This is a genomic window from Pseudorhizobium sp. NPDC055634 (assembly GCF_053618655.1).
This window is the reverse complement of record NZ_JBSHHW010000008.1, coordinates 55,452-169,235: the sequence shown is the minus strand read 5'-3', so window position 1 is coordinate 169,235 and position 113,784 is coordinate 55,452. Positions and strand designations below refer to the sequence as shown.

Here is a 113,784-nt window from a genome sequence, read left to right as displayed (position 1 = left end):
TTCGCAGAACTCCATTTCCATTATTGCCCTCCGCATCCGCAACCGTGGCTGCCTGCGTCTGTGACTGGATTTACAGTCCTCAACGCGGCACAGCCAGAAAATACGCAAAATCAGCACTGTCAAAAGGGTTAGGATGTCGCGCGTTTGACAATCGCGGCTGTGAAGATGTAAAAATAGTCAAAGGCATCGAGCGGTCTCGGTGTGTAAAAATGGTGACAAATGGCTGAGCGGAAGATCTTTGCAGGACCCCGGGTCAGGCGCGTGCGTCTCGGGCTCGGCCTGACGCAGACGGCGATGGCGGAGGCGCTGGGGATATCGCCTTCCTATCTGAACCTCATCGAACGCAACCAGCGGCCGCTCACTGTTCAGCTGCTCATCAAGCTCGCCTCCGTCTACAAGGTCGATCTCGACCTCCTGCAGGGCGAAGGGCATGGCGCGGCGACGCAGCTCCGGGAGGTTTTTGCTGATCCCCTTCTGTCGGGTGAAATTCCCGGCGACCAGGAAATCCTCGAAGTCGCGGAGGCGGCCCCCAATGCCGCGCTCGGGATGGTGAAGCTCTACCGGGCCTATCGCGAACAGGCGGCCCGCCTGACCGACCTCACGGACATACTGGCCCGCGAGGGGCACGAGACGTCCGTCTCCGGCACCCATCTGCCTATCGACGAGGTCCGCGATCGTCTCGAGCGGCGCCCGAATTTTTTCGGACGGATCGAGGACGCGGCCGAACAATTCGCCCAGCGCCTCGGTCCGGGTGAGGATCTTCAGGGCGCGCTGAAGGCCTGGCTGAAGGCCGAGCACGGAATTGCCGTGCGGACGCTGCCGGTCCACGCGATGCCCAACCTTCGCCGCCGCTACGACCGCCATTCAATGCGGCTCTTCGTCTCCGAGAGGCTGTCACCCTTTGACAGGACCCGCGAACTGGCGGTCGAAGCGGCGCAGCTGGCGCTGTCGGCGGAAATCCTCGCGGAACTGGAGGACCTGTCCTTCACCAGCGGCGAGGCTCGCCGCATCGGCCGGTTCGAACTGGCGCGCTATGCGGCACATGCGCTGATGATGCCCTATGGCGCCTTCCTCGCGGCGGCGCAGAGGACCCGCTACGACATCGACGTCCTGAGGTCCCGCTTCGACGTGTCGTTCGAGCAGGCCGCCAACCGGATGACGACGCTTGGCCGCCAAGGCGCGGCCGGGCTTCCGTTCTTCCTGCTCGAACTGGACCATGCCGGCAACGTGATCCGCCGGGCCGGCGCGCAGGGCTATCCCAAGGCGGCCTTCGGCGGGCACTGTCCGAAACTCGGCATCCACTCCGCCTTCGCCCAGCCGGGACAGATCCTGGCGGAATCGGCGGAGATGCCGGACGGCACCCGCTATCTCACTGTGTCGCGCACGATCGACGGACCCCAGGCGGCCTTCGGCGAACGGATAAGACGGACGGCCCTGCTCCTCGGATGCGAACTGTCGCTGGCCGGCGAGACGGCCTACGGTGCGGCCGTCGGAAACGCCGCGGCGCACGTGCTCGCCGGAACCGCCTGCCGCCTCTGCGAGCGCCAGGGCTGCCTTGCCCGCGCCGAACCGCCGCTGACGCGCCCGCTCGGGCTGGACGAGATGGTCACCGGGCTTAGCGCATTCGATTTCCAGTGACCGATCCTGCACTGCACATTTTCCTTGTGGCAGCAAAATTTCCTTCTTACTCTCGCGTCGAAATGGGGTGCGGCTACGCCGGCGGCCCGCAATCGAAGTGGAGAGATCTCATGAAGACCAAGCTGCTGCATCTTGCTGCAACCGTTGCGGGCCTTGCCGTTGCCGCAACGGGTGCCATGGCCCAGGAACGGGTGGTGCACGTCTACAACTGGTCCGACTATATCGACGAGTCGGTGCTGGAGGATTTCACCAGGGAAACGGGCATCAAGGTCGTCTATGACGTGTTCGATTCCAACGAGATCGTCGAGACGAAGCTGCTTGCCGGCGGCTCGGGCTACGACGTCGTCGTCCCGACGGCCCCCTTCCTCGCGCGCCAGATCCAGGCGGGCGTCTTCCAGAAGCTCGACAAGTCGAAGCTTCCGAACCTGTCGAACATGTGGCCCGAGATTTCGGAGCGCCTGGCCAAGTACGATCCCGGCAACGAATATGCGGTCAATTACATGTGGGGCACGACCGGGCTCGGCTATAACGTCGACAAGGTGAAGGCAGCTCTCGGGGACGTCCCGGTCGATAGCTGGGATATCCTCTTCAAGCCTGAAAACGCCGAGAAGCTGAAGGCCTGCGGCATCAACATCCTCGACGCCTCCGACGAGACCTTCGCAATCGCGATAGACTATCTCGGCAAGGACCCGGACAGCAAGGAAACCGCCGACCTGGAAGCGGGTGGCGAAGTCTACACGAAGATCCGCCCGTACGTGAAAACCTTCAACTCGTCGGCCTATATCGACGAGCTCGCCAATGGCGACACCTGCATTTCCATGGGCTGGTCCGGCGACGTCCTGCAGGCGAAGGCACGGGCCGAGGAGGCAGGAAACGGGGTCAACATCGAATATGTGATCCCGAAGGAAGGCACCTACATGTGGTTCGACAACCTCGCCATTCCGGCCGACGCCAAGAATGTCGACGAAGCCCATGAGTTCATCAACTACCTGATGAAGCCGGAAGTGATCGCCAAGGCCTCGAACTACGTCCAGTATGCCAACGGCAATCTTGCTTCGCAGGAGTTCCTGGACAAGGAAGTGCTGGAGAACGCGTCCGTCTATCCACCGGCCGAGACGCTCTCCGAACTGTTCACCATCTCTCCCTACGGGCCGCGCGAGCAGCGCGTGCTCAACAGGATCTGGACCCAGGTCAAGACGGGCAGCTAAACGCAAGGGGCGGGCACTGACCCGCCCTTCGCTTTCTTGTATCTGATATTTTCAACGCTCGACGGAGCAGGCATGGCCAGATCGCTGGGACCAGTAAAACGCACCTTCGCTCCTTGGGTGGAACCCGACGCCGTACCATTCATCCGCTTTGAGAACATCACCAAGCGCTACGGGGATTTCACGGCCGTCACCAATCTGAGCCTCGATATCTACGAGCGGGAGTTCTTCTCGCTCCTCGGCCCCTCGGGCTGCGGCAAGACGACCCTGATGCGGATGCTGGCCGGTTTCGAGGAGCCGACCGAGGGACGCATCTTCCTGCAGGGAAAGGACATCTCCGGCGTCCCGCCCTATCGGCGGCCGACGAACATGATGTTCCAGAGCTACGCGCTCTTCCCGCACATGACCGTGGAGAAGAACATCGCCTTCGGGCTGGAGCAGGACAAGCTGCCGAAGGGTGAAATCGAAGCGCGCGTCCAGGAAATGCTGCGGCTCGTCAGGCTCGAGGAATTCGCAAGGCGCAAGCCGGGGCAACTGTCGGGCGGCCAGCGGCAGCGCGTGGCACTGGCCCGTTCGCTCGCCAAGCGGCCGAAGGTGCTCCTGCTCGACGAGCCTCTCGGCGCGCTGGACCGGAAGCTGCGCGAGGAAACCCAGTTCGAACTGATGGACATCCAGCACACGCTGGGCCTGACCTTCCTGATCGTCACCCACGACCAGGAAGAGGCGATGACGGTGTCCGACCGGATCGCCGTGATGGACAAGGGCAGGATCGTGCAGGTTGCCACGCCCGCCGAGATCTACGAGGCGCCCAACTGCCGTTACGTTGCGGACTTCATCGGCGACATCAACATCATGGAGGGGACCGTCACTGGCCTCGGGGAAGGCGGCTCGCCCCCGATCCTCACCATGAACTGCGACGGGCTTGTGGTCGCCGTGGAGCAGGAAGCCGCGGCGGTTCCCGGCAGCAGCGCCGCGTTCGCCATCCGCCCCGAGAAGGTTCGCATCACGATCGATCCGCCGGCGGAGACGACCGTCAATGCCGCCTACGGAGAGGTCTGGGACATCGGCTATCTCGGAGATTTCTCCATCTTCCTCGTCAGGCTGGAAGACGGTCGGATCATCCGCGCTGCCCAGGCGAATGTCTCGCGGCTGGTCGACCGCCCGATCACGTTCGGCGACATGGTCTGGCTGAGCTGGTCCAGGGACGCCGGGCTGATCCTGACGAACTGAGGGGAGCGTAGAATGGCTGACACGGCGGCACCTCCCCAGGCGGGACCGGCAAGATGGCTGGTCGTCATCATCCCCTATGTGTGGCTGCTGCTCTTCTTTGCCGCGCCCTTTCTGATCATCCTGAAGATATCGCTGTCGGACACGGCGATCGCCATGCCTCCCTATCTGCCGGTGTTCGAAGGGCCGGGCATGATCGGCGACTTCGTCGGGCAGCTGGATTTTGAAAACTACGCCTTCCTTCTGGAAGATCCCCTCTACCTGCAGTCCTACCTTTCCTCTCTCCGGATCGCGGCGATCTCGACTATCCTCCTGCTCCTGATCGGCTACCCGATGGCGCTTGCCATGGCTCGCGCCCCGGCTTCGTTGCGCCCCACGCTGGTCATGCTGGTGATCCTGCCGTTCTGGACATCGTTTCTTATCCGCGTCTATGCGTGGATCGGCATCCTGAAACCGGAAGGGCTGCTCACGGTCCTCCTCCAGGCGGTCGGGCTTTTCGGGCCGGACGAGCAGGTCCAGATCTACCGGACCGATATCGCGGTCTTCATCGGCATCGTCTATTCCTACCTGCCCTTCATGGTGCTGCCGCTCTATGCCGCCCTGGAAAAGATGGACGGCACGCTGCTGGAGGCGGCCAGTGACCTCGGATGCCCGCCCTGGAAGGCCTTTTGGAAGATCACCTTCCCGCTCTCGCTGCCGGGCGTCGTCGCCGGTTCGATGATCTGCTTCATACCGATCACCGGCGAGTTCGTCATTCCCGACCTGCTGGGCGGTGCGCAGACCCTGATGATCGGCAAGACGTTGTGGACGGAGTTCTTCGGCAATCGCGACTGGCCGCTCGCCTCCGCGGTGGCGGTTCTCCTCCTTCTGGTACTGGTGGTGCCGATCATGATCTTCCAGAACCAGCAGCAGAAGGTGAGGTGAGATGAAGTCCTCACGCTTCGACCCCGTCGTCCTCACGTTGGGCTTCGCCTTCCTCTACATTCCGATCATCATCCTGATCGTCTACTCCTTCAATGCCTCGCGCCTCGTGACGGTGTGGGGCGGGTTTTCAACGCAGTGGTACGCCGCCATGTGGGCCAACCAGGGCCTCATGGACGCTGCCTGGGTCACGGCGCGGGTGGGGCTGCTGAGCGCCACGCTCGGGACAGTGCTCGGAACGCTGGCGGCGCTTGCCCTTGTCCGGTACGCGCGCTTTCCCGGACGGATGGCCTTTTCCGGGATGATCTACGCGCCCCTGGTCATGCCCGAAGTCATCACAGGGCTGTCGCTGCTCCTCCTGTTCGTGGCACTCAACATCGACCGTGGCTTCTGGACGGTGACCATCGCGCATACGACCTTCACCATGTGCTATGTGGCGATCGTCGTTCAGTCGCGCCTGCTCACCTTCGACCGGAGCCTGGAAGAGGCGGCGCTCGATCTCGGATGCCCGCCGGTGAAGACCTTCTTCAAGGTCACGCTCCCGCTGATCATGCCGGCCGTCGCTGCCGGATGGATGCTGGCCTTCACCCTGTCGCTCGACGATCTGGTGATCGCAAGCTTCACGACCGGCCCTGGCGCGACGACCCTGCCGATCAAGATCTATTCGCAGGTCAGGCTTGGAGTGACACCGGAAATCAACGCGATCTGCACGATCCTGATCGGGCTCGTGACGCTCGGCGTCATCTTCGCCTCCTTCGCCTCCAAGCGCTCGGAACTCAGGCGGATCCGCGACGAGCATGTCGCGCTGCGGGGAGCCGTCTGAGAGGAGCGGGGATGCCGAGCATCGGTCTAAGCGTGAGAGACAGACGTTTCCGGCATTGGCATGGGCGCTCCGCTCAGTCCCCGGTAGCCGGCGATGTCGGCGGCATCACCGCAATGACCACGGGCTCCGAAAGCGATCCGCCGATGAACAGGGCATCGGCGTCCTCCAGACCGTCCGCCCTGCGGATCGTCGCCGACAGTGCCACGCCGGCGTCCGCCAGCGGCAGCGCGCCGGAAAATGCGACGATCAGGCCGTTGCCTTCGATGATACCTGTCTGGATTTCCGCCACACCACGCGCGAAGGTCGCGGCAAGTTCCAGCTTCTCGTAATCGAAATCCTGTCCGCCGGGATTGATCAGCGGCTGATGGCGTCCCTGCCGCGCGCGGGCAAGGACCGTATTCGGGTCCATGTCGAGCAGGGTTCCCGGGCCGGTCGTCATCTGGAAGGAGCCCTGTCCCCGGCGCAAGCCGGCCCAGCCGTCGTCCCTCGTCGCCAGGACTAGGCGAAGCGAGCCCCGGGCCCGGGGAATGGGGCCGCGAAGTCTCAGCGTTTCGAGGATCTCGCCAAGATCGGCATCCCGGACCGAAATCGTGGCATTGGTGCTGAATTCCGCCTCGGGCGCGGAGGTGACGACCTGGGCGTTGATCTCGCCACCTGCAAGCGAACCGTCGACGAGGTCGAAACGGGATTGGCCGTTCTCGCGGACGATGCTCACCGCGACGTCCGTCAGGGTCAGGGTCGCGAGCGAGACCTCCTTCCCCGATATGCGCAGGTCGAGTTCCAGCCCCTCGAGGAAATCCCCGCCCGCATGTCCCGGAGGCTTGGGGCGAGTGGTGGCCTGCAGGACGGCAAGGTCGAAGCGGTTCGAGGCAAGCGTCCCGGTCAGGCGCGGCGGACGGTCCTCCCGGAGGAGAAGGTCGAGTATGCCGTTCACCTCCATCAGGCCCGTGGAGAGCCGAAGTTCGTCAAATCGCAGCGCGCCCTCGATCGTCACGAGCCGGGCTTCCATGGACAAGGGTCCCATGTGCGCAAGGTCGCCGACGGGGACATCCGCCCAGGCAAGAGCGGCTTCCGGATCCGGTATCGAGAGCTTCAGGACGCCGGATACCGGACTTCCCGTTCCAAGACCGGCTGTTCCGGTAAACTCCGCGTCGAGGATGTCGGCATCGAGGGAGAACTCGAGCGGGGCAGCGCGACCCGCAAGCAGAAGGAGAGGCTGGCTCGATGAGCCGGAAAGATGCAATTGCTGGCCGTTGACGATGGCCGCGACGTCCAGCGAAGCGGGTCCGGACAGCCGGGGCCAATCGAGTTCGCCGGAAATGCCCCGGCTCGACCAGACGCGACCCGTCGCCATGTCCTTTATCTCGACGCGCCCGTTGCTGATCGTGACGTCGTCGAGTGCGAGGTCCAGTGACGGGTCCAGGACGACGTGTCCGTTCTCCTCGACCGCGCCGCCGACGGCCTCGCTGAGGCGACCCTCCTGCGCCCAGTCCAGATGGCCGTCCCGGTCGCGTTCCAGGAATATCTCCGGGTCGAAGAGCGCGAAGTTGTGGAATTCCAGCCGTCCGCGGATCGCCTTGAGAAGGCGGAACTCGGCGGTCATTCGCGAGACGCGCGCGAGCACGCGGATGCCGTCCGGGGTAGGCTTGGTGATGACGACGCGGCTGACCTCGATTTCCGGCTGCGGCCAGAAGCTGAGCCTCGGAGGGCCCTCGATGCGCACGTCATGCCCGGTCCATTCCGACAGCACGCGCTCGATCCCGTCACGGACGATCGTGCTCGAGACGAGCACGGGCGCCAGCAGCTGAACCGCCAGCGAAAGCAGGGCGACAAACAGGATCGCCAGCAGGGCCGGACGCCACAGGCGGCGAAGCAGTCCCCTTGAGGGCGCGCGAACTCCCTTTGCCATTCGCCTCCTGAGCCTCGCCGGCTTCTCGCTCTTGTCCTGACCGGTTGCTGATCAGGCCTGCCGATTACAGGAAACGCGCCTGCGGCGCAAACTGTACACCCGCACCTCCAATCGGCCGTTCATCCTGCGGCGCAGCATGCTATAGGAGGTTCTCTGAGGGGATGGAGGAGTTCCATGAATTCTGAACAGCCGTTGTGGACACCTTCCGGCGTTCGGCAGGACCTGCCGCTGCGATCGTTCATGGCCTGGTGCGCCGAACGATACGACAGTCCCCCGACGTCGGTGGATGACTTCCATGAATGGTCGGTGCAGCAACCGGAAGAATTCTGGATGGCCGTCTGGCAGTTCTGCGGCGTCAAGGGAGAGCCTGGTTCTCGCGTCCTGGTGAATGGCGCCGACATGCTCGGTGCGCGGTTCTTCCCGGACGCCCGGTTGAACTTCGCGGAAAATCTTCTCTCCCAACGGGGCGCCGGCGAAGCCATCATCTTCCGGGGCGAAGACAAGGCGCGCGACACCTGGTCCTGGGATCGCCTGCATGCGGAGGTCTCCCGCCTCCAGCAGGCGATGCGGGCCGCCGGCATCGAGAAGGGCGATCGCGTCGCCGCGATGATGCCGAACATGCCCGAGACCGTCGCGCTGATGCTGGCCGCGACCTCGATCGGCGCCGTCTGGTCGTCCTGTTCGCCCGATTTCGGCACGCAGGGCGTGCTCGACCGTTTCGGCCAGATCACGCCCAGGCTCTTCATCACATGCGACGGCTACTGGTACAACGGCAAGCTCCAGGACGTTTCCCACAAGGTGCGGGAGGTCGCCGACGTGCTCGCCGTTCCGGTGCTGGTGGTCCCCTATGCCGGCGACGCTCCGGCGCTTGCCGCGTCGCTTCCCGACGGTCGGACCCTTGCGGATTTCATTGCGCCATTCGATGCGCGCGAGGTCGAATATGTCCGTCTTCCCTTCGCGCACCCTCTCTACATTCTGTTCTCTTCGGGAACCACGGGCGTTCCGAAATGCATCGTCCATTCCGCCGGAGGGGTGCTACTTCAGCATCTGAAGGAGCATCGGCTGCATTGCAGCCTCGAGGTTGGCGAGCGGCTGTTCTATTTCACCACCTGCGGCTGGATGATGTGGAACTGGCTGGTCTCCGGACTGGCGGTCGGGGCGACGCTCTGCCTGTTCGACGGCTCCCCCTTCGCTCCCGACGAGAAGGTGCTGTTCGACTATGCGCAGGAGGAGCGCTTTGCCGTGTTCGGCACCTCGGCCAAGTATATCGACGCGGTGCGCAAGAGCGGTTTCGTCCCGCGTGAAACGCATGACCTCCCCCACCTGCGCCTGATGACGTCCACCGGATCTCCGCTCTCGCCGGAGGGCTTCTCCTTCGTCTATGAAGGCATCAAGCCGGACATCCATCTTGCCTCCATCTCCGGAGGGACGGACATCGTCTCCTGCTTCGTGCTGGGAAATCCGCTGAAGCCGGTCTGGCGCGGCGAGATCCAGGGGCCGGGCCTTGGCCTCGCCGTCGATGTCTGGAACGACGAAGGGCAGCCGGTGCGGGGAGAGAAGGGCGAGCTTGTCTGCACGAAGCCGTTCCCCTCCATGCCGATCATGTTCTGGAACGATCCCGAAGGGGAGAAGTATCGGGCGGCCTATTTCGACCGTTTCGACAATGTCTGGTGCCACGGCGATTTCGCCGAGTGGACCGAGCATGACGGCATCATCATCCACGGCCGCTCCGACGCGACGCTGAACCCGGGCGGCGTGCGGATCGGTACCGCCGAGATCTACAACCAGGTGGAGCAACTGCCCGAGGTCGCCGAGGCGATCTGCATCGGGCAGGACTGGGAGGGGGACGTGCGCGTCGTGCTCTTCGTCCGTCTCGCAGCGGGGATCGTTCTCGATGATGGACTGGTGAAGACCATCGGCAACCGCATCCGCACCGGCGCATCTCCCCGGCACGTTCCGGCCAAGGTCATTGCCGTCGCCGACATACCGAGGACCAAGTCAGGCAAGATCGTCGAGCTTGCGGTGCGTGACGTCGTCCATGGCCGGCCGGTCAGGAACAAGGAGGCCCTGGCCAATCCCGAGGCGCTCGACCTGTTTGCGGAATTGCCGGAATTGCGAAGCTGAGGGGCAGGTCGCCCACTGGCTGAACGCCTTCTCTGTTGCGGGGTCAGCGCTGTCTGTCGAGCGTCCGCGAGACGATCAGGACCGGGATCAGGCCGGCGAGGATGATGATCATTGCCGCAACCGAGGCATCTTCGATCCTTGCGCGTGAGGCATCCTCGTAGACGAGGGTCGCGAGGGTGTTGAAGTTGAAGGGCCGCAACAGCATCGTGGCCGAAAGCTCCTTCATCGTCTCGATGAACACCATCAGCGCCGCCGTCATCAGGGCCGGGCCGAGATTGGGGAGCAGGATCGTCGCCAGCGTCTGCTGTCGGTTGCGTCCAAGGGTCCGCGCGGCCATGTCCAGGTGCGGGGAGAGCTTCTGGAACCCGGCCTCCAGTGTTCCCTCCGCCATGGTCATGAACCGGGCCGTGCACGCATAGACGATGGCGGCGGCGCTTCCTGACAGGAGAAGGCCGGTGGATATCCCGAGATGGGAGCGGAGGAACGCGTCGACCGCGTTGTCGAAGTTCGCCATCGGGATGAGGACGCCGATGGCGAGAACGGTGCCCGGAACGCCATAGCCGAGCGAGGCGATGCGTCCCGCGATGGTGGCCCCGGGGGACCGTTCGCTCCTGAGGGAATAGGCAAGGACAAGCCCCAGCAGGACCGCGATCCCGGCCGTCAGCGACGACACCAGCAGGCTGTGCCAGAGTGCGTCGAGCAGCCGTGCGTCCAGATACTGGTCGAGCCGTCGGGCGGCGAACCCGCCGAGGACGATTACCGGAATTGCGAAGCCGGTCAGGACCGGAAGCAGGCAGAACAGGGTCGCTCCGCCGGCTGTCGGGCCCGAGAGCCGCGTCCGGACGACGTCATGCACCGCGCCGGTCGTCCTGGTCGTCGAGAAACGCTGGCTTCGGCGCACCGCCTGTTCAAGCCAGATCAGCAGGGCGACGATTGCCAGCATCACGGTCGCGATCTGCGCGGCGCCGCTCAGGCTGCCCCGGTTCAGCCAGGTGTCGTAGACGGAGAAGGTCAGCGTATTGATGCCCAGGAACTGCACGGCCCCGATGTCGTTCAGGGTCTCCATCGTGACCAGCGTCAGGCCGATCATGATGGCGGGCCGCGCCATCGGAACCTGGATGCGCCAGAACACCCTGGCGGGCCCTGCGCCCAGCGTGCGGGCGACGTCGGCGGCGGCACGCCCCTGCATGAGGAACATCGACCTGCAGGCGAGGTAGACATAGGGGTAGAGGACCGAACTCAGGACAAGGACGGCGCCGCCCATCGAACGGATGTCCGGGAACCAGTAGTCCTGCGAGGTTCGAAACCCGAAGGCGGCGCGATAGGCCGACTGCAGCGGGCCGGTGAAATCCATGAACTCGCCGAAGGCGTAGGCGGCGAGATAGGATGGGATGGCAAGCGGCAGCACCAGCATGACCGACAGCGCGCGGCGCATGGGGAAATCGTAGCTCGTCGCCAGCCACGCCGTCAGCGTGCCGAAGAGCGCGCACGCCAGTCCCGTCAGCGCCAGCAGTTGCAGGGTCCGCAGGCTTGCGCGCGGGATGACAGTCGAGACGACGTGACGCCACGTGTCGTCGCCTCCCTGGAAGGCGATCCACACCACCGCAATGATCGGCAGGGCGACGACCGCTGCCGTCACGACCGCCAGGCCGGAGAGGACGCGGCGGGGACGTCGGGGCGGGCAACCGGCCATATGCGTGTCTATCTGCAAGCTTGATCCTCTCGAAGCGAGACACTGCCGCCCGGCCGGGCCTTATTTCGCAAGCACCCGCTGCGGGGAAAAGGTGATCTCGACGAGAGTGCCTTCGCGCGGCGTGGAGCTGATGGCGAAGGTCGCGCGATTGGCATCGACCATGGCCTTGGTCAAGGGGAGCCCCAGCCCAGTCCCGTCGCCCCGCTTCCGCGTGCCGCCCGCGACCTGCCGGAAAGGCTTCATGGCAAGCTCTAGTTCTTCTCGGGTCATGCCGATGCCGGTGTCGCGGATACGCAACGCCACGCTCCCGTTCGACTCATAGGCCGTCGAGACCACGATCTGCCCCCCGGACGGCGTGAAGCGGATCGCGTTCGACAGGATGTTGATGACGATCTGCTTGACCGAGCGAAGGTCGGCGACGACCTGGGGAACGGAGTGGGAGAGGGCGGTCCGAATTATGACCCGCTGCCCGTTCGCCTGCGGCTGCAGCAGCGAGACGGACTCCGAGACGGTCTCGTTGAGCTCTACGGCGACGAAATCGAGTTCCATCTCTCCCGCCTCGATCTTCGAGATGTCGAGGAGGTCGTTGACGATGTCCAGAACGTGCCGTCCCGAGCGGACGATGTCGCCGGCATATTCCACGTAGCGCGGGTGCCCGACCGGGCCGAAGTGCTCCGTTGCCATCATGTCGGCAAAACCGATGATGGCGTTCAGGGGCGTGCGGATTTCGTGGCTGACATGCGCGAGGAACTCGCTCTTGTGGGCATTGGCGGCCTCGGCGGCGCGCTTCGCCGTTCGCAGCTCCTCTTCCGTTCTCTTCCACTGGGTCACGTCCCGGATGACGGCGCAGAAGCCGTTGGACGAGGTCAGCCGGCCGATCGTCATGAAGAGCGGAATGAAGCCGCCGGACGCCTCGCGACCGATGACTTCGCGACCATCGTTGAGGACGCTGCCGACACCATGCCCGGACAGCATCCCGAGATAATCGAGGATCGCCTTCTGGCTTTCATGGGCGAAGAGCATGACGAAGGGTTTTCCCTCCGTCTCGTCGTTGTCGTAGTTGAAGAGCGCGCTCGCCGCCTGGTTCATGGAGCGGATCGTCCCGTCGACATCGATGACGACAACGCCATCCGTCGCTGTCTCCAGGATCGCCCTCAGTTCCTCGACCTCGACCTGCAAGCGGGCTGCCTGCTCGGGAACCGGCCTTGCGAGCGGGATGACGTCGGCGAGCGGCCGATCCCTTTCGGTCGCCGGCTCGGCTGCCGTCGGGATCATGGCGAGCATGAGCGCGGTTGCGTCTTCGAAGCGGACCGACTGAAGGCGGGCGGTGACCGGAACGATGCGGTCGTCTGCCCGGACGAGCACGAGGCCGCTTGCCTGCTCGTCGGCGCTTTCCAGGTCCTGCCGCTGCAGCAACGCGTCCAGGCCACCCACGTCCGCAAGGGCCTCGATCGACGGGTAGCCCGTCAGGCGCAGGAATTCGGGATTGGCGTGGATCAGCCTGTCCCCGACATGGACCAGCAGCGCGACGGGCATCTGGTCGAGGATTTCACCGGTAAGTCCCATGCGTTCCCGCGCCGCTGGAAGGTAACGCGTGTCGTCGCCGTCCTCGGCATCCCCCTGGTCCGCCTCCGGATCGCGATGCCCCGGTTCCGATGGTTCCTCGGCAGCGACTGGGGTCTCCTGAACGGCCTCAGGCGTGGCGGCGTCCGCTGCGGTGCCGTCGTCGGGTAGGCCCTGTTCATCGATCGGCGGCGCCCGCTCTTCCGGCGGATGTGCCTCGGTTCTGGTGGGCTCCTGGAATTCCTCGGAACTGCTTTCCGCCCCATCCTGTCCGCCGGCCTCGGCCTCCACCGGTCCCTGGCGGCCAATGAAGCCGTCGAGCTGACGGGCGATCTCGCGGAATGCGGCCTGCTCGACGGGCGAAAGGCCTTCCCTCCGGATACGCCGGTCCGGCAGTTGCACAACCTTGTCGGTGTTCGCTGGCGCCAGGTTCTCCACGACGCGAAGGACGGGCTTCTCGTCCTCCGGCAATTCGGGGAGGGGGGCAGCATCCATCTCTTCCGCCGGGACGGACGCATCTTCGAACAGCTCATTGTCGGAACCGTCCTCGTCGGCCGTCGCGACCTCGACCGCGGTGTCATCCTCTTCCGCAGGAGCCTCGATCGTCGGGTGCTCGGCAACCCCGGAAACGGGTGGAGCGGCGTCCTCCAATTCCTCTGGCGTCTCAGCGTCGGTCTCGCGACCGCCGGGCACGAGCGCCATTCCAAGCGCATCGGGATCCTCGACCGCATCGCTGACCCGGATGATGCCAAAGCCGCGGAAGCCGTCGAAGACGCGGTCGCGGGTGTAGGTCGGCAGCGCGGCAAGATCGATCGGAACCCGAAGCGAGGTTCCCTCGACGGGCCACCAGATGGTCTTGCCGGACCATGTATCGCGGCGGCGCAGGAGGTCCTGCAGCTTGTTTTCCGGATCGAGGCCGAACCTTGCGGAGACGGAGGCGAAGGTCTCGCCGCCAATGCTCGCCGAGCGCGGGCCGACGGCGCGGGCGAATTCCTCCGAGATTTCCTGGAAACGGCCCTCCGCATCGATCTTCCAGACGAACCGGGTCGCACGCCCGTCGCCGCGGAAGACGAAGTCGTCATGCGACGGTGGGGGCGCAGGCTCGGGGACAACTCGGGCAGGCGCCTCGGGCATGGCCGTGGCCTGCGCATCGTCGGGAGCCTCGCTTACCTTCGTTTCATGCCCTGCACCGGCCGAAGCCGGAATGGCAGCGGCCTCGTCCGCGACGACCTCTTCCTCCTCGACCGCAACCGGTACGAGGTCGAAGGCCACCACTTCCTCCGGGTCGGCGGGCTCCCGGATATGGGCGACCGCGTCGATGGCGGCGTCGAAACTGTCTGAATCCTGTGACTTGAGTTCCACGGCCGCAAGCGGATCGCTTCGTCCCGCCTCGGGTGCCAGGTCCATGCCGGCGGCCGCGGTCTCCACGACCAGCAGCAGGTAAAGCGCGGGGTCGTCGCAGAGCCGGCCCATGGCCGCGGGAAGGTAGCCCCTCGACGTCGGAACGGGCCGCTTCACGCGACGGCTCGGCTCGTTGTTCGCAATGGTCACCAGCATCTGCGCGGTATGCGGCGTCAGCCCGAGCGTCGGGAACTGCTTCGATGCCGCGGTCACGATCCCGTCGGGGCCGAGCACGGCCACGTGAATGTCGGGATCGTCCAGGCCCTCGATCAGGCCGGCGCCTGCACCGCCGCCATAGCCCGATATGCCGCCGACCGGCGCGGTGAACAGCACCGCTGCCTCGCCCGCAAGCTCGATCGGCATGCAGCGCGCCGAAACCGCCACGGCGCGAAATCCGGCCGAAACCCGGATTGTCAGCGGTTCCGGAGCACCGGAACGACCGGCCCGGACGCCGGCGCTTTCGACCTGGCGAAAGAGGAGGTCGTGCCGATGAGGGCCCTGGTCGAGGAAGTCATAGACGGAATCGTAGCCGAACAGACGGGCCCCGCGGCCGTTGGACCAGAGGACTGCGGACATGTCTGCGGAGAACAGCACGATGGCGTCGCCGTCCGCATAGTGGTCGCGCACACGTTCATGAACCGCGATGTCGATGAAGGGGTACTGTGTGGCAGGCATGGAGAGGCCCCGACGTCACGAGCGCAGATAGGGTTCTTAAGATAGTGTTAATAGCCCCAACGCCGATTTGGGTCCACAAGGGCCCATGCCTAATGCCTCGAAAGGTTAACGTCGAATGTTGCGCTGCACAATTTTGTTGCAATGCACAATGAAACTCACTATATATGACATATGAAGCTTCGGTTACCTTCCGAAGATACAAGTAAAGGAATACGAGGATGGCATACCGTACAGATGATATCTTCTCCTTCAGCGCCTTCGACCCGGCCAAGCTGACGGACAGCTTCCGTGAATTCGCCGAGAAGGGCGCAGCCCAGTCGCGCGAAGCCTTCGCCAAGGTGAAGGCCGCGACCGAAGAGGCCACCAAGACCGTGGAAACCACCATGCAGTCCGCCCAGGCGGGTTCGGTCGAGGTCGGTCTCAAGGCGATCGACGCATTGCGCACCAATGCGGATCTCTCGCTCTCCCACATGGAGGCCCTTCTCGGCGTGAAGTCCGTGGCCGAGTTCGTGGAACTGCAGACGACCTTTATCCGCAAGCAGGCCGAACTCACCGTCGACCAGGCCCGCGGCATCCAGGACGCGACGCGCAAGCTTGCCGAAGCCGTGAGCCAGCCGGGCAAGGAAGCCGCCGAAAAGGCCATGTCCACCTTCAAGGCCGCCTGAATTTCATAATCTCGAAAGCGGGAAGGGCCGGGTTCGAAATGCCCGGCCCTTCTTTTCGGATTGGGGCTTGCAAAAAATATCCGATGCTCGTATTTGACCGGAAAAGCCGCTGCGGCGGCTTGGATATGCGGTTGTAGCTCAGTTGGTTAGAGCGCAGGTTTGTGGCACCTGAGGTCGCTGGTTCAACTCCAGCCAACCGTACCATCTCCCGATCATATTTCAGAAAACATGTTCTTTCTGGCGTCGGGTGACGAGAAGCAAGGCGTTCGGCTTGCATCTTTCGGTCCGAGAACCTAGTTTTGGTTGCAGCGCACACTATGTTTGCAGCCATTCCCTCCGTCATATTCCGCCTGCGGCGCGAAACAATCGTAGAAGGACTGCTCCCATGTCTATTTCCGTGAGCAATTTCGACTCTGCAGAGAAGACCGGTGTTTCTGCAGATCGTGTTTCCAACATCCTCGCGGAAGCCCGCAAGGAACGAAACTATACCCTCGAACAGCTGGCCGTCGCGACCGGGCTGACCGTCAACGAACTGGCGGCCGTCGAAAGCGGCGAGGCAACCGACCCCGCCCTGGTGCAGCGCATCGCCTCCGCACTGGGCCTTCCGCCCGCGACTCTCCTCTGAGCCGGGTGAATTCCGGCTGGCTTGAGCCGAGAGACGAATATCGCGGTCCGTAAACGCAATCTTGATGGGAAGCTGTCATCCCTGCGGCATCTCGAAGATGCAGGACCTGACGGGACGCGAGCGTGGAGAATACCTTTCTGATCGAGGTGCGGGGCAGCCCGGGCGAGCTTTCGCCCGACTGGCCCTCCGGCGTGCCCGGACAACGGGGAGATGCGTTTCTGCACGCCTTCCAGACGCGTACCTTCCTTGGGGTGTGGCTGGAGAGCTTCGGACGCACCGGCCGGCAGAGCTTCCATTTCGTCGAGGTGAGGGATCGCGCCGGCCGTCCTCTGCTTCTCGTCCCGCTTCGCATCATCGTTGCCGGCGGCGCGCGGCTGCTCCAGTTCATCGACCACGAGGCGGCGGACTATAACGCCCCGGTGCTTTTCTCGTCCGGCCACGCCTGGACCCGCGAGAGTGCTAACCAACTCTGGCAACAGATTGTCGCGAAGCTGCCGCCCGTCGATGTCGTCGAACTCACCAAGATGCCGGGTGACGTGGAGGGCGTGGACAATCCGCTCTTCCTCCTGGGAAGCGGCGCCGGAGAACTCTCCTGTCATGCGACGGACCTGAGGCGCCCGTGGGCGGAAGTCGACCGCGAGGTCCCCAGGCGCACCACGCTCCTGCGCAAGATCAGAGGTCTCGAGCGGATCTCCCCCCTCGGCTTCCATGTCGCCGAAACGGCAGAAGAGGTCAGGCGGGTGACGGAGGTGATGCTGCGGCAGAAGCAGCGACGCTTCGAGGAGACCATGGTGCCGGGCTTCGACGTCGATCGCGACAAGTTCGACTTCTTCGACAAGGGAACCGCCCGCTTCCACCAGCAGGGCATGCTCAAGCTCTTCTATCTCACCTCCGGCGACAACACGATCGTGGCAACCATCTGGGGCCTAACCAGCGAGAAGCGCTACTACGCGATCATGCTGTCCTTCGAAGGCGACGAATGGACCAGGCACTCGCCCGGCAGCATTCTCTTCTACAAGGCCCTCGAATGGCTGCACCGCAACGGATACGAGTGGATGGATCTCGGGATCGGCGACGAGCCATGGAAGCTGGAAAGCTGCCGGACGACCATCCCCCTCGTCGAGCGCCGGGAGGCGCTGACGCCGCGGGGCCGCCTTCATATGGCACGCATGAAGTTGACGGAGGCTGTTCGGCGCACGCAGGCCTATCAGAGGCTCCGCCCCTTGAAATGGGTCGTCCTGAGAAAAATCCGGGGGCGTTGAGTTCTCGTCACAGGAAGATGTGGCGCTCCTCCTGAACGATGTCGTTGAGGTAGCGGACCAGCGTCCTTATCCGCGCCAGGTCACGGCTGCTTTCGTGATAGGTCGTCCAGTAGGCGCGCCGGATTGCCTTGTCGGGAAGAATGCGCACGAGTTCCGGATACTGGCGGGCGATGTAGTCGTGGAGGATGCCGATCCCCGCGCCGGAGCGCACGGCCTCCGTCTGGCCGATGGCGCTCGAGACCTCCAGGGTCGCATCCCAGTCGCGCATGATTTCGCCCGTGAAGTTGAGCGAGGGCGAGAAGATGAGATCCTCGACATATCCTATGCGCGGATGACGGCGAAGGTCGTCGACCGAACCCGGCATGCCATGGGTCTTGATGTGGCCCTGCGAGGCATAGAGGCCCAGCGTGTAGTCGGTCAGCCTGGACGAGACGAGCCGGCCCTCCTGCGGCCGCTCTATGGTGATGGCAACGTCCGCCTCCCGCTGCGATAGGGAAAAGGAACGTGGAACGGGTACGAGCTGCACCTTCAACTGCGGGTGCTGCCGCATGAGCCTTCCCAGCCTGGGCGCGAGGAAGGAGACGCCAAACCCGTCGGGCGCGCCGAGTCTGACCGTACCGCTGACACTGGTATCGATCCGCCCGGTCTCAGCCTGCGCCGCGAGCATCTGGGCCTCCATCCGCTCGGCCGCGGCAAGGTAGACCGTTCCCTCCGCCGTCAGCTCGCAACCGTTCGTCCGTCGCACCAGGAGGCGCGTGCCGAGCGCACGCTCGAGCGCCGTCATTCGCCGGCCGAGCGTGGCGTGGTTGATCCCGAGACGTCGCGAGGCGGCGAGGAGCTGACCGCTTCGCGCGACCGCCAGGAAAAGTCGGACATCATCCCAGTTCATACATCGCCTATGTACTAATTTGCACAATGGATGCGTAAACTATCGCGTTGTGCTGTGCAAATTTGTTTGCGACTCTGGGCTATCGCATCATCGGAGGGTTATTCAGTGTACGAGATCGGGCATTTCATCGGCGGCGAGCGCGTCGCCGGCAAGAGCGGGCGAACCGCCAACATCTTCAATCCGGCCACGGGAGAGGTCCAGGGTACGGTCTCCCTGGCGGGCGATGCCGAGCTGAACGCCGCGGTGGAAGCGGCAAAGGCCGCACAGCCTGCCTGGGCGGCGACCAATCCCCAGCGTCGCGCCCGCGTTTTCATGAAGTTCGTGCAGCTTCTCAACGAGAACATGGACGACCTGGCCGAGATGCTCTCCCGCGAACACGGCAAGACCATCGAGGATTCCAAGGGCGACATCGTCCGGGGCCTTGAAGTCTGCGAGTTCGTCATCGGTATTCCGCATCTGTCGAAGAGCGAGTTTACCGAGGGCGCGGGCCCCAACATCGACATGTATTCGATGCGCCAGCCGGTCGGCATCGGTGCCGGCATCACTCCGTTCAACTTCCCGGCGATGATCCCGATGTGGATGTTCGCGCCGGCCATCGCCTGCGGAAACGCCTTTATCCTCAAGCCGTCGGAACGCGATCCCTCCGTGCCGATGCGCCTTGCCGAACTGATGATCGAGGCCGGCCTGCCGAAAGGCCTGCTCAACGTCGTCAACGGCGACAAGGGCGCCGTTGATGCCATTCTCGCGCATCCGGAGATCAGCGCCGTTTCCTTCGTCGGCTCCACTCCCATCGCCCGCTACGTCTACGGCACGGCCGCCATGAACGGCAAGCGCGCCCAGTGCTTCGGCGGCGCGAAAAACCACATGATCATCATGCCCGATGCCGATCTCGATCAGGCCGCAAATGCCCTGATGGGCGCCGGATACGGCTCGGCCGGGGAGCGCTGCATGGCGATTTCCGTGGCTGTCCCGGTCGGAGAAGAAACCGCGAACCGGTTGATCGACAAGCTGACGCCGATGGTCGAGAGCCTCCGCATCGGCCCCTATACTGACGAGAAGGCCGACATGGGGCCCGTTGTGACCAAGGAGGCCCAGGCCCGCATCCGGGGGCTGATCGATCGCGGCGTCGAAGAGGGTGCCAAGCTCGTCGTCGACGGGCGCGACTTCAGGCTGCAGGGCTACGAGGACGGCTATTTCGTCGGCGGCTGCCTCTTCGATCACGTCACGCCCGACATGGATATCTACAAGACGGAGATCTTTGGTCCCGTTCTCTCGGTCGTGCGCGCCAGGAATTACGAGGAAGCGCTCGATCTGCCGATGCGGCACGAATACGGAAACGGCGTCGCTATCTATACGCGCGACGGAGATGCCGCCCGGGACTTCGCCAGCCGCATCAACATCGGCATGGTCGGCATCAACGTGCCGATCCCGGTGCCGCTCGCCTACCATTCCTTCGGAGGCTGGAAATCGTCCTCCTTCGGCGACCTCAACCAGCACGGCACGGACTCGATCAGGTTCTGGACCCGCACCAAGACCGTCACCAGCCGCTGGCCTTCCGGTATCAAGGACGGGGCCGAATTCGTCATGCCGACGATGAAGTGAAGCCGTAAAGGAAGGCGCCGCCGAAATGCAGCGTCTTCTTTTTTAGCATCTGTTGACGTTGCATCCCTTCGCCCTAATTCGCCTCGTCTAGGAGCGGGACGATGGTTTACGAATGGGATGAGAGGCGCGCCAGACGCGCCTACTGGAGCAGGGTGGCCGTGGGTGCCGTTATCGTTCTGGCTCTTGCCGGAGCATGCGCCTGGACAGCGGCGGCCTTCATCTGAACTCACAGTTGCGGGAGGTTAGGGGAGGCCGTTTCTGCGGCCTCCCCGTCAGGTCTGTCAGTCGTTCGGGCCTTCGTTGACGCCGACCTTGTCGACCAGCTCGGACGCCTTCTTGCGGTTTGCGGCAATGTCGGCAAGCGGCAGCGTGTCGGGCTTGATCTCGCCGAAGGCCTTCACGACGTCCGACGGCTCGGCGCCCGGCATGACCGGATATTCGAAGACCTGCTCCGCATAGATCTTCTGCGCATCGCCGGACGCGAGGAATTCCATCAGCTTGATCGCATTGTCCCGGTTCGGGGCGTTCTTGGCGAGCGCCATGGCCGAAATGTTGACGTGCGTGCCGCGGTCGCCGGTGTTCGGGAACAGAATCTTGATGGCGCCGGCCCAGTCCTTCTGCTCCGGCTCCTTCTCGTTCGTCTGCATCAGGCCGACATAGTAGGTATTGCCGAGCGCGATGTCGCATTCGCCGGCGAAGATCGCCTTTGCCTGGTCACGATCGCCGCCGTTCGGCTTGCGGGCGAGATTGTTCTTCAGGCCGGTCAGCCACTGCTCGGTATATTCCTCGCCATGGGCGGCGATCATCGAGGCGATCAGTCCGATATTGTAGGAGTGCTGGGCGTCGCGAATGCAGATCTTGCCCTTCCACTTCGGATCGGCGAGTTCCTCGTAGGTGATCTCGTTCTGGGGGACGCGATCCTTGGAGGCGTAGACGACGCGGCCGCGGGTCGTAAGCCCGAACCAGTCACCGGCGGGATCCCGGAAATGAGCGGGAATGTCCTTGTTGATCGTCTCGTTGTCCGTCACCGGCTGGGTGACACCGCCGTCCTTGGCTTCCATCACACGGGAGATGTCGACGGTGAGGATGACGTCGGCCGGCGAATTTGCGCCTTCCGCCTGGATGCGCTCCACCAGCCCCTTGTCGAGGAAGAGGACGTTCGTCTCCACGCCTGTCCTCTTGGTGAATTCCTCGAGCAGCGGCTTGATGAGGTCGGGCTGCCGGTAGGAGTAGATGTTGACTTCGCCGTCCGCCAGCGCGCTGACGGGGAGAAGCGAGACGCCCGCCAGCACGGCTGGGGCGATCATGGATAATAGTCTGGTCATGCTTTTCCTCCACCTGGTTATGAATCTTGATTTGAGAAGTCATGAATTACGTCGGGGGTCAATAGCCCACGCGGGGGAGGGGCGCTAAACTTGATCAAAAATTTCTTATTTTGGAATTGTTCAAAACTAGCCAAGTCATTATATGTAGGTCTGACAAGACTCGGGAGAATGCAATGCGGTTGACGAAGCAGACGAACTATGCGGTACGCATGCTCATGTACTGCGCGGCCAATGATGGGCAACTGAGCAGGATCCCCGAGATCGCGAAGGCATACGGCGTTTCCGAACTCTTCCTTTTCAAGATCCTTCAGCCGCTGACCAGGGCGGGTCTGGTGGAGACTGTTCGCGGCCGCAACGGCGGCGTCCGACTGGGGCGCCCGGCCGACAAGATCACCCTGTTCGACGTGGTGAAGGTAACCGAAGACAATTTCGCGATGGCGGAATGCTTCGAGGATTCCGTTGCCGAGTGTCCGCTGGTGAACAGTTGCGGCCTGAACTCGGCCCTGCGCAAGGCGCTGAACGCATTCTTCGATGTGCTGTCGGACTACACGATCGACGATCTGGTCAAGGCCCGGCCGCAGATCAACTTCCTTCTCGGCATCGACGAGCCCCGCACGCCCCGCTTGGCGGCCGTGCCCGCCGCCTGACGGCCCTTACTGTCTTCCCCCGGCAGGTGCTGCCGGGTTGACCTGCGGCTTTCGTGCAATACGAGGGATAGGCTGGCCGGCGGAGCTTCCGTCTCGACAAGGCGGTTGAATGTCCCTCGCCGATCTTCGCATCTTCATCCTCACCGCAGTCCTCGCATCGGCGGGTGCGGGTATCGCATATCTGCTCGGCCTGCCCGCTCCATTCCTGTTCGGCCCCGCGTCCGCGGTCAGCATTGCCGGTCTTTCGGGCATGCGGCTTTCCATCCCGACGCTTGTGAAAAATGCCTGCTTCGTCGCGGTCGGCCTTTCGATGGGAACCGGGCTGACGCCCGAGGTACTGGTCGCCGCTAGGACATGGCCGCTGAGCTTTCTCCTTGTCCCCGTTGCCGTCGTCATCCTCCTCTATTCGGGCACCTGGGTGCTGCAGAGGTTCTTCGGCTATGACCGCACGACGGCGCTGCTTGCGGCCTCTCCCGGACATCTGAGCTTCGTGCTCAGCCTCGCGGCCGACACCCGCAGCGACCTCCTGGCGGTGGGCGTGATCCAGAGTGTCCGCGTCCTTGCCCTGACCTTGACCGTCCCGCTGATCGTCGACGTTCTCGACCTCGTCGGGACAGCCCCGCCGCCCGCCGCGACCATGGATGCCTGGGCGCTCGCGAGCCTGTTCGCCGCGGCCCTGGCGCTCGGATGGCTTTTCACGCGGTGGCGGGTGCCGGCGGCCCTTCTCATGGGCGGCATGATCGCGTCGAGCGCCACCCATCTCGGTGGCCTGCTGGAAGGGAACCTGCCTGACTGGCTCATGATCCCGACCTATGTTCTCCTCGGCGCGCTGATCGGCTCCCGTTTTTCCGGCGTCTCCATCAGGGCCTTGCAGACTGCCTTCCTCGCCGGCGCCGTGGTGACCGTCGTCGTGGTGGTGCTGGCCGCCGCCATCGCGGCCTTCGTCTCGCATGTTGCGGATGTCCCGGTCGATGCCGCGCTGATTGCCTTCGCGCCGGGCGGACTTGAAACCATGGCCGCGATGGCGGTCATGCTCAATGCCCAGCCGACCTATGTGGGGGCGCATCATATCCTGCGTCTCTTCCTCCTTTCCGGACTGATGCCCTATGCCTTGCGTCGTGATCTGGCCAAGACCTGAGGCCAACCTGTGCAGGATGCGTCTTGCGACTTGAGCTTTGGGCAGAAGGTCGGGTACCTGATCATCCAATCCCGCTTTACGAACGAGTAGTCAAATGACCCGCAACACAGCTTCCGCAATTATCGTCATGGGCGTCAGTGGCGCCGGCAAGTCCTCCGTGGGCGAGCGGCTGGCCCAGGCACTCGGATGCGACTTCGCGGAGGGAGACAGGCTTCATCCGGCCTCCAACGTCGAGAAGATGGCCAAGGGCGTTCCGCTCACCGACGAGGACCGGTGGCCGTGGCTCGATCTCGTCGGGCAGGAACTGGCCGGTGCCGTCTCGCAGGGCAGGAGTCTCGTCCTTTCCTGTTCCGCGCTGAAGAGGGTCTATCGCGACCGGCTTCGCCAGGCCGCCGGCGGAAAGCTGAAGTTCGTCTTCCTCAAGGGAACGCCGGAACTGCTGGAGGTCCGGATGGGCGAGCGCACGGGCCACTTCATGCCGCTGTCCCTGCTTCACACCCAACTGGCCACGCTGGAGACGCCGGAAGGCGAGGAGGGTGTCGTCACCGTAGACATAGACGCGACGCTAGACGACATCGTCGCCGCGGCGGAAACCGGCCTGAGGAAGCTCGGCGTCTGACCGGTTCGCGCGGATAACGTCCCCGCATTGTCAGATCGTGATCGATTCAGCGGCTGCTGGATGATCTGGATCACTTTGTCTTCCGTAAAAACAGATATCGTGGATCTCGTCAGGCTGGCGGAAGAGGTGCCGGCGGCCCGGTTCACGGCAGGCATGGGAGACGCGATAATGTCGGATACGTTGGATTGCGTCACGCAAGGCCTGCTGAGGCGCATACCGAAGCAGGAACGCAGCCGCGAAAGGATCGACGATATCCTCAAGGTCTCCATGGACCTGATCGGCAGCAAGGGGATTGATGCGGTCACGATGAAAGAGATCGCATCCCTGGCGGGCGGTCCGATCGCGTCGATCTACCAGTACTTCCCCAACAAGAGCGCCATCGTCACGACGCTGTACAAGGGTTACGTGGACGGGGTCGAGACCGTCATCCGCGATGGCGTGGCCAAGGTCGAAACCGTCGACGACCTCTTCGTGGCGATCGAATACATCTTCGACCACTACTACCAGAGCATCAGGCGGACGCCGGCCCTGCAGGACATTCTGAATGCGGTGCAGGCCGACAAGGAGCTTGCGGTCCTGGATTTGAAGGAATCCCGGCACCACGCCCGGATCTTCTCCGATGCGACGTCGCGGTTCGTTTCCCCGGAGCGGCGGGAAGAGTTCGCCCGTATGGTCTTCCTGATGTTCCATCTGGCCGAAGCCGCCGTCCGTCTGGCCCTGCTGGCCGACGAGGACGAGGCGGTCTTCGTCATCCGCGACTTCAAGTCCGCGTCCGCCGTCCAGATGCGGCGGTTCCTCGCCGGGGCGGAGCCGACCGCCTAGCGACGGCGGAGGGGCGTCAAAGCCCGAGCCTGTCCCGCAGTCCGTACCACCAGGCACCGAGGACCGTAAGCGGCACCCTGAAGGTCTTGCCGCCCGGGAAGGGAAGGTTGGGAAGCGAAGCCCAGACATCGAAGCGCTCCGCGTGGCCGGCCACCGCCTCGCCGAGAATCTTGCCCAGGAGGTGGGTTGTGGTTACCCCGTGGCCGCTGTCGCCATGCGAGAAATAGACTTTGTCGGACAGCCGTCCCACATGCGGGATGCGCGTGAGCGTCAACGCGAAATTCCCGCTCCAGGCATAGTCGATTCGGGCATCCTTCAACTGCGGGAATGTCTTCAGCATGTTGGGCCTGATCACGCCCGTCAGGTCCTTCGGGTCATGCCCCCCGTATCCGATGCCGCCACCGTAGAGCAGTCGGTTGTCCGAGGTCCGGCGGTAGTAATCGAGGATGTAGTTGGCATCCTCGACGCAGTAGTTTGCCGGTAGGAGGGCTTCCGCCAGGTCCTTGCCCAGCGGCTCGGTCGCCATGACCTGGCTCGACACGGGCATCATGCGCCCGTGGATTTGCGGCAGGAGAGGGTGCAGGTAGGCATTGCCGCAGACCAGCACATAGGCCGACGTGACGGACCCTTCTGCGGTCCGCACGACCGGGCGTTCCCCGTCCTCCAGCGCGATTGCACGGGAGCCTTCGAAGATCTGCGTGCCGAGCCGTTCGGCGGCCGCGGCTTCGCCCAGCACAAGGTTGAGGGGATGGATATGTCCGCCCAGGCGATCGATCATGCCGCCCGCATAGCGGTCGGTCCTGACATAGTGGCCAACCTCCTGCCGGGAGACCATTTCAAGGCCGCCGTGGCCATGCTTCTCCCAGTGCCGCTTGTGCGCCTCCATTTCCCGGATCTGCTTGTCCGTGAACGCCGCAAAGAAGCCTCCGGAAACGAGGTCGCAGTCGATATTGTAGGTCGCCACCCGCTGGCGGATGATCTCGCCTCCCTCCAGCGACATGGCGCCGAGCGCGACCGCCTTCTCCTCGCCGTAACGTGACGCGATCGTCTGGAGGTCGCGGCTGTAACCGTTGACGATCTGCCCGCCGTTGCGGCCCGAGGCCCCGTAGCCGATCCGTTCAGCCTCCAGCACGACCACCTGGTAGCCCCGCTCGGAAAGTTCGATTGCGGCTGAAATTCCCGTGAAGCCCGCGCCGATGATGCAGACATCCGTCTCGATGTCACCGTGAAGCGCAGGGCGCACGCGCTTGTCGTTGGCCGAGGCCGCGTACCAGGAATTCGTATGTCGGGGATTGTCGCTGGTCTTGAAGCTCATCTCATACCGTCCGGATATACGCGTCGTATTCCACATCGGTCACCCGAAGGGAAAATTCCTGGATTTCCTGCTGCTTGCAGGCGGCGTAGAGCGCCCGGTACCGGGGGCCGAGCGTGGCGTAGGCGAATGTCGACTTGGCGAACTGCTGCACGGCATAGTCCCAGTTCGTCGGCAGCGGCTCATGGCTGACGGCATGATCGTCGCCGGTAATCGCTCCGCCAGGATTGCGTTTTTCGCGGATGCCGGCAAGCGCGGCGCTGAGGATCATCGCCAGCACGAGATAGGGGTTGGTGTCCGAGCCCGCCACCCTGTGCTCGATGCGCGTGGCAGGCTTGCTCGCGGTGATCACGCGCACCGCCGCCGAACGGTTGTCGAAACCCCAGGAGGCATAGGTGGGCGCGTGTTCGCTCGGCCGCAGACGCCGATAGGAATTTGCATGCGGCGCGAAGACCGCCATGCTGTCGTTCATGTTTTCCAAAAGCCCGCCGACGGAATGGAACAGGCGCTCCGAGGGACCGTCTTCCCCCGCGTAGACGTTTGCCCCGGTTTCGTCGATCAGCGAGAAATGCACATGCATTCCGCTGCCGGCCTGGCGTCCGTAGGGCTTTGCCATGAAGGTGGCGTCGAGATCGTTCGCCCGCGCCACGCCCTTGACGATCCGCTTCAGCAGCACCGCGTAATCGGCGGCCTTCAGCGCATCGGGCACGTGGTTGAGGTTGATCTCGTACTGGCCAGGACCGTTCTCGCGAAGCGTCGTGTCCGCCGGAATTCCCTGGGCCCGCGCCGCGCTGGCGATCTCGTGGAAGACGGCCTCGAAGTCCTGCAGCTCGGAGATCGACAGCACCTGCGTCTGGCCCGTATGCCAGCGCCCGTCGCGGGAGTTGGGAGGACGGACGGGGTCGAGGGCCGACCGCACCGGATCGATCAGGTAGAATTCGAGTTCCGTTGCCACGACCGGGGTGAGCCCCAGTTTGGTGAACCCCTGGAGCACGTTGGCGAGAATCTGCCGCGGGTCGCCGTAGAACCCCTGGCCGTTCGGCTCCTGCATGCCGAGAAGAACCTGGGCCGTCGGCCTGTTCAGCCATGTCACGCGCGAAAGTGTGCCGGGAACGGGAAGGCACAGCCCGTCCGGATCGCCGGTTCCCTCCGCAAGGCCGGCCGCGTTCACGTCCCGTCCCCACACGTCGAGCGCGTAGACGGAGCGGGGCATGGTCATCCCCTTCGACAGGATGTCGAGCGCACGCTCGCGCGGGATCCACTTGCCGCGCGGCACGCCATTCACGTCGATGACGAACGCCTCGAGAACTTCGATGTCGGTATTGTTGTCCAGGAAGGCCTGCGCTGAACTTATATCATCCATGTAACACCAAAAAGTCGTTTCCATAGGCGCCGCGACGCCGGGCGCTGTGGCCCGCTAGGGATCGACCGTTCCGGCATTGTAGATGAGATATCGAGCCATTGTAGATGTCGCGGCGGAAGGCCGCATCCCCTGTTGAGACAAGTGTAGCCTTACCTTGACAGCATGGCCAGCGGTCAGGCTCCGAAGCGCTCGGGCCGGTAGGCGGAGATGTCGATGAGCGTCTTTTCGCCCGCGATGGCTTCCGCGATGACCTGGCCGGTGACCGGGCCGAGGGTAAGGCCGTGATGGGCGTGACCAAAGGCGAACCAGAGACCCTTGTGACGCGGCGCCTGTCCGATGACCGGCATCATGTCCGGCGTGCAGGGACGCGCACCCATCCAGGGTTCCGCGTCCAGCCGCTCGCCGAGCGGGAAGATCGTGCGCGCGACGGCTTCCGCCCGCGCCAGCTGGACTGGGGTCTTGCGCGCATCGCGCAACGCAAACTCCGCTCCGGTCGTGAGGCGGATACCCTGGTTCATCGGAGCGAGGAAGTATCCCCGCTCGGCATCCATGGTCCAGCCGTTCAGCTTGACGCCGTCCTTCGTGCCGTAGTGCATGTGGTAGCCGCGCTTGACGCCGACGAGGAAGCGGTAGCCGAGCGGCTTGGTGACCGTGTCCGACCAGGGGCCGAGTGCGACGACGACATCCTTGGCTTCCATGGTGCCGTCACCGGCCACAACCCGCCAGCCGGTCGCCGTCTGCGACAGGCTGCGCGCGTCACCCTTCAGCACGCGCCCGCCGAGCTTCTCGAAAAGGCGGACATAGGCCATCGTCAATGCATAGGGATCGCGGACGGACCACGGATCTTCCCATTTCAGGCCGCCGACGAAGTCGTCGCTGATGCCGGGTTCCTCGGCGCTGATGTCGTCGCGCGTCAGTTCCCGGAACGTCACGCCGTATTCTTCCCGCAGCCGGGCCGCTTCCTTCAGTTCGCCATCGCGCTTCGCAGGCGTGCGGAAGAGTTCCGTCCAGCCATTCTTGGCGATGAGGTCCTGTGCGCCGGCCTCCTCGATGAGTTCGTCATGGGTGGAGATCGAATGCTCGATCAGCGGCGCGTAGGCCCGCGCGATAATCTGGTGCCGGCTGAGGTTGGAATGCCACCAGTACCGGGCAAGGAAGGAACTGACCCGGGGAATGGCCCGCCAGTGGTAATGGGCATCGATGCGGTTGTTCAGGGCATAGCGCAGGAGAAGGCCGAACTGCTGCGGGAAACCGTAGGGGACGACGCCTTCTCGCTGGATGAGGCCGGCATTGCCGTAGGACGTCTCTTCGCCGGGGCCTCGCCGATCGACAAGGATGACCGATTTACCGCGACGTGCCAGTTGAAGCGCTGTCGAAACCCCGATGATGCCTGCGCCCAAAACGATTGCATCCGCTGCCATGTCTGCACTTTCACTCCAGATACCAGTAGGCCGAACATGCCGGGGACGCTGCTGCGGCGCAAATGAAAAATGCCGCGCGGGTGCGAATGTTTGACGCGCCCCTTTCCTGCTCGCCCGGCTGCTTGTCGGGTCAATGCAGGACGGGTAGAGAGTCGGGTACGAAGGCAGGAGCAGCGGGAGCCGAAGCATGAAGTTTGGAACAAGTGGCCTGCGGGGTCTCTCGGTCGATCTCGAAGGACCGGTGTCGGCAACCTATGCGGCGGCCTTCGGCCGGTATCTCCTGGAGAGTGGGCGAGCCGCGCCGGGCGCCGAGATCCTGATCGGCCGGGACTTCCGTCCGTCCAGTCCGGCGATTTCCTCGAACTGCACGCAAGCCCTGTCGCAGCTCGGCTTTCGCGTCGTCGACTGCGGGGAGCTTCCGACGCCGGCCCTGGCGCTCTACGGCCTCGAACGCGGGGCCGCCTCGCTGATGGTGACCGGGTCGCATATTCCCGCAGACCGCAACGGCATCAAGTTCTATCGCCCGGACGGCGAAATCGACAAGCGGGACGAGGAGGCGATCAGCGCGCTCGCAGCTGCCGGTTCGGACCTCGGGGACGCATCCGGCGCCGCTGCCGATCGTTCCGCGGAATGCCTTGCATTCTTCCGGGACCGGAACGTCGCCCTCCTGCCGCAGGGCGCGCTGACCGGGCTGCGGGTCGGGGTCTACCAGCACAGTACGGTGGCGAGGGACCTGCTCGTCGACGTGCTGCGCTTCTACGGCGCCGAAGTCCTGCCCCTCGGGCGCTCCGACACCTTCATTCCCGTGGATACCGAAGCGGTTTCGGCCGCGACCGTCGAAGCCCTGCAGGCGTGGAGCAGCGAGTTCCGGCTCGATGCAATCGTCTCCGCCGATGGCGATGGCGATCGCCCGCTCGTTGCGGACGAGTCAGGCAATCCGCTCCGGGGCGATCTGCTCGGTCTCATCGTGGCCAATTTCCTGGGCGCGCGCGTGGTGGTCACCCCGGTGACCTCGAATTCGGGCATCGAGAATGCGGGTTCCTTCGAAGTCACGCGGACCCGGGTCGGATCGCCCTATGTCATCGCCGGCATGCAGGAGGCCCTGGCAGCCGGCAAGGACGGCGTCATGGGTTTCGAGGCGAATGGCGGCGTGCTGACCGGCTCTGACTTTCATGTAAACGGGAAAGTTCTTCGTCCCTTGCCGACGCGCGACTGCTTCCTGCCGATCCTGGCGGTGCTGGCGCTTCGCGGCGAGCGGCAGAAACCCATGTCGGCGATCGCCGCGACATTCGCGCTTCCGGTTGCTGCCGCCGACCGGCTGGAGAACTTCCCGACCGAGACGAGCGCCGCGCTCATGGCCTATCTGCGTTCGGGCCGAGAGAACCTCGACGCCTTCCTTGCACCGGTCGGCAAGGTCGAGGGCTTCTCCGACATAGACGGCCTCAGGGTCGCGCTTGCCGGCGGAAGGACCATCCACTTCCGGCCCTCTGGAAATGCTCCGGAGATGCGATGCTATGTCGAGGCAGAAACCGCATCGGCGGCCGATGACCTCCTTCGCGCCGGGCTGGACCGCATCCGGCAGTGGGCGGGCGAGCACGCCCCCGTCGCGTCCTAGCGAGGCGAAGCCCGGGAACCTTTGCTGGGGCGGTTTGTTGGCCGGCTGTTCCAGGAGAGGTGCCATGAACCTTCGCTATCTTGTCATCGGGATCGTCGTCATCCTGCTGGTGATCGTGGTCTTCGGCTTCCGGCCGTTCCAGTCCACGGTTTCGGATGAGCCGGGCGCCGCCCCTCCCCATGCCATCAACCAGTGATCGAAGGTGATTGTCGAGCGCTGGAACAATCCGGCAGCTATCCGGTTCATCGCAAGCATCAGGCTGAGGTTGCGATGAACAGGAAGACAGGCACGGACGACCGGCGGGGGGAGTTCGACGATCTTGCCAGCCGACACGGCATTCCCGCGACATACGAGGATCTGCAAGGAGAGGTGAGGCATGTGCCCCCGGCTACGCGGGAGCTGATGCTCCGGGCGGTGGACGTAATGTCGACCGATGAGGCGAATCCCGCGCCGCCCCGCATGGAGCTGGACGACAAAACGAAATGCTACCTCCCGTCATTCATCGAAAAGGAGCGTGTATGGGGCATATCCCTGCAGCTCTATGAACTCCGCTCGGCCCGTAGCTGGGGGATCGGGGATTTCGAAGATCTGAGGACGGCATGCTCGATCGCGGGAGCGGCCGGCGCGGATTTCGTCGGCTTGAGCCCGCTCCACGCGCTCTTCCTCGCGAAGCCTGGCCGTTGCAGCCCCTATTCCCCGTCGAACCGGAAGTTCCTCAACCCGCTCTACATCGCCGTTGACAGGGTGCCGGGTGCCGAAGCGACCTTGGCGGACCGGGAGGAGGTTGCGACGCTGCAGGCCTCCGAGATCGTCGACTACGACGGAGTGGCGCAACTGAAGCTCCGGGCGTTGAGGAAGGCCTGGCATTCGACGATGGGGCCCGGGCAAGCGACGGGCGACCGTCAAGCATTCGACCGGTTTTGCTTGGAGGGCGGCGAGGAGCTTCGCCTGCACGCGCTGTTCGAGGCCATTTCCATGGCGATGGTTGATCGCGGATTTGAGAGCGGCTGGACCGATTGGCCCGCAGAATATCAGCGCACCGACAGCGAGGCCGTGCGGCGGTTTGCGCAGGAGCATGCCGAGGAAGTGGCGTTTCATTCCTGGCTGCAGTGGATCGCGGTCGAGCAGTTGCAGGACGTGGCGCGTTATGCGCGTGAGGCCGGGATGCGGATCGGCCTCTATTTCGATTTCGCCGTCGGCGAGGCGCCCGACGGCTCCTCCAGCTGGAGCAGGCCCGACTTGATCCTGCGGGGGCTCAGGGTCGGAGCACCGCCGGATGTATTCAGCACATCGGGCCAGGACTGGGGGCTGGTCGCCCTCTCGCCGGCCGCCGTAAAGGCGGAAGGCATGCGTCCCTATGCCGATCTGCTGGATGCATCCATGCGCTTTGCCGGCGCGCTGCGTCTCGATCACGCGATGGGCCTGTGGCAGCTTTTCCTCCTGCCGGAGGGCGAAACCCCGGCGGTCGGCGGCTACCTCCGCTATCCCTTCCAGGACATGGTCGCCACTCTCGCGGAGGTGAGCCACAGGCGCAAAACCATCGTCATCGGGGAGGACCTCGGCAATGTGCCGGATGGCTTCCGGGAGATGATGGAGAAGGCGCGGATCCTAGGCTATCGCGTCCTCTATTTCGAACCGGTGGAGGAGATGTCAGTCTCACCCCCCGTGTCGCATACATCCCTTGCCTGCCTTTCCACCCATGATCTGCCGCCCCTGATCGGCTGGTGGCGCGGCGACGACATAAAACTCGCCCTGAAGCTCGGTCTGACGGACGAATCCGGGGCAAGGATGTCGACGCTTGACCGGCAGGAGCGGCGTGCCGCTTTCATCAGCGCCATCCATGACGCCGGCCTCTCCTCCGAAACAATCGGCACGATCTCCGAACCGGAGGGGGCGATTTCCGAGGAACTGTTCGTCGCGCTGCACGGGCTGCTGGCCCGCGGACCGAGCGTCATGGTGGCGCTGCGGCTTGCTGACCTCGTCGGAGAGGACCGTCCGACGAATGTCCCGGGCACGTCCGACGCCTATCCCAACTGGCGGCTGAAATTGCGCCTCCCGCTGGAGGAGATTGCCGAAAGCTCGCTTTTCCGGCGGGTCGTCGCCGCCGTCGCGGTGGAGCGATCACGGCGGTGACCAAGGGCCACCGCGCGGGAACCTCGGGGCGCCCTCTTCGGTTACCCGGAGGCCAAAAAAACACAGGAGAACGTAATGGCCCCGATGGACCCGAAGATGAAGGAATGTATCGACCGCTGCCTTGACTGCTACAGCGTGTGCCTCTCGATGGCGATGAACCACTGCCTGGAGGCCGGCGGCAAACATACCGAACCCGCGCATTTCCGGCTGATGATGGCATGCGCGGAGATCTGCAGGACATCGGCGCATTTCATGCTGATCGGAACGGAGCACCACAAGCACACCTGCCGCGAGTGCGCGGAAATCTGCATCGAATGTGCGGACGATTGCGAGCGGATCGGCGACATGCAGGCCTGCGTGGACGCCTGCAGGGCATGCGCCGAGAGCTGCCGCCAGATGGCGGCCTGATGACGGCCGGCCTCGCGCTCGGCGGGTTCTAGTCGCGCTGGGGAACTGCCGGCCCGAATTCCGCAGGCGGCGGGTTGTCCGCCTCCTCGGTGGGCTGGTGTGTGAAGCCTTCCACGCCGGAAATCTCCCGCGCATCCCTCTTGATCTCGACCCGGCTGACGGCGAAGGCGGCGACAAGGCGCGCGACCGAGACCAGTGCGTGCATGTGGATGCGCTCATAGCCGTGCGACGCGTCGATGCCGAAGGTCGCAAGCGCGGTTCGGACGTCGTGTCCGGCTTCCAGTGCGGAGGCGGAATCGGAGCGATAAAAGCGGAAGACGTCCTTCTGGTAGGGGATGTTCTCGCTCTGGCAGAGTTCGACGAGCTTCTTGGTCAGATGATAGTCGAAGGGACCCGACTGGTCGGCCATGGCGATCGTAACGCCGAACTCGGCCGAGTTCTGGCCCGGCGCACTCGTTCCGTTGTCGATGGTCAGCATGGAGGCGATATCGCCGGTCAGGATCGAGGACGCCCCGACACCCACTTCCTCCGCAATCGTGAAGAGCCAGTAGGTATCCACGGGGGTCGTCGCCGCGGCACGTTCGAGCGCCTCGATCGCCGCAAGCGCGATCGCGACGCCGGCCTTGTCGTCGAGATGGCGGGAATTGATGAAGCCGTTGTCGAGGAATTCCGGAGAGGGATCGACCGCGATGATATCGCCGACATCGATGCCGAGCGCCAGCGTCTGCTGCCGTGAGGTCGTGACCGCGTCGATCCGCAGCTCGACATAACTCCAGCCGACCGGCAGAGTGTCGACCTCGGTATTGAACGTGTGACCTGAGGCCTTCAGAGGCAGGATCGTGCCGCGGAAGGCGCCGGCGGTGCTGAAGACCGTCACCCTCGCACCTTCGGCGAAGCGGGCCGACCAGTTGCCGATCGGCACGAGCTCCAGGCGCCCGTTGTCCTTCACCGCCTTTACCTGCGCGCCCAGCGTATCCAGATGGGTCACCATCGCGCGTGCGCCCTGGCGACGGCTGCCCTGGCGGACGGCGCGGATCGCGCCGCGCCGGGTGAGTTCCGGTTTCAAGCCGAGACGTTCGAGTTCGCGGGAGCAATAGTGGACAATTTCGTCCGTATAGCCCGTGGGGCTCGGGATGCGTAGCAGCGCCTCCAACTGGCCCCTGAGATAACTCTCGTCGATCTCGACGGGCATTGTCACATCTTCCCGAGCGCGAGGTTGGCGTATCGTTGTCCCGAGGTCGGAAACAGGAGGTCGAGGAAGCGTTCCGCCGTCGGCTGTGGCTCGTGGTTTGCAAGCCCCGGTCGCTCGTTCGCCTCGATGAAGACGTAATCCGGCTCCGTCGGGTTGCGGACCATGAAATCGACCCCGACGACGGGAATGTCTATCGCCCGCGCCGCGGCAATGGCCGCTTCGACCAGGCGTGGATGGACGATCCCGGTGACGTCGTGGATCGAGCCACCGGTATGAAGGTTCGCCGCCTTGCGCACCAGAACTTCCTGGCCGTTTTCAAGGACCGTATCGAGCCCGTACCCGCCCAGCTTCAGGCATCGCTCGGTTTCCGCGTCGATCGGGATCGTGCTTTCTCCTCCGGTCGCGGCTGCCCTGCGCCGGGAAAGGGCTTCGATCAGTTCGCGGATCGTCTGGCGCCCGTTGCCCACGACATGCGGGGGGCGTCTCACGGCTGCGGCGACAAGCTTGAAATCGATGACGACGAGGCGCAGATCCTGACCCTGGAAACAGGCTTCGACCAGGACCCGGTCGCAGACCTCCCGAGCTTCGGCGATTGCCTTCCTGACCTGCGCGAGATCGTCCAGCCCGACGGCCACCGCGCGGCCCTGCTCCCCCCGTGCCGGCTTGACCACGACCTGCCCATGCTTCTCCAGGAAGGCAGCCAGCTGTTCATCGTCGCCGGTCGCCGTCATCTGTTCAGGGACGCTGAGCCCGGCGCGCTCGACCACGCGACGTGTCACCGCCTTGTCGTCGCAGATCGACATGGCCACTCCGGAGGTGAGTTCCGACAGGCTTTCGCGGCAATGCACGGATCGCCCGCCCTGCGTCAGCCGGAAGAATCCGCCTTCCGCATCGGTGATCTCCACATGGATTCCGCGCCGGCGGGCCTCGTTCACGATGAGACGTGCGTAGGGATTGAGCACGTCATATTCCTCCAGCGGGCTGGCATAGAGCCGCTCGTTGATAGAGTTCTTGCGCTTGATGGTGAAGGCGGTGATCCGGCGGAAGTGCAGCTTCTCGTAGAGGCTGATCGCCTGTTCGTTGTCATGCAGCACCGACAGGTCCATGAAGGCGGAGCCCCTGGCCTTGAAATGCTCGGCGAGCCGTCGAACCAGCGCCTCTCCGATCCCGCCATGGCGTGCCTGCGGGTCCACCGCCAGGCACCAGAGCGAGGACCCCCGCTCAGGATCGTCGAAGGCCCGTCGGTGGTCGATTCCGGTGACCGTGCCGATGATCTCACCGGAGACCTCGTCTTCCGCCACCAGGTAGGTGATGGAGCGGTTGTCCCGGTTCGACCAGAAGAAGTCCGGCCGCACCGGTACCATTCCCCGGGACGCATAGATGCGGTTGACGGCATCCGCGTCCACCTCGGAGGACAGCCGCCGGACGAAGAAGCCGCGCGGCTGCTTGCGGCTGTTGCGATAGGTGGCGAGATCCAGCCGATATGTATGGGACGGGTCGAGAAAGAGTTCCTGGGGTGCGGCCGCGAGGACGACATGGGGGTCGGTCACATAGACCGCGATATCCCGACGCTCCGGCGCCTCGTCGCGGAGCGCCGCCACCAGTTGCGCCGGCTCGTGGAAGGTCTGCGCGAACAGCAGCCGTCCCCATCCGCAATCCACCTGGGCCGCCTCGCTCACGACATCGGCGTCGGCCGGGTGGAGCCTGCCCCTGGAATAGTCCGCCCGCTGGCGCTTGAGGCGATGGGCAACCGCTTTCGCCGCGGGAAAGCGAACGGCCCGCTCTTCGGGTGTGGTCTTGGCCATCATCAGATCCCCTGCGTCTGCATCCACATTTCGAGAAGCCCGACCTGCCACAGTTCCGAGCCGCGGAGCGGCGTGATGTGATCGGAGGGCTTGTCGAACAGCTGGTTCAGGTAGTTCTCGCGGAATATCCCCCGGTCACGGGCCGCGCGAGAGGTGAGGGCGTCGCGAACCATGTCCAGGTAGGGGCCGTCGACGTATTTCAGTTGCGGTACCGGGAAATATCCCTTCTTCCGGTCGATCACCTCGGAAGGCACGACGAGGCGCGCGGCATCCTTCAGGACGCCCTTGCCGCCGTCCCTGAGCTTCTCCTCCGGCGGTATCTTGGCCGCCAGTTCGACGAGCTCGTGGTCCAAGAAGGGCACGCGTGCTTCCAGTCCCCAGGCCATGGTCATGTTGTCGACCCGCTTGACCGGGTCGTCCACCAGCATGACCTGGCTGTCGAGACGAAGGGCGGCATCCACGGCCGTGTCGGCGCCGTCCGAGCGAAGATGGCGATCGACGAAGTCGAAGCTGACGTCGCCATCGGCCATCCATTCCGGGTTGAGCTGTTGCGAGAGCGTCTCGTGGGACCGGTCGAAGAACACTTTCGCATAGTCGCGACTGACGTCGTTCGACTGCGCGAGGGGCGGATACCAGTGATAGCCCCCGAACACCTCGTCGGCGCCCTGACCAGACTGCACCACCCGGATATGCTTGGAGACCTCCTGGGACAGCAGGTAGAAGCCGGCATTGTCATATGAGACCATCGGCTCCGACATCGCCGCGAAGACGCCCGGCAGGGCTTCCATGAGGCGCTCCGACGGGACGAAGATCTGGTGATGATCCGTGCCGAACCGCTCGGCGACAATATCCGAGTAGACGAATTCGTCGCCTTTCTCTCCGTTCGCGGCTTCGAAGCCGACGGAGAAGGTCATCAGGTCCTTCTGGCCCATCTCGGCCAGAAGACCGACGATCAGGCTGGAATCGACGCCGCCCGAAAGCAGTACGCCGACCGGCACGTCCGCGACCATCCGGCGACGAACCGCCGTCCTCAACGCGTCGAGCACGAGGTCCCGCCAATCCATGGAGGAGAGCCTGCTCAACGACGGGTCGCGGCTGTAGGGCGGCGCCCAGTAGATGGTATCGTCTTCACGACCGTCGGCGTCGATGACACGGATGGTCGCCGGCGGCAGCTTCTCTACCCCGTTGACGATCGTGTGCGGCGGCGGCACCACCGCATGGAAGGTCATGTAGTGATGGAGTGCCGTCCTGTTGATCGAGGTGTCGATGTCGCCACTTTTCAGAAGCGCCGGCAGGAACGAGGCAAACCGGATGGCGCCGCCTGTCCGGGCCAGGTATAATGGCTTGATGCCGAACCGGTCGCGCGCCATGACGATGCGGCCGCTGTCCCGTTCGTGGATCACGAAGGCGAACATGCCATGGAAGCGCTTGACGCAGTCCTTGCCCCAGGCATGCCAGGATTTGAGGATCACTTCGGTGTCGCCGTGAGAGAAGAAGCGATAACCCTTGGCTTCCAGTTCGCTCCGCAATTCCGGATAGTTGTAGATGCAGCCGTTGAAGGCGATGGTAAGGCCGAGTTCGGCGTCCACCATGGGCTGGCGGGCCTTCTGCGACAGGTCGATGATCGAGAGACGCCGGTGCCCGAGCGCCGCGTTACCGTGAATGACGAGCCCCGAGCCGTCCGGCCCCCGCGGCGCGATTGCATCCATCATCTTCGCCTGGACGAGAGGCGAGGGCTGGCCCCCGTCGAAACGCACTTCACCACAAATCCCACACACGGTTCCTATCAATCCTTTCCTGAGCTTGAATGACCTGAAATAATACTAGATCTGATAGTTAGAGTTCGAATGGATGTGGTCAAGGTTATGAACGTCCCGGCAAACGATAAGGATGGACAAAGGTTGCAGACCGAGGCCCGGATGGTGGAGAAGGCGGTTCGCCGGATCGTCCGCGCCCACGACCTGCAGTCCCGGGCATTGGCCAGGCGATGCGGCCTGACGGCAGCCCAGCTGGTGGTGATGAAGGGGATTGTCGAACTCGGCGAGGTGACGTCCGTCGCGCTCTCCGTCTACGCCGACATCAGTCCGGCGACGGTTGTGACGATCCTGGACAATCTCGAGGAGCGTGAACTGATCCAGCGATATCGCTCCGGGACCGACCGGAGGATCGTGCATACGCGCCTCACGGCGGAGGGTGCCCGCCTGGTGGCCGAGGCCCCTGAGCCGATGGGCGGCATCTTCCTGGAGAACTTCTCGAGGCTCCCGTTGCAGGAGCGCGAGGATCTGGCGCAGGCTATCGTGCGGTTGGCGGAATTGATGTCGATACCGAAATAGCCCCCTGCGGGGGTGGTCGGCCGGGGAGGCGGTCCCGCATCCCGACGAAGCCTTGTCTCGCGACGTTACCGTCCTCGCCATTGGCGCCTGGGGACACCGGCAAGGGGCGAGGCGGAGCTTGAATTTTGTCACAGACCTGTCAATTAGAGCGCAAGCAACTCGCCCAGGGAGCGGTTCGGCCAGCATTGTCGAGTCTCGGGCGAGCCTCAGTGATCCCCGGAGCCGTGCATGATCCACCTGGCAGATAGCGTGCCTGTTGCCTCAGGAAACAATTCAGCCGTTTACCGACACCCGGACGACGCATCCATTCTTGTCAAGGTGGTGCGGCCCGAAGCGCTGAAGCGCTACGAGGCCCGCTGGGCTTTCCTCCGTGGGCGGCGGCGCCGCTTCTCTCACCTGAAGAATTTCATTCGGGTCCTGGAGGAGCAGGTGGCCCTTTATGCCGCGGAGGGGCGTTCGTCTCGGCATCTGGAAGAGGTGATCGGCCTGACGGATACGGATGTCGGCCCGGGACTTGCGGTGCGATGCGAGACCTTCAAGGGCGAGATGGCGCCCACCCTCGCGAGCCTTGTGAAGTCCCGCCAGCTCGACGAAAGCGTATTGCCGCTCCTCGAGGAATTCTATGGCTGGCTCGAACGCAGCCCGATCGTCGCCAACGACCTCGGGATCGACAATCTCGTTCTTTCCGACCGCCTCACGGGAAGGCCGCGGATCGTCCTGATCGATGGTTATGGGGAAAACGCCGCAATTCCATTGAAGAGCTGGTCACAGTCCCTTAATCGATTTGACAAGCGTCAGAAGGCTGACAAGCTGCGCTCGCGTCTGAAGGCGGCGGTCTTGTCGGCTGAAATGCCCTCGTTCAGTCCCTGACTGCGACCGCGTCGGTCCGTCGTCAGGGTTGGCGATACTTCGAGTTCAACACCGTACTGACGAGTTCTGATGTATAGCGCCGACGACCCCCAGGTAATCATTTACGCCATCAATCTTGGTCGCTGTCGGGATCGCTGGGAGGACCTTTCTCGCGAGGCTGCGGATCTTGGTCTTTCGATCCGCCGCGTCGAGGCGATCGACGGTGCCGCCGTCAGGTTGGAAGACCGGGTCGACTGGGACGAGCCCGCGTTCATCCGCAATACCGGGCGGCTGATGGTCCCCGGGGAATACGGCTGCTACCACAGTCACCTCAAGGCTCTGTCCACATTTCTCGACGAAGGACAGCCATGGGCGATCATTGTCGAGGACGACATCCGGCTTTCACGCGATCTGCCGCAGCGCGCCGCGGCCGCGCTCGCGGCGCTTCCGGGAGCCGACGTCATCAAGATGTTCAACCACCGCATGGTCGGGTTCCGGAACTACGCGACGACCGATCAAGGTGACCGGATCGGCCGTGCCGTTCACGGCCCCATGGGTTCGGCGGCCTGCTATGCGGTCACCCGTGCCGGCGCGGCCAAGCTGGTCGAGCGCATGAGGGTCCTGGAATACCCGTTCGACATCGCGCTGGAGCGCGGCTGGGCGATCGGTGCGGAGGTCTTCACCGTGGAGCAGGACGTCGTTACCTCCAAGCGCCTGCCCAGCACCATCGCCAACCGGAAAGCCTACAAGGCGACGAAATTCGTCTGGTGGAAGCGGTTCCCCACCCACCTGCAGCGGGCGCGGGATTATCTCAAGCGCGTCTGGTACGCACTGCAGAAGGCATAGCTTGATGCCCTCAGGCCTGCTCTCACGATCCGAGGTCCTGCTTCTTCCGTTGCTCTGGGTGGTGATGGCGTCCGCCATGCTGGTGGAGAGCGACGCCTATCGCTACGTGACCCTGGCGCTCGTCACGCTCGCCATGTGGCGGTATCGCGACGAGGTCGGTCTTGTCTCCAGTGACTGGCTCGCCTGGTTCTGCTGGCTCTGGGCCGCCTGGGCGTTGATCCGCTTCGTGATCGGCGTGACGATCCATGACGAGCGCGGCACGTCCGAATGGCTCTACATATTCCCGCTTCTTTTTCCGGGGCTGGGGGTTGCGCTCTACATGACCCGCCGGCACCTCTTCCCGGCCGCAACCGTGCTGATCGCCGCAGGAGCCGCCGGATTGCTGGCCAGTATCGACTGGTCGGCGCTGAACAACGGCGAGCGGATATTTCCCCTCTTCCACAACAATCCGATCCATGCGGCGATCGGATGCGGCATGCTGCTGATCACCAGCGTCTGCTGGATGCTCTACGCGCTTGAAACCGGGCGTTACAAGGGCTGGCGTCTCGGCGCCATCCTTGCGACCGGCATCTTCACGGCGTTGCTGTGCGGCGTTGGGATTCTGGGCGCCCAGTCCAAGGGCGTGTGGCTCGCCCTCATGCCCGTGGTGGTCTTCATGTCCATCGCGGTGCTGCTCTATTACGGGGGGCGCGTGGCGCTGGCGGTCCTCGCCGTTCTGGTTGTCGCGTCCATCGGCATTTTCTCCGCGCTGGACAATACCAGCCGGGTGGCCGCGCCGACCATCGAAGCTGCGGGAGAACTTTTCAGCGGTGCGATCGAGAACGTCGATCCGCGAGGCGCGATGCGTCGCGCCGTCGAGGACAGCGATACCCCCCAGTCGATGCGCGAGCGCCTGATGCTCTGGACCAACGCGCTTGACACGGTGGAGTCCTCTCCCTGGGTCGGCTGGGGCAATCTCTGGCAGCGCGAGTGGCGGCAGGGGACCTATTCGGACAACAATCATCAATTGCTGCACAACGGCTACCTGGAGATTCTCGTGCGGCACGGGCTTTTGGGTGCCATCGTGCTCGCGATCGTCCTTCTCGCCTCTGCCCGAAGGATCTACGTCGCGCGGCGGGACGGGATTATCTCGGCCAGCCTGATGCTCTACCTCTACGGCCTGAGCCTCTTTTTCTTCATCACCATCGCCACCAATTCCAACAACCGCCTGGCGCTCGGCGAAAGCTACTTCCTGCTCGCGGGCGCCGCGGTCTTCGCGATCTCGCTCGCCATGCGTCATGCGAGAGCCCGGGGCGCCGTTATCTCGCAATTATGCGAGGCGACACCCGGCACGTGAGGCCGGCTGCCGGCGGCGAGGAAGCGAACTGACTGGCGAGGACCCGACCTCTACTTGTCGGTTTCGGCAGGCTGCGTCACATAGGCGATGACGGCATCCGAGATCATCCGCTTGTGGCGATCATAGAGCGCGGGCTCCGACAGGTCCCGGTGGAAGATCGTGCCGAACGTGTAGCGGTTGGACACCCGGAAAAAGCAGAACGCGCTGATCAGCATGTGGAGGTCCACCGCGTCGACGTCTCGGCGGAAGACGCCTTCGCGGCGTCCCCTTTCGAGGATCTCGCCGATCGTCCTGACGATGGAGAGGTTCAGTTCGCCGATCTCGGACGAACGCTTCATGTGGTTTGCCTGGTGGATGTTCTCGATGCTGACCAGACGCACGAAGTCGGGATTGTTCTCGTCGTGGTCGAAGGTGCTGGCGACCAGCGTCCGAAGCGCCTGCGCCGGTGGCATGTCGGCAAGCTCGAGATCTGCCTCCAGCGAACGGATTTTCCGATACGCCTTTTCGAGCACCGCGAGGTAGAGCCCCTCCTTGCTGCCGAAATAATAATAGATCATCCGCTTCGACGTGCGGGTCTTTTCGGCGATCGCATCGACCCGCCCGCCGGAGAGGCCAAAGGCCGAGAATTCCTCGGTGGCGACATTCAGGATGTCGTCCCTGGTCTTTTCAGGATCGTTCTTTCGGCTTTCGCGGTCTGCGGATCTGCGCACGTCCAATCCCGTCACGTTCCTAGACCTCCCCACGCCCGTCGACGACGAGTCATATTGACGTTGCGGCAAGCTTTCAATGGAGCCGCAATTGACACGAACTAGTTAGTACAATACGCCTGAAACTGGAATAGCATTTTGGGAGGAGTGCCACTGGCCGGAATGATTGCGATCATTCTTGGGCCGTGGTGAATGCGAAAATGGAAGCCATGGAGTGTTCGTCATTTCGGGCCGGACTGATCGGCAAGGGCATACAGGCCTCGCTCACCCCGGCCATGCATATGCAGGAGGGGCGCGCCCAGGGGCTGGGCTATTCCTATGTGCTTTTCGACCTGGACGGGATCGAAGGGGGCAGCGAGCGCCTGCCGAACCTCGTCGCGGATGCCGAGGCTAAAGGCTTCGGCGGGCTCAACATCACCCATCCCTGCAAGCAGGACGTCATTCCCTTCCTCGACACGCTTTCCGATGAGGCAGCGGCCCTCGGTGCCGTCAATACCGTCGTCTTCCGGGATGGGCGCCGGCACGGCCACAATACCGACTGGTGGGGCTTCGCCGAAAGCTTCCGGCGCGGTCTTCCGGACGCGGGTCTCCGCTCGGTGGTGCAACTGGGAGCCGGAGGGGCGGGCGCCGCCACGGCCTTCGCCATCCTCCGTTCGGGTGCGGAAAAGCTGGTGATCGTCGATCAGGATGAAACGCGCGCCGCCGCTCTGGCGGAGAGCATGCAGCGCCATTTCCCGGAAAGGACGGTCCATGCCGGACGCGATCTTTCGGACGAAATGGCGACGGCGACCGGACTGATCCATGCGACGCCGACCGGCATGGCGAAATACCCCGGCCTGCCGTTGCCGGCAGATCTTCTACGTCCCGCGCTGTGGGTTGCCGAGATCGTCTACTTCCCCCTGAGGACGGAGCTGCTGATCGAGGCTGAAAGCCGCGGATGCCGCATCCTGGACGGCGGCGGCATGGCAGTCTTCCAGGCGGTCGGCGCGTTCGAGCTGTTCACGGGCATGGAACCCGATGCCGGACGCATGCTGCGGCACTTCGCCGAAATGACACGCGGGACAGCCCAGCCTGTCCGCACAGCCGGGGGCGGGCGATGAAGACATCGATCGCGACCGTTTCCATCAGCGGCGAGCTTCCCGAGAAACTGGAGGCGATTGCCAGGGCCGGCTTCGATGGGGTCGAGATATTCGAAAACGATTTCCTCGCCTTTGACGGCAGTCCTCGCGATGTCGGGCGGATGGTTCGCGATGCTGGGCTGGAGATCACGCTCTTCCAGCCGTTCCGCGATTTCGAAGGAATGCCGGAGCCGCACCGCGCGCGCACCTTCGATCGCGCCGAACGCAAGTTCGACGTCATGCAGGAACTCGGGACCGATCTCGTGCTGGTCTGTTCGAACGTCTCGCCCGTGTCGCTCGGCGGGATCGACCGTGCCGCAGCCGACTTCCATGAACTTGGCGAAAGGGCGGCCAAGAGGGGGCTGCGGGTCGGCTATGAAGCGCTCGCATGGGGACGGCATATCTTCGATCACCGCGATGCCTGGGAAATCGTCCGCCGTGCCGATCATCCCAATATCGGCCTGATCCTCGACAGCTTTCACTCGCTGGCGCGCAGGATCGACATAGGCTCGATCCGTTCGGTGCCGAAGGACAAAATCTTCATCGTCCAACTCGCCGATGCGCCGCTCATCGACATGGACCTACTCTACTGGAGCAGGCACTTCCGCAACATGCCGGGCGAGGGCGACCTGCCGGTCAGCGATTTCGTCGCCGCGGTCGCCGAAACCGGGTATGACGGCTATTTCTCGCTGGAAATATTCAACGACCAGTTTCGCGGCGGCTCGCCCAGGGCGATTGCCGCCGACGGCCATCGGTCGCTGATCTATCTCGGCGACCAGGTGCGGCGAAAGCCCGGCGCGAACACCCTTTCGGTTACCCCCATGCCCGAGCGGAGCGTTGTCGGCGGCGTCGCTTTCATCGAGTTTTCCGTCGCCAATGCCGATGCCGGCGAATTGATCGCGATCCTGCGCTCGCTTGGCTTCCGCAAGGCTGCCCGCCACAGGACGAAGAACGTCTGCGTCTATCGGCAGGGAGAAATCCGCATCCTGGTGAACACGGAATCGGTCGGATTCGCGAGCGCGGCCTATGCGGTCCATGGCACCTCGGCCTATGCCATGGCTCTTCAGGTAGACGATGCCTCCGCAGCGCTGGCCCGCGCGACGGCCCTGGGCGCCGAGCCGTTTCGCCAGCCGGTAGCCGCGGGCGAACTCGAGATACCGGCGATCCGCGGCGTCGGCGGCGGGCTGATCTACCTGATCGACGCCACGAGCGATCTCGGCCGGATATGGGAGGTGGACTTCGTCGCTTGTGCCGACGAGGACCCGCCGGTGACCGCTGACCTTTCGTGCATCGACCATGTCGCGCAAACGGTCGCCTACGAGGAAATGCTGACCTGGCTCCTCTTCTATACGTCGATTTTCGAGGCCGCGAAGTCGCCGATCGTGGATATCATCGATCCGGCGGGCGTGGTGCGGAGCCAGGTCATCGAGAACGGCGACGGATCACTGCGGATAACCATGAACGGAGCCGAGAACCGGCGCACTCTTGCCGGCCATTTCATTGCCGAGAAGTTCGGTTCCGGCATCCAGCACATCGCGTTCAGGAGCATGGATATCTTCCGGACCGCGGCGGCCCTGCGCGCCAACGGTTTCCGGACGCTGCCGATCTCGCCGAACTATTACGATGACGTCGAGGCGCGCTTCGGCCTCGATCCGCAACTGACCGAGCGGATGAAGGCCGAAAACATCCTCTACGACCGGGACGAGCACGGGGAATATTTCCAGCTCTACAGCGGGACCTTCGCCGAAGGCTTCTTCTTCGAGATCGTCGAGCGGCGGGGCTATCGCGGCTACGGCGCCGCCAACGCGATCTTCCGTATCGCCGCGCTGAAAAAGCAGCTGCGTCCCGAGGGAGTGCCGGTGGCATGAATGCAGCAAGGGGGCCCGTCTGGCGCCCGGAAGATTGACTAAACGAACTGTTCCGTACATTCTGCCATAAGGCAGGCGGGGAACAGCCGATTGTCTGGAGGAGATCATCTACCGTCAGGGGATGAAGGGAATAAACAGGAGGAGAAAATGACAATGCTTAATATCACTCGCCGCCACTTGTTCGGCGCAACCATGCTCGCCGCCGCGGTCTTCGCGGTTCCGGCGCTGGCACAGGACAAGCCGAGCCTGAAGTTCTCGGCCGTCTTCTCGGAGCAGGACATCCGCGCCGAGATGACCAAGAAGCTCGCCGAAGGCATCAGCGCCGACTTTACCCTGGAGCCCTATTACGGCGGCAACCTGTTCAAGCAGGGTACCGAACTCGTCGCGATCCAGCGCGGCAACCTGCAGATGGGCAACATCGCGCCGCAGGACATTTCCAAGCAGATCCCGGAATGGTCGGTCCTCACGTCCGCCTACCTGTTCCGCGATGCGGCGCACGTATCCGCCTTCTTCAGCAGCGAAGCCGGTGGCGAGTTCAAGAAGATGGCCGAAGACAAGCTCGGCATCTACATTCTCGGACCGACCTATTTCGGCGCCCGCCAGGTGGGCCTGAAGCCCGAGAAGAAGATCAACACGCCGGAAGACATGGCCGGAATCAAGCTGCGCATGCCCGGTGGCGATGCATGGCAGTTCCTCGGTGAGGCTCTCGGCGCCAACCCGGTTCCGGTCGCCTATGCGGAAGTCTACACCGCCCTGCAGACCGGTGCGATCGACGGCCAGGACAACCCGCTTCCGAACATCAAGAACATGAAGTTCTACGAGGTCATGTCGCAGATCGTGCTGACCTCGCACCTGATCGGCTACGACCTCCTGGTCATCTCCAAGGAAGTCTGGGACAAGATGACGCCCGAGCAGCAGGCGTCCTTCCAGGCGGCTGCGGACGCGGCCATGAAGTGGAGCGAGGAACAGCACGTCGCCCAGGAGAAGGCGCTCCTCGAGGAGTTCAAGGCTGCTGGCCTCGAGATCTACGAACCCGACCAGGAAGCGTTCCGCAAGTACGCGCAGGAGAAGTATCTCGCATCCGACCTTGCTAAGTCCTGGCCGGAAGGGATCCTCGAAAAAGTCGGCGGAATGTAAGGTCCGTCTCAGGACCAGCGAATGAAAGTCAAGGGAGGCGGGCCACCGTGGCACGCCTCCTCCTCGGGAGGGAGAAAGCGATGAATACGAGTCTTCCAGCCATCGGAGGATGGTTGCGACGGCGCGCGGAAAACATTCTGTGCCTGATGCTGCTGGCGATGTTCGTCGTCTTCATCCTGCAGATCATATTCCGCTACGTGCTCAACCTTTCCATCGGCTGGACCCACGAGGTCAGCGTCGCGCTTTGGATCTGGATGGTGCTCTTCGGCTCCGCCTTCGTGGTCCGCGAGGTCGACGAGATCCGCTTCGACCTGATCTGGGGCGGCGCCACCGACAATGCACGGCGTGTGATGCAGGTCGTCTGCGCGGCGGCCCTGGTCGTGCTGTTCGGCGTCTCGCTTCCGGCAATCATCGACTACGTGACCTTCATGAAGGTGGAAAGCACCGCCTATCTCAAGATCCGCATCGATTATCTTTATTCGATCTACGTCGTCTTCGTCATCGCGATGATCATCCGCTACATGTGGCTCGGTATCCAGGCCATCCGCGGCAAGGCGCCGGACGCCTTCGATCCCACCAAGGCGGGTTCGGGCGTATGAACCTCGCAAGTCCCTTTTCCCTCTCGGTCGTCGCCATCACCATACTGGCGTTCCTCGGACTGCCGATCGGGCTCGCCATGCTGGCGGGTTCCACACTCTACCTGTTCCTAGTCGGGGCAGACATGGGCATTGTCGCGGAGCAATTCCTCAACGGAATGTATTCCAACTACGTCATCCTGGCGGTTCCGCTCTTCATCCTCGCGGCGGAGTTCATGAATGTCGGCTCCATGACGGAGCGGCTACTGACCTTCTGCAACGTGCTGGTAGGGCGCTTTCGCGGCGGGCTCGCACAGGTCAACGTCGTGCAGAGCATCATCTTTGCCGGGATGTCGGGCTCGGCGATCGCCGACGCCGCCGGAAGCGGGCGGATGATGCAGAACATGATGACGCGCGGCGGTCGCTACACCCCGAGCTACGCGGCGGCACTGACGGCGGTCACCTCGGTGATCGGCCCCATCATCCCGCCGTCGATCCCGATGATCATCTATGCGCTCGTGTCGGACGCGTCGATCGGCTATCTCTTCCTCGCGGGCATGGTCCCCGGCCTGCTGATGGCGGGGCTGCAGATGATGCAGGTCGCGATCACGGCGCGCCGCAAGAACTTCCCGGTCGAAGACCCGGTGCCGATGCGCGAGATCCCGCGTATCACGATCCGCGCCTTCCCCGCGCTGATGATGCCGGTGGTCCTGCTAGGCTGCATCTATTCGGGCATCACCACGCCAACGGAGGCGGCTGCCATTGCCGCGGCCTATGCCCTCGTCATCTCGGTCCTGCTCTATCGCAGCATCACCTTCAAGGATTTCTACGGCTCGCTCTATACCAGCGCCAAGTCGTCCGCCTCGATCGGCATGCTGATCGCCGGCGCGCTCGTCTTCAACTACGTCGTGACGATCGAGAACATTCCGGACAGCCTGAGGGTCATGCTGACGGGAATGGAACTGACGCCGGTCACCTTCCTCATCCTGGTCAACATCGTCCTGCTGCTGCTCGGCTGCGTCCTGGAGGGGACCGCGATCCTGCTCATCATCGTGCCGGTCTTCATCCCGACCGCGCAGGCCCTCGGCATCGACCTTGTCCACTTCGGCGTCGTGGTGGTGGTCAACATCATGCTCGGCCTTGTCACCCCGCCCTACGGCCTGCTTCTCTTCATCATGACCAACATCTCGGGCAGCCCGGTGCGCGACATCATCCGCGACGCGCTCCCCTTCCTGTTCTGGATGGTGGTCTCGCTCATCTTCATCACCTTCGTCCCCGACAGCGTCCTGTGGCTGCCGCGGCTGTTCGGATATCAGGGATGACCATGAACCCGATCTACATTCTCAACGGCCCGAACCTGAACCGGCTGGGGAAGCGGGAGCCGGAGATCTACGGCACCACGACGCTGGCCGAGGTCGAGGCCATGTGCCGCGAGGCGGCGGGCGACCGCCCGGTGGAGTTCCGCCAGACCAACAGCGAGGAGCGGCTGATCGACTGGGTGCATGAGGCGATCGACGAGGGGGATGGCATCATCGTCAACCCCGCTGCCTTCACCTTCACGTCGCTGGCACTTCTCGATGCGTTGAAGATGTTCAAGGGACCGATCATCGAGTTCCACATCAGCAACGTCCACCGCCGCGAGCCGATCTACCACCGTTCCTATGTCTCGATGACGGCGACCACGGTCATGGCCGGCCTCGGTGCCGAAGGCTATCCCGTCGCCGTCCGGGCCCTGGAAATGCTGATCGCGAAAAAGGCGCGGTAAGGAGCCGCGCCCTCTCTTTCAGGTCTTTCCACAAACAGGGCGCCGGTTACCTCGCGACGAGATGGCCGTCGCCGATGTCGACCAGTTCGACCCGCTCGGGTGCCTCGCCGACTTTCCACACCGGGCTCGGGATGTCGCCGGAGAGCCTCACGCCCGCCTGACGCTCCCGGCGCGGGTCCGGTACCGGGACCGCCGCAAGCAGCCGCTTCGTGTAGGGATGCTGGGGATTGCCGAACAGTTGCGCGCGCGTGCCCATCTCGACGATCTGGCCGAGATACATGACCGCGACCCGGTCCGAAATATTCTCCACCACCGCCATGTCGTGGCTGATGAAGAGGTAGGTCACGCCGCTTTCCTTCTGCAGGTCGCGCAGCAGGTCGAGGACCTTGGCCTGGATTGACACGTCGAGCGCCGCGACGCTTTCGTCGCAGATGATCAGCTTCGGCTTCAGGGCAAGCGCCCTCGCGATGCAGATGCGCTGCCGCTGCCCGCCCGAAAACTGGTGGGGATAGCGATTGTAGACGCTTGACGACATTTCCACCCGGTCCAGCAGTTCGCGCACGCGCGCAATCTGCTCGGCCGGGGTACCGATGCCGTGGATGACCAGCGGCTCGCGGATCAGTTCGCCGACGGTCATCCTGGCATCGAGCGCCGCCATCGGATCCTGGAACACGATCTGCAGGTCGCGGCGGATCGCCTTGCGGCCTCGGGCACCGAGATCGCCCAGCGCCCGGCCGTTGATCTCGATCCGGCCGGAATGCGGAACGAGGCCCACCAGCGCCTTCGCCATGGTCGACTTTCCGCAGCCGGATTCGCCCACCAGCGAAAGCGTTTCGCCTCGGAAGATATTGAGAGAAACATGCTCGACCGCGTGAACGCGTGCGGCCACCCGTCCCAGCAGGCCCTGCCGGATGGGGAAGTTCACGGAAACATCGTCGTAGCGCACCAGCACGTCGCGGGCTTCCGGTTCAGGCCGGGAAGCGCCGGCGCCGATACGCGGCACGGCGGCGAGCAGGTCGCGCGTGTACTGCTCCTTCGGCGCGTCGAACAGTTCGACCGTCGATGCCGCCTCCACCATCTTGCCCTTGCGCATGACGATGACGCGGTCCGCCGTTTCGGCGACGACGCCCATGTCGTGAGTGATGAGGATGATCGCGGTACCGAGTTCCCGCTGCAGGTCCTTGAGGAGGTCGAGCACCTCGCGCTGGACCGTGACGTCCAGCGCCGTGGTCGGCTCGTCGGCAATCAGGACCGCCGGGCGAAGGGCGATCGCCATCGCGATCATCACGCGCTGGCGCATGCCGCCCGACAGTTCGTGCGGATACTGCTCGAGCCGCTTTTCAGGCTGCGAGAGGCGGACCGCCCTGACGGCTTCGAGGGCGCGTGCCCGTGCCTGCGAAACAGACAGCGGCTCATGGGCCCGGATCGCTTCGACAAGCTGGCGGCCGATGCTCATGACCGGGTTGAGGGCCGTCATGGGCTCCTGGAAGATCATCGCGATGCGCGCGCCCCGCACCTGCTGCAGCTTCTTCTCGGGCAGGGTGGTAAGCTCTGTATCGCCGAAGCGGATGGAGCCACCGGTCACCCGCACCGCAGGTGCGGGCAGAAGGCCCATGCAGGCCAGCGAGGTAATCGATTTGCCTGAGCCGCTTTCTCCCGCGATCGCAAGCGTCTCGCCCCGATGAAGATCAAAGCTGAGCCCTTCGACCAACGGAATGAGCCCTTGGTCGGAGCGGGCGGAAACCTGCAGGTCGCGAACCGACAGGACAACGTCGGCTCTGGATTCGACCGCGGGAGAAAGCATGGCAGAGGTCATTCGAAGACGGCCCTCGGGAAGTAGAAGCTGACCACGACATTCGGCATGTCGACGATCTCGGAAATGCGAAGATCGCCGCAGGTCGAGACGAGCATGTAGGCGTCGACCGGATCCATCTTCCGCGTCGTCGCGAGAAGATCGACCATGTTCGCCACCGCGTCCCTTGCCGCAGCCCATAGATCGGGGCCGATACCGGTCGTGACTTCGTAACCCTTGGAATCGAGGTGACGCGTGACGGGGCCCGGGGTGGTGAAGCGCGGCGTCTTCAACGGCTGATCCTTGATCAGGTCGAGCGTCAGCACCACGTCGAAGGGGCTCTCGATCGCCGTCCCGCAAACCTCGCCGTCGCCCTGCGCGGCATGCGTATCGCCGACGGAGAACAGCGCGCCCTCGACCTCGACGGGCAGATAGAGCGTCGTGCCGGCGGCAAGGTCACGGATGTCGAGATTGCCGCCCACGCGACGGGGCGGAACAACTGTATGGTGCCCGGCCTCGGCAAGCGCATTGCCGATCGTGCCGGCAAACGGCTTCAGCGGCACGCGACCGTTCTTGCCGAAGAGCGCCGGCTCCATGCTCGATGCGTCGAACTTCCAGACGTTCAGGGCCGGTTCCTTGAACTGGTCGGCCAGCAGGCCGAAGCCTGGAATGTTGGCGGTCCAGCCGAAGCCTGCGCCGTCGCGAAGCTGCGGCGTGAAGCTCTCGATCGTCACCTTCACCACATCGCCGGGCTTTGCGCCATCGATGTAGATGGGACCGGAGACCGGGTTGATCTTGGCGAAGTCCAGAGCAGTTACATCCTCGACGGTGGACTGGGGGCCAAGCTGGCCCCCAGAACTGTCAAGGCACTGGAACAGGATCGTCTCGCCCGGCGCAGCCGTCAGGGCAGGGGCAAATGAATTGTCCCAGCCGTAATGGTGCTGATGGGCGTGGATCGTGTGGTTGCAGTGCTTGCACATGAACGCATTACTCCTTGATGAAGACGTAATCGTAGTTGACCGGGATCGAGACCGGATCGACGAAGAGCGCGTCGTCACCGCCCATGCGCGAAGACTTCATGGTGAAGCGGTTTTCGTTGAAGACCGGTGCCCACGGCGCGTCTTCCATCACCTTGGTATAGATCTCGGACCACTTGGCGAGACGCTCCTCGGCCTTGGCGGGATCGACGATGGAGTCCGCCTCGACGGCCATCTTGTCGAGCTCTTCGTTGCAGTACTTCGCCCAGTTCCAGCCGCCTTCGACGGTGCCGCTGCAGCCGAGGATCGGGCCGTAGAAGTTTGCCGGATCCGGGAAGTCGGCGATCCATGCCATGCCGCCCGACCAGATCATCGGAGCGGTGCCGGCGCCGCCGGCCTCGATCACGTTGGCCTGCGCCAGCGACTTGATCGACGCGTTGATGCCGATGGCCTTGAGATCCTGCTGGATCGCCTGGGCGATGCGCGGGTTCGGATCGGTGTTCATGACGAAGAGTTCGGTGTCGAAACCGTCCGCAAGGCCGGCATCGGCGAGCAGCTTCTTGGCGCCTTCCGGATCGTACTTGTAGCCTTCGTAGCCTTCCGTATAGCCCGGCATCGACGGCGGCAGCGGCTGGGTCGCCGGAACGGCGCGGCCGTTGATGACCTGCACGATGCGGTCCTTGTTGATCGCCATGTTCACGGCGCGGCGTACCTCGATCTTGTCGAACGGTGCCTGCGTCACGTTCATGGTGATGTAGCCGGTGTGGAGCTGGCCGCCTTCGATGACAAGGCTTGCCTGCGCCTCGTCCTTCATGACTTCCACGAACTTTGCCGGCGGGATGCCGTCGCCGGGGATGTCGACTTCGCCGTTCTGCGCGCGCAGGAGGGCCACCACGGGCTCCTGGCCGACTTCGACCGTGAAGCTGTCGAGATAGGGAACGCCGGCGATCCAGTAGTCGGCGTTCTTCTCGAACACCAGCCGCTGGCCGAGCGTCCATTCCGCCAGCTTGAAGGCACCCGTGCCGACCGGCTTCTTGCCGAAATCGGCGCCGGCCGCCTCGACGGCTTCCTTCGGCACGACGGACGAGAAGTTCAGCGCCATGACGTGCAGGAAGGTTGCGTCGGGACGCGATAGCTTGAAGACGACCGTACCGGCATCCGGCGCGGTGACGCCGGAGACGACGTCCGCCTTGCCTTCTGCGGCTTCGTCATATCCCTCGATCATCGAGAAGAAACCCTGGCCGGGCGACTGCGTTGCGGGGTTGACCACGCGGTTGATCGAGTAGACGACATCCTCGGCAACCAGTTCGCGACCGTTGTGGAACTTGACGCCCGGGCGCAGCTTGAACGTGTAGGTCAGCCCGTCCTCGGAGATATCGTAGCTTTCGGCCAGGCCCGGACGCAGGTTCGTCGTGCTCGGCTCGTAGTCCATCAGGCCGTCGAAGACCGACTTGATCATCGACCAGTTCTGCCAGTCGTAGCCGATGGCCGGGTCGAGCGTTGCCACGTCGTCCTTGTAGGTGACGATCATGTTGCCGCCGGTGCGCGGCTCCTGGGCCTGCGCCCCGGTCAAGGCCGGCAGCGCCATCAGCGTCGCGAGCGCGGTGGAAAGTATCAACGTCTTCATTGGCTTTCTCCTGTGGGTTGATTGGTTCAGCGCAGCTTGATGCGCGGATCGATGAGCGGCGAGATCAGGTCGGCGATGAGGTTTCCGAGAACGATGCCGCAGGCAGAGACGAGCGTGACGCCCATGATGATGGGGATGTCGACGCGCTGGATCGCCTGCCAGGCCAGTTGCCCGATGCCCGGCCAGCCGAACACGCTTTCCACGACGACGATGCCGGACATGAACAGTCCGATGTCGATGCCGATCATCGCTATGATTGGCAGGATCGCGTTCGGAAGCGCGTGACCGAGGATGACCTTGCGGCGACCAAGCCCCTTGGCGCGGGCGGTGCGAATGAAGTCGGCGCGCAGCACGTCGACCATGGACGAGCGCATGACGCGCGAATACCAGCCCGATCCGAGAATGCCGAGGGTCAGCGCCGGAAGGACGATATGCATGAACGTCCCGTAGCCGCCGATCGGGAACCAGCCGAGCTTTATCGCAAAGACGAAGAGGAGCAGCAGCGCGACGACGAACTGAGGCGCCGAGACGGTGAGGAAGCTGGTCAGCATCAGGCCGTTGTCGAGCGCCTTGCCGCGATTGAGAGCGGCGAGGATGCCGAGCGGCAGGCCGATCGCAAGTTCGCAGGCGATCGCCGCCATGAGCAGCAGCAGCGTGGCCGGCAGGCGCGACGCGATAAGCTCGGCGACCTCGGTCTTCTGCAGGTATGAACGGCCGAAGTCGCCCTGCACGAGATTGAGCAGGTAATTGCCGTATTGGACGAGGAACGGCTGGTCGAGGCCGAGCTGCTGGCGGATGCTTTCCACCGTTGCCGCGGTCGCGGAACGGCCGGCGATCTGCCGCACCGGGTCGGCCGGCAGGACATAGAGCAGAACGAAAGTGATGAACGAGACGCCGAGCAGGATGAGTGCCGACTGCAGGAGGCGGCGAAGGATGTAGGTCGCCATCAGTCACGCCCCTGCTGTGTCGGATCGAGAATGTCGCGAAGCGCATCCCCCACGAGATTGAATGCGAGTGCCAGGAGCAGGATGGCGGCGCCGGGAATGAACACCAGCCATGGCGCCGACTGGAAGTAGGTCTGGTTCTCGAAGATGATATTGCCCCATGACGGGATCGGCGGCTGGACGCCGATGCCGAGGAAGGAAAGCGTCGCTTCCAGCAGCACGGTCGTGGAGACGCCGAGCGTGCCCCACACGATGAGGGTGGGGATCAGGTGTGGCAGGATGTGCTTGAACAGGATGCGGCCATGCCCCGCGCCGAGCGTCTTCTCGGCCGCGATGTAGTCGCGTTCGGCGAGCGAGGACGTCTGCGTGAAGATGACGCGTGCCGTTTGCACCCAGTTCACGAAGGCGATCACCATCGCGACGATCCACAGCGAGGGCGAAAAGATGGCCGCAAGGCAGATCGCCAGAAGCAAGGCGGGGAATGCCATCATCAGGTCGGTAAAGCGCATCAGCACGGAGCCGATCACGCCGCGGAAATAGCCGGCGGTCACCCCGACGAGCGTGCCGATCAGCAGCGCGGCGCCATTGGCGACGAGGCCGATGATCAGCGAGGTCTGTGCGCCATAGAGCATGCGCGAGAAGAGGTCGCGGCCGAGAAGGTCCGTCCCGAACCAGAAGCTCGCGTTCGGCGGAAGCGGTGCCCCCTCGATCGTCAGTCCGTCGAAGAACTGCTCGTAGGGGTCGTGCGGCGCGAGCCAGGCGGCGAACACCGCGCCGCCGACGCAGATCAGGACGATCAGCAGCCCGACGAGCGCCAGCTTCCGCTGCATCAGCCGGCGAAGGGCGGATGGCCCGCTGGGCGGCACGACCAAGGGTTCAGGCGAGATCGATGCTTCTGCCATCGTCGGTGCCCCTTTCATTGGAATGGTTCGCGACAAGCCGCTCGGCGGCCGTTTCTATCGGTACCCGCCAGGCCATCGCGGTCTGTCGCAGTAGGTCGTAGGCCTCGGCTTCCGTCTTTCCCTTCAGCACGAAGATCATCACGGCGCGGACGATCGTCTGCCGTGCCGACAGGCGGTTCTGCAGGTCGGAAATGAGGGCCTCCGATGCCTTGGCCCGATCGAAGTTGCTGCGCGCGACGAGGAGCGCTGCATAGACGCCCTTGTCGCTCATGGGTTTCAGGAGTTGTGCGTGCGCGCCCATTTCCATCGCCCACCGGAGGCGACCGGGGGCTTCCGAGCCGATCAGCGCGATCATCGGCATGGGCGACTGGCCGGGCTTCCAGGGGAATTGTTCGTCGTGGCCCATGTCGGCGTCGTAGAAGATGAAATCGGCGCCGATCGCCTCTGCCGGAAGTTCCGGCCAGGCCTCCCGCGCTTCGAGCCCGATCACGCCGAGCTGGCGGATGAGGCCCTGCACGGACGGATGGGGCCGGTGCAGGATCCACGCGGTCGCGCCACCGAGGTTCTGAGTCCTGATGCTGGTCATGAAACCACCCTCAGCATCGGCGCGCCCTGGGGCGCCTGGCCGCGGCGGGTAAGATAGGGGTCGGCGCGCAGGGCCGGCAGACGGCCGATCTCGACGAAGCGCCCCTCCTGGAGCCGGGCGACGATGGACGGCTGGCTGGCGTGAAGATTGGCGGGATCGAGCCGCGGCGTGTGACCGTGGCGGATCGCCGAATGCACCAGCTCGGAGAGCGGCAGCGCTTCCGCGCCCGGGCGGCCATGCAGCAGGCTTGCGAGTTCATGCACCGACTGGCGCGCCATCTCCCGAAACGATCCGCCGGAGCCGCTGTCCGGCTCGAACCACGGTCCCGCGGAGACAAGCCCCTCGGCGGCGGTTCCGGCCGGCTCGATCTCGCATTCGGTGAAATTGCAGGAGAGGACGGTCAGGCCTTCCGCGCACCCGGTCTCCCGCTTGAGGTCCGCCAGCCGCGCCAGGAATGCGTAGGAACTGTCGCCCACCAGCGAGTTGACGATGAAGTCCGGTCTGAGGTTGCGGATTTCCTCGATGATGTGGTCGGGTTCGGTGTCGCCCAGCGCCAGATAACGATCGCCGAGAACCTGGCCGCCGGCCGACGCCACGCGCTCGCGGCCGATCTGCGCCATCTCCCAGCCCCAGATATAGTTGGAGCCGATGAAATAGGCGCGGGCGCCGAGGTTCGGCATGGCCCAGTCGAGGAGCGGCAAGAGATGCTGGTTCGGGCACGAGTGCATATAGGCCACATGCTCGGAGGCCTCGAAACCCTCGTAGGGAACCGGATACCAGAGAACCCCGTCGAACCGCTCGAGTTCGGGTATGACCTCCTTGCGGCTGGCCGAGGTGATGCAGCCGAGAATGTGTCGTGCCGCCGAGCCCCGCAGGATTTCGCGGCAGAGCGGCGCATAGCGATCGAGCCGTCCTTCCGGGTCCCGTTCGACGACCTCGAACGACATGTCGAGCCGAGGATCCGCATTCACTTCCGCGACCCCTTGCAACGCTCCCTCGCGGCTCGCGCGGGACAGGGCGGAATACATGCCCCCGCTCGACAGAAGAATTCCTATTTCGATGACCCGCTTCATAGTGCTCCAAACGAAAAAACCCCGGCCGATGCGCGAAACGGTGACGCGATCGGAGCGGGGCTCGGGTGCCGGATATTTATGTCAGCTTAGCGTCGGCGAACGGATATGTGAAGCTAAATTACGGGATTATGCCGGAGAAATGCACAAATACATCTCTCCGCCCGTCCTCTGCGCAATAAATATGCACAAGCGTCCTTTTTATCCGTTGACCTGATTACCTTGGGAGCATTACGCCCATCCGCCGTCCCAACTAGGCGCGATTGCCTGCGATCATTCGGGGTCCGTGAGCTTGTCGACCTGGGTCCGCAGATTGAACCGGACGCCCTCCCGCAGGTAATCGATCTGCGCCGATCCCCTGAAGCTTGCCGCCAATGCGCGCTCGATCATGCGCGAGCCGAAGCCGGTTCGCGTCGGCACCGTTACCGGCGGTCCCCCGTGCTCCTGCCAGACCAGCATGAAATCCTGGTCGTCGACCCGCCAGTCGATGTCGACATGGCCCGAAGAGTTGGAGAGCGCGCCGTACTTGACGGCATTGGTGGCAAGCTCATGGAGAGCCATGGTCAGGGCGGTGTTCGCTTTGGTAGAGAGTTCGATGTCGTCGCGTCCGAGGATGTGGATCCGCCCGCCATCGTCGCGGAAGGGCTGGAGCGCCCTGGCGACCCCTTCCAGGATCGACGCCCGGTCGAGACGGCGGCCCGTCAGCACGTCATGCGCTCCGGCGAGCGCCTCGATCCGCTTGTTGATCACACGGCCCAGATCGGCCGGGTCCATTGTTCCGCGGACGCTCTGCGTGATGATCGACTGGACGGTCGCGAGCGTATTCTTGATGCGGTGGTTCATTTCCTGCATCAGCAGCTGGCTATGGGCCTCGGCATCCTTCCGCGCGGTGATGTCCGCGGATATGCCGGTCATGGCGACGGGATTGCCGGCGGCGTCGTAGCGCGTCTGTGCCCTGATCTCGATCCAGCGGACGCTGCCCGTCGGCATCACCGCACGATACTCGATCTGGAATTCGCCGCTCGTCGCGAGACATTCCGCCAGGGTCGCCTGCCAGCGCGGATAGTCGTCGGGGTGGATGGAAGCCTGGAGATCCTGGTAGGAGAAACTGTCCGAGGGACCGCGCCCGAAGTTCGTCTTGCAGATGTTCGAGCAAACCAGCCGCTGGTTGGGGATGTCGAGTGTCCAGGTGCCAAGCCCGGCTGCCTGGAGCGTGAACCTGAGGCGCTCTTCGCTGGCGGCGAGGTCGAGAACCCTCCGCTGGATTTCGGCCTCCAGTTCCTCGCGGTCCGACGTGAGGCCGGCGATCCGATCCCGCTCCGGCGTTACATCGAACTGGGAAGCGAAGAAATAGGTAAGTTCTCCCTCGTCGAACACGGGCGAAATGAGGACCCGGTTCCAGAAGGCCGTACCGTCCTTGCGGTAGTTCAGGACCTCGATCTCGATCGGCTCCCTGGCCGCCACGGCGGTCCTGATGCGGTCCACCGTATCGCTGTTCGTCGCGGGCCCCTGAAGAAACCTGCAGTTTCGTCCGAGTGTTTCCTCGCGGGTATAGCCCGTCAGCTTTGCAAATGCATCGTTCGCGAAGACTATCGGATTGTCGGGAAGCCTGGGATCGGTGATCAGCATCGGCATGCGGGTGCTTCGCACAGCGGCAGAAAACGGATCGGCCCCGTTCGACGGGCGATGAATTTCACGCGCGATCCGGTCTTCTTCGGATGTGTTCATCTGCGTCCGTGCTCCATGTACGAAGCTTTATATTCGGGTTTATTAAAATTCCACCCGCTTGCACTGGGCAACTCTTGGGAAATCGCACGCGACGTGCTCATCCGGAGACCAGCAGCAAAGCACCGGGAACCTCCTCCAGGCTGCGGCGTCTTCCTACTCGGTGCATGAGTGGAGCGGACGAAGACGGATGCGGGAAATTGGGCGGGTGGTCGAGGTGTGGCGGTATCCGGTAAGCTCGGTCGGCGGTGAAACGCTTTCATCCGTCGGCGTTTCGTCCGCCGGGATTGACGGCGATCGCCGGTTCGGGCTGTTCGACTGTGCGACCGGCCGCCCCGCCGCGCCGGAACAGGAGCCGCGCTGGCGCCCGGCACTCCACTTGTCCGCCACCCAGCCCGACGACGACTTCCCCAGCATCCGCTTCCCCGACGAAGGTTGCTTGCCCGTCGATGACCCTTCGCTGGCAGGCCGTCTCACGGCCCACTTCGGCTTCGACGCGGATGTCGCGGCCCACGTGGCGATGGCAGGATCGCGGTTCTCCGTCATTCCCGGCCGGTATTCGCCCGCGCCGCTCCACCTCGTGACGACCGCGTCGCTGCGGGCCCTGGCAAGGCTCGGCGGTCTCGCCGCCGTCGACAGCCGCCGCTTCCGGCCCTCGGTGCTGATCGATACGGACGCCGAAGGCTTCGTGGAGAACGATTGGCTGGGCACGACGCTGACGATCGGTGCCGTGGCCGTTGCGGTAAGCGAGCGCACACGCCGCTGCGGGATGACGCTGATCGCGCAGCCGGGCCTCGACGAGGAGCCCGAGGTTCTGCGGGGTGTCATGAGACACAATGGCCGGAGTCTCGGCGTCTATGCCGCCCCGCTCGCCTCCGGCGTCCTTGCCGTTGGCGATCGCGTCTATGCGGGGGCCTGAACGAGAAGGGGCTCGCGCTCCGCTGCGATATCCGCGAGAATTGCCCCGGCGACCGTCTCGCCGATCTCGCAGGCACTCGTGATGCCCTGGACGAAGGGCTGCTTGTGCAGGAGGAAGGAGATCGCCGCGCAGTAGAGCCGGTTGCAGAGCGGCTGGCTGAGCTTCGGACGGTAGAGTTCGTCGACGTCGATTCCGCCGGTCAGCACCATTTCCAGCGAGCCGTCCCCGGTCAGCATCGCATGGTCCTTCGGGGTGGCGGACGTGCGAACCCCGCCCTGGGCGACCAGTGTCGGGAAGGGCAGGTCCGTTGCCGAAAGCGCCTCCTGGCCCGTGGCGTCGATGAAGGCTTCGAACTCGTGCCTTTCCTCCCCGACCGCGACCGTCACGCCGCGCGCCGGCCTTCGTGGCTCACCTCGTAATCCTCTCCAAGCTTGAGGATGTCGAGCTTGCCGGCGCGGTGCAGCGCCAGCAGCCGGCGGATCGACATCAGCGGCACGGTGGCATAGTCGTCGATGAAGACGCCCTTGAAGAAACGGTGGAAGCGCTTCAGGTCGGTCTCGTCGAGATGCGGAACGACACGGGCGATGATCTCGTGGGTGATCAGGATGGCGTAGCGCCACGGCACCGTATGGCGACGCTCCCGGTTGTACTCCACCTCCGCGAGGTTCTTGGCGGCCCAGACGAAGGGATCGCTCTCGGCCCGTTCGGCAAAATAGGCAGTCGCGAAGGTCTCGACGTCGAGATCGTAGAGCCCGATCCGCGCCGCATACTCCGGATCGGCAACGACGATCTCCCGGCGGAACAGTTCGAAGACGTCGTCGAGCAGGTCGTGGCGGCCAGTGGCGATAAGCGCGTCAACGGCCTCGCGGGTGCATATCCTCGGCTCGAGATAGGGAAGGGGGCAATAGAAGTCCGCCTCCGGAAGCAGACCCTTGCGGGACATCATCGTGACGTGAAACCCCTCGGTGCCGACGGCCGGCTGGAACTGGAGTTCGCCGCCCGCATCGAAGCAGAAGGCGCCGCGCGCCGTTGCCACCGTCATCAGCGCGTCGATGGCGCTTAGAGAGGTGCCGAGAATGCCGACGCGGACGGGGCCGATACGGCCGAGGGCGGGCGCCGGCCACGGGGATACGAAATAGCCCGGCCGGATCTCGGTCTCTTCCGGCCAGTTGTGGCCCGTCGCCATCACGACATGGTCGAAGACCGCGTCGAGATGGGAGCCGTCGCCGCGCATGACCTTCAGGCGGATGTCGTCCGGACGAAGCGCGATGTCGACGACCCGGTGGCGCTCCAGCACCTCGATGGCATGCCCGTTCGCCTTGCCCGTCGCGACGATGCGCAGGAACTGCGCCCGCATGTACTCGCCCAGGACGACACGCGGATAGAATTCGCGTTCGTCGATGGCTTCGCGGGCAATGCCGAAGCGGACGAGATCCTGGTCATCCTGGCGTCGCAGCCAGTCCACCAGCGTTTCGGTCAGCGCCGGAAACTCGATGCTGGGGATATTGGAGAGCATGGCCGGATCGTTGATGTCCGGATGATAGGGAGTTCCCTTGCCCGGTTCGGCCTCGGCCTCGTAGATCGTGATGGAGAGCGGAAGCTTCGAGGCGGCGAGGCTCTTCAGGGTGTAGAGGCCTGTCGGGCCGCAGCCGATCACCGCAATTCTTGGAAACATTCGAGATTTTCGTCCGTGCAGCAGGGGGATAAGCTTCGAGGTCTCTACAATGTCTGAGGACAGGTCTTGTTCCGCGCCAGCGGCCGGAGAAGGCCGCCCGTGCGATCCCGTATTCGTGAAGGCTATGCTCCCCGTCCGTGCTCTCCGCCGGCCGGCCTTGAAGGAGCGCCCGTCGGGGCCACATACTTCGAGGTGAAACGGAAGGCCGGCCATTGCATTTCGCTCTCGTCTCTCCCCCCTTCAGGAGCCACATCACCGTCTTCGAGACGCTGGCCGGGGAACTGGTCCGCCGGGGACATAGCGTCACTATCCTGGTGAACGGCGGCGCCGAACGCGACGTTTCCGCGGGCTTCAGCACCCTGGCGGTGGAAGGCACGGATCGGAACCGGATCGAGGCCATCATCAACCGCGCATCACGACCCGGCGGGCCGTTCGGTATCCTGCGGACCGTTCGCGATACCGTCACGCTCTCCCGCGCTATCTGCGAACACGCCCCTGGCCATCTGCGCGCGCTTGGCGTCGACGCCGTTCTCGCAGACCAGATGGAGCCGGCGGGCGGGCTCGTCGCGCGCTATCTCGGCCTGCCGCTGATCTCCGTCGCATGCGCTCTCCCGGTGGAGCGCGATGAGGGAATACCGCTTCCTTTCCTCTCATGGCCGTATGATCCAGGCCCGAGAGGACGGTGGCGGAACAGGGGAGGGGAGCGTATCTCCCGGCTCCTGCTGACGGAGCAGCGCCGCCTGATCCGGAAGTGGTCTGCCCGCTTCGGCCTCGGGCCCGCCTTCACCGACCTCCAGTCATGCGTGTCCGACCTCGGCACCATCGCCCAGACCACGGAGAGCTTCGATTTCCCCCGATCCGCAGCAGGCAAGCGCCTCCATATGGTGGGCCCGATCCGGGGACCGGAAAAGACCGAAGCGATACCCTTCGCGATCGATCCGGACATACCGGTGGTCTTCATGTCGCTCGGCACGCTGCAGGGACATCGCTTCCGGCTGTTCCAGGCGGCCGCCCGGGCCTGCCGCGACCTCGGCGTGCAACTGCTCGTCGCCCATTGCGGCGGCCTCGACGCGACCCAGGAAGCCGCGCTTGGGGCCACCTGGGTGACGGACTTCGTGCCGCAGAGGGCGATCCTTGAGCGGGCGGATATCTGCATAACGCATGGAGGCATGAACACGGTTCTGGATGCGCTGGAGTTCGGGACGCCGCTGATCGCGCTGCCGATCGCCTTCGACCAGCCGGGGGTGGCTGCCCGTGTCGTCCACCATCGGGTTGGCCTGCGCCGGTCCCCGCGACTGTTGATGGCGGGCGGCATGAAGCGTGCGCTCCGGCCCCTCCTCTCCGACCCGACCTACGCGGAGAGGGCAAGGGGTATCGGCCGGTCCATCTCCGCCGCCGGCGGGCTTGGCAAGGCGGTCGACATCATCGAAGCCACGCTCTCGCCGCCCCCGACCCCGCCGGAGACGGTTCTCACCATACCGCTGCCGGGGGAGTAACAGGTCCCCCTCAGACGGCCATGTCTTGCTGGGGTGCGAGGAGGTCGATGGAGCGCAGGATCATCCGGATCGGCACTTCGTCGACGCCGCAGCGGGGCAGGACGCGGTTTGCCCTCTCCAGGTGGGTTATGTAGGACAGGCGGGTTGCCGCAGCCCCCCGGTCGTTGACCATCGAGCTCTTCCCGGCATCCTTGCCGGTATCCTTGCCAAGTGCGCTGGTCGGCGAGGTTGCGTCCAGGAGGTCGTCCATCGCCTGGAAGGCGGAGCCGAGGTGGAAGGCGAACTCCGCGAGCGCCGCGGCCTCATCGGAAGGGCGGTCTTCGAGAATGGCCGCCATCTCGGCCATCGCCGCGAAAAGCCGGCCCGTCTTGAGCCAGTTCTTCTGCTCTACCTCGAGCCCGTTTCCGGAAGGCTCGTGCAGATCGACCTCCTGGCCTGCGGCCAGCCCGGTATGGCCAACGGCATGGCTCAATATGGCGGCGAGACGCGAGCGGATCTCGGCAGGCACGCCTTCGGCGGTCGATACGATGTTCAGGCCGCGGGTGAGAAGCGAGATGGCCGCCAGGATCGCCGTTGCCTGACCATAGACCCGGTGGGTCGTCGGCTTGTCGCGCCGCAGGTCGGCATCGTCCATGCAGGGCAGGTCGTCCAGGATGAGGGAGGCGGTGTGGACCATCTCGACGGCACAGCCGATATCGATGGCGGCCGAGAGCCGATCACTCTGACGGGTCGTCAGCACGAACAGGAGGGGACGGAACCTCTTTCCACCGCCAAGCAAAGCGTGCTGCATCGCAGCCGAAAGTCTGGGCGGTGAATATTCTCCCGTCTCCAGGAGAACATGAAGTCTGCTTTCGATTTCGGACTTCATGCCCTCAATCATCAGGCGTAACTCCTCCCAATGTAACTCTTACGCAGCCATTGCGCCTGCTGGTTCTGATCTTGATGGCTGGCGAGGATGACGAAAATTTGACCCTGTGTGCAGGACATTCAGCGAGCCTAACCTATATCCTATCTTCAACGCCGGCTTTCCGGTTTCTCGAAAACTATCTGTGGCACTTGCGGCCGGATGAAAGGACGAAATGCTCGCCGAACGAAAAAAACAGCATCTGGACATCGTTCTGGCTGGCAATTCCGTGAGCGGGCACATCGGAACTTCGTTCGAGGCAGTACGGTTCGAGCATGTCGCTCTGCCGGAGATCGACATGTCTGCAATCGATCTGTCTACGGAGTTCCTGGGCAAGCGGATCACCATGCCCTTCCTCGTCAGTTCGATGACGGGCGGCGCGGAGAAGGCGCAGCGGATCAATCACAACATCGCCATTGCCTGCGAAGCGATCGGAATTCCCTTTGCCGTAGGGTCCCAGCGGATCGCGCTCGACACCGATGCGGATTGGGGAATGAACCTCGAATTGAGGCGGCTTGCCCCGTCCGTCCCCATCCTCGCGAATATCGGGGTGGCGCAGCTCAACACCGGATACGGGATCGACCAGGCGCGCCGGGCGGTCGAGATGATCGATGCGGATGCCCTGATCATTCATCTCAACCCCCTGCAGGAAGCGGTGCAGCCGGAAGGCGATCGCAACTGGAAGGGGCTAACGGAAAAGATCGGCAAGCTTGCCGACGCCCTCCCGGTCCCGGTGGTCGCCAAGGAAGTGGGCTCTGCCATTTCTCCTTCCGTCGCGGGCAGGCTGGCGGCTCTCGGCGTCCGCATCATCGATGTCGCCGGCGCCGGCGGGACGAGCTGGGCAGCGGTCGAGGCCCTGCGCGCCAGGACCCCCGCCGAGGCGGCGATCGCGTCCGCTTTCAGCGACTGGGGGCAGCCCACGGCCTTTGCCATCGCAGCCCTCCGGGAGGCGCAGCCCGACCTCTTCATCATCGGCTCGGGCGGGGTTCGCACGGGCGTCGATGCGGCAAAGGCAATACGGCTCGGCGCAGACCTTGTCGGGCAGGCCGCTTCCGTGCTCCAGGCCGCGACCGTCTCTCCCGAGGACCTCGCCGAACATTTCGGCATCATGTCCGGCCAACTGCGTGTCGCCTGTTTCTGCACGGGGTCCTCGAACCTTGCGGAGCTTCGGGTCGCAAAGCTGGAGGCCGTCCCGTTTCGCGGATGAGATGTTCGGCCATAGACAAGAGCAGGGATCGACGCCGGACCGCCATTCGCCTGGCTCCTGGGCCATGCCCTTCCGCGTGTCGGGGGGAACCGGGGGAGCGCGCCTGTGCCTGAGGCCATGCCCCCGCTCGTGCTGGTAGGCGCAGGTCTTGCCAGCGCCCTCATCGCCCAGCGCCTGTCCGTCTCTGATGGCGCGCCTTCGATCCTGATCCTTGAAGGCAGTGACAGGCCGTTCGGGGAGCATACATGGTCATTTCACGATGCCGACGTGGAGGCTTCCAGCCGCGCCTGGCTCAAGCCGTTGATTGCCAGGAGCTGGGACGGCCAGACGGTGCGGTTTCGCAACCATCGACGCCATCTACCCTCCGGCTATTCCTCGCTGACCTCGGCTTCGGTGGCCGATGCGATCTCGCGTCTCGGCAATGTCGAGTTGCGGCCCAACGCGCGGGTCACCGCTCTGTCGGCCGATCACGTCGTCCTGGCGGACGGGACGTTCGAGGCGGCGTCCTGCGTCATCGACTGTCGAGGCTTCCGGCCAAGCCCCGGCATGGTTCTCGGCTACCAAAAATTTGTTGGTCTCGAAGTGGAACTGCGGGAGCCCCATGGGTTGGTGCATCCGGTGATCATGGATGCCACGGTCGACCAGGATGACGGCTATCGGTTCGTCTACCTGCTGCCGCAGTCACCCACCCGGGTGCTGATCGAGGACACCCGCTATTCCGACGGGGCCGAGATGGACGAAGACGCTCTGGCGGGTGACATCAGGGACTATGCGTCCCTGCAGGGCTGGTCGATCGACCGGATCGTCCGCACGGAACATGGCGTCCTGCCGATCGCGCTGGCGCACGACTTCGAGCGGTTCTGGTCGGATCTGCCGGCGGACATACCGCAAGCCGGCATGCGTGCCGGACTTTTCCACCCGACGACGGGCTACAGTGTGCCGGAGGCCGTGCGGGTTGCCGATCTGGTGGCGGAATACTGGCCCTGCGACAGCGAGCGCCTTGCGGGGGTGATCCGCGATCACGCCGCCCGTCGCCACCGCAGCCAGCGCTTCTATCGTTTCCTCAACCGGATGCTCTTCCGGGCCGCCCTTCCCGAACAGCGCCACCTCGTGCTGGAGCGTTTCTACACGCTGCCGACGCCGCTGATCGAGCGCTTCTACGCCGGACGGACAAGTTACGCCGATATCGTCCGCATTCTCCTCGGCAAGCCTCCCGTACCTGTTCACCGCGCGCTTGCCTGCCTCAGCGAGGCAAGCCTGTTGAAAAATGGAGCCCCATGAGCAGCCAGACAAAGACAGCGGCAGTGATCGGTGCCGGCTTCGGCGGGCTCGCGCTCGCCATCCGCCTCCAGAGCGCGGGCATCAGGACGACGATCTACGAGAAGCGCGACAAGCCGGGAGGCCGCGCCTATGTCTACACCGACGACGGCTTCACCTTCGATGCGGGGCCGACCGTCATCACCGATCCGGATTGCCTGGAACAGTTGTGGGCGCTTTCGGGCCGCCGCCTGTCCGACTACGTGACCCTGCTTCCCATCACCCCCTTCTACCAATTGTGCTGGGAGGACGGGTACCGTTTCGACTACGCCAACGATCAGGCGGAGATTGACCGGCAAATTGCCGAGAAATCGCCGCAAGACGTCGAGGGCTACCGACGTTTCCTCGCCTATTCGGAGGACCTCTACCGGGAAGGATACGAGAAGCTCGGCACCGTTCCCTTCCTGAATTTCTGGTCGATGATCAAGGTTGCGCCGCAGCTGATGCGGCTGGAAAGCCATCGCAGCGTCTATTCCAAGGTGAGCCAGTTCATCAGGGACGAGCAGCTGCGTCAGGCCTTCAGCTTCCATTCCCTGCTCGTCGGCGGAAATCCCTTCCGGACGTCCTCCATCTATGGGCTGATCCACGCACTGGAGCGCAAGGGCGGTGTCTGGTTCGCCAAGGGCGGCACCGGGGCCCTCATCGCCGGCATGGCAAGACTGTTCACCGATCTCGGCGGCACCCTGCATCTGAACGCCGAGATCGACCGCATGGAAACGCAGGACGATCGGGTCAGCGGCGTGATCCTGAAGGACGGGAGCCGCCAGGCGTTCGACCAGATCGCGTCGAACGCGGACGTGGTTCATACCTACAAGCACATGCTGCGCGACACGGCGCGCGGACGCTCGAACGGGCGCGCGCTGGAAAAGAAGAGCTTCTCCATGTCGCTTTTCGTCGTCTACTTCGGCCTCAGGACCACCCATCCGGAACTGAAGCACCACATGGTCCTGTTCGGCGCCCGATACCGCGAACTGATCACCGAGATCTTCGGCACGAGCGCGCTGGCCGACGACTTTTCGCTCTACCTTCACGCCCCTTCCGTCACCGACGACAGTCTCGCCCCGGCGGGATCGAGCGCCTATTACGTGCTGTCTCCGGTGCCCCACCTCGGGACGGCCGACATCGACTGGGACGTCGAGGGGCCGAAATATCGCGACCGCATCCTCAAATACCTCGACGAGCGCTACATTCCCGGGCTTCTGAAGGATCTCGTGACGGTGCGGCATTTCACGCCGCACGACTTCCGCGACGAACTCAACGCGCATCTGGGCTCGGCCTTTTCCGTCGAGCCGATCCTCACCCAGAGTGCCTGGTTCAGGCCGCATAATCGCGACGACGAGATCTCCAATCTCTACATCGTCGGCGCGGGAACCCATCCGGGCGCCGGCATACCGGGCGTGGTCGGTTCGGCAAAGGCGACCGCCGGACTGATGATCGAGGATGCCGGCCGATGAGCGACACGGTCCTTGCCACCAGCGAGAATGCGATTGCGAGCGGCTCGCAGAGCTTTGCGGCCGCCGCGCGGCTGTTCGACCGGCAGACCCGCGAGGATGCCGTCATGCTCTATGCCTGGTGCCGCCATTGCGACGATGTGGTGGATGGGCAGACCATGGGCCACGAGCAGCGGGAGGACTTTCGCGACGGACAGCGGCAACGCCTCGATCTCCTGCGTCGTCAGACCGACCTCGCGCTTGGGGGCGGATCGACCGAGGATCCGGTTTTCGAGGCGCTTCGGCGAGTCGTCGAGCGTCACCGGATTCCGGCGCGGCATCCGCAGGAACTGCTGGCGGGCTTCGAGATGGATGTCTCCGGCCGTCACTACGCGACGATCTCTGACACGCTGGATTACTGCTACCACGTCGCCGGCGTCGTCGGGGTGATGATGGCGATGATCATGGGCGTCCGCGACGAGACGACGCTCGATCGCGCCTGCGACCTCGGACTTGCGTTCCAACTGACCAATATCGCCCGCGACGTCGTCGAGGATGCCCGCGCCGGCCGGGTCTATCTTCCGGCGGACATTCTTGCGCAAAACGGCATCTCCGAAATCGATCCGGAAGACCTCTCGCAGCGGCCGGCACTTCATGCGGCGGCCCTGGAGCTTCTCGATCTTTCGGAAGACTACTACCGATCCGCCTACCACGGCCTTGCCGCCCTGCCGCCGCGCTCGGCTTGGGCGATTGCCACGGCGCGCCGCGTTTACCGTGCGATCGGCGGCAAGCTGCGCGCCGGCGGCCCCGCAGCCTGGGACAGGCGCGTTTCGACGACGAAGGCGGAGAAGGGAGGCTTGCTGGTCATGGCCCTCGGCGACGTTGCCCGGACGCGTCGTGCCGGCGGCGGTGAACCGCGGACCGGCCTCTGGCAACGGCCGTGACCGCCGGACCGTGACTACTGCCGGACCGCGTATTCTTCCTCGTCCTTGAGCGCCTGCGGATCGAGCTTGCGCCTGTTCTCCTGGAGCCGCTTGACGAGCGTGTCCACCGGCTCCGCATAGACAAAGCCGAACGACACGCATCCGTCGCGCCCTTCTACGGCATGGTGGAGGCGATGCGCCTGGTAGACGCGCTTCAGGTAGCCCTTGCGCGGCACGTATTTGAACGGCCAGCGCTGATGCACCAGGCCGTCATGCATGACGAAGTAGAGGAGGCCGTAAATGGAAATGCCGACCCCTATCCACCAGAGCGGCCAGAACCAGTACGAGCCGATCCAGAACAGGCCGATCGCGAACACCGCGAAGACGACCGCGTAAAGGTCGTTCTTCTCCAGTGTCTCGTCATGGGGCTCGTGGTGAGACTTATGCCACTCCCAACCCCAGCCGTGCATGATGTGTTCGTGCGACCACGCGGCAAACCACTCCATGAACACGACCGTGCCGACCACCAGAACCGCTGGGACCAGATAGGACAGGACGCTTTCCATCATCAACCTCGGCTTGCTTGGGGACGCAGGTTCAGACTGCGATGGGCGGATAGCTGCCACCACGGCACCCACGGCGCGTCGTGATGTTCATGATGATAGCCGAAGTGGAAGCACGTCAGCAAAGACATGAAGGGCGAAAAGTCATTGCTTCTTGACCGGTGGCGATCGGCAAAGGGTTCCTCGTCGATCCGGTGAGGGCGGTAGGTGCCGAAGTAGAAGAGCTGGATCGACGACAGGATTGCCGGCAGTGCCCAGAAGGCAAGCATCGTCGGAAAACGCTCGCGCAGGATCACCAGATAGATCGCCACCGCGATGCAAAGTATGCCGAACTCGCGCCAGCCGAAGTAGTGGCGGAAAAATTTCAGGTACCAGGGCCAGAAGCTCGAGGGATGATCGGCATCGAAATCCGGATCGTCCTCCGTTCCGGCGTGGCGGTGGTGCGCATGGTGGCTCTCGTAGAGCTTGTCATAGGAAAAGCCGGCGTAGACGAAGACGCAAAAGCGGCCGATGGCGCTGTTCAGCCGCGGGTAGGGCGGTGCAAGCGATCCGTGCATCGTGTCGTGGGCGATGATGAAAAGACCGACGCTGAGCCAGCACTGGAGCGCGATGACGAGCGGGGCTGCCCACAATCGGTACGGCTGCGTCCAGTCGACGAGGAAGATCGCGGTCACGTGGACGAAGAGCCAGGCAAGAATGATGAGGCCGGCGAGGGCGAGCCCCGTCGCGGTGTCACTCCGTGCGATCCGGACGTCTTCGGTCGCAATCGCCATTGCCATTCCTCCTAGAACCTCAGGCGCAACCGGGAGACCGCAATTGCGAACACCGCGCCGGCCACAGCCATCGTCAACAGGCAAACTATCTCCGGAAGCACGTCGGACAAGGCCTCCCCGCGCCACAGCACGCCGTAATATGCCTCGATGGCCCAGGTGTTGGGCGTAAAGCGTCCCAGATGCTGCAGCCATTCCGGCATCATGAACCGCGGCACCATGGAGCCGCCGATGGCCGAGCATATTAACACGACAAATGTGGAGACAGTTTGAGCCTGCTGGCGGGTCGTGCAGACGGTCACCACCGCGAGCGCCAGTCCGGATGAGGCCAGGGCGGCGGCAACCGTTGTCAGCAACCAGGGTCCGATCCTCGCTGCGACCTCGACGTCATATGCCAGTGCGGCAATCGCGAAGATCAGCGCCACCTGGATCACGCCCAGCAAGGCCAGAAAGATGAACTTGCCGATGATCACAACGTCCGTACCAGCAGGCCCCGCCGCGATCCGATCGAGGATCCCGGACTTCCGCTCCTCGATGAGGGTGGCCGCGTTCTGCAGGGCCGAAAACAGCAGGAACAGGATGGCCACGGCTCCGGCATAATAGGTGATCGTCGCGTCGGCGCCCTGCGATTGTCCGACCGTCACGGTTTCGAGCAGGCCCGGCCCGCCTTTCATCCCGTCGTTGCGGCCCTCTCGCGAGAGAGCCTCGACCACCGCCGAAAGTCGCGCCGCCTGCTCCGGCGTGAACCCGCCGACCGCTGCCTCGACGCCTGCGGCCGCACGGGACAAAACCAGGTCCGGAAGTCTCCGGGCGACAATCGATTGCACCTGGCCGGACAGCATCGCGCCGGCCATGAGTTTCGATGGCTCCACCAGCACCGTAATGGCAGGGGCTTGGTCGTCTTCCGGGTCGGGCCCGATCACGATCCCAGCGTCCGCGACGCCGTTTTCGACAAGCCTTGCGACGTCCGCCCTGCTTGACCGTGTCGGGTCGAGGACACGCAGCGACGGTTCTCCTCGCAGGGCGTCTTCGAGCCGCAGGGAGACCGGGCTCGTTCCCGGTTGCGCGATGGCGATGTTGAGTTGCGGCCGGTCGCTCGTCGTCGCCGCGAAGATCGAGGCGAAAATCAGGAAGATGGCCGGCGGGAGCACGAAGGCCAGGATAAGCGCACCCCGGTCGCGGAGCAGTCCGAGCGTCATGACGCGGATCATCGCCAGGATCATGCCGCGTCCTCTCCCATCCTGAGGCCGATCCTCTGGGAATGGCGCATGAAGAGGGTCTCGAGATTGGGTTTGCGGTAGCGGACCTCCTTCGGCGCGAGGCTGGCGCGCACAAGATCCGCGGCGAGATCGGAGGGGGACCGATCGCCGATCAAGCTCCAGCTCAGCGGTCCTCCGTTCGGGGTAAAGCCCAGCTGCCGCAACAGGTGTTGATGGGCGGCCGAGGGGGATGTGCCGAACTCCAGCAGGATCTCTCCCTTGTCCTGGAACGCTTCCTCCAGCAGTTCCCGCGGATACCCTTGCGGGGAGATCGTGCCGTCATGCATCAGACCCACCTTCGTGCACAGGATCTCCGCCTGATAGAGGTCATGGGTCACCAGCAGGATGCCCATGCCGAGCCCGCTCAGTTTCTGGATGACGCTCTGCAGGCCGTTGCGGGCCTCGAGGTCCACGCCGACCATCGGTTCGTCGAGGATGAGAAGCGCGGGAAGATGGAGGATCGCGGCAGCGATATTGGCGCGTCGCTTCCATCCGCCGGAAAGGATGTCGACGCGATCTGACATCCGCGCCCGCAGGTTGGCAGCCTCGCTGACGTCATCGATGGCGGTTTCCGTTTCCCTGCTGCTCAACCCGGCCAGGCGCCCGAATACCTGCAGGTTTTCGCGGATGGTGAGATGCGGATAGAGCGCGATCTCCTGCGGCACGAGGCCGATCTGGCGGAACATTTCCGCGCCCGTCTCCCGCCCGGCGATCCTGATGCGTCCGCGGGCCGGCCGCACCCGTCCGCAGATGGTGCGGATCAGTGTTGTCTTTCCCGCGCCGTTCGGACCCAGGAGCCCGTAGATCTCGCCAGGGTCTATGGTGACGTCGACATCGTGCAGGACCTCCGTGTCACCATAGCAGACACGCAGATTGCTGACCTCGAGCGCGGCAGGTTTCCCGATCAAGACACATTATTCCGGTTGGTCTCTCCAGGCATGGTCGTTTCCCCCCTGCTGCTCCGTTACCGGCATCTCGCCGGACGCTCGCGCGCAGCCCGGTCGGGCGATGCGGGCGAAACGAAGAACATGGAGGGCTTGCCGCGACTGTCAAATGTTAAAGCGGAACGATGGCGGGCAGGCCTGACTGTCGCATCCCCAGGGCCGTAGGCGGGCGGGGAGCGCTACTTCACGATCAGGATCTTGGCCGTTCCCCTGCGGTCCAGCACATTCGTCGCGACGTCGTTTCCATATCGATGCATGCGGAAATCGGCATGGGACGAGCCCAGTTGCACGTTTCGAAGGACGATCTCGTCCAGGAAGGCGGGCAGGATCGGATTGCGGAAACGTATCTCGTTCTCGGTATGGGCCTGTTCGAGGCCGAGGCATGCGCCGAGAACGCCGAAGATCGACGAGGCGGCCCATGCCTGCGGCGAGCATGCGACCGGATAGGGGGTCGGCCCACGACCCGGTTTGCGGATGAAGCCGCAGAAGAGTTCCGGAAGCCGGCGCATCTCCTGCTCCTTGGCGGCATCGAACAGCGCGCCGAACACGCGAACGGCCTCATGCTTGAGCTTGTAGCGGGCGAGGCCGATGGCAATGGCGGCATTGTCGTGCGGCCAGACGGAGCCGTTATGGTAGGACATCGGGTTGAAGCGTGCCTCGCCGCGCGCGATCGTTCGGATACCCCAGCCGCTGAAGCCCTCCGCGCTGAGCAACGTATCCGCGACGCGCTTTGCCCGTTCCGGCGAAGCGATGCCCGTGAACAATGCGTGTCCGGCATTGGAGCTTCGCACGCGGCAGGGCCGCTTTCGTCCGTCGAGCGCCAAGACATAGGTTCCGAGTTCCTCGTCCCAGAACTCCGCTTCGAAGCGCAGGCGCAGTTCCTCGGCGACTCTTGTGAGATCGGCCGCCAGATCGCGGTGTCCCAGTCGCTCGGCCATCCGCGCCGCCGAAAGCTTGGCTGCGAAGACGTAGCCCTGAACCTCGCACAGCGCGATGGACCCTTCCGCATCCGAACCGTCCTCGTGGAAGATGGAATCGTGGGAATCCTTCCAGCCCTGGTTCTTCAGGCTGTCGATGGTTTCCGCCTGGTACTCGACAAAGCCGTCGCCGTCGCGGTCGCCGAAATCGTCTATCCAGCGCAGCGCCGCGTCGATGTTTGGCCAGATCTCGGCAATGGTCCCGAGGTCGCCTGTCGCCTCCAGGTACATTCCCGCCAGCATGATGAAGAGCGGCGTGGAATCCACGCTTCCGTAATAACGGCCGAAGGGAACCTCGCCGAGATGGGCCATCTCGCCGTGGCGCATCTCGTGAAGGATCTTGCCCGGTTGCGCGTCCGACTTGCGGTCGAATTCCTGCGCCTGCACCGCCGCCAGGGTGCGCAGCACACCCCGTGCGATCGAAGGGTCCATCCACAGCATGAACATTGCGGTAAAGATCCCGTCGCGTCCAAAGATCGTGCTGAACCAGGGAATGCCCGCGTACGGGTAGGAACCGTGCTCGGTCGAGGTGGTGAGCATGTAGAGATCGGAAGTCGCGCGCGATGCGATCTCGTTGAAGATATCGCTCGAGCTCTGCACGGTGGCGATATGGCGTGTCTGGTTGCGCCTGTCGCGACGACCATCACGATAAGCCCGAAAGAAATCGAGCACGGGAGCCGGCTCGCCTTCCTCGCAGGCGACGGTCACGAAGATCGATGCCGTCTCGCCGGGTGCGAGTGCCAGCTCGAATGTTGCGCGGTTCGTCTCCAGAAGCCTCGGGGCCGGTTCAAAACCGATCCGCGTGCGTCGCTTCACATTGTCGAGGCCAAGATAGCGAAACTGCACTTCGTTCGGAGCCACCACCTTGGAGGTCTCGTCGCCCCGCTCCTTTCGCGTCATCCCGCGAACTTCGAACAGGTCGCGAAAGTCCGCGTCGAAAATGTAGTCGATGGTCAACCGGCGATCCAGCGCCGTGAAATTCCGCAGGCCGAGCCGCTCGTAGCATACCCCCTTGTAAAGAAACTTCGTGCGCTCGAGGAAGATCGTCTCGCGGGGCAGGGGATTGGCATCGTGATCGATCTCGGGGTTGGTGAGATCGATCGACAGCGCCGCCTTGTCGTCGTGGTTGGACGAGTACAGGAGCAGCAGCTTCCGCCCCTGGAACCGAAGTTCCAATTGCGAGAGGAACCGTGTGTCGCGGAAGAAAAGCCCTTCTGCGGGATTGGCGCTGGAAATGTCCCCGTGGCCGTTCAGGAGTGCGAACGTATCGCCGTCCTTGAGGTTTCGCAGAGACTGGCCGACGAGAGAGGTATCCACGTCGAGATCGTACCGAACAATGTCCAGGTCATCTTCCGGGCTGATCGACGGATCGACGGCGAATACCATCAGACGGGCCTTTGAAGGGGCGAGATTGCACTCGTGCCGCCGCCGGACAGCTTGGTGGCGGCGACGATGGGGTCTGCCGGGACTTGCGAAGCGTCCGCCTGGAGCGCCTGGCGGGCCGCCCTCAATGCCGCCTCTTCCACAAGTCCCGCATACTGGGCGACATAGTTCGACGCCATGCGGGTCGCGGTGAACCGCTCCTCGAATCGCTGCCGGACCAGTGTCCGGTCGAGGTCTCCCGCCATGTGAACCGCGGCGACGGCCTCTTCCAGCGACTCGACCACGAACCCGGTAAGGCCCTCGTCAATGACCTCCGGAACGGAGCCTCGGCGCCATGCGATAGTCGGCGTACCTTCCCTCATAGCCTCGATCATGACGAGCCCGAACGGCTCGGGCCAGTCTATGGGAAACAGGAGTGCGATCGCCTTCCCGAGGAAGTCGCGCTTCTCGTGATCTCCGATCTCGCCAACGAATTCGACTAGCGGATGATCGAGCTGTGGCCGGATGACGTGATCGAAGTAGTCCTTGTCTGAGGGATCGACCTTCGCGGCGATCTTAAGCGGAATGCCGGCCCGCTTCGCGATCTCGATCGCCCGGTCCGGCCGCTTTTCCGGCGCGACGCGCCCGAGAAAGGCGAGATAATCCCGCCTCTCCACATCGACAGGCGCCGAGCCCGGCGGAAGCCCGTGCTGGATGTTGGCGCGCCAGTTGGCGTGGGGAAGCGGCAGGCGCTGGTTCCTGGATATCGAGACGAGTGGCATCTCCGGAAACGCGCGATAGACCGGATGGAAATCCGCGAGGTCCAGCCGGCCATGCAGCGTAGTCAGGCACTGGGCGGATGAATTCCTGAACGACGGGAACTGAAGCAGGTCGATGTGGAAGTGGATGATGTCGAACGCCGAGACCCGCCGCCGGACTTCTTCCAGCATCACGAGAATGCTGGCGGTATGATCCCGTATACCTCCCAGCCGCAGGCCCTGCGGCACCGCTCGGACGAGCTGGGCGGAGGTCTCGGAATCTCCGCTCGCAAACAAGGTGACGTCGTGGCCCTGTGCGACGAGTTCTTCGGTGAGCCAGGAGACGACGCGTTCCGTGCCGCCATAGAGCTTGGGCGGAACGGATTCCGCCAGGGGTGCGACTTGCGCAATACGCATTGGGCTTACTCGGTTGCGCCAAGCGTCAGTCCGGCAGGAATTACAACTGGTCTATCGCCGGTATCTGCTTGAGGAGGGCGTTGCTCATGCATAACAGCAAAGACGAATATATGGAGCGGAGAAAGTTTTCGGCTAGGTTCCGCCTGCAAATTGCCCGGCGGCCCAGAGATGCGCACTGAGGCGAGGGCGCCGTGCCAGGGACACGGCGGCTCGGTAATCGGTGGAGGGCATGGCGCTACGAGGCCAAGCGCAGGTCCTGATTGCGGTTTTCTGCTTGAAAGCGCGCGGCGATATCGTTGAGGAGAAGTGCCTGATCGGCAAGCTGTATCGCGGAGGCAGCTGTCTCCTCGACCATGGCGGCATTGCGCTGCGTGCCCCTGTCGATGGCTCCGATCGCCGTCTTTATCTCCCGCACCGCGACGGCCTGTTCTCGCGCCGATGAGATGATGGCGCTAACGTGCCGGTTTATCTCCTGCACGTCGGATGCGATCGTCCTGAGGACGTCGCCGGTCTTGGCGACCGACTGCACGCCCCGCTGGACCTGGCCGGTCGAAGCGCTGATGAGAGCCTTGATCTCCTTGGCGGCGGTCGCGGAGCGCTGCGCCAGTTCGCGGACTTCCTGGGCAACCACGGCAAAGCCCTTGCCGGCCTCGCCGGCTCGCGCGGCTTCCACGCCAGCGTTGAGCGCCAGGAGGTTCGTCTGGAAGGCGATCTCGTCGATGACGCTGATGATGTTGTTGATTTCCACGGACGACTTCTCGATACCCTCCATTGCCGATACGGCGTCATGGACGACCTCGCCGGAGATCTCGGCGCTCTTGCGGGTGTTGTCGACGATCCGTCCCGCTTCTTCCGCCCGGTTCGCTGCCTCCTCCACGGTCGCGGAGATCTGCTCGAGAGACGCGGCGGTTTCCTCCACGGAGGTGGCCTGCTGCTCCGTACGCTTGGCGAGATCGTTGGTTGCGGCGCTTATTTCGTCGCTGACGGAACTCAGGTTCGAGGCATTCTCGCTGATCTGGCTCATCACCGAGGAGAGTTGGTCCACCATCGAATTGAAGTCTGACCGAAGCCTTTCATAGTCGTCTCCGAAGCGCTCCGTGAGGTGGCAGGCCAGATCGCCCTGAGCAAGCCTGCTGAGGGATCCGGCAAGCGCCGAAAATACCCGCTCCTGTTCCACCCTTCTGGCGGCGTCCCGTTTTTGTGCCTCTTCCATTCGCTGGCGATAGGCCACCAGTTCGGCGATGTCCTGCCAGAAGGACACCATGACAGGCTTTTCGTCGATCGTGTCCATCATCATCGTGACAAGGACATGCAGCGGTTTGCCGTCGAGCGTCTGATGGACCCATTCGAACCGATGGAAGCCCTTTCGCGCCACGGTGGCGAAGATTTCCCCGGCCACCTCGCTGGAACGCCGGCCATCCGGTTGAAACTCCGGCGATAGGTTGCCCGGTTCGACACCGAGAAATTCTTCCTTCGAAAGGCCCAGCATCTTCTCCATGGAGCGGTTGCAGTTGGTGATGCGACCGTTCTCAATCACGAAATAAGCGTCTGGCGAGCTTGCGAAAATGAACTCGCATACTTGGCTGTGCAACGTCGGCTTGGTCTTAAAGAACATGCAGTCTCCCCTAAAATAGATGGGGTTTCTTTGCATGTTGACCTTAACAGATATCTAAATCGGTTCTCTCAATGAGACAGTCCGTATCTTCCTGCCAATAGCCCTCTCCCGCAGTTCACGCATGATTAAGGGTCCTTGTTGAGCCCTCATACACCTCTTTGCGATAGTTTTGGCCACTGGGCCGCATGATCTGGCTACTGTGCCGCATGATGCTGCATGCCACACAGTCGAAGAGAGTCCGCATGATCGCCACTTTCAATCGGATGCTGTCTGACAGGTCAGGCAATTTCGGGATCATCACCGCGCTCGTCATGGTGCCTCTCGTCGGCGCGGCCGGCCTGGCGCTTGACCTTTCCGAGGCGCTTTCTGTCAGGACAGAGCTTTACAATGCGGCCGACGCCGCAGCCGTCGGCGCGATCACGCCGAATTCGAAGGCGGTCGTCCAGGCGTTGAACATGAGTGGCGACGGCGTGATCGAGGTCGGCGCCGAAGAGGGAAAGAAGCTGTTCTTCGGGCAGATGGCCGGAGGAGCGGCGGATCTCCCCGTGACGGTCGACGCCAAGGTCACCAAGACCGGCGGCGTGATCGAGTCGAAGGTCACCTTCAGCACCACCGTGCCGACCACCTTGATGAGGGTTTTGGGCAAAGAGAGCGTTACGGTCAGCGGTACGTCAACCGCCCGCTACCAGACGCCGTCCTTCATGGACTTCTACATGCTCCTCGACAACACGCCCTCGATGGGCGTTGCCGCCACTCCGGCCGACGTCGCTAAAATGGAATTCGAAACCCGCAACGGCAACGCCAGCGGCGGCGACAAGAACTGCGCGTTTGCCTGCCATGTCGTCAGCCAGTCGGGAGTCGAGGACAAAGGGAGCTACTACTTTCTTGCCAAGAGCAAGGGCGTGACGATCCGCATCGATGTCGTGGCGCAGGCGACCGCCGCTCTCATGGCCACTGCCGAAAAGACGCAGACGGTAAGGGGGCAGTTCCGTATGGCGGCCTATACCTTCGGCAAGAAGGCCGAGGATGCATCGCTTTATGAAGTCGCTAAGCTCACTGAAAACTTCTCCACGGTGGCCGGCGCCACCGACAAGATCACGCTGATGAGCATCCCCTACCAGAACTACAACGATGATCAGCTCACAAGTTTCGACAAGGCGCTCACCGGTATAGGCGAGAAAATCACTTCGGTAGGCACGGGGAACAGCGCCGCGGATCGGCAGAAGATCGTCTTCTTCGTTGCCGATGGCGTGGGTGACAGCAACAAGCCGAACGGGTGCACCAGAGGCAAGGTCAACAGCACCCGGTGCATCGAGCCCATCGACACCAAGTACTGCAAGCGGCTCAAGGATCGCAACATCCGGATCGCCGTGCTCTATACGACCTATCTGGAGCTTCCGAAGAACGATTTCTGGAATAAGTGGGTCAGGCCGTTCACCAATTCGATCGGCGCGAAGATGGAAGAATGTGCAAGCCCCGGCTTCTACTTCGAAGTCAGCCCGACGGATGGTATCAGCGACGCCATGAATGCGCTTTTCCAGAAGCTGGTCAGCACGCCGCGGATCACGAGCTGACCCACCTTGGGCTCCTCGGGCTGCAGGCTGACGAAGCGACCGACCGCATTCGCGCGCGGGAACTGAGCGTAGCTGACGGGCGGTGATGCCTGACGATGTAATGTGCTCCGGAGAGGTTGCGGACCGGGCAATGCTCCACGTGCCCCAGGTCTGAAGTGGGCTTCCCGGTCGTCGTCCATGCGGTGAGCCGCAGCGTTGAAATGTCGCGGCAATGCCGCCCGATCGCCCGCCAAAGGCCTTCACTGGAGCCGAGCAAAGATGCTAGTTCGCGAGCATCTTGTCCTCTCTATCGCCGGGTTCGCGGCGAGATACAGGGCACTCTAGGGACCAACGATCAGCGAATGGAAGCAGGCACGGCGTGAATTTCCGGATACCGTCGACCGTAGGCCTCAGGGTCCTGATCGCGCTGGCCGAGCGAGGGTCGACGGTCGCGGCTGCCGAGGCGGTGAACCTGTCCCAGAGCGCCGTCAGCAAGCAATTGTCCAAGCTTGAGGCCTCCGTCGGGCAGAAGCTGTTCCTGCGCCATGCCTCGGGCCTGCAACTAAGCGAGGCAGGCAAGGTCTATGTCGAGCATGCCAAGATCGCGCTGAAGGCGCTGGAGGATGCCGCACTTCGAGTGGCGCGCCTGTCGGGCGATCCGGACGTGCTGCGGCTTCACACCTTGCCGATCCTCGGGGATCGCTGGCTGCTGCCCCGCTTTGCCGCCTTCGCCGCGCGCCATCCGCATGTCGATGTCCAATTCACCAGTTTCGAAACGCCCGGCCAGGCCGAGCCCGACGCGGCCTTTCGCTACGGTTCCCCGCCATGGCGCGGCCAGCTGGCGGATTACATCTTCGGGCGCGACGTGGCCCTTGTCGGGGCGCCCGACTATATCGACAGGACGGGCGGGCTGGAGACACTGGACGACATCGACCGCTTCACGCTCCTGGAGCATCCGCAGACGCCGAACTGCTGGCGGAACCTGCGCGAAGCGCTGGCATTGCCGGACGATGCCCCCGAGCCTCGTCACTACGTCCGCTTCGGCTTCTACACGCTGGTCATTCGCGCCGCGATCGCGGGGCAGGGGCTGGCGCTCATCCCGCGCGGGCTTATCGTCGACGAACTGGCCTCCGGCGTTCTCGCCAATCCGGGCGGCCTCGGGTTCGAGAGCGAAAATTGCTACTGGTTCACCCGGCCCGCGGACCGGACGCCCCGCCGCGCACTCGATCTCTTCCATGAGTGGTTGATGGAAGAGGTTGCACGGCGGGACTAGTTCAGGCGAAAGGCCAGCGGACCCCGCCGGGGTCATCTGGCCCTTGGAGAATTATTCGCCCTGGTTGAGGCCGATTGCGTCGATCTCATTGGCGGCCAGGCCGTACTTGGCGAAGATCTCCGAATAGCGGCCGTCCGCCTTCAGTCTCTCCAGCGCGCCCTGTACCGCCTCGCGGATCTGCGTTCCCTCTTCGGTCTTGAGGAAGGGAATTCCGGCGAGCGAACGCGTGAAGGGCTCGCCCAGAAGCACGTAGGTGTCGGGCTCCAGGTCCTGGAAGTAGGGGAGGGTCTCGTTGCCCTGCACGGCCGCGTCGAGGCGCTCGCTCTTCAGCTGGGTGCGTGCGTCGACCGAACCTTCCGTGCCGACAACCTCGATCGGCGCCAGCCCCTTAGCCTCGCAGTTTGCCTGGCTCCACTCGCCGATCTGCTTCGGCCAGCTCGTATTGCGCGACGCGCCGACGCGCTTGCCGCACAGGTCGGCCGTGCTGGTCAGGTTCTCGGAACGCGACTTAAGGGTGTAGAACTGTGCGCCGGAAACCATGTAGTCGACGAAGTCGACGGTTTCGCGCCGTGACGGAAGGTCGGACATGCCGGCCATGGCCATGTCCACCCGGCCCGTCTGCAGCGACGGCAGCATCTGGATGAACTCGGTTTCCTGCCACTCGATCTTGACGCCGAGCTCTTCGGCAATCGCTTCGCCAAGCGAGATATCAAGGCCCAGGAGCTGGTTCGTTGCCGGGTCCTTGTAGACGATCGGGGCGTAGTTCGGGTTCGTCGCCGCGACGATCACCCCGGCGTCGCGGATGCGCTGCGGCAGTTCCTGTGCTCCTGCGAAGGAGGTGAGCGCCACGAGCGATGCGCCCGCGATCAGAAGTCTGGTCAATGACATTGCAGTTCCTCTCTTGTTATAGGCCGGCCTAGGACAGGACGGCCGCTATGAAGTCTCGTGTTCTCTGTTCCGACGGTTGGCCCAGGACCTGTTCGGGAGTGCCCGTCTCGACGATGCGGCCGCCATCCATGAAGATGACGCGATCGGCCACCTCGCGCGCGAAGCCCAGCTCGTGGGTCACGACGATCATCGTCATGCCGCTGGCCGCGAGGTCGCGCATCACGGTGAGCACTTCCCCGACGAGTTCGGGATCGAGCGCCGACGTGGGTTCGTCGAACAGCATGAGTTTCGGCTTCATCGCGAGCGCGCGGGCAATCGCCACCCGCTGCTGCTGGCCGCCGGAGAGCTGCGACGGGTAGGCGCCCTGCTTGTCGGCCAGCCCCACCCGCTTCAGCAGCGCCAGGGCTTCCTGCCGCACCTCCTGCCGCGGTCGCTTCAGGACGGTCACCGGACCTTCCATGATGTTCTGCAGCGCCGTCATGTGGTTGAACAGGTTGAAGCGCTGGAACACCATGCCGCAGGCGAGGCGCTGTCGGGCGATCGCGCGATCGTCCAGTTCGTAGAGCGTATTCCCGTGCTGCCGATAGCCGACGAGCTCGTCGTCAATCCAGATCGCGCCGCCGTTGGAGCGCTCGATCTGGTTCAGGCAGCGGAGAAGGGTCGACTTTCCCGAGCCCGAGGGGCCGATGATGCAGAGGACTTCGCCCCGCGTGACGTCGAGGTCGACCGCATCGAGCGCGGTGAACGTCCCGAACGTCTTCGTCACCTTTCGGGCCGCGAGAAGTGTCTGCGGAGACTGCTTCTGGTCCATGCTCATTCTCCGCGCCCCCTGTTGGCCTGTCCGCGCGAGAACCAGCGCTCCAGGAAATGTTGTCCAACCGACATCACCGAGACGACGGCGATGTACCAGATGGCCGCAACGATCAGCAGTTCGATGACGCGGCCGTTGGCGAAGTAGATCGTCTGGGCGTTGCGCAGGATTTCGGAGAACTGGATGACCGAGGCCAGCGAGGTCAGCTTGACCATGCTGATGAACTCGTTGCCGACCGGCGGAATGATGACGCGCATGGCCTGCGGCAGGACGATCCGGCGCATGATGGTCGGGCGTGCCATGCCGATCGACTGGGCGGCTTCCGTCTGGCCCTGGTCCACCGACAGGATGCCGGCCCGGACGACCTCGGCCGTGTAGGCACCCTGGTTGATTCCGAGCCCCAGCAGCGTCGCCATGAAGGGCGTGATCACGTCGACGGTGCGGAATTCGAAGAGCCCGGGGATGCCCAGCGTCGGAAACACCAGCGCCAGGTTGAACCAGAGCAGCAGCTGCAGGATGAGCGGTGTGCCGCGGAAGAACCAGATATAGCCCTTCGCGGAATAGTGGAGCACCGGGTTCGGGGACATCACCATCACCGCGAAGAGCACGCCGAGCGTGATGCCGAGCGCCATGGCGGCGATTGCCATGATGATGGTGTTGACCAGGCCGAAGAGGATGGCGGGCGCCGTCAGGAATTGCGCCACCACCCCCCATTCGATCTGGCCGAGTGCAAAGGCCCGGACGATGCCGCCGATCGCCAGGAGGATGAGGACCGTTGCCAGCCATCGCCCGTAGTGACGGCGCGGCATGATGGTGAAGGTGCTCGGATCGGGCCTTGCGGGAAAGGGGTTTGCCTCAGGAGCGATCGCGGTCACTGCGCACCCTCCTCAGCCCAGGCGCGAAGCGGAGCGAGCGTGAGGCCCAGCCGTCCGATCTGGCGCTCGACGGCTTCCGGGGCGGTTCCCCCCTGCGCCGAGCGCGCGGCAAGTGCCGCGTCCAGCGAAATGTGCTCCATGATGGAGGGCTCCAGCGCCGGGTCGATCTCGGCGAGCATCTGCGGCGTCAGGTCTTCAAGCGTGATGCCGTGATCCTCGCAGTAGCGCACGGCCGTGCCGGTGATCTCGTGGGCGTGCGAGAAGGGCACGCCGCGCAGTGCCAGCCAGTCGGCCATTTCCGTTGCCAGGGTGAAGCCCTGGGTCGCCGCGGTGCGCATGCGCGCCGTGTCGAACTGAAGCGTCCGCACGAGCCCGCTCATCGCCGGCAGGGCCATGTGCAGGGTGTCGACGGCCTCGAAGGCTGCCTTCTTGTCCTCGATGAGATCGCGGTTGTAGGCGAAAGGCAGGCCCTTGAGCGTCGCCATGATGCTGGAGAGGCAGCCGATCAGCCGTGCGCTTCGCCCTCTGGTAAGCTCGGCGATGTCGGGGTTCTTCTTCTGCGGCATGATCGAGGAGCCGGTGGAGAAGGCGTCATCCAGCTTCGCCCAGGAGAAGGACTGGGAGCACCAGAGGATGATCTCCTCGGAAAGCCGGGACAGGTCGACGCCGATCATGGCCGTGACGAAAAGGAATTCGGCGACATGGTCGCGGCTTCCCACGGCATCGATGGAATTTTCGAACGAGCCCTCGTATCCGAGTTCCAGTGCCGTTTCGTGGGGATGGCGGGCGATCGCGCTTCCGGCGAGCGCCGCGGCCCCCAGTGGCGAGCGGTCGCTTCGGCGATGCCAGTCCCGGAGCCGGTCGAGGTTGCGTGTAAACGCTTGCGCATGTGCCATCAGTTGATGGCCGAAGACGATCGGCTGGGCCGCCTGCAGGTGGGTGAACCCCGGCGCCGGACTATTCAGGTGGGTGGATGCCTGACCCACCAGGGCATCGATCAGCGAAAGAAGCTCCTGCGAGACGGCCTTGGCCTCGTCACGCAGATAGAGCTTGAGGTCGTTCGCGGCCTGGTCGTTGCGCGAGCGGCCGGCACGCAGCTTGCCGCCCAGGTCTCCCAGACGTTCGATCAGGTGGCGCTCGATGAAGGTGTGAATGTCCTCGTCGCCGGCGGCGGGCACGATCGTCCCGTTGGACGTTTCCGCCGCGATGGCGTCGAGCGTCGTCAGGATCGTCCGGCATTCTTCCTCGTTCAGGATGCCGGCACGCACGAGTTCCCGGGCATGCGCCCGCGAACCGGCAACGTCGAAGGCGACAAGGCGAAGATGGCTGGCATCGGAGCGCGAGTAGCGGGTAAGGACAGGGTCGGGCTGCGACCGGAAACGACCGCCCCAAAGGGCCTTGCTCTGGTTCATGAGTATCTCCGCATTGAATGCGGTCATAGTCGCTTCCGTGGCGGGCGCAGGAAAATGAAAAGAATTCCGGCAGGTATTCCATTTTGGAAGAGGCCGGTACCTGTTGCCGGGATCGGCCAGGAATCCTTATAGCTCCCGAAGGAACCGGAACCCCCGTCGGCGGGTTGTCGTCCGGTGGGGAAACTTCCGCCCTGCCGAGCCGGAAAAGTGCGGGTGCTCATGGTTCGCTCCCCCGGAGGTTTCCAGTGTCCGTCGTTGCAGAGATGTCTGAACAGCAGGAGCGGGACGGGACGTCGCGGTCGGAGGCGCCGCGCTTCTTCACGATTGGCCATTCCACCCGTTCAATTCCCGATTTCGTCGAGCTGCTGAGAGCGGGAGAGGTCCAGGTCGTCGTGGACGTCCGCTCCATCAGGCGGTCGCGCAGGAATCCCCAGTTCAACGAGGAGACGCTGGGCGCAGCCCTCGAACCCTATCAGGTAGGATACGTGGTCATTCCCGAACTTGGCGGACGGCGCTCCAGGCAGAAATCCATCGACGAGGAACTGAACGGATTCTGGCGCAACACAAGTTTCCACAACTACGCGGACTATGCCCTCACCGACCCGTTCCGCGACGGGCTGGAGCATCTTCTCGCATTGGGCTCCTCTAAGCGTTGCGTCATCATGTGCGCCGAAAGCGTCTGGTGGCGTTGCCACAGGCGTATCATCGCCGACTATCTCCTGCAGCGAGGCGTTGAGGTCTGTCATCTGATGGACGGCAACAAGGTGATCCCTGCGGAACTGACCGAAGGGGCGCTTGTGATCAATGAAAGGCGGATCGTCTATCCGCCCGTCCGCGACGGAAATGCCGGGTGACCGGGCAGCAATTCCGGGGGCGGGGCATAAGGCGGATCAGCAGGCTATGCCGACCCGCTGCCCTCGGCCGACGCCATCTCGGCAATCCGGGCGAGCGTCGTGGATCCGTATTTGTCCATAAGCTCGGCTTCCGCAACAGCGTAGGCTTCTTCAAGCACCGAGTTCGACGCCCGTTCGACCGGACAGGCAGGATGGTCGCGTGAGACCGGTGCCCTCAGGATCGCGCCGTCGTTCAGAGCCCGCTGGACATCCAGCACGGTGATCCGGTCGAGCGGGCGCAACAGTTTCCATCCGCCGCCGCGTCCTCCCTCCGAATCCACGATCCCATACGCGCGAAGGGCCCCGAGCGTGCGCCGCACGACCACCGGATTGGTGTTGAGCATCTCCGCGATCCGCTCCGATGTCTCCCGACCGCCGAGCAGGCCCATGTGGACCAGGACATGCAGCATCCTCGCGAGCCGGCCATCGGTCTTCATTTCATCCCTTTCCGAAACATTTGCAGTTACGCAATCTTGACTTCCTGCTTCTGTGTGTAACATTTATGGTTACGCAATGACAGGAGCGCATATGAGACGCCGCCAGTTTCTCTCCGCGTCCGCCCGGCGATCACTCCCGGTCCGAACTCCGCCGCGCGTTGCCGGGAGGCCGTCATGAACGGGACCGTCATCCAGAGCCGCACCATCGACATGGGCATTCTCGAGGCCGGAGAGGGGCCGCTCGTCCTGCTTTGCCACGGCTTTCCCGAGACCGGGCACGCGTGGCGACATCAGGTCGAGGCACTGGCCCGGGCAGGCTATCGCGCAATCGCTCCCGATCTACGAGGCTATGGAGAAAGCGGATCGCCTGGTCGCGCCGACCAGTACACGGTCTTTCATGCGGTCGGCGACCTGGTCGCATTGATAGACGCCCTCGGCGAGACGCAGGCGGTGGTCGTCGGCAATGATTGGGGCGCAACGATCGCCTGGCAGGCAGCGCTGATGCGCCCGGACCGGTTCCGCGCCGTCGTGGCGCTGACGGTCCCGATGATGGGGATACCTCCCGTCCCGCCCTCCAGGATTTTTCCTGAGGACGAGGAAGCGCTGTTCTACGTCCTCTATTTCCAGGAGCCGGGCGGAGCGGAAGTCGAGTTCGGCCGGGACGTCCGCTCCACACTGCGCAAGCTCATCTTCGCCGCCAGCGGAGAGGCCGGTCCGCGAAAGCCCGGCGACGGCACGCCGAACCCCTTCGGCATGGTTGCGCGCAGCCAGGGCCTTCTGGCGGGATTGCCGGATCCGGCAGCGCTGCCGCCGTGGCTCTCCTCGGAGGATTTCGAACGCCTGGTCGCCGCCTTCGAAGCGTCAGGATTTACGGGTGGCCTGAACTACTATCGCAATCTCGATCGCAACTGGGAGCTCCAGCAGGCGAACGTCGGCCAGACGGTCGGTGTGCCGGCGCTGTTCATGATCGGGGACCGCGATCCCGGCCTCGCCATTCCCGGCATGGAGAAGATCATCGCGGATATGCCGAGCCTGGTGCCGAAGCTTGTAGGGTCCCACGTCCTTCCGGGAGCCGGCCACTGGCTCCAGCAGGAGCGACCGGACGAGGTGTCGCAACTGATCCTCGGGTTTTTGCGAAAGCTCTAGGCTCGTCCGCTTTCTCTCCGACCCGCCGTCGACCGGCCGCGGATGACGGGCGCTATTCGTGAAGGGGCGGGGAAGGGGTCTTCGGCCCCGGTCCGAGCGTGGCCGGAGTGCTTCCCCGGGCCTTCAGCGCGTCCCGCTTGGGCGGCGCATTGAAAAGCCGACCGTAATCGCGCGTGAAGTGGGAGCTGCTTTCGTAGCCGACTTCGAAGGCGGCCATGCTTGCCGTCAGGCCTTTCTCCCGCATCAACCGCCGCGCCTCGATGAGGCGGAGGCGTTTCTGGTACTGGGTCGGGGTGAGGGACGTCACGGCCTTGAAGTGCTTGTGAAACGCCGTCGGGCTCATTGCCACGGCCTCCGCCAGCCGGGCGATCGGAAGCTTGGAGCGGAACTCGGAGCGAAGCAGGGTGATTGCCGGCGCAAGCCGCCCGACCCGACTGTCGCGACGGGCATTGTTGACCAGCGCTCCGCCGTAAGGGCCGGCCAGCAGCCAGTAATGCAGTTCCTTCATGATTCCGGGCTTCAGGAGGGGGGCCGCCTGTGGCCGGTCGATCAGCCGCATCAGCCTCTCGATGCAGCCGAGAAGTGCCGCGCCGGTATCTTCCACGAAGAGCGTGCCCTCCTGGGGCGGCTGCTGCAGAAGCCGTTCGTCCATCTCCGCGGAGAGTTCGCGAATGAGGGGCATGTCCAGTTCGATCGCGACCGCGATATAGGGCTCGGCCGGGCTTGCGCGAACGATCCGGCCGGCGACCGGCATGTCCGCGCTGACGATCACCGCCTGGCCGGCGCTGAAGGTCTCGTCCTCCGTGCCAACGACGATGCGCTTTGCTCCCTGGAGGACGAGACAGATCAGGGGGCGATAAACCGAGTGCATGACGCCACCGGGGGTATCGACGCACATCATCCGCAGATCGGACATAGGCGTCAGGGCCAGACCATCCTCGTTGGCATGGCGACCTGCGTAGGTCCGGACGGCGTCTTTCAGGGAGGTCATTCGCCGTTCTCCACATGTCTGCGGCAGCAGCTGCGTTCAGGCCTAATAAAAGCAGACGCGTGGAATAAGGCAAGTCTTGTGCAGCATGCGGCAAGCTCCAGCGTCGCCGCTGCCCTATGCTGACCGCATATCGAGAGGTGCCTTTTCAAGGAGGAGCGGTCCATGGACGAGCAGGATGATCGAAATGCCGTGCGGGAACTGTTGCCCGTCACCCGGCGCACGGTAATTCTCAGCGGTTCTGTCGCGGGAGCGATGGCATTCGTGGGGATGGAAAGGCCGGTCGCAGCTCAGTCGGCAGCCTCGCAGGCACCGGTGGAATTCCTGCCGCGTGTTCCGGTCTCGTTTTCGGTCAACGGCGTTCCGCAGGCACTTGAACTCGACCCGCGGACCTCGCTGCTCGACGCTCTCAGGGAGACCATCGGTCTGACCGGGACCAAGAAGGGCTGCGACCACGGGCAATGCGGCGCCTGTACCGTCCATGTCGACGGCCGTCGCGTCGTCTCCTGCCTGACGCCGGCGGTCCAGGTTCTCGAACGCGATGTCACCACGATCGAGGGACTTTCGACGGATGATGCCCTGCACCCCATGCAGCAGGCCTTTATCGATCACGACGCGCTTCAATGCGGCTACTGCACGCCGGGCCAGATCATGGCGGGTGTCGCCTGCGTTCGCGAAGGCCACGCCTCGAGCGCCGACGAAATACGCGAATACATGAGCGGCAATCTCTGTCGCTGCGGTGCCTATCCCGGGATTGTCGCGGCCATCCAGGATGCCGCGCTGGTCATGGAGGGTTGACCGATGCAGCCCTTCGTCTATGCGCGCCCCTCCGATCTGCGTTCGGCCGTGGCCGGCCTCGGCGAGAATGCCGAAGGAACCCGGCTGCTTGCAGGCGGCACCACGCTCTATGACCTGATGAAGCTCGATGTCGAGCGGCCGGTCCGCATCATCGACATCAACAGGCTCACCGAGCTTGCGGAGATCCAGACCACCGGTGACGAACTGGTTCTCGGCTCCCTCGCCCGCATGAGCGACGTCGCGGCCGATCCGCGTCTTGTAGCTGAGGTTCCGGTTCTCTCCGAAGCGCTCTGGAAAGCCGCGTCGCAGCAAGTGCGAAATATGGCCAGTCTCGGCGGCAACCTGCTGCAGCGGACCCGATGTGCCTACTTCCGCCATGGCGAACCCTTCGCCTGCAACAAGCGGGTGCCCGGCTCGGGATGTTCCGCCCTGGAAGGCCTCAACCGCGGCCATGCGCTCTTCGGCGGCTCGGAGGCCTGCATCGCGACCTATCCTGGGGATTTCGCCGTCGCTCTGATGGCTCTCGACGCCGAGGTGGACGTCACCGGGCCCGGGGGCGACCGTTCTATGCCGATCGCTCGGCTTCACATGCCGCCGGGCGATACCCCCGACAGGGAGACAAGCCTCCTGCCGAACGAGATCATCACCAGAATTCGCGTCCCGGTCGGCAATATCGGTCGCGCCTCCACCTATCACAAGATCAGGGATCGCGAATCCTATGCCTTTGCGGTGGTCTCCGCGGCCGTGGCGGTGAACGTCGAGGACGGCGTCGTCTCCGATGCCCGCATCGCGCTCGGTGGCGTTGCGACCGTTCCCTGGCGTGCCCGCGGCGCCGAGCAATCGCTGGTCGGCAGGGCGCTGACGCCGCAGGCAGCGCGCGAAGCGGGCGAGCTTGCTTTCGCGGAGGCGGTTCCTCGCGAGCACAATGCCTTCAAGGTCGAACTTGGCGCGAACGTCGTCAGGGATGCGCTTTTAATCGCCAACGGGAGGGCTTGAAATGCAGGGTGTACCCTATCCGGAAATTCCCCGTGTCGACGCAAGGGACAAGGTGCGGGGCCGGGCAATCTTCGGAACCGACAACAATCTTCCCGGCATGGCGCACGGTGCCTTCGCGACCGCGACCATCGGCAAGGGCCGCATCGCCGGCATGGATCTTGCGGGCGCGCGCCGCGTCGAAGGGGTGAGGCTTATCCTCACCCACGACCAGGCGGGGCATCTCCAGCCGGCTCGCTTCATCATGAAGCACGGCTATGCGTTCCAGAGCCATTCGCCCGTCCTGACGCCGCTCGTCGCCTATCGCGGGCAGCCGGTGGCCATGGTCGTTGCCGATACGCTGGAGGCGGCAATCGAGGCCGCGTCGCGCATCCGGGTGGACTACGAGGAAGAAGCCTTCGCCGCGACGATGGACAGCGAATTGGCCGATCCGGTGCCGCAGGCCGAGGCCGGTACGTCCTGGCCTATTCCGGACCTTGTCGTCGGGGATGCCGCCGCCGCGTTCGAGTCCGGAGCAAAGATCGACGCGACCTACACCATGCCCACCCAACACCAGAACCCCATCGAACTGATCGGAACGGTGGCCCGATGGGAAGGGGACCGGCTGACCATATTCGAAGGCACGCAAAATGCCGGGGCATGCAAATTCGGCCTCGCCGAACAGCTGGGAATACCGGCGGAGCAGATCGAGGTGATATCCCCGTATATCGGCGGCGGATTTGGACAGAAGAACACCATGCAGTCCCAGACCGTTCTCGCCGCATTCGCCGCGCGAGAGCTCGGGCGGCCCGTGAAGGTCGTGGTGCCGCGGCGCCAGATCTTCCACGATTCCAGTTATCGGCCGGCATCGCGCCAGCGCGTGCGCCTGGCTGCGGGTCCCGACGGCCGGTTCCGGGCGGCGCTCTACGATATCGACGCCCAGACCTCGATGCATGATTTCTTCCAGGCCGAGCAGGCCGATACGGTCGCGCGGCATTATGACTTCGGCACCTTCCAGAGCTTCGCCCGGCTGGTCCGTACCGATACGCCGACGCCGGGTTACATGCGCGGTCCTTTCGAACATGCGGCAGCCTTTGCCATCGAGAGCGCCGTCGATGAACTTGCCTACGTGCTGGGCATGGACCCGCTCGAGATCCGGCTCCGGAACGATACCGCTACCGACATGGTGGAAGGTCTGCCGCATTCCTCGAGACACCTGTCGGAATGCCTGAGGCGCGGCGCGGCGATGTTCGGCTGGGACCGGCGAAACCCTCAGCCGGGCTCGATGGTCGCCGAGAACGGTGACCTGATCGGCATGGGCGTCGCGGTCGGCCTTTATACGGGTTCCGGTGGGCCCAACCGCGCGCGTCTGCGCGCAACCCGTGACGGCGTCATCGAAATCAGCCTCGGCGTACACGAGATGGGCCAGGGTATCCGGACTGCGATCGCCAACGTCGTGTCCCGTCATCTCAACGTCCCGCCGGAGCAGGTGACGGCCATCATCGGCGACACCCGGGGGGTGCCGCAGATGCTGACCGCGGGCTCCTGGGGGACCTCGTCATCCATTCCGGCGGCGGAGGCCGCCTGCGAGGCCTTGCATAAAGCGCTGGCGGAACTCGGCACCAATGCGCCGGCGGGAGCCGCTCCCGCCGAGATCCTGAGGCTTGCGCAAAGGGATGAACTCGTCGTCGAAGCGGCGACGGTCGCGCCGGGACAAACCAACGAGGCACTGGCGGAAATCGATACCGGGCATGTGGCGCCGACCGGTCCCGTCTATCCCGCGTTCACGACCTACAGTCACGCCGCGCATTTCGTTGAAGTGCGCGTCGAGCCCACCACGCGGCGCATCCGCGTGCCGCGCGTCGTCAGCGTCCTCGATTGCGGACGTGTCCTCAGCCCGCGCACGGCACGAAGCCAGGCGATAGGTGGCGTGGTCGGTGGAATAGGCGGAAGCCTGCGCGAAGCGGGCGAGGTGGATGAACGCTATGGCGGCATCCTCAACGCCGACATCGCCGAGTATCTCGTCGCGGTGAACGCGGATATCGGCTCCATCGAAGTCGATTTCATCGACGAGCCGGATCCGCTCGTCAACCGCTCGGGCGTCAAGGGCCTCGGCGAGGTGGTGCTGGCCGGCGTGGCGCCGGCGGTCACCAATGCCGTCTTCCATGCCACCGGCATACGCGCCCGCCGCCTGCCGGTCAGGATGGAGGACCTTTTGTAGTCGCAAGCAATGCATCCGGCCCGGCTTGCGGTCGCGCTTCAACTATGGGTGGCCGTGAGCCGGGATGAAATCCGGCAAGTCCGCCGCCGGCATGCGCCCCGGGGCGTCGAAAGGATGGCATCGCCGCAAGCGGCGACGCCGGTGTCCTCAAACGGTAACCCCCTGGACTGCCGAGGCGAGCGGCTCGAGTGCTTCCATCTCTGCCGCGGTGAGGATCATCGTCGCCGCCGCTGCGTTCTCCTCGAGGCGGCTGCGCTTTCGAGTTCCCGGAATGGGCGCGGTCTTGACCTTGAGCTTGCGGCTTTGCGCGTAAAGCCAGGCAAGCGCGATTTGCGCCGTCGAAACGCCGCGCGCCGAGGCGATGTCCTCGATCTTCTTCACCAGCTGCATGTTCGCCGCACGGTTCTCGGCTGAAAACCGCGGGAAATTCTGGCGGGCATCGGCGTCCGTCAGCGAGCTTGCGAAACCCTCTCCGGTCAGCATGCCGCGCCCGAGCGGGGCGTAGGGCACCACGGTCACCCCGAGTTCGGCCGCGACGGGGACGACGTCCTCTTCGATATCGCGCGTGAAGATCGACCATTCCGATTGCAGCGCCGCGATGGGATGAATGGCATGCGCCGCGCGAAGCTCGGGCGCACTGACCGCGGACAGGCCGAGCCATTTCACCTTTCCGGCGCGCACCAGGTCCGACATCGCGCCGATGGACTCTTCCAGCGCCACGCCGGGGGTTCGCCGATGCATGTAATAGAGGTCGATGACATCGACGCCGAGACGCCGGAGAGACTGGTCCACGGCCGCCCGGATGTATTCGGGCCGATTGTCGATGGTCCAGTCGTCGGGATTCTCGGGCGTGCGGCGATAGCCGAATTTCGTGGCGATGATTACCTCTTCGCGGTTGGCCGAGACGAAGGGGGCCAGAAATTCTTCGTTGGCGCCGAAGCCGTACATGTCGGCCGTATCGAACATCGTGATGCCGAGCTCGAGCGCTCGCTCCAGCGTCCGCCGGGATTCGGCCTTATCGGTCTCTCCGTAGAATTCGCTCATGCCCATGCAGCCGAGGCCCTGCGCGCCTGTCAAAGGGCCGTCCTGGCCGAGCTGGACGACGGGCATCGGCGTGTTTTCGCTTGTCATGTCGGGTCTCCATACTTTCGACAAGCACCTTCCATAGGTGTGGAGTGCACTCCATGGTCAAGGGCCTCCGACATGCTGATTTCAGAATTCGCGAAGGAAACCGGACTTCCGGTCGATACGATCCGGTTTTTACGTGGCCAGGGGTCTTCTGAAGCCCGGCCGTGGCCTCAAGGGCGGCTCGAACCCCTATCATATATTCAAGGCCGAGGACGTAACGGCGGCCCGGATGATCCGGCTTCAGCAGTCGCTGGGCTATACGCTCGGAGAGATCCTTGCCCTCAACGAAGAGTATCGCGCCGGGGCGCACTCCTTGGAGCGCACCGTCGAAGTGCTCGAGCTGCAGATCGCGAGACTGCAGGAACGCCGCGCCGCCCTCGACGCCGCCCTGGACTTTCTGCAGGGCAAGGTCGACTGGATAAGGTCCGGCAAACCCGGCTCGGCACCGCAACTGGATGACTACAGGTGCTGAACCCGGTCACACTGGTTAGCTCCGCTAACCGACGTGTTCACGACCAGGCGGATTATCCCGGCAGGTAACCACTCCTATTTTTTCTCCACGCGCTGCGCCCGGTCATCCGAGCCAGTCGTGACTGCCCGTCGACCGTTGCGCGCGTCGCTTCCCGCGCAGGCCGGAGTCCCTCCGTTCGCCGGCAAGGAGATAATTCATGATCTCGGAAAACCGAAGGAGAATGGGATGACGCATGACCCGATCCGCATCGGCTTTGTCACCGACCTTTCCGGACCCTTCGAATATGTCGACGGCCACGGCGGCGCCCATGCAATCCGGATGGCCATCGAAGAGATGGGTGGGACGGTTGCCGGCCGATCCGTCGAACTGGTGCTTGGCGATCATCGCAACGACGAGGAAGAGGCTCGTTCTGTCGCTCAGCGCTGGTGCGTCGAAGACGGCATCGACATGATCATCAGTGGGGTAAACTCGGATACCAGCCTTGCCATCACGGGCGTCGCGGCAAAGCACTACATGCCGGTCCTGGTCATCGGGGCGGGGACGTCGGTACAGACCAGGGAGCGTTCGGCGCCCTCGATCATCCAGTATGCCTACAGCACGGTTTCGCTCGCCACCGTCCCGGCCATCGCGCTCGCGGAGCGAGGGTTGCGGCGCTGGTTCTACATTACCGCCGACTATCCTTTCGGACGCGAACTCCAGGAGCACGGCTCCATGGCGGTCGAATCCGCAGGCGGTATGGTGGTCGGCTCGGTGAAGAACCCTCATGGGGCGGAAGATTTCACCACGTTCGTGGAGGCCGCCAGAGACAGTGGCGCCGAGGTGCTGGGTCTTGCCAACGGACACTCGGAACTGCTGCGGGCCATGGAGGCACTCGAGCGCCTGGGGCTGAGGGGCCGCATGACCATGGTCGGCCTTCTCACCTTCATCGATGACATTCGCAGCATGACCCAGGAAAAGGCCGCAGGCCTCTACCTTGCCGACAGCTGGTTCTGGACGCGGGACCCCGCAAGCCGCGCCTGGGCGGAACGCTTCCATGCCCGCCTGCAGCGGATGCCGTCGTCACTCATGGCCGCGGATTATTCTGCCGCCCTGCAGTACCTCAAGGCCGTGGAGGCTGTGGGTGGTACGGAGACAGATGCTGTGATGCGCCACCTGCGCGCCGCGACCCTCGATGACATGTATGTCACGAACGGGCGCATCCGGGATGACGGTACCATGCTTCACGACACCTATCTGCTGCGGGTCAAGGAGCCTGGACGCTCAGCCGGTCCGTGGGACTTCTACGACCTTGTCGCGACGGTGGGCGGCGAACAGGCGTTTCCCCGCTAGCGCCGATGCTTCACCCGGTCCCGGCCGTCGCGGAGGCGACCTAAGCGCCTGCCTCTTCGGACAGGCGTTGATAGAAGCGCCGAATTGACAGGTGGGACGAGCGGATGTCGAGATTGATCGCGCGGCGGGCCGCCGCCCGGTCCCGCTGGAGGATCGCCTCGATGGCGTCAGCGTGGATGCGGACGCCGTTGTTGAATATCCGATAGAACAGGCCTTCGTCCTTGCGCGCGGAGGCTACGATCGGCCCGGTGCGGAGCCAGAGGGTCGAGATGATGTCGAGCAGTTGCGGATACCCGCCGGCCCGATAGAGTTCGAAATGAAAGGCCTGGTTGCCGGCAAGTGCCGCCTCGAAGTCGCGGGCTTCCAGAGCCTCACCGATGGCGTCGTTGTGTCGCCTCAGCGCATCCGTGAGCGCGGGGTTCTTCTGAGCGCTTGCCGCTCGCTCGGCGGCGTAGCCTTCCAGTTGCATGCGCACGCGGATGTAATTCTCGTGATCGGAGGCGAGATAAGGCGCGATACGAAGCGTGCGCGGCCCCGATTGCTCGATGGCGCGTTCGGCGATCAGGCGCGCCACCGCTTCGCGCACCGGCATCGGGCTTGTGCCGAACACTTCCGCAAGGGAACGGATGGAGACCTGTTCCCCCGGAAGGAACTCGCCCCTGAGCAGGCCGAGCCGCAGGCTCTGGTAAACCCGATCCTGCACGGTCGATACATCGACCGGCACCAGCGTCCGCTGGCTTTTCATCGTTGGATCGAAAGTATTCACGCCTCAGGCCTCACCGGATGCTTCAGTCTTGTGTGCTCGAAGCCAGGTGCAAGCTTCAAGCCATCAGTCGTTCTACGTTCAATCAGGATGGCGCACAACGGAAAGCAGTACCCTCCGTCCCCTTAGGTGTGATCACATATCTCATAACTTTACAGATATCGAACTCTGTGATTACATGCCTTGCGTGCTTCTGGAGGACCCGTAGCGATATCGACGCCACGGGATGGGGCACACGGACAGACACTTCGGGAGGAGAAGGCCATGAGAAGTCTCGTCATGAGCGCGGTCTCGGCCGCAGCCGTATTCACCGCGACTGCCCTTGAAGCCGAGCCATTGAAGATCGGCATCATCGAGAGCCTTTCCGGCGCCCAGACATCGACGGGCCGCCTTTACGCCAATGCGGTCAAGTATGGCGTGGACCGCATCAACGAAGCAGGCGGCTTCAACGGCGAGCCGGTCGTCGTCACGGAGTACGACAACGCCGGCGGCTCGCCGGAGGCGGCCGACAAGTTCCGCCAGGCGGTGGCCGATGGCGTCGACATCATCTTCCAGGGCGCGTCGTCGGCGATTGCCGGCCAGCTCACCGAGGATGTCCGCAAGCACAACATCCGCAATGCCGGCAAGGAGGTGATCTTCATCAACCTCGGCGGCGAGGCGATGGAACTGACCGGCGACAAATGCCAGTTCTACCACTTCCGCTACACCACGACCGCTCCGATGCGGGTGAACGCCCTGGCCAGCGCGATGAAGGAGGCGGGTGATCTCGGCGACAAGGTCTATTCGATCAACCAGAACTATTCCTGGGGGCAGGACATGCAGGCCGCTGTCGAGGCCGCGGCCGCGCAGGGCGGCTATACGGTCGTCGATGAAGTGCTCCACGACGTCAACAAGATCCAGGATTTCGCGCCCTTCGTGGCGCGGATCAGGTCGGCGGCGCCGGATACGGTCTTCACGGGCAACTGGTCCAATGATCTGCTGTTGCTGATGAAGGCGGCGGGAGACGCGGGGCTCGACGTGACCTTTGCGACGGCTTTCCTCGATCAGCCCGGCAACATCGCCAATGCAGGCAAGACGGCACTCGGTCACTATATCGCCAACAACTACGACAATGCCGCCGCCGACGGGAAATTCGCCGAGAGCTACAAGGCGGCGACCGGCCATTATCCGATCTTCGTCGAAGGCCACTCCGCCTTCGCGCTCGGAGCCTTGCAGCAGGCGCTGGGCACGGTCGATTTCGGCGGTGGCGACATCGACGTGACGAAGATCGCGCTGGCGCTCGAGGACACCACCTATGACAGCCCGATCGGCCCGATCTCGGTCCGTAAGGAGGATCACCAGACGATCCGTCCGGTGGTTGTCTCCAAGGTCGTCGAAAATCCGAAATATCCCGCCGACGGCACCGACATGGGCTTCGAGACGGTCAAGGTCATTGCCGGAGACCAGGCGATCTATCCGGTGCAGGAAAGCTGCAAGATGGAACGGCCCTCAGAATAGAGGCCCCGTCGTCGAACGCTGGCCTTGCGTCTGTCGCAGGCCAGCATCCTGACCGTCAGCTTGCGGAACACCCATGGAATTCGCGATCATCTCCATGTTGAACGGCGTGACCTATGGACTCCTGTTGTTCATGGTTTCCGCCGGCCTGACGCTCATCTTCGGCATGATGGGCGTGCTGAACTTCGCGCACGCATCCTTCTACATGCTGGGGGCCTATGTCGCCTACGCGGTTTCCTCGGTCTTCGGCTTCTGGGCGGGCCTCATCGTCGCGCCGATCTTCGTCGGCGTGACGGGCATGGCGGTGGAGCGCTTCCTTTTGCCACGCGTGCACGCCCATGGTCACGCCCACGAACTCCTGCTGACCTTCGGCCTCGCTCTGATCATCGAGGAACTCATCAAGCTCTTCTTCGGGGATTTCCCGGTGAACTACCAGATGCCGGCGGACATGCGCTTTTCCGCCTTCCGGATCTTCGGCGCCGATTATCCCTTCTACCGGCTCTTCATCGGCGGCGTGGCGATCGTCATGTTCGCGGCGCTCTGGTTGCTTCTCACCCGCACCCGCACGGGCATCATCGTGCGGGCGGCCGAACGCCTGCCGGCCATGGCCGAGGCACTGGGACACAACATTCCGTTGGTCTTCATGTTCGTATTCGGCACCGGCGCGGCGCTGGCGGGGCTTGCAGGGGCCGTCGCCGGCGCATTCTACCCCACCAATCCGAACATGGGGCTGGAACTCGGCGTGATCGTCTTCGTCGTCGTGGTCGTCGGCGGGCTCGGATCGCTGAAGGGATCGCTCGTCGCCTCGCTCCTGATCGGGCTCTTCTCCTCGTTTGCGGTCGGCCTCGACTGGTCTCTGGCGACGCTGTTTTCGCTGGCGGGCCTCGGCGACTGGGCGCGTTCCGTCGGAGGGTTGATGACGCTGGAACTCTCCTCGGTCAGCGCGACGATCCCCTTCGCGCTGATGCTGGTCGTCCTGCTGGTCCGCCCTGCGGGCCTCATGGGCGAGAGAAACTAGAGAGGATGCCGATGCGAAAAGTGCTTCTTCCCGCAGTCGTGCTGGTTCTTCTGGTCACAATCCCGCCTTTCATCGGGATCGCCTGGCAGAACGCGCTGGTCAACGTGCTGATCGCGAGCCTCTTTGCCCTGGCCTTCAATCTCCTCATGGGCCAGGCGGGGCTGCTGTCCTTCGGCCACGCCGCCTACTTCGGCCTTGGAGCCTTCGCCGCGCTGCATCTGATGATCGCGATCGAGGACGGCTTTCCCTTCCCGACACCGCTCGTTCCGCTCGCCGGGGCGGCAGTCGGCCTCGTCATCGGAATGGTGGCCGGCTATTTCGCGACGATGCGTTCGGGCGTCTACTTCGCGCTTGTCACGCTCGCGATCGCCGAGCTCTTCCATTCGCTGGCGCCGCGGCTGGAGGACTTCTTCGGCGGGGAGGCGGGCGTGTCGTCCATGCGCATGCCGTGGAGCGGCATCGGTTTCGGCTCCACGCTGGAAGTCTACTACCTGACCCTGGCATGGGTTGTCGTCTGCGGCCTCGGTCTATGGGCCTATACCCGCACGCCCTTCGGGCGCCTCACGCTGGCATTGCGTGACAACGAGCAGCGCGTCCGTTTCCTGGGCTACAACGCCCATTCCTCGAAGGTGATCGTGTTCGCGATCTCGGCGATGTTCACGGGCGTGGCCGGGGCGCTGCTGGCGATCTCCAACGAGACGGCCAACTATTCGCTGTTTGCAAGCGACGTCTCGGCGCAGGTCGTTCTTCAGACCTTCGTCGGCGGCTCGACCATATTCTTCGGTCCCGTCATCGGCGCGACGGCCTTTACCCTGTTCTCCTTCCTCCTGTCCGACGTCACCCGGTCCTGGGTCTTCTACCAGGGCCTCATCTTTGTCCTGGTGATGCTCTACGCGCCGGCGGGCATAGGCGGGGTACTGCAGCAGCACATTCGCAACCGCCGCCAGCTCGACTGGTCCCGCCTTGCGGGTTCCTATCTGGTTGCGATCCTCGGCGGCCTGCTGGTGACGGCTGGCGTGGTCTTCCTGACCGAAACCGTCTCCGTCCTGTTCGGCGAGGACTATGCGAGAGCAAGGCATGCCGCAGCCGTTGGCCTGCCGCCCTATACGCTCTTCGGCGTGGCATGGCGGCCGGCCAGCCCTCTCACCTGGCTGGTCCCTCTGATCCTCCTCGTCGGCGGTATCGCCCTGATGCTTCGGGCCAGAAGGCGCATCGATCCGCTCTGGAGCAGGACCGACCAGGCCAAGGCAGGCACCGCGGAAGTTGCTGCGCTGGGAGGTGCCGCATGATGGCCGCGATCGCTGAAGAGCCGGCACTGAGGCTGACGGGACTGACCAAGGCCTTCGGCCCGGTCGAGGTCATCAAGGGCCTCGACCTCGATATCCGGCCGGGCGAGCGGCATGCGGTCATCGGTCCCAACGGCGCCGGCAAATCCACCCTCTTCAACCTGATCTCCGGCATGTTCACGCCCTCGTCCGGCGAAATCATGCTCAAAGGACGCAGCATCGGCGGTCTCCAGCCCCATCGCATCAACCGGGCAGGGCTGGCGCGCTCGTTCCAGATCACCAACATCTTCCATCGCCTCAGCGTGTTCGAGAACCTCCGCATCGGCGTCCTCGCGCGCCACGGGGTCCGGTACGGCCTGTTTCGCCCGATCGCCCGGATGCGGCAGGTGAACGAGGAAGCGGCCGAGGCGCTGGCCCGGGTTGGGCTCGAAGCCCGGGCCCATGATCTCGCCGGCGATCTCACCTATTCCGAGCAGCGCGCGCTGGAAATCGGCATGACCCTGACCACCGGGGCGGAGGTCATCCTCCTCGACGAACCGACCGCCGGCATGTCGCGCGAGGAGACCGCGCAGGCGGTCGAACTGATCCGCTCAGTCACCGAGGGCAAGACACTGCTGATGGTGGAGCACGACATGAGCGTGGTCTTCAGCCTTTGCGACCGGGTCTCGGTGCTCGTCTACGGCAGCATCCTTGCGACGGACACGCCGGAGCGGATCAGCGCCAACCGAGACGTACAGGAAGCCTATCTGGGTCGGGAGGCGTCATGAGCTTGCTGGAGGTCAGGGGACTGCACGCCCATTACGGAAAGAGCCACATCCTGCACGGCATCGATCTGGATGTGCCCCAATCGTCGGTCGTCTCCCTGCTCGGCAGAAACGGTTCCGGCCGCTCGACCCTGCTGAAGGCGATGATGGGCCTGGTGCCGCCGAGCGCCGGGACCGTGACGCTGGACGAGGTTCAACTGGTCGGGCAGCGACCCTTCGACATCTGCCGCCAGGGGATCGGCTATGTCCCGGAGGAACGGCTGGTCTTCCCCAACCTGACGGTCGAGGAGAACCTCGCCATGGGTGTCCAGAAGGGGCCGCCCGGCGCGCATCGCTGGTCGGTCGATGAAATGTACGGCTATTTTCCGCGCCTCAAGGAGCGACGGGCGATCCGCGCCGGATATCTTTCGGGCGGCGAGCAGCAGATGCTGACCATCTGCCGGTCCCTGCTCGGCAATCCGCGGGTGCTGCTGATCGACGAGCCGACCGAGGGGCTGGCGCCCAGGATCGTCGAGGTGGTGATGGAGGTGATCCTCGATATCGGCCGGCGCGGCGTGGCGGTGGTGCTGGTCGAGCAGAAACTGACGATCGCCCTCAAGGTCGCCCGGCACGTGATGGTCATGGGCCATGGGGAACTCGTCTTCAAAGGCACGCCCGAAGAGCTGGAAGCTAATCCCGAAGTTCGACGCAACTGGCTCGAAGTGGCCTGATGGCGTCGAAATGGTATCGAGTGGACGAAAAATGAACATGATCAAGCGGATGACCCCGCGCCCGGGGCTGCGGGTTCTCGTGACCGCCGGCGCTTCCGGCATCGGCGCCGCCATCGCCCGCGGTTTCGCGGAAGCCCAGGCGAAGGTGATGGTCTGCGACATCGACGAACCGGCCCTGGAACGTTTCGCGAAGGAACATCCCGAGGTCGCCGTCGTGAGCGCCGATGTTGCCGACGAAGATCAGGTCGACGCGCTTCTGGATGCGACGGCGGCAAGGCTCGGCGGTCTGGACGTCCTGGTCAACAATGCCGGCATCGCCGGTCCCACCGGTCCGATCGACGAATTGTCCGTCGGCGACATTCGCCGCACCCTGGACATCGATCTGATGGGCCAGTTCCTGGTCGTGCGCCGGGCGGCACCGCTGCTGCGCGCCAGCGAAGCCGGGTCGATCATCAATATCTCGTCCGTGGCGGGGCGGTTCGGATATGCGCTCCGCAGCCCCTATTCGGCGGCGAAATGGGGGATTGTCGGCCTGACCCAGAGCCTAGCGAAGGAGATGGGCCCGGATGGAATCCGCGTCAACGCGATCCTGCCCGGCGTCGTGCGCGGTGCCCGCATCGAAGCCGTCATCCGCGACCGCGCCAGGGCCTCGGGCGTCAGCTACGAGGAGATGGAGGCCCAGTACCTCTCCAATATTTCGCTCCGTCGCATGATCGAGCCGGAGGACGTTTCCGCCATGGCGCTCTTCCTCGCGTCGCCCGGCGGCGCCAACATTTCAGGGCAGGCGATCAGCGTCTGCGGCAACGTCGAAAATATCTGAGAGCGAGGAAGCAGGAAAACATGGCTCGATCATCCCGCAAGATCATCATCACCTGTGCCATTACCGGCGGCATCCATACGCCGAGCATGTCCGCTCACTTGCCGGTCACCCCGGACCAGATCGCCGCCAATGCCATAGAAGCGGCCGAGGCGGGGGCCGCGATCCTGCACCTGCATGCCCGTGATCCGCGAGACGGTCGCCCGACGCAGGATCCCGCAGCCTTCGCGCGCTTCCTGCCGCGGATCAAGCAGGCGACGGATGCGGTCCTGAACCTGACCACCGGCGGAAGCCCGACGATGACCATCGAGGAGCGCCTTCGGCCGGCACTGGAATTCGCCCCTGAAGTCGCCTCTCTCAACATGGGATCCATGAACTTCGGCCTCTATCCCATGCTCGACCGCTACCGGGATTTCCGGCATGACTGGGAGCCGGCCTACCTGGAAAAGACCCGCGACATCGTCTTCAGGAACACGTTCAAGGACATCGAGCACATACTGGCCGATTGCGGCGGCAACGGCACGCGCTTCGAGTTCGAATGCTATGACACGAGCCACCTCTACAACCTCGCTCATTTCCGCGACCGCAACCTGGTCCGCGGCAGGCTGTTCATCCAGACGGTCTTCGGCATCCTGGGGGGTATCGGAACCCATCCGGATGACGTTTCGCACATGAAGCGCACCGCCGACCGGCTATTCGGCGATGACTATGTCTGGTCCGTGCTGGGGGCCGGGCGCCACCAGATCCCGGTCGCGACGATGGCCGCGGCGATGGGCGGAAATGTCCGTGTCGGACTGGAGGATTCGCTCTGGGACGGTCCCGGAAGGCTCGCGACCTCCAATGCCGTCCAGGTCCGCCGCATCCGCCAGGTTCTCGAAGGACTGGGACTGGCGATCGCCACGGCGGCCGACGCCCGCGAGATGCTCGCGCTGAAGGGCGCCGATCGCGTCAATTTCTAGCGGCGGCAAAAGGGAAGGCGGCCCTCGCCCGACAGGGGCGGGGCTTGAGATGAGCGTCACGGCAGGAGCATCGATTGAACGCGGAAGACATCAAGACGGTGACCGTGGTCGGGACGGGCATGATCGGCGCCAGCTGGACATGCCTTTACCTGGCGCACGGGCTGGACGTCGTCGCGACCGACATCCGGGACGGCGCCGAAAGCGAACTGGAGCGTGCGGTCGAACGCTGCTGGGCAACGCTCCCCGAAGCCGTTCTGGAGAAGAAGAAGCGCGGCAGGCTGAGCTTCACCGCCGATCTCGCCGAGGCATGCCGGGGAACCGGCTTCGTTCAGGAAAGCGCTGTCGAAAGGATGGAGGAGAAGATCGAGCTGATGCGCCGGATCGATGCCGTCACGTCCCCGCAGGTGGTGATCGCCTCCAGTTCCTCCGCGATCTTGGTGAGCGACATGCAAAGCGCCTGCGCCCATCCGGAAAGGGTCGTGCTCGGTCATCCCTTCAACCCGCCGCATCTGGTTCCTCTCGTCGAAGTCGGCGGAGGGGCAGGGACGGAACGGACCGCACTGGAAATCGCCGAGCATTTCTACCAACGCCTGGGCAAGACGACGATCCGGCTGGAAAGGGAAATCTACGGACACGTCGCCAACCGCCTGCAGGCCGCCATTTTCCGCGAGGCGATCCACCTGCTGGAAAGCGGCGTGGCCTCCGCCGAGGATATCGACCGGGCCGTCACCGATGGCCCCGGTCTGCGATGGGCCTTGATGGGACCCCTCCTGACCTACCGCCTCGCCGGCGGCGACCGGGGCATGCAGGGCTTCTGGGACATGTTCGCGCCGATGCAGGACAGGCTCTGGTGTGAACTCGGAACCCCGCTGCCCGACGAACCCCTCCAGAAACGCGTCACGGCGGCCGTCGAGCTCGCCTATGCGAAATGCCCGGTCGAAACAGCGGTTCGCGACCGCGACACGAAACTCCGCCAGATCCTCGCAATCCGGCAACCGGAAAGCCAAAGATAACGGCGGGCTCTCTGAAGCGGTGGTGATGGGGGAGGTATCAGATTCATGCGACTGTTGAGGTAAAGACCCGGGTGCGCGGCGACGCCTAATCAGACTACCGGCCCGCCAACCGTCAGTGGAGTCCGCCGCAAGCCGTGGAACTGCCGGCCGGCGGCACGCGGGTCATCCCTGTTCCCGTAGCGCCGCCTCGACTTCGCCGTGCGGGACGTCGCGTACCGCGTTCTGTTCCCGCACGATCCGCCAGGTGCCCTCCTCGCACCGCCAGACGAGGGCAGAGCGTGCACGGATGCTGCTGACCTCGCCATCCGGCCGCTCCAGTCGAGCAACGAATTCGAGCGTGGTGGCGGCCAGGTTTCCGCCGAGGAGAACGTCAGGCCCGTCGGTGACGGCGTGCCGGGCACTTTTCAGGGCGTTGAAGGGACCCTCCCGGAAGCTGCCATATTCGGCCACGCTCCGCGCCACCCGGTGCCGGGGATCGGAGCTGTCGTAGAGATGCAGGTCTTCGCGCCTGGAATAAAGATGATCGAACCTCTCCGCGAAGACGAAGCAGCCATCCGTCTCGCGACGCTCCCAACCTCGGAGGATCCACTCGCGATGCAACTGCCCGGGTCCGTCCGCGAAAGCGGAGGTCGAACATGCGGAGTCGATGATCCACAGCGCTCCAATGATGCTCATCTGGCGACCTCCCGGGGCGACCTCGTTCCGGAGATCGGGTCGGAGCAGACGCCTCGGCCTGCGCACGCGCATCACGGTCCCGGAACAAGCCGCACTTTACTCCCGCCTGCATTCCATCCGGAATGACATAATTGCCTCCGTTTCTGCCCCGGCGAGAATCCCTATTGCGCAAACGGCGCCCGCGCCTGGAGCGTCGCGAGATCCTCGATCACCAGTCCCGAGCGGGCGTGGGCGATCCGGCTGCATGGGTGGAAGGCGTGCGGATAGGGCCGATGACTATCCAGGTCCTGCTCGAGCAGTGCGTGGAAGCCTCTCGTAAAACCGAGTCTCGGATAGCGGCGCAGGAGTTCTGTCATATCGGCTGTCTCGATCTCGATCCCGGGAAAGCCGACGACGTCGTAGGTAATGCCGAACTGCACGGCCTGGCTCGTCCCGCTACGGAAGAAGTTCATGTCCCAGGTGTGCAACGCTATGTCGTCCCAGACATTCTGGGCCATAATATTCGAAACTCCCTTTTCCGTGAGGAAGCCGCGCGCGGCATTGGCGCTCTCTATCTCGAAGCGGTGCGGGCCGCGGGCGTGCTCGGTGAGACCGAGGTCGTGAAAGACGGCCGAGAGGAACAACTGTTCGCTGTCGATCTCGATTGTGCTGATCCGGGCGTAAAGTTCTCCAAACCAATAGCAGCGCATGACGTGGTTGTAGAGCATGTCGCCTGAGACGTCGCGGGCAAGCTCTCCGGCCTGTCGCACGATGCTGCTGTCCGGCATCCTGATATCAGCTAGCATGGCGCCCTCCTTCGTTAGGCCGTGCAGCAGCCGGAGGTCCCACGCGGGGAGGGCCTGCACTGCGGTCCCGACGGTATCCCACGACGGGGTCGATGTCCGAAATGACATAATTCGCACATTTCCCGCCAGGCAGGGCCGGGCTGGGCCAGGCGGAGGACTGCGCGTCAGCGCGGGTCGCGCAGGTATTCCCTGGAAATGCGCCGGAGCGCCTGCGGAGACTGACCGAAGTGCCGTAGAAAGGCGCGGCGCATGCGCTCCGTGTCGCGCAATCCGACGTCGCGCGCGATGGTCTCCATGGGTTCGCGACTGTCCTCGACCATGGCGCGAGCCGCCTCCGCCCGAAGGCGCTCGATGGCCCGTGCCGGAGTCTCGCCGGTCTCCTGCACGAACAACCGGGCGAACTGCCGGCTGCTGATGCATGCCACGTCGGCGAGGCGATCGACGCGCAAGTCGTCGTGGAGGTGCTCGCGTGCATAGGCAAGGGCGAGCCGGATCCGGTCCGATGCAGGCTGGAGATCGAGGATGGCCGAAAACTGCGACTGTCCGCCGGGACGGCGATGATAGACGACCATGTCCCGCGCGACCAGTTTGGAGATGTCCGGGCCGACATCGGCCTCGATCAGCGCGAGGGCAAGGTCTATTCCCGCCGTGATCCCCGCGGAGGTCCAGATCTTCCGGTCGTTTACGTAGATGCGGTCGCCATGGGCGGTCACCTTCGGGTAGCGCGACTGCAGGAGCGGCGCGAGCCTCCAGTGGGTCGTGACGCGATGTCCGTCCAGGATGCCTGCTTCCGCGAGGTGAAACGCGCCCGTGCAGATGCTTGCCATCCGTCGCGCGGTCGGTGCGAGCGATCTCAAGAGGTCGACGGTACCGGGCTCGGCGCTCGCCTGTTGCGCCTTCGGTCCGCCGACGACGATGATGGTATGGGCATGCTTTGCCCGGCTCGCTGCCGCGGCCTCTATCGACAGCCCTGCCGAACTGGTGACGGGTCCGTCGGCGCTCGACACCACATCGATCTCGTAGGCGGCCTCGTAGTTCAGACGCGCCAGATTGAAGGCGCAGAGCGGCCCGCTAAGATCGAGCAGCTCGAGGCCGGGCGCGACGACAAATGCGATCCTGCAGGTCATGGCATCCGGCTCCCCCTCAGGTGTGCAGAGCTACTGGCAAGGCCCGGCTGCACAGCCTCAAAAAATGGACTCTCGAGTATTTCGCCGGACATGTCCAATAGCCCGGCGCACTGATATGTGGCCGTCGTTCCTCCGTCCCTCGGCCACGGCGTCCGTTGCGGGATGAAATACCCGTCCCCCTGGCGGGTCCGCTTGCGTCAGTCATCGCCCCGCAACTGCCTGCCCACGGTCTCGCCGTCCATCAGGAACCACATTTCCGCAAAGCGGCCGTCGCGGATACGGTAGGAACAGAATTCCATGAAGCTGACCCGCCGACCGGTGGGTTCATGCCCCATGAACGTCTTGGTGGGCGTGCCCGTATTCTGCAGGCGCGCCGCGATCCGGTCCTCGACCACGAAGAGCTCCTCGACGTTCCATCGGTAGTCCGGAACGGCGTCCACGATCCCCCGCTGGGACGCGAGTACTTCGGCTCGCTCGTGGGCAGCGCCGTTCATCAGAACCTTTTCCTGGATGAGCCCTGCGACGAGATCGAACTCGCGCGCGTTGATGGCAGCGATGTAGCGCGTGTAGAACTGGGCAAGATCGGAATCGGGCACTGGTTCCTCTCCTCTAAACGGTGGTCGGGCCCGCGACGATCGCGGACCCTGCCTGCGTCAGACCGGGAGGCCGAAGCGCTTCGCCACGGTCTCGAAGTACTGCTCATCGGTGAGAGCGTCGCGTTCCGCGATCGTTCTGAATGCGTCTTCGCCGGCGGGAAAGCGCAGCTTCTGCCCCTCGTCGGTGGCGGCCGCGAGGATCTGCTCCGCGATCAGTTCAGGCGGGGAGGCGATATCCGTGAGCCCGCCATAGATCTTCATCGCCGAATCGAGGAGGGGCTGATAGTCGGCGATGACCGGTTCGTTGCTGACCGCCAACGAGCTTACGAAACGGGACTTGATCGCGCCGGGTTCGACGAGCCTCAGATGGATGCCCAGCGATGAGAGTTCGAACCGCAGGGCGTCAGTGATGCCTTCCATCGCATATTTCGAGCCGTGGTAGAGCGATCCGAATGGAAGCGTCATCAGGCCGCTGTTGGAGGTGATGTTGACGATGGTGCCGGCCTTGCGTGCGCGAAAATGCGGCAGGACCGCCTGCATCACCTGGAGCGGGCCGAACACGTTTACTTCGAATTCACGGCGAATGGTCTCGATCGGCGTCGCCTCGAGCGGACCGAAGGCGCCGAAGCCGGCATTGTTCACCAGCACGTCGATGCCGCCGAACCTCTCGATGCCCGCCTGAATCGCCGGGGCGATCGATGGCGCGTCTTCGACGTCGAGGCGCGTCACCAGCACGCGGTCGAGCTCGTTCAGTTCGCTCTCGGCGGACGGCTTGCGCATTGTCGCAACGACGTTCCAGCCCTTGCTCTGGAAGAGCTTCGCCGCCGCGCGGCCGAGGCCGGAGGACGTGCCGGTGATAAGAACAGTCTTCTCCATGGGTCTTTCCTTCAAATTGATCTGGTTATGATTCTGGGTGTCGACCATCCCCAGGGCTGACCAAGGCAGAGAACGACGGGGATCGCCCCCAGCCACAAGTAACCTGCTTTCCAATCCCCGGTCCGACACGAACTTAATTATGCAGCGATCATTTCATAATAGACATGGGGGCGTTGCATTGCGCCGTCAAGGGATTATATAACGATCGATGCAGAAATTATCTGAAACCCCGAAGCTGGCGCCGCGCCGCCCTGGTCGCCCGCGCGCGTTCGACCGGCAACGCGCGCTCGCCACGGCGATGCGGCTGTTCTGGGAAAAGGGTTATGAGGCGACCTCGATCTCCGACCTTACTGAGGCGCTGGGGATCGGGGCAACCAGCCTCTACGCCGCCTTCGGCTCCAAGGACGCGCTCTACACCGAGGCGCTCAGCCATTATTGTGAGACGAACGGGGCGCTTGCCTGGGGCCGCTTCTCCAGTGCGGCCACCACCCGCGAAGCCATATCGGCCTTCCTGGAAGATTCAGCTGCGGCGCTGACCGGCGCGGTCGCCGACATCCCGCGCGGCTGCATGGTGACGCTCGCCTCGGTCGGAAGCGAGGGGCACGAGACGCTCGGGGAGCTGGTGCGAAATGCGCGCGCGGAGACGCTTGAGAGGCTGATGACGCGCCTGCGTCGCGGTGTGGAGGAGGGCGATATCCCGAGATCGACCGACCTGCATGCCCTGGCCCGTTTCGTGCAGACGGTGCAGAACGGGATGTCGATCCTCGCCCGCGACGGCGCCACGACCGCCGAACTGGAGGAGGTGGCGAAACTCGCCATGCAGGGATGGGACGCCCGCCTGAACCAGGGCAAGCCCACGGTCGAGTGACGATGCCGCATTTCGAGACCTGCCGCTGACGTAAGCGACAATCGCTTTAGGCGAAGAAAAATAGATATGGGCTGGACCCTCGTGCTCGAAACGGGACCCGGCAACGTCCTTTGGGCCTTGGGGGTGAGCGGGGACCCAGATGTCGAGCGGCATCCTTATCCTTTCTTTATCCCCCTCGCGCGTCTTCCCAATCGAAGCCTGACCTGAAGTTCCCTTAATCCTGTGGCGTATCAACAGGAGAAACGGACATGTCCGACTTCATCTTCCTCGCGCTCGGCGGCGGCACTCTTCTCGTGCTTGCGTTTTACGCCCGCGCGCTCGATCGCTTGTGAGGCGCAGAAATGCTTGAGCCTCTCTTCGGTCTCCTCGTCGCCATCGCCCTCGGCATCTACCTCGTCGTGACGCTCCTGCGTCCCGAGCGCTTCTGATCGGGAGCAGATCCATGACCCTTGTCGGATGGCTGCAGATCAGCCTCCTTTTTCTCGCAGTTCTCTTGGTCGTCAAACCGCTCGGCCTCTACATGGCGCGGGTGTTTTCCGGCGACCGGACCTTTCTTTCGCCCGTTCTCGGCCCCCTGGAACGCGGGCTCTACCGTGCTGGCGGTATCAATCCGGAAAAGGAACAGGGCTGGCTCGGCTACACATTCGCCATGCTTGCCTTCTCGCTCGCCGGCTTCATCGCGCTCTATGCCATGCTGCGGCTGCAAGCCTATCTTCCGCTGAACCCGCAGGGCTTTCCGGGAATGGCGCCGGATCTTGCGTTCAACACCGCGGTCTCCTTCGTCACCAACACCAACTGGCAGAACTACGGGGGCGAAACCACGCTCAGCCATTTCTCCCAGATGGCAGGGCTGACCGTGCAGAACTTCCTGTCGGCGGCCACCGGCATGGCGCTTGCGATCGCGGTCACCCGCGCACTCGCCCGTTCCAAGGTATCGACGCTCGGTAATTTCTGGGTCGATATGATGAGAGCCACCCTCTACGTGCTCCTGCCGCTCGCCATCGTCGTTGCACTCGCCTTCGTGGCGATGGGCCTGCCGCAGACGCTCGACGCCGCCGTCACCGCGACGACGCTCGAAGGCACGGACCAGGTGATCTCGCTCGGACCCGTCGCCTCCCAGGAAGCGATCAAGCAACTCGGCACCAATGGCGGCGGCTTCTTCAACGTCAATGCTGCCCATCCCTTCGAAAACCCGAGCGCCTGGTCGAACTATCTCAACATCTTCGCCATGCTGTCGATCTCGGCGGCGATGGTCTACACCTTCGGCCAGATGGTCGGGAACCGGCGCCAGGGCTGGGCGCTGATCTCGGCGATGGCCATCCTGCTCCTGGCCGGGGTCGCCGTTACCTACTGGGCCGAGGCGCAGGGCAATACGATCCTGACGGCCATCGGCGTCGACCCCCTGCCTGGCAACATGGAAGGCAAGGAGGTTCGCTTCGGCCAGGCCATGACGGCGCTCTATGCCGCCGTCACTACCGGTCTGTCTGATGGCGGCGTCAACGGCATGCATGGTTCCTTCACCGGCCTCGGCGGCCTCGTGCCGATGTTCCTGATCCAGCTCGGCGAAGTGCTGCCGGGCGGCGTCGGCTCGGGCCTTTACGGCATGCTGGTCTTCGCCCTCCTTGCCGTCTTCGTCGCCGGCCTGATGGTCGGGCGCACGCCGGAATTCCTCGGCAAGAAGATCGAGGGGCGCGAGATGAAGTTCGCCATGCTCGCGGTGCTGATCCTGCCGCTCGTCATCCTCGGCTTCACCGCCGTCTCGGCCATGCTGCCCTTCGCGGTGGCAAGCATCGGGACATCGGGGCCGCACGGCCTGTCGGAAATCCTCTATGCCTATACCTCGGCGGCCGGCAACAATGGCTCGGCCTTCGGCGGGCTGACCGGCAACACCGCCTGGTACAACACGACGCTCGGCATCGCGATGCTGCTCGGCCGGTTCGCCTATGTCGTGCCGGTCATGGCGATTGCCGGATCGCTTGCCGCCAAGGTGAAGGTTCCCGCCTCCGCCGGCACCTTCCCGACAGACGGCCCGCTCTTCGTCGTGCTCCTGATCGGCATCATCCTCATTCTCGGCGGCCTGCAGTTCCTGCCCGCGCTGGTGCTCGGCCCCGTCGTCGAACACTTCGCCATGCTCGCCGGCCAGACCTTCTGAAGGAACCATCATGTCAAAAGACCAAACAGCTCCCGGTCTTCTCGATCCGTCGATCCTGTTTCCGGCGATGCGGGATGCCGTCGTCAAGCTTGATCCGCGCAGGCTCCTGCGCAACCCGGTCATCTTCGTGACCGAAGTCGTCGCCGCCGTCGTGACGATACTCTTCCTCCGCGACCTTGCCACAAATCCGCAAGAGGCGGGGTTCTCCGGCCAGATTGCCGCCTGGCTCTGGTTCACGGTCCTCTTCGCCACCTTCGCCGAGGCGGTTGCCGAGGGTCGCGGCCGTGCCCAGGCCGACAGCCTGAAGAAGACCAAGTCCGAACTGGTCGCCCGCAGGCTGGATGCCGACGGCAAGACCGGGACGATCCCCGCCTCCGGTCTCAAGGTGGGCGATGTCGTGCTTGTCGCGGCCGGCGAACTCATTCCCGGCGACGGCGAGGTGATCGAAGGCGTGGCTTCGGTCAATGAGAGCGCCATCACCGGCGAGTCAGCGCCCGTCATCCGAGAATCCGGCGGCGATCGGTCGGCGGTCACGGGCGGAACCCAGGTGCTCTCCGACGAGATCAAGGTGAAGATAACGGTAAAGCCCGGCTCCGCTTTCGTGGACCGCATGATCGCGCTGATCGAGGGCGCCCAGCGGCAGAAGACGCCGAACGAGATCGCGCTCTCCATCCTCCTTTCGGGCCTGACGCTGGTCTTCCTCTTCGTCTGCGTCGCGATCTGGGGGCTCGCCGGCTATTCCGGCACCGTGCTCTCGGTCACGGTGCTGGCGGCACTTCTGGTCACGCTGATCCCGACCACGATCGGCGGCCTGCTCTCGGCAATCGGCATTGCCGGCATGGACCGCCTGGTGCGCTTCAACGTGATCGCCACGTCCGGCCGCGCGGTGGAGGCAGCCGGGGACGTCGATACCCTCCTCCTCGACAAGACCGGCACCATCACCTTCGGCAACCGCATGGCAAGCGACTTCATCGCGGCACCGGGCGTCACCCCGACCGAACTCGCTGACGCGGCCCTTCTTGCCTCGCTTTCCGACGAGACGCCCGAGGGACGCTCGGTGGTGGCGCTGGCGACAGGTGAGTTCGGTGTTCCCATGCCGAGGGTCGACTTCGATTCGGTCATCGGCTTTACGGCCGAAACGCGGCTCTCGGGCGTCGACATCGGTTCGCGCCGCCTGCGCAAGGGCGCCGTCGATGCGGTGCTGAAATTCGCCGGCATCACCGAAGAGGACGCGCCAATCGAGTTTCGCCGGGCCGTCGACCAGGTCGCTCGCACGGGCGGCACGCCGCTTGCCGTCGCGGATGGAGAACGGCTCCTCGGCGTCATCCATCTCAAGGATGTCGTCAAGGCCGGCATCAAGGAGCGTTTCGGAGCGCTCCGCGCCATGGGCATCCGCACAGTCATGGTGACCGGCGATAATCCGGTGACCGCGGCCGCCATCGCGTCGGAGGCGGGCGTCGACGATTTTCTCGCCCAGGCGACCCCCGAAGACAAGCTCGCCTATATCCGCCGCGAGCAGCAGGGCGGCCGGCTGATCGCCATGTGCGGCGACGGCACCAATGACGCGCCAGCGCTCGCCCAGGCCGATGTCGGGGTTGCCATGCAGACCGGCACGCAGGCCGCCCGCGAAGCGGCCAACATGGTGGATCTGGATTCGAGCCCGACCAAGCTCATCGAGATCGTCGAGATCGGCAAGCAGCTCCTGATGACGCGTGGTGCGCTTACGACCTTCTCGATCGCCAACGACGTCGCCAAGTATTTCGCCATCATCCCGGCGCTGTTCGTTGCGACCTATCCGGCGCTCGAAGCCCTCAATATCATGGGCCTCGCATCTCCGCGGTCCGCCATCCTTTCCGCCATCATCTTCAACGCACTGATCATCGTGGCGCTGATCCCGCTGGCCCTGAAGGGCGTCGCCTATCGCCCGGCGGGGGCCGCGTCGCTGCTTCGCCGCAACCTCCTCGTTTACGGCGTCGGCGGGCTGATCCTGCCCTTCGCCGGGATCAAGGCCATCGATCTCGCCGTCAGCGCCCTCCATCTGGTGTAGTCATGTTCAAATACCTCAGACCCGCCCTTACACTCGTCGCCGCACTGACCGTCATCACCGGCCTTGCCTATCCGCTGGCGATCAACGGGATCGCACAGGCCCTGATGCCGGCAAAGGCCAACGGCAGCCTGATCGAACGCGACGGAACGGTCGTCGGCTCGGCCCTCATCGGCCAGGCCTTCGCCGCGGACCGGTACTTTTGGCCGCGGCCGTCTGCAACCGGTCCCGGCCCCTACAATGCGGCGGCTTCGTCCGGATCAAACCTCGGCACGACGTCGGCGAAGCTGAAGGACCGCGTCGCGACCGATGTCGCCCGGCGGGCGGAGGCGGGCTTTTCCCGTCCGCTTCCCGCCGATGCGGTGACCACATCCGGCTCCGGTCTCGACCCGCATGTCACGCCGGCCTTCGCGCAGGCGCAGGTCCCGCGTGTCGCGCAGGCAAGGGGGCTGGAGCCGGCTGCCGTCGCCTCGCTCGTTGAACGGCAGACCGAAGGTCCGGCCTTCGGGGTTGTCGGCGAAGCAAGGGTCAATGTGCTAGAACTCAACCTGGCCCTTGATGCCCTCATGATGTGAGCTGGTGAATGGCGGATGACGACCGCAGAAACGACAGGCGTCCCGATCCCGATGCCCTGCTTGCCCTGGCGGAGAACGACCGCCGGGGCAAGCTGACGGTCTTTCTGGGTGCGGCTCCCGGCGTCGGCAAGACCTATGCGATGCTGCAGAGGGCAAGACGTCTCAAGGCCGACGGCGTCGATGTCGTCGTGGGTCTCGTCGAAACCCACAGTCGCGGCGAGACGGCTGCCCTGCTCGAAGGGCTCGAAGTCCTGCCCCGGCGAAGGGTCTCCCACCGTGGCCGCATGCTGGAGGAATTCGATCTCGATGCGGCGCTTGAAAGGCGGCCGCGCATCGTCATCGTCGATGAACTAGCCCATACCAATCCGGAGGACGGCAGGCACCCCAAGCGATACCAGGACATCGAGGAACTGCTCGCCGCCGGCATCGGTGTGTGGACGGCGGTCAACATCCAGCATCTCGAAAGCCTCGCCGATCTCGTCGCCCAGATCACCGGGGTGACCGTGCGTGAGCGCGTGCCCGACATCGTCCTGAAGCGTGCCGACGAGGTCCTGGTCGTCGATCTCCCGCCATCCGAACTGATCGAACGGCTGAAGGAGGGCAAGGTCTACCTGCCCGAAAGCGCCGGCCGCGCCGTCGATCGCTTCTTCCGCCTCGGCAACCTCACCGCGCTTCGCGAACTGGCACTCCGGCGCACGGCCGACCGCGTCGACGACCAGATGGTCGATTACCTGAAGCAGAACGGCATCGACGGGCCCTGGGCTACGGGCGAACGGCTGCTGGTTTGCGTCGGCTCCGATCCCCTGTCGGAGAAGGTGGTGCGCGTGGCAAGCCGGCTCGCCTCGGGTCTCAATGCTCCGTGGCTCGTCGTCTCGATCGAGCGGGCGGACCGCGAGGTCGAGACGCCGGAACTCGTCCAGCGGATCGAAACGCTCTTCCGGCTCGCCGAACAACTGGGCGCGGAGACGCGACGCGTCATCGGCAACGACTTCGTCGACGAGATCCTGAAGCTCGCGCGGCGGGAGCACGCGACCCAGATTGTGATCGGTACGCGCAGGCGAAGCCGCTGGCAGAAGCTCTTAACCCGGTCGCTGCCGGACGCCCTGTCGCGGAGCGCCTCGGGGATCGGCATCCACATCGTCACGCCCGACGCCCCGACCGGCGAGATACGACGCGCTTCGTTCCGGAAGCCGAAGGCGATGTCGCTCCGGCAATCGGCCTGGTTTGCGCTGGGGTTCGTCGGACTCGCCGCAGTGATCGGCAAGGGCATCGACCTGTTTGTCGACTTGCCGAACATCTCGCTGCTTTTCCTGCTCGCAGTCCTCGGGGCGGCCGTGACCGGCGGATACGC

101 protein-coding genes and 1 tRNA gene (2 of these 102 running past the window's edge) are annotated in these 113,784 nt (G+C 64.2%); 58 read left to right on the top strand and 44 right to left on the bottom strand.

Annotation, left to right across the window (positions count from 1 at the left end):
- Position 1, bottom strand: a 1-nt sliver of a protein-coding gene (gene aceA / locus ACWGPT_RS14785) for an isocitrate lyase (protein ID WP_452606373.1). Its footprint begins 1,289 nt before the window's first position; just 1 of its 1,290 coding nucleotides falls inside the window; only part of the start codon is in view: it crosses the left edge, with 1 base visible at position 1; the stop codon falls past the left edge of the window.
- Positions 2-219: 218 nt separating this feature from the next.
- Between aceA and ACWGPT_RS14780 the strand changes: the two genes are divergently transcribed.
- From ACWGPT_RS14780 to ACWGPT_RS14760, 5 genes are all read left to right on the top strand, one after another.
- Positions 220-1,638 carry a helix-turn-helix domain-containing protein gene (locus ACWGPT_RS14780; RefSeq protein WP_452606372.1) on the top strand — a complete coding sequence of 473 codons (1,419 nt, stop codon included), beginning with the start codon at positions 220-222 and terminating at the stop codon, positions 1,636-1,638.
- A 110-nt stretch (positions 1,639-1,748) separates the two neighbouring features.
- A complete protein-coding gene (locus ACWGPT_RS14775) occupies positions 1,749-2,846 on the top strand; it encodes a polyamine ABC transporter substrate-binding protein (RefSeq protein WP_452606371.1) in 1,098 nt (365 codons plus the stop codon).
- 72 nt (positions 2,847-2,918) lie between these two features.
- On the top strand, positions 2,919-4,073 hold the full coding sequence (locus ACWGPT_RS14770; RefSeq protein WP_452606370.1) for an ABC transporter ATP-binding protein: 1,155 nt from the start codon (positions 2,919-2,921) through the stop codon (positions 4,071-4,073).
- A 12-nt stretch (positions 4,074-4,085) separates the two neighbouring features.
- The gene (locus ACWGPT_RS14765) at positions 4,086-4,994 is read left to right on the top strand and encodes an ABC transporter permease subunit (RefSeq protein ID WP_452606369.1); all 909 of its coding nucleotides are present in this window, start codon (positions 4,086-4,088) and stop codon (positions 4,992-4,994) included.
- A 1-nt stretch (position 4,995) separates the two neighbouring features.
- Positions 4,996-5,814: an ABC transporter permease gene (locus ACWGPT_RS14760; RefSeq protein WP_452606368.1), complete on the top strand. Its 819-nt coding sequence runs from the start codon at positions 4,996-4,998 to the stop codon at positions 5,812-5,814.
- Between the two features lie 73 nt (positions 5,815-5,887).
- On the opposite strand, the gene ACWGPT_RS14755 is transcribed toward ACWGPT_RS14760, so the two are convergent.
- Complete coding sequence (locus ACWGPT_RS14755; RefSeq protein WP_452606367.1) at positions 5,888-7,723, bottom strand: AsmA family protein; 1,836 nt, start codon at positions 7,721-7,723, stop codon at positions 5,888-5,890.
- A gap of 174 nt (positions 7,724-7,897) precedes the next feature.
- On the opposite strand from ACWGPT_RS14755, the gene ACWGPT_RS14750 reads away from it, so the two are divergent.
- The gene (locus ACWGPT_RS14750; protein WP_452606366.1) at positions 7,898-9,847 is read left to right on the top strand and encodes an acetoacetate--CoA ligase; all 1,950 of its coding nucleotides are present in this window, start codon (positions 7,898-7,900) and stop codon (positions 9,845-9,847) included.
- Positions 9,848-9,890: 43 nt separating this feature from the next.
- On the opposite strand, the gene ACWGPT_RS14745 is transcribed toward ACWGPT_RS14750, so the two are convergent.
- The gene (locus tag ACWGPT_RS14745; RefSeq protein ID WP_452606421.1) at positions 9,891-11,540 is read right to left on the bottom strand and encodes an ABC transporter permease; all 1,650 of its coding nucleotides are present in this window, start codon (positions 11,538-11,540) and stop codon (positions 9,891-9,893) included.
- Positions 11,541-11,600: 60 nt separating this feature from the next.
- Entirely contained in the window at positions 11,601-15,179 is a 3,579-nt protein-coding gene (locus tag ACWGPT_RS14740) for an ATP-binding protein (RefSeq protein WP_452606365.1), read from the bottom strand.
- 218 nt (positions 15,180-15,397) lie between these two features.
- On the opposite strand from ACWGPT_RS14740, the gene ACWGPT_RS14735 reads away from it, so the two are divergent.
- The 4 genes from ACWGPT_RS14735 to ACWGPT_RS14720 all read left to right on the top strand — a co-directional run bounded on the left by ACWGPT_RS14735 (position 15,398) and on the right by ACWGPT_RS14720 (position 17,731).
- On the top strand, positions 15,398-15,844 hold the full coding sequence (locus ACWGPT_RS14735; RefSeq protein ID WP_452606364.1) for a phasin: 447 nt from the start codon (positions 15,398-15,400) through the stop codon (positions 15,842-15,844).
- A gap of 127 nt (positions 15,845-15,971) precedes the next feature.
- A tRNA-His gene (locus tag ACWGPT_RS14730) sits at positions 15,972-16,048 on the top strand.
- A 181-nt stretch (positions 16,049-16,229) separates the two neighbouring features.
- On the top strand, positions 16,230-16,469 hold the full coding sequence (locus tag ACWGPT_RS14725; protein WP_452606363.1) for a helix-turn-helix domain-containing protein: 240 nt from the start codon (positions 16,230-16,232) through the stop codon (positions 16,467-16,469).
- Positions 16,470-16,591: 122 nt separating this feature from the next.
- Complete coding sequence (locus tag ACWGPT_RS14720; protein WP_452606362.1) at positions 16,592-17,731, top strand: GNAT family N-acetyltransferase; 1,140 nt, start codon at positions 16,592-16,594, stop codon at positions 17,729-17,731.
- A gap of 7 nt (positions 17,732-17,738) precedes the next feature.
- Here ACWGPT_RS14720 and ACWGPT_RS14715 read toward each other — a convergent pair whose 3' ends face one another.
- Positions 17,739-18,620, bottom strand: a complete 882-nt coding sequence (locus tag ACWGPT_RS14715; protein WP_452606361.1) for a LysR family transcriptional regulator — start codon at positions 18,618-18,620, stop codon at positions 17,739-17,741.
- Positions 18,621-18,725: 105 nt separating this feature from the next.
- Here ACWGPT_RS14715 and ACWGPT_RS14710 point away from each other — a divergent pair, with 105 nt between their 5' ends.
- Positions 18,726-20,222 (top strand): CoA-acylating methylmalonate-semialdehyde dehydrogenase, encoded by a 1,497-nt coding sequence (locus ACWGPT_RS14710; protein ID WP_452606360.1) that lies wholly within the window; start codon positions 18,726-18,728, stop codon positions 20,220-20,222.
- Positions 20,223-20,503: 281 nt separating this feature from the next.
- Here ACWGPT_RS14710 and ACWGPT_RS14705 read toward each other — a convergent pair whose 3' ends face one another.
- Entirely contained in the window at positions 20,504-21,547 is a 1,044-nt protein-coding gene (locus tag ACWGPT_RS14705; protein ID WP_452606359.1) for a Fe(3+) ABC transporter substrate-binding protein, read from the bottom strand.
- A 173-nt stretch (positions 21,548-21,720) separates the two neighbouring features.
- Between ACWGPT_RS14705 and rirA the strand changes: the two genes are divergently transcribed.
- The 4 genes from rirA to ACWGPT_RS14685 all read left to right on the top strand — a co-directional run bounded on the left by rirA (position 21,721) and on the right by ACWGPT_RS14685 (position 24,773).
- Positions 21,721-22,194: an iron-responsive transcriptional regulator RirA gene (gene rirA / locus ACWGPT_RS14700; RefSeq protein ID WP_452606358.1), complete on the top strand. Its 474-nt coding sequence runs from the start codon at positions 21,721-21,723 to the stop codon at positions 22,192-22,194.
- A 109-nt stretch (positions 22,195-22,303) separates the two neighbouring features.
- Positions 22,304-23,332 carry an AbrB family transcriptional regulator gene (locus tag ACWGPT_RS14695; protein ID WP_452606357.1) on the top strand — a complete coding sequence of 343 codons (1,029 nt, stop codon included), beginning with the start codon at positions 22,304-22,306 and terminating at the stop codon, positions 23,330-23,332.
- Between the two features lie 94 nt (positions 23,333-23,426).
- The gene (locus ACWGPT_RS14690; protein WP_452606356.1) at positions 23,427-23,951 is read left to right on the top strand and encodes a gluconokinase; all 525 of its coding nucleotides are present in this window, start codon (positions 23,427-23,429) and stop codon (positions 23,949-23,951) included.
- Positions 23,952-24,119: 168 nt separating this feature from the next.
- Positions 24,120-24,773 carry a TetR family transcriptional regulator gene (locus tag ACWGPT_RS14685; protein ID WP_452606355.1) on the top strand — a complete coding sequence of 218 codons (654 nt, stop codon included), beginning with the start codon at positions 24,120-24,122 and terminating at the stop codon, positions 24,771-24,773.
- A 16-nt stretch (positions 24,774-24,789) separates the two neighbouring features.
- Here the strand turns inward: ACWGPT_RS14685 and ACWGPT_RS14680 are convergent, their stop codons facing one another.
- The 3 genes from ACWGPT_RS14680 to ACWGPT_RS14670 all read right to left on the bottom strand — a co-directional run bounded on the left by ACWGPT_RS14680 (position 24,790) and on the right by ACWGPT_RS14670 (position 28,869).
- Entirely contained in the window at positions 24,790-26,088 is a 1,299-nt protein-coding gene (locus tag ACWGPT_RS14680) for an NAD(P)/FAD-dependent oxidoreductase (protein ID WP_452606354.1), read from the bottom strand.
- A 1-nt stretch (position 26,089) separates the two neighbouring features.
- Entirely contained in the window at positions 26,090-27,448 is a 1,359-nt protein-coding gene (locus ACWGPT_RS14675; RefSeq protein ID WP_452606353.1) for a glutamine synthetase family protein, read from the bottom strand.
- A gap of 173 nt (positions 27,449-27,621) precedes the next feature.
- Entirely contained in the window at positions 27,622-28,869 is a 1,248-nt protein-coding gene (locus tag ACWGPT_RS14670; RefSeq protein WP_452606352.1) for an NAD(P)/FAD-dependent oxidoreductase, read from the bottom strand.
- Between the two features lie 187 nt (positions 28,870-29,056).
- Between ACWGPT_RS14670 and ACWGPT_RS14665 the strand changes: the two genes are divergently transcribed.
- The 4 genes from ACWGPT_RS14665 to ACWGPT_RS14650 all read left to right on the top strand — a co-directional run bounded on the left by ACWGPT_RS14665 (position 29,057) and on the right by ACWGPT_RS14650 (position 33,025).
- Positions 29,057-30,484, top strand: a complete 1,428-nt coding sequence (locus tag ACWGPT_RS14665; RefSeq protein WP_452606351.1) for a phosphomannomutase — start codon at positions 29,057-29,059, stop codon at positions 30,482-30,484.
- A 64-nt stretch (positions 30,485-30,548) separates the two neighbouring features.
- A complete protein-coding gene (locus tag ACWGPT_RS14660) occupies positions 30,549-30,680 on the top strand; it encodes a hypothetical protein (protein ID WP_452606350.1) in 132 nt (43 codons plus the stop codon).
- A 74-nt stretch (positions 30,681-30,754) separates the two neighbouring features.
- Positions 30,755-32,617, top strand: a complete 1,863-nt coding sequence (malQ, locus tag ACWGPT_RS14655; protein WP_452606349.1) for a 4-alpha-glucanotransferase — start codon at positions 30,755-30,757, stop codon at positions 32,615-32,617.
- 75 nt (positions 32,618-32,692) lie between these two features.
- On the top strand, positions 32,693-33,025 hold the full coding sequence (locus ACWGPT_RS14650) for a four-helix bundle copper-binding protein (protein WP_452606348.1): 333 nt from the start codon (positions 32,693-32,695) through the stop codon (positions 33,023-33,025).
- Between the two features lie 28 nt (positions 33,026-33,053).
- Here the strand turns inward: ACWGPT_RS14650 and ACWGPT_RS14645 are convergent, their stop codons facing one another.
- Genes ACWGPT_RS14645 through ACWGPT_RS14635 form a run of 3 tightly spaced genes read right to left on the bottom strand, consistent with a single transcriptional unit; the run spans position 33,054 to position 37,800 of the window.
- A complete protein-coding gene (locus tag ACWGPT_RS14645) occupies positions 33,054-34,217 on the bottom strand; it encodes an osmoprotectant NAGGN system M42 family peptidase (RefSeq protein ID WP_452606347.1) in 1,164 nt (387 codons plus the stop codon).
- Between the two features lie 2 nt (positions 34,218-34,219).
- On the bottom strand, positions 34,220-36,022 hold the full coding sequence (gene ngg / locus ACWGPT_RS14640; protein WP_452606420.1) for an N-acetylglutaminylglutamine synthetase: 1,803 nt from the start codon (positions 36,020-36,022) through the stop codon (positions 34,220-34,222).
- A gap of 2 nt (positions 36,023-36,024) precedes the next feature.
- Entirely contained in the window at positions 36,025-37,800 is a 1,776-nt protein-coding gene (locus tag ACWGPT_RS14635; RefSeq protein WP_452606346.1) for an N-acetylglutaminylglutamine amidotransferase, read from the bottom strand.
- 123 nt (positions 37,801-37,923) lie between these two features.
- Between ACWGPT_RS14635 and ACWGPT_RS14630 the strand changes: the two genes are divergently transcribed.
- The 4 genes from ACWGPT_RS14630 (at position 37,924) to ACWGPT_RS14615 (ending at position 41,386) form a co-directional block, all read left to right on the top strand.
- Positions 37,924-38,355 carry a MarR family winged helix-turn-helix transcriptional regulator gene (locus tag ACWGPT_RS14630; protein ID WP_452606345.1) on the top strand — a complete coding sequence of 144 codons (432 nt, stop codon included), beginning with the start codon at positions 37,924-37,926 and terminating at the stop codon, positions 38,353-38,355.
- Between the two features lie 228 nt (positions 38,356-38,583).
- Positions 38,584-39,225 carry a YrbL family protein gene (locus ACWGPT_RS14625; RefSeq protein WP_452606344.1) on the top strand — a complete coding sequence of 214 codons (642 nt, stop codon included), beginning with the start codon at positions 38,584-38,586 and terminating at the stop codon, positions 39,223-39,225.
- Positions 39,226-39,294: 69 nt separating this feature from the next.
- Entirely contained in the window at positions 39,295-40,050 is a 756-nt protein-coding gene (locus ACWGPT_RS14620; RefSeq protein ID WP_452606343.1) for a glycosyltransferase family 25 protein, read from the top strand.
- Between the two features lie 4 nt (positions 40,051-40,054).
- Entirely contained in the window at positions 40,055-41,386 is a 1,332-nt protein-coding gene (locus ACWGPT_RS14615) for an O-antigen ligase family protein (protein ID WP_452606342.1), read from the top strand.
- A gap of 50 nt (positions 41,387-41,436) precedes the next feature.
- On the opposite strand, the gene ACWGPT_RS14610 is transcribed toward ACWGPT_RS14615, so the two are convergent.
- Positions 41,437-42,096, bottom strand: coding sequence for a TetR family transcriptional regulator (locus tag ACWGPT_RS14610; protein ID WP_452606341.1), 660 nt, complete (start codon positions 42,094-42,096; stop codon positions 41,437-41,439).
- Between the two features lie 197 nt (positions 42,097-42,293).
- On the opposite strand from ACWGPT_RS14610, the gene ACWGPT_RS14605 reads away from it, so the two are divergent.
- From ACWGPT_RS14605 to ACWGPT_RS14580, 6 genes are all read left to right on the top strand, one after another.
- Complete coding sequence (locus ACWGPT_RS14605; protein WP_452606340.1) at positions 42,294-43,193, top strand: shikimate dehydrogenase; 900 nt, start codon at positions 42,294-42,296, stop codon at positions 43,191-43,193.
- Positions 43,190-45,079, top strand: coding sequence for a bifunctional sugar phosphate isomerase/epimerase/4-hydroxyphenylpyruvate dioxygenase family protein (locus ACWGPT_RS14600; RefSeq protein ID WP_452606339.1), 1,890 nt, complete (start codon positions 43,190-43,192; stop codon positions 45,077-45,079). Before ACWGPT_RS14605 ends, ACWGPT_RS14600 begins: the two co-directional genes overlap by 4 nt.
- Before the next feature lie 147 nt (positions 45,080-45,226).
- Complete coding sequence (gene dctP, locus ACWGPT_RS14595; protein WP_452606338.1) at positions 45,227-46,216, top strand: TRAP transporter substrate-binding protein DctP; 990 nt, start codon at positions 45,227-45,229, stop codon at positions 46,214-46,216.
- 80 nt (positions 46,217-46,296) lie between these two features.
- Positions 46,297-46,815, top strand: a complete 519-nt coding sequence (locus tag ACWGPT_RS14590; protein ID WP_452606337.1) for a TRAP transporter small permease — start codon at positions 46,297-46,299, stop codon at positions 46,813-46,815.
- Positions 46,812-48,113: a TRAP transporter large permease gene (locus tag ACWGPT_RS14585; protein ID WP_452606336.1), complete on the top strand. Its 1,302-nt coding sequence runs from the start codon at positions 46,812-46,814 to the stop codon at positions 48,111-48,113. Before ACWGPT_RS14590 ends, ACWGPT_RS14585 begins: the two co-directional genes overlap by 4 nt.
- A 2-nt stretch (positions 48,114-48,115) precedes the next feature.
- A complete protein-coding gene (locus tag ACWGPT_RS14580) occupies positions 48,116-48,556 on the top strand; it encodes a type II 3-dehydroquinate dehydratase (RefSeq protein WP_452606419.1) in 441 nt (146 codons plus the stop codon).
- Between the two features lie 46 nt (positions 48,557-48,602).
- Here ACWGPT_RS14580 and ACWGPT_RS14575 read toward each other — a convergent pair whose 3' ends face one another.
- The 8 genes from ACWGPT_RS14575 to ACWGPT_RS14540 form a co-directional block, all read right to left on the bottom strand.
- Positions 48,603-50,372, bottom strand: a complete 1,770-nt coding sequence (locus ACWGPT_RS14575; RefSeq protein WP_452606335.1) for an ABC transporter ATP-binding protein — start codon at positions 50,370-50,372, stop codon at positions 48,603-48,605.
- Complete coding sequence (locus ACWGPT_RS14570) at positions 50,369-51,328, bottom strand: acetamidase/formamidase family protein (protein WP_452606334.1); 960 nt, start codon at positions 51,326-51,328, stop codon at positions 50,369-50,371. Before ACWGPT_RS14570 ends, ACWGPT_RS14575 begins: the two co-directional genes overlap by 4 nt.
- Before the next feature lie 7 nt (positions 51,329-51,335).
- On the bottom strand, positions 51,336-52,952 hold the full coding sequence (locus ACWGPT_RS14565) for an ABC transporter substrate-binding protein (RefSeq protein ID WP_452606333.1): 1,617 nt from the start codon (positions 52,950-52,952) through the stop codon (positions 51,336-51,338).
- 26 nt (positions 52,953-52,978) lie between these two features.
- Entirely contained in the window at positions 52,979-53,899 is a 921-nt protein-coding gene (locus tag ACWGPT_RS14560; RefSeq protein ID WP_452606332.1) for an ABC transporter permease, read from the bottom strand.
- Positions 53,899-54,798 carry an ABC transporter permease gene (locus ACWGPT_RS14555; protein ID WP_452606331.1) on the bottom strand — a complete coding sequence of 300 codons (900 nt, stop codon included), beginning with the start codon at positions 54,796-54,798 and terminating at the stop codon, positions 53,899-53,901. Before ACWGPT_RS14555 ends, ACWGPT_RS14560 begins: the two co-directional genes overlap by 1 nt.
- A complete protein-coding gene (locus ACWGPT_RS14550) occupies positions 54,773-55,384 on the bottom strand; it encodes an ANTAR domain-containing response regulator (protein ID WP_452606330.1) in 612 nt (203 codons plus the stop codon). The genes ACWGPT_RS14555 and ACWGPT_RS14550 overlap by 26 nt, the downstream gene beginning before the upstream one ends.
- Positions 55,381-56,457 (bottom strand): transporter substrate-binding protein, encoded by a 1,077-nt coding sequence (locus ACWGPT_RS14545; RefSeq protein WP_452606329.1) that lies wholly within the window; start codon positions 56,455-56,457, stop codon positions 55,381-55,383. The genes ACWGPT_RS14550 and ACWGPT_RS14545 overlap by 4 nt, the downstream gene beginning before the upstream one ends.
- 270 nt (positions 56,458-56,727) lie before the next feature.
- Positions 56,728-58,182, bottom strand: a complete 1,455-nt coding sequence (locus tag ACWGPT_RS14540) for a PAS domain-containing protein (RefSeq protein WP_452606328.1) — start codon at positions 58,180-58,182, stop codon at positions 56,728-56,730.
- A gap of 187 nt (positions 58,183-58,369) precedes the next feature.
- On the opposite strand from ACWGPT_RS14540, the gene ACWGPT_RS14535 reads away from it, so the two are divergent.
- Entirely contained in the window at positions 58,370-59,098 is a 729-nt protein-coding gene (locus ACWGPT_RS14535; protein WP_452606327.1) for an MOSC domain-containing protein, read from the top strand.
- On the opposite strand, the gene ACWGPT_RS14530 is transcribed toward ACWGPT_RS14535, so the two are convergent.
- Both ACWGPT_RS14530 and ACWGPT_RS14525 read right to left on the bottom strand, forming a co-directional pair.
- Positions 59,083-59,484 (bottom strand): hypothetical protein, encoded by a 402-nt coding sequence (locus ACWGPT_RS14530; RefSeq protein WP_452606326.1) that lies wholly within the window; start codon positions 59,482-59,484, stop codon positions 59,083-59,085. The genes ACWGPT_RS14535 and ACWGPT_RS14530 overlap by 16 nt on opposite strands.
- Complete coding sequence (locus ACWGPT_RS14525; protein WP_452606325.1) at positions 59,481-60,773, bottom strand: FAD/NAD(P)-binding protein; 1,293 nt, start codon at positions 60,771-60,773, stop codon at positions 59,481-59,483. Before ACWGPT_RS14525 ends, ACWGPT_RS14530 begins: the two co-directional genes overlap by 4 nt.
- 212 nt (positions 60,774-60,985) lie before the next feature.
- On the opposite strand from ACWGPT_RS14525, the gene ACWGPT_RS14520 reads away from it, so the two are divergent.
- The gene (locus tag ACWGPT_RS14520; RefSeq protein ID WP_452606324.1) at positions 60,986-62,269 is read left to right on the top strand and encodes a glycosyltransferase; all 1,284 of its coding nucleotides are present in this window, start codon (positions 60,986-60,988) and stop codon (positions 62,267-62,269) included.
- A gap of 10 nt (positions 62,270-62,279) precedes the next feature.
- On the opposite strand, the gene ACWGPT_RS14515 is transcribed toward ACWGPT_RS14520, so the two are convergent.
- Positions 62,280-63,149, bottom strand: a complete 870-nt coding sequence (locus tag ACWGPT_RS14515) for a polyprenyl synthetase family protein (RefSeq protein ID WP_452606323.1) — start codon at positions 63,147-63,149, stop codon at positions 62,280-62,282.
- Between the two features lie 199 nt (positions 63,150-63,348).
- Between ACWGPT_RS14515 and fni the strand changes: the two genes are divergently transcribed.
- The 4 genes from fni (at position 63,349) to ACWGPT_RS14495 (ending at position 68,071) form a co-directional block, all read left to right on the top strand.
- A complete protein-coding gene (gene fni, locus ACWGPT_RS14510; protein WP_452606322.1) occupies positions 63,349-64,380 on the top strand; it encodes a type 2 isopentenyl-diphosphate Delta-isomerase in 1,032 nt (343 codons plus the stop codon).
- A gap of 105 nt (positions 64,381-64,485) precedes the next feature.
- Positions 64,486-65,661, top strand: coding sequence for a lycopene beta-cyclase CrtY (gene crtY, locus ACWGPT_RS14505; RefSeq protein WP_452606321.1), 1,176 nt, complete (start codon positions 64,486-64,488; stop codon positions 65,659-65,661).
- On the top strand, positions 65,658-67,151 hold the full coding sequence (locus tag ACWGPT_RS14500) for a phytoene desaturase (protein WP_452606320.1): 1,494 nt from the start codon (positions 65,658-65,660) through the stop codon (positions 67,149-67,151). The genes crtY and ACWGPT_RS14500 overlap by 4 nt, the downstream gene beginning before the upstream one ends.
- A complete protein-coding gene (locus tag ACWGPT_RS14495; protein WP_452606319.1) occupies positions 67,148-68,071 on the top strand; it encodes a phytoene/squalene synthase family protein in 924 nt (307 codons plus the stop codon). The genes ACWGPT_RS14500 and ACWGPT_RS14495 overlap by 4 nt, the downstream gene beginning before the upstream one ends.
- Before the next feature lie 14 nt (positions 68,072-68,085).
- Here ACWGPT_RS14495 and ACWGPT_RS14490 read toward each other — a convergent pair whose 3' ends face one another.
- From ACWGPT_RS14490 to ACWGPT_RS14460, 7 genes are all read right to left on the bottom strand, one after another.
- Positions 68,086-68,616 (bottom strand): sterol desaturase family protein, encoded by a 531-nt coding sequence (locus ACWGPT_RS14490; RefSeq protein WP_452606318.1) that lies wholly within the window; start codon positions 68,614-68,616, stop codon positions 68,086-68,088.
- 2 nt (positions 68,617-68,618) lie between these two features.
- Entirely contained in the window at positions 68,619-69,386 is a 768-nt protein-coding gene (locus ACWGPT_RS14485; protein WP_452606317.1) for a fatty acid desaturase, read from the bottom strand.
- A gap of 11 nt (positions 69,387-69,397) precedes the next feature.
- Positions 69,398-70,606 (bottom strand): ABC transporter permease, encoded by a 1,209-nt coding sequence (locus tag ACWGPT_RS14480; RefSeq protein WP_452606316.1) that lies wholly within the window; start codon positions 70,604-70,606, stop codon positions 69,398-69,400.
- A complete protein-coding gene (locus ACWGPT_RS14475) occupies positions 70,603-71,550 on the bottom strand; it encodes an ABC transporter ATP-binding protein (RefSeq protein ID WP_452606315.1) in 948 nt (315 codons plus the stop codon). The genes ACWGPT_RS14480 and ACWGPT_RS14475 overlap by 4 nt, the downstream gene beginning before the upstream one ends.
- Before the next feature lie 215 nt (positions 71,551-71,765).
- Positions 71,766-73,949 (bottom strand): amylo-alpha-1,6-glucosidase, encoded by a 2,184-nt coding sequence (locus ACWGPT_RS14470; RefSeq protein WP_452606314.1) that lies wholly within the window; start codon positions 73,947-73,949, stop codon positions 71,766-71,768.
- Positions 73,949-75,100: a glycosyltransferase family 4 protein gene (locus tag ACWGPT_RS14465; RefSeq protein WP_452606313.1), complete on the bottom strand. Its 1,152-nt coding sequence runs from the start codon at positions 75,098-75,100 to the stop codon at positions 73,949-73,951. The genes ACWGPT_RS14470 and ACWGPT_RS14465 overlap by 1 nt, the downstream gene beginning before the upstream one ends.
- A 235-nt stretch (positions 75,101-75,335) precedes the next feature.
- A complete protein-coding gene (locus ACWGPT_RS14460; RefSeq protein WP_452606312.1) occupies positions 75,336-76,715 on the bottom strand; it encodes a methyl-accepting chemotaxis protein in 1,380 nt (459 codons plus the stop codon).
- A 242-nt stretch (positions 76,716-76,957) separates the two neighbouring features.
- Here ACWGPT_RS14460 and ACWGPT_RS14455 point away from each other — a divergent pair, with 242 nt between their 5' ends.
- Positions 76,958-78,289: a TadE/TadG family type IV pilus assembly protein gene (locus tag ACWGPT_RS14455; protein WP_452606311.1), complete on the top strand. Its 1,332-nt coding sequence runs from the start codon at positions 76,958-76,960 to the stop codon at positions 78,287-78,289.
- Positions 78,290-78,647: 358 nt separating this feature from the next.
- Positions 78,648-79,541, top strand: a complete 894-nt coding sequence (locus tag ACWGPT_RS14450) for a LysR substrate-binding domain-containing protein (protein WP_452606310.1) — start codon at positions 78,648-78,650, stop codon at positions 79,539-79,541.
- 51 nt (positions 79,542-79,592) lie between these two features.
- On the opposite strand, the gene ACWGPT_RS14445 is transcribed toward ACWGPT_RS14450, so the two are convergent.
- The 4 genes from ACWGPT_RS14445 to argH form a co-directional block, all read right to left on the bottom strand.
- Positions 79,593-80,429, bottom strand: a complete 837-nt coding sequence (locus ACWGPT_RS14445; protein WP_452606309.1) for an ABC transporter substrate-binding protein — start codon at positions 80,427-80,429, stop codon at positions 79,593-79,595.
- 28 nt (positions 80,430-80,457) lie between these two features.
- Complete coding sequence (locus ACWGPT_RS14440; protein WP_452606308.1) at positions 80,458-81,246, bottom strand: amino acid ABC transporter ATP-binding protein; 789 nt, start codon at positions 81,244-81,246, stop codon at positions 80,458-80,460.
- Entirely contained in the window at positions 81,243-82,049 is an 807-nt protein-coding gene (locus tag ACWGPT_RS14435; protein WP_452606418.1) for an amino acid ABC transporter permease, read from the bottom strand. Before ACWGPT_RS14435 ends, ACWGPT_RS14440 begins: the two co-directional genes overlap by 4 nt.
- A gap of 62 nt (positions 82,050-82,111) precedes the next feature.
- Positions 82,112-83,527, bottom strand: a complete 1,416-nt coding sequence (gene argH, locus ACWGPT_RS14430) for an argininosuccinate lyase (RefSeq protein ID WP_452606307.1) — start codon at positions 83,525-83,527, stop codon at positions 82,112-82,114.
- Between the two features lie 245 nt (positions 83,528-83,772).
- On the opposite strand from argH, the gene ACWGPT_RS14425 reads away from it, so the two are divergent.
- Entirely contained in the window at positions 83,773-84,381 is a 609-nt protein-coding gene (locus ACWGPT_RS14425; protein WP_452606306.1) for a DUF488 domain-containing protein, read from the top strand.
- Positions 84,382-84,425: 44 nt separating this feature from the next.
- On the opposite strand, the gene ACWGPT_RS14420 is transcribed toward ACWGPT_RS14425, so the two are convergent.
- Positions 84,426-84,857, bottom strand: a complete 432-nt coding sequence (locus tag ACWGPT_RS14420) for an RrF2 family transcriptional regulator (protein WP_452606305.1) — start codon at positions 84,855-84,857, stop codon at positions 84,426-84,428.
- A gap of 174 nt (positions 84,858-85,031) precedes the next feature.
- On the opposite strand from ACWGPT_RS14420, the gene ACWGPT_RS14415 reads away from it, so the two are divergent.
- Positions 85,032-86,003, top strand: coding sequence for an alpha/beta fold hydrolase (locus ACWGPT_RS14415; protein WP_452606304.1), 972 nt, complete (start codon positions 85,032-85,034; stop codon positions 86,001-86,003).
- A 52-nt stretch (positions 86,004-86,055) separates the two neighbouring features.
- On the opposite strand, the gene ACWGPT_RS14410 is transcribed toward ACWGPT_RS14415, so the two are convergent.
- Positions 86,056-86,994 carry an AraC family transcriptional regulator gene (locus ACWGPT_RS14410; protein ID WP_452606303.1) on the bottom strand — a complete coding sequence of 313 codons (939 nt, stop codon included), beginning with the start codon at positions 86,992-86,994 and terminating at the stop codon, positions 86,056-86,058.
- 162 nt (positions 86,995-87,156) lie between these two features.
- Between ACWGPT_RS14410 and ACWGPT_RS14405 the strand changes: the two genes are divergently transcribed.
- Genes ACWGPT_RS14405 through ACWGPT_RS14395 form a run of 3 tightly spaced genes read left to right on the top strand, consistent with a single transcriptional unit; the run spans position 87,157 to position 90,982 of the window.
- A complete protein-coding gene (locus ACWGPT_RS14405) occupies positions 87,157-87,789 on the top strand; it encodes a (2Fe-2S)-binding protein (RefSeq protein WP_452606302.1) in 633 nt (210 codons plus the stop codon).
- A gap of 3 nt (positions 87,790-87,792) precedes the next feature.
- Positions 87,793-88,785 carry an FAD binding domain-containing protein gene (locus tag ACWGPT_RS14400; protein WP_452606301.1) on the top strand — a complete coding sequence of 331 codons (993 nt, stop codon included), beginning with the start codon at positions 87,793-87,795 and terminating at the stop codon, positions 88,783-88,785.
- Between the two features lies 1 nt (position 88,786).
- Positions 88,787-90,982, top strand: coding sequence for a xanthine dehydrogenase family protein molybdopterin-binding subunit (locus ACWGPT_RS14395; protein ID WP_452606300.1), 2,196 nt, complete (start codon positions 88,787-88,789; stop codon positions 90,980-90,982).
- A gap of 147 nt (positions 90,983-91,129) precedes the next feature.
- Here the strand turns inward: ACWGPT_RS14395 and ACWGPT_RS14390 are convergent, their stop codons facing one another.
- A complete protein-coding gene (locus tag ACWGPT_RS14390; RefSeq protein ID WP_452606299.1) occupies positions 91,130-92,113 on the bottom strand; it encodes an aldo/keto reductase in 984 nt (327 codons plus the stop codon).
- A 133-nt stretch (positions 92,114-92,246) separates the two neighbouring features.
- Here ACWGPT_RS14390 and ACWGPT_RS14385 point away from each other — a divergent pair, with 133 nt between their 5' ends.
- Together ACWGPT_RS14385 and ACWGPT_RS14380 are read left to right on the top strand one after the other, a co-directional pair.
- A complete protein-coding gene (locus ACWGPT_RS14385) occupies positions 92,247-92,582 on the top strand; it encodes a MerR family transcriptional regulator (RefSeq protein ID WP_452606298.1) in 336 nt (111 codons plus the stop codon).
- Positions 92,583-92,807: 225 nt separating this feature from the next.
- Entirely contained in the window at positions 92,808-93,911 is a 1,104-nt protein-coding gene (locus ACWGPT_RS14380; RefSeq protein ID WP_452606297.1) for an ABC transporter substrate-binding protein, read from the top strand.
- A gap of 40 nt (positions 93,912-93,951) precedes the next feature.
- On the opposite strand, the gene ACWGPT_RS14375 is transcribed toward ACWGPT_RS14380, so the two are convergent.
- Positions 93,952-94,656 carry a GntR family transcriptional regulator gene (locus tag ACWGPT_RS14375; protein ID WP_452606296.1) on the bottom strand — a complete coding sequence of 235 codons (705 nt, stop codon included), beginning with the start codon at positions 94,654-94,656 and terminating at the stop codon, positions 93,952-93,954.
- 282 nt (positions 94,657-94,938) lie between these two features.
- On the opposite strand from ACWGPT_RS14375, the gene ACWGPT_RS14370 reads away from it, so the two are divergent.
- The 8 genes from ACWGPT_RS14370 to ACWGPT_RS14335 all read left to right on the top strand — a co-directional run bounded on the left by ACWGPT_RS14370 (position 94,939) and on the right by ACWGPT_RS14335 (position 102,735).
- Complete coding sequence (locus tag ACWGPT_RS14370; RefSeq protein WP_452606295.1) at positions 94,939-96,171, top strand: branched-chain amino acid ABC transporter substrate-binding protein; 1,233 nt, start codon at positions 94,939-94,941, stop codon at positions 96,169-96,171.
- A 73-nt stretch (positions 96,172-96,244) separates the two neighbouring features.
- A complete protein-coding gene (locus ACWGPT_RS14365) occupies positions 96,245-97,186 on the top strand; it encodes a branched-chain amino acid ABC transporter permease (protein WP_452606294.1) in 942 nt (313 codons plus the stop codon).
- Positions 97,187-97,191: 5 nt separating this feature from the next.
- Positions 97,192-98,475 carry a branched-chain amino acid ABC transporter permease gene (locus ACWGPT_RS14360; RefSeq protein ID WP_452606293.1) on the top strand — a complete coding sequence of 428 codons (1,284 nt, stop codon included), beginning with the start codon at positions 97,192-97,194 and terminating at the stop codon, positions 98,473-98,475.
- On the top strand, positions 98,475-99,239 hold the full coding sequence (locus ACWGPT_RS14355; protein ID WP_452606417.1) for an ABC transporter ATP-binding protein: 765 nt from the start codon (positions 98,475-98,477) through the stop codon (positions 99,237-99,239). The genes ACWGPT_RS14360 and ACWGPT_RS14355 overlap by 1 nt, the downstream gene beginning before the upstream one ends.
- Positions 99,236-99,946, top strand: coding sequence for an ABC transporter ATP-binding protein (locus ACWGPT_RS14350; RefSeq protein WP_452606292.1), 711 nt, complete (start codon positions 99,236-99,238; stop codon positions 99,944-99,946). The genes ACWGPT_RS14355 and ACWGPT_RS14350 overlap by 4 nt, the downstream gene beginning before the upstream one ends.
- A 31-nt stretch (positions 99,947-99,977) precedes the next feature.
- Positions 99,978-100,766, top strand: a complete 789-nt coding sequence (locus ACWGPT_RS14345) for an SDR family oxidoreductase (RefSeq protein ID WP_452606291.1) — start codon at positions 99,978-99,980, stop codon at positions 100,764-100,766.
- A 20-nt stretch (positions 100,767-100,786) separates the two neighbouring features.
- The gene (locus tag ACWGPT_RS14340; RefSeq protein ID WP_452606290.1) at positions 100,787-101,722 is read left to right on the top strand and encodes a 3-keto-5-aminohexanoate cleavage protein; all 936 of its coding nucleotides are present in this window, start codon (positions 100,787-100,789) and stop codon (positions 101,720-101,722) included.
- A 74-nt stretch (positions 101,723-101,796) separates the two neighbouring features.
- On the top strand, positions 101,797-102,735 hold the full coding sequence (locus ACWGPT_RS14335) for a 3-hydroxyacyl-CoA dehydrogenase NAD-binding domain-containing protein (protein WP_452606289.1): 939 nt from the start codon (positions 101,797-101,799) through the stop codon (positions 102,733-102,735).
- A 162-nt stretch (positions 102,736-102,897) separates the two neighbouring features.
- Here the strand turns inward: ACWGPT_RS14335 and ACWGPT_RS14330 are convergent, their stop codons facing one another.
- The 5 genes from ACWGPT_RS14330 to ACWGPT_RS14310 all read right to left on the bottom strand — a co-directional run bounded on the left by ACWGPT_RS14330 (position 102,898) and on the right by ACWGPT_RS14310 (position 106,794).
- Positions 102,898-103,410 (bottom strand): YybH family protein, encoded by a 513-nt coding sequence (locus ACWGPT_RS14330; RefSeq protein ID WP_452606288.1) that lies wholly within the window; start codon positions 103,408-103,410, stop codon positions 102,898-102,900.
- Positions 103,411-103,571: 161 nt separating this feature from the next.
- Positions 103,572-104,195: a metal-dependent phosphohydrolase gene (locus tag ACWGPT_RS14325; protein ID WP_452606287.1), complete on the bottom strand. Its 624-nt coding sequence runs from the start codon at positions 104,193-104,195 to the stop codon at positions 103,572-103,574.
- Positions 104,196-104,359: 164 nt separating this feature from the next.
- Entirely contained in the window at positions 104,360-105,322 is a 963-nt protein-coding gene (locus tag ACWGPT_RS14320; protein ID WP_452606286.1) for a GlxA family transcriptional regulator, read from the bottom strand.
- Between the two features lie 197 nt (positions 105,323-105,519).
- On the bottom strand, positions 105,520-105,918 hold the full coding sequence (locus ACWGPT_RS14315) for an ester cyclase (RefSeq protein ID WP_452606285.1): 399 nt from the start codon (positions 105,916-105,918) through the stop codon (positions 105,520-105,522).
- Between the two features lie 57 nt (positions 105,919-105,975).
- Positions 105,976-106,794, bottom strand: a complete 819-nt coding sequence (locus ACWGPT_RS14310; RefSeq protein WP_452606284.1) for an SDR family oxidoreductase — start codon at positions 106,792-106,794, stop codon at positions 105,976-105,978.
- Between the two features lie 208 nt (positions 106,795-107,002).
- Between ACWGPT_RS14310 and ACWGPT_RS14305 the strand changes: the two genes are divergently transcribed.
- From ACWGPT_RS14305 to ACWGPT_RS14280, 6 genes are all read left to right on the top strand, one after another.
- Positions 107,003-107,662, top strand: coding sequence for a TetR/AcrR family transcriptional regulator (locus ACWGPT_RS14305; protein WP_452606283.1), 660 nt, complete (start codon positions 107,003-107,005; stop codon positions 107,660-107,662).
- A 341-nt stretch (positions 107,663-108,003) separates the two neighbouring features.
- Positions 108,004-108,090, top strand: coding sequence for a K(+)-transporting ATPase subunit F (gene kdpF, locus ACWGPT_RS14300; protein WP_377293109.1), 87 nt, complete (start codon positions 108,004-108,006; stop codon positions 108,088-108,090).
- 14 nt (positions 108,091-108,104) lie between these two features.
- Positions 108,105-109,814 (top strand): potassium-transporting ATPase subunit KdpA, encoded by a 1,710-nt coding sequence (gene kdpA / locus ACWGPT_RS14295; RefSeq protein ID WP_452606282.1) that lies wholly within the window; start codon positions 108,105-108,107, stop codon positions 109,812-109,814.
- Between the two features lie 10 nt (positions 109,815-109,824).
- A complete protein-coding gene (gene kdpB / locus ACWGPT_RS14290; protein WP_452606281.1) occupies positions 109,825-111,861 on the top strand; it encodes a potassium-transporting ATPase subunit KdpB in 2,037 nt (678 codons plus the stop codon).
- Between the two features lie 2 nt (positions 111,862-111,863).
- Positions 111,864-112,433: a potassium-transporting ATPase subunit KdpC gene (gene kdpC, locus ACWGPT_RS14285; protein WP_452606280.1), complete on the top strand. Its 570-nt coding sequence runs from the start codon at positions 111,864-111,866 to the stop codon at positions 112,431-112,433.
- An 8-nt stretch (positions 112,434-112,441) separates the two neighbouring features.
- Positions 112,442-113,784 carry the start of an ATP-binding protein gene (locus ACWGPT_RS14280; protein WP_452606279.1) on the top strand. 1,348 nt of this gene lie beyond the right edge of the window, so the window shows 1,343 of its 2,691 coding nt (coding positions 1-1,343); its start codon is at positions 112,442-112,444; its stop codon lies off the right edge, out of view.

Excerpts from the sequence above, each read along its gene's own strand:
- ACWGPT_RS14420 (WP_452606305.1), bottom strand. The coding sequence starts at position 84,857 with ATGAAGACCGATGGCCGGCTCGCGAGGATGCTGCATGTCCTGGTCCAC.
- ACWGPT_RS14355 (WP_452606417.1), top strand. The coding sequence starts at position 98,475 with ATGGCCGCGATCGCTGAAGAGCCGGCACTGAGGCTGACGGGACTGACC.
- ngg (WP_452606420.1), bottom strand. The coding sequence starts at position 36,022 with ATGGCCAAGACCACACCCGAAGAGCGGGCCGTTCGCTTTCCCGCGGCG.
- ACWGPT_RS14760 (WP_452606368.1), top strand. The coding sequence starts at position 4,996 with ATGAAGTCCTCACGCTTCGACCCCGTCGTCCTCACGTTGGGCTTCGCC.
- ACWGPT_RS14400 (WP_452606301.1), top strand. The coding sequence starts at position 87,793 with ATGCAGCCCTTCGTCTATGCGCGCCCCTCCGATCTGCGTTCGGCCGTG.
- dctP (WP_452606338.1), top strand. The coding sequence starts at position 45,227 with ATGACAATGCTTAATATCACTCGCCGCCACTTGTTCGGCGCAACCATG.
- ACWGPT_RS14570 (WP_452606334.1), bottom strand. The coding sequence starts at position 51,328 with ATGTGCAAGCACTGCAACCACACGATCCACGCCCATCAGCACCATTAC.
- ACWGPT_RS14765 (WP_452606369.1), top strand. The coding sequence starts at position 4,086 with ATGGCTGACACGGCGGCACCTCCCCAGGCGGGACCGGCAAGATGGCTG.
- ACWGPT_RS14550 (WP_452606330.1), bottom strand. The coding sequence starts at position 55,384 with ATGACCAGCATCAGGACTCAGAACCTCGGTGGCGCGACCGCGTGGATC.
- ACWGPT_RS14340 (WP_452606290.1), top strand. The coding sequence starts at position 100,787 with ATGGCTCGATCATCCCGCAAGATCATCATCACCTGTGCCATTACCGGC.
- ACWGPT_RS14380 (WP_452606297.1), top strand. The coding sequence starts at position 92,808 with ATGACGCATGACCCGATCCGCATCGGCTTTGTCACCGACCTTTCCGGA.
- ACWGPT_RS14415 (WP_452606304.1), top strand. The coding sequence starts at position 85,032 with ATGAACGGGACCGTCATCCAGAGCCGCACCATCGACATGGGCATTCTC.
- ACWGPT_RS14435 (WP_452606418.1), bottom strand. The coding sequence starts at position 82,049 with ATGCCGCGCCGTCACTACGGGCGATGGCTGGCAACGGTCCTCATCCTC.
- ACWGPT_RS14405 (WP_452606302.1), top strand. The coding sequence starts at position 87,157 with ATGGACGAGCAGGATGATCGAAATGCCGTGCGGGAACTGTTGCCCGTC.
- ACWGPT_RS14615 (WP_452606342.1), top strand. The coding sequence starts at position 40,055 with ATGCCCTCAGGCCTGCTCTCACGATCCGAGGTCCTGCTTCTTCCGTTG.
- ACWGPT_RS14320 (WP_452606286.1), bottom strand. The coding sequence starts at position 105,322 with ATGACCTGCAGGATCGCATTTGTCGTCGCGCCCGGCCTCGAGCTGCTC.
- ACWGPT_RS14525 (WP_452606325.1), bottom strand. The coding sequence starts at position 60,773 with ATGTTTCCAAGAATTGCGGTGATCGGCTGCGGCCCGACAGGCCTCTAC.
- ACWGPT_RS14395 (WP_452606300.1), top strand. The coding sequence starts at position 88,787 with ATGCAGGGTGTACCCTATCCGGAAATTCCCCGTGTCGACGCAAGGGAC.
- ACWGPT_RS14745 (WP_452606421.1), bottom strand. The coding sequence starts at position 11,540 with ATGGCCGGTTGCCCGCCCCGACGTCCCCGCCGCGTCCTCTCCGGCCTG.
- kdpC (WP_452606280.1), top strand. The coding sequence starts at position 111,864 with ATGTTCAAATACCTCAGACCCGCCCTTACACTCGTCGCCGCACTGACC.
- ACWGPT_RS14555 (WP_452606331.1), bottom strand. The coding sequence starts at position 54,798 with ATGGCAGAAGCATCGATCTCGCCTGAACCCTTGGTCGTGCCGCCCAGC.
- ACWGPT_RS14620 (WP_452606343.1), top strand. The coding sequence starts at position 39,295 with ATGTATAGCGCCGACGACCCCCAGGTAATCATTTACGCCATCAATCTT.
- ACWGPT_RS14740 (WP_452606365.1), bottom strand. The coding sequence starts at position 15,179 with ATGCCTGCCACACAGTACCCCTTCATCGACATCGCGGTTCATGAACGT.
- ACWGPT_RS14440 (WP_452606308.1), bottom strand. The coding sequence starts at position 81,246 with ATGAGCATGGACCAGAAGCAGTCTCCGCAGACACTTCTCGCGGCCCGA.
- ACWGPT_RS14675 (WP_452606353.1), bottom strand. The coding sequence starts at position 27,448 with ATGGATGATATAAGTTCAGCGCAGGCCTTCCTGGACAACAATACCGAC.
- ACWGPT_RS14490 (WP_452606318.1), bottom strand. The coding sequence starts at position 68,616 with ATGGAAAGCGTCCTGTCCTATCTGGTCCCAGCGGTTCTGGTGGTCGGC.
- kdpA (WP_452606282.1), top strand. The coding sequence starts at position 108,105 with ATGACCCTTGTCGGATGGCTGCAGATCAGCCTCCTTTTTCTCGCAGTT.
- ACWGPT_RS14625 (WP_452606344.1), top strand. The coding sequence starts at position 38,584 with ATGATCCACCTGGCAGATAGCGTGCCTGTTGCCTCAGGAAACAATTCA.
- argH (WP_452606307.1), bottom strand. The coding sequence starts at position 83,527 with ATGAACCAGAGCAAGGCCCTTTGGGGCGGTCGTTTCCGGTCGCAGCCC.
- ACWGPT_RS14750 (WP_452606366.1), top strand. The coding sequence starts at position 7,898 with ATGAATTCTGAACAGCCGTTGTGGACACCTTCCGGCGTTCGGCAGGAC.
- ACWGPT_RS14410 (WP_452606303.1), bottom strand. The coding sequence starts at position 86,994 with ATGACCTCCCTGAAAGACGCCGTCCGGACCTACGCAGGTCGCCATGCC.
- ACWGPT_RS14660 (WP_452606350.1), top strand. The coding sequence starts at position 30,549 with ATGAACCTTCGCTATCTTGTCATCGGGATCGTCGTCATCCTGCTGGTG.
- ACWGPT_RS14705 (WP_452606359.1), bottom strand. The coding sequence starts at position 21,547 with ATGACCAGACTATTATCCATGATCGCCCCAGCCGTGCTGGCGGGCGTC.
- ACWGPT_RS14330 (WP_452606288.1), bottom strand. The coding sequence starts at position 103,410 with ATGAGCATCATTGGAGCGCTGTGGATCATCGACTCCGCATGTTCGACC.
- ACWGPT_RS14600 (WP_452606339.1), top strand. The coding sequence starts at position 43,190 with ATGAAGACATCGATCGCGACCGTTTCCATCAGCGGCGAGCTTCCCGAG.
- malQ (WP_452606349.1), top strand. The coding sequence starts at position 30,755 with ATGAACAGGAAGACAGGCACGGACGACCGGCGGGGGGAGTTCGACGAT.
- ACWGPT_RS14390 (WP_452606299.1), bottom strand. The coding sequence starts at position 92,113 with ATGACAAGCGAAAACACGCCGATGCCCGTCGTCCAGCTCGGCCAGGAC.
- ACWGPT_RS14755 (WP_452606367.1), bottom strand. The coding sequence starts at position 7,723 with ATGGCAAAGGGAGTTCGCGCGCCCTCAAGGGGACTGCTTCGCCGCCTG.
- ACWGPT_RS14565 (WP_452606333.1), bottom strand. The coding sequence starts at position 52,952 with ATGAAGACGTTGATACTTTCCACCGCGCTCGCGACGCTGATGGCGCTG.
- fni (WP_452606322.1), top strand. The coding sequence starts at position 63,349 with ATGCTCGCCGAACGAAAAAAACAGCATCTGGACATCGTTCTGGCTGGC.
- ACWGPT_RS14465 (WP_452606313.1), bottom strand. The coding sequence starts at position 75,100 with ATGCGTATTGCGCAAGTCGCACCCCTGGCGGAATCCGTTCCGCCCAAG.
- ACWGPT_RS14560 (WP_452606332.1), bottom strand. The coding sequence starts at position 53,899 with ATGGCGACCTACATCCTTCGCCGCCTCCTGCAGTCGGCACTCATCCTG.
- ACWGPT_RS14575 (WP_452606335.1), bottom strand. The coding sequence starts at position 50,372 with ATGACCTCTGCCATGCTTTCTCCCGCGGTCGAATCCAGAGCCGACGTT.
- ACWGPT_RS14775 (WP_452606371.1), top strand. The coding sequence starts at position 1,749 with ATGAAGACCAAGCTGCTGCATCTTGCTGCAACCGTTGCGGGCCTTGCC.
- ACWGPT_RS14370 (WP_452606295.1), top strand. The coding sequence starts at position 94,939 with ATGAGAAGTCTCGTCATGAGCGCGGTCTCGGCCGCAGCCGTATTCACC.
- ACWGPT_RS14605 (WP_452606340.1), top strand. The coding sequence starts at position 42,294 with ATGGAAGCCATGGAGTGTTCGTCATTTCGGGCCGGACTGATCGGCAAG.
- ACWGPT_RS14585 (WP_452606336.1), top strand. The coding sequence starts at position 46,812 with ATGAACCTCGCAAGTCCCTTTTCCCTCTCGGTCGTCGCCATCACCATA.
- ACWGPT_RS14690 (WP_452606356.1), top strand. The coding sequence starts at position 23,427 with ATGACCCGCAACACAGCTTCCGCAATTATCGTCATGGGCGTCAGTGGC.
- ACWGPT_RS14325 (WP_452606287.1), bottom strand. The coding sequence starts at position 104,195 with ATGCTAGCTGATATCAGGATGCCGGACAGCAGCATCGTGCGACAGGCC.
- ACWGPT_RS14375 (WP_452606296.1), bottom strand. The coding sequence starts at position 94,656 with ATGAAAAGCCAGCGGACGCTGGTGCCGGTCGATGTATCGACCGTGCAG.
- ACWGPT_RS14460 (WP_452606312.1), bottom strand. The coding sequence starts at position 76,715 with ATGTTCTTTAAGACCAAGCCGACGTTGCACAGCCAAGTATGCGAGTTC.
- ACWGPT_RS14470 (WP_452606314.1), bottom strand. The coding sequence starts at position 73,949 with ATGGTATTCGCCGTCGATCCGTCGATCAGCCCGGAAGATGACCTGGAC.
- ACWGPT_RS14455 (WP_452606311.1), top strand. The coding sequence starts at position 76,958 with ATGATCGCCACTTTCAATCGGATGCTGTCTGACAGGTCAGGCAATTTC.
- ACWGPT_RS14515 (WP_452606323.1), bottom strand. The coding sequence starts at position 63,149 with ATGATTGAGGGCATGAAGTCCGAAATCGAAAGCAGACTTCATGTTCTC.
- ACWGPT_RS14665 (WP_452606351.1), top strand. The coding sequence starts at position 29,057 with ATGAAGTTTGGAACAAGTGGCCTGCGGGGTCTCTCGGTCGATCTCGAA.
- ACWGPT_RS14480 (WP_452606316.1), bottom strand. The coding sequence starts at position 70,606 with ATGATCCTGGCGATGATCCGCGTCATGACGCTCGGACTGCTCCGCGAC.
- ACWGPT_RS14500 (WP_452606320.1), top strand. The coding sequence starts at position 65,658 with ATGAGCAGCCAGACAAAGACAGCGGCAGTGATCGGTGCCGGCTTCGGC.
- ACWGPT_RS14680 (WP_452606354.1), bottom strand. The coding sequence starts at position 26,088 with ATGAGCTTCAAGACCAGCGACAATCCCCGACATACGAATTCCTGGTAC.
- ACWGPT_RS14310 (WP_452606284.1), bottom strand. The coding sequence starts at position 106,794 with ATGGAGAAGACTGTTCTTATCACCGGCACGTCCTCCGGCCTCGGCCGC.
- ACWGPT_RS14590 (WP_452606337.1), top strand. The coding sequence starts at position 46,297 with ATGAATACGAGTCTTCCAGCCATCGGAGGATGGTTGCGACGGCGCGCG.
- rirA (WP_452606358.1), top strand. The coding sequence starts at position 21,721 with ATGCGGTTGACGAAGCAGACGAACTATGCGGTACGCATGCTCATGTAC.
- ACWGPT_RS14445 (WP_452606309.1), bottom strand. The coding sequence starts at position 80,429 with ATGTCATTGACCAGACTTCTGATCGCGGGCGCATCGCTCGTGGCGCTC.
- ACWGPT_RS14735 (WP_452606364.1), top strand. The coding sequence starts at position 15,398 with ATGGCATACCGTACAGATGATATCTTCTCCTTCAGCGCCTTCGACCCG.
- ACWGPT_RS14360 (WP_452606293.1), top strand. The coding sequence starts at position 97,192 with ATGCCGATGCGAAAAGTGCTTCTTCCCGCAGTCGTGCTGGTTCTTCTG.
- ACWGPT_RS14495 (WP_452606319.1), top strand. The coding sequence starts at position 67,148 with ATGAGCGACACGGTCCTTGCCACCAGCGAGAATGCGATTGCGAGCGGC.
- ACWGPT_RS14645 (WP_452606347.1), bottom strand. The coding sequence starts at position 34,217 with ATGCCCGTCGAGATCGACGAGAGTTATCTCAGGGGCCAGTTGGAGGCG.
- ACWGPT_RS14770 (WP_452606370.1), top strand. The coding sequence starts at position 2,919 with ATGGCCAGATCGCTGGGACCAGTAAAACGCACCTTCGCTCCTTGGGTG.
- ACWGPT_RS14365 (WP_452606294.1), top strand. The coding sequence starts at position 96,245 with ATGGAATTCGCGATCATCTCCATGTTGAACGGCGTGACCTATGGACTC.
- kdpB (WP_452606281.1), top strand. The coding sequence starts at position 109,825 with ATGTCAAAAGACCAAACAGCTCCCGGTCTTCTCGATCCGTCGATCCTG.
- ACWGPT_RS14580 (WP_452606419.1), top strand. The coding sequence starts at position 48,116 with ATGAACCCGATCTACATTCTCAACGGCCCGAACCTGAACCGGCTGGGG.
- ACWGPT_RS14350 (WP_452606292.1), top strand. The coding sequence starts at position 99,236 with ATGAGCTTGCTGGAGGTCAGGGGACTGCACGCCCATTACGGAAAGAGC.
- ACWGPT_RS14685 (WP_452606355.1), top strand. The coding sequence starts at position 24,120 with ATGTCGGATACGTTGGATTGCGTCACGCAAGGCCTGCTGAGGCGCATA.
- ACWGPT_RS14650 (WP_452606348.1), top strand. The coding sequence starts at position 32,693 with ATGGCCCCGATGGACCCGAAGATGAAGGAATGTATCGACCGCTGCCTT.
- kdpF (WP_377293109.1), top strand. The coding sequence starts at position 108,004 with ATGCTTGAGCCTCTCTTCGGTCTCCTCGTCGCCATCGCCCTCGGCATC.
- ACWGPT_RS14345 (WP_452606291.1), top strand. The coding sequence starts at position 99,978 with ATGAACATGATCAAGCGGATGACCCCGCGCCCGGGGCTGCGGGTTCTC.
- ACWGPT_RS14725 (WP_452606363.1), top strand. The coding sequence starts at position 16,230 with ATGTCTATTTCCGTGAGCAATTTCGACTCTGCAGAGAAGACCGGTGTT.
- ACWGPT_RS14780 (WP_452606372.1), top strand. The coding sequence starts at position 220 with ATGGCTGAGCGGAAGATCTTTGCAGGACCCCGGGTCAGGCGCGTGCGT.
- ACWGPT_RS14485 (WP_452606317.1), bottom strand. The coding sequence starts at position 69,386 with ATGGCGATTGCGACCGAAGACGTCCGGATCGCACGGAGTGACACCGCG.
- ACWGPT_RS14305 (WP_452606283.1), top strand. The coding sequence starts at position 107,003 with ATGCAGAAATTATCTGAAACCCCGAAGCTGGCGCCGCGCCGCCCTGGT.
- ACWGPT_RS14540 (WP_452606328.1), bottom strand. The coding sequence starts at position 58,182 with ATGAACACATCCGAAGAAGACCGGATCGCGCGTGAAATTCATCGCCCG.
- ACWGPT_RS14535 (WP_452606327.1), top strand. The coding sequence starts at position 58,370 with ATGCGGGAAATTGGGCGGGTGGTCGAGGTGTGGCGGTATCCGGTAAGC.
- ACWGPT_RS14670 (WP_452606352.1), bottom strand. The coding sequence starts at position 28,869 with ATGGCAGCGGATGCAATCGTTTTGGGCGCAGGCATCATCGGGGTTTCG.
- ACWGPT_RS14545 (WP_452606329.1), bottom strand. The coding sequence starts at position 56,457 with ATGAAGCGGGTCATCGAAATAGGAATTCTTCTGTCGAGCGGGGGCATG.
- ACWGPT_RS14695 (WP_452606357.1), top strand. The coding sequence starts at position 22,304 with ATGTCCCTCGCCGATCTTCGCATCTTCATCCTCACCGCAGTCCTCGCA.
- ACWGPT_RS14715 (WP_452606361.1), bottom strand. The coding sequence starts at position 18,620 with ATGAACTGGGATGATGTCCGACTTTTCCTGGCGGTCGCGCGAAGCGGT.